This window comes from Candidatus Zixiibacteriota bacterium (assembly GCA_019038695.1).
Lineage (GTDB): Bacteria > Zixibacteria > MSB-5A5 > GN15 > FEB-12 > B120-G9.
On the sequence record JAHOYZ010000026.1, the window covers coordinates 1 to 115,343 of the forward strand.

General features: G+C 50.1%; 101 protein-coding genes, 1 tRNA gene and 3 pseudogenes (1 of these 105 running past the window's edge). 19 read left to right on the forward strand and 86 right to left on the reverse strand.

Annotated elements, in window-relative coordinates; translation table 11 throughout:
• Positions 1-217: 217 nt before the first annotated feature.
• The 3 genes from KOO62_09110 to KOO62_09120 all read left to right on the forward strand — a co-directional run bounded on the left by KOO62_09110 (position 218) and on the right by KOO62_09120 (position 988).
• Positions 218-475, forward strand: a complete 258-nt coding sequence (locus KOO62_09110; protein MBU8934153.1) for a hypothetical protein — start codon at positions 218-220, stop codon at positions 473-475.
• Positions 476-608: 133 nt separating this feature from the next.
• A tRNA-His gene (locus KOO62_09115) sits at positions 609-682 on the forward strand.
• Positions 683-802: 120 nt separating this feature from the next.
• Positions 803-988: a hypothetical protein gene (locus KOO62_09120; protein ID MBU8934154.1), complete on the forward strand. Its 186-nt coding sequence runs from the start codon at positions 803-805 to the stop codon at positions 986-988.
• Between the two features lie 192 nt (positions 989-1,180).
• Here the strand turns inward: KOO62_09120 and KOO62_09125 are convergent.
• The 10 genes and pseudogenes from KOO62_09125 to KOO62_09170 form a co-directional block, all read right to left on the reverse strand.
• Positions 1,181-1,351 (reverse strand): annotated as a pseudogene (locus tag KOO62_09125) (zinc ribbon domain-containing protein).
• Between the two features lie 63 nt (positions 1,352-1,414).
• Positions 1,415-1,909 (reverse strand): annotated as a pseudogene (locus KOO62_09130) (recombinase family protein).
• Positions 1,886-2,443: pseudogene (locus tag KOO62_09135) on the reverse strand (recombinase family protein). Before KOO62_09135 ends, KOO62_09130 begins: the two co-directional pseudogenes overlap by 24 nt.
• A gap of 219 nt (positions 2,444-2,662) precedes the next feature.
• Entirely contained in the window at positions 2,663-3,094 is a 432-nt protein-coding gene (locus KOO62_09140) for a hypothetical protein (GenBank protein MBU8934155.1), read from the reverse strand.
• Between the two features lie 80 nt (positions 3,095-3,174).
• Positions 3,175-3,441, reverse strand: coding sequence for a hypothetical protein (locus tag KOO62_09145; protein ID MBU8934156.1), 267 nt, complete (start codon positions 3,439-3,441; stop codon positions 3,175-3,177).
• A complete protein-coding gene (locus KOO62_09150) occupies positions 3,404-3,571 on the reverse strand; it encodes a hypothetical protein (protein ID MBU8934157.1) in 168 nt (55 codons plus the stop codon). The genes KOO62_09145 and KOO62_09150 overlap by 38 nt, the downstream gene beginning before the upstream one ends.
• Positions 3,572-3,678: 107 nt before the next feature.
• On the reverse strand, positions 3,679-4,488 hold the full coding sequence (locus KOO62_09155; protein MBU8934158.1) for a hypothetical protein: 810 nt from the start codon (positions 4,486-4,488) through the stop codon (positions 3,679-3,681).
• Between the two features lies 1 nt (position 4,489).
• Positions 4,490-4,720, reverse strand: a complete 231-nt coding sequence (locus KOO62_09160) for a helix-turn-helix domain-containing protein (protein MBU8934159.1) — start codon at positions 4,718-4,720, stop codon at positions 4,490-4,492.
• Between the two features lie 6 nt (positions 4,721-4,726).
• Entirely contained in the window at positions 4,727-5,311 is a 585-nt protein-coding gene (locus tag KOO62_09165) for a tyrosine-type recombinase/integrase (protein MBU8934160.1), read from the reverse strand.
• 212 nt (positions 5,312-5,523) lie between these two features.
• Positions 5,524-6,102 carry a hypothetical protein gene (locus KOO62_09170; GenBank protein ID MBU8934161.1) on the reverse strand — a complete coding sequence of 193 codons (579 nt, stop codon included), beginning with the start codon at positions 6,100-6,102 and terminating at the stop codon, positions 5,524-5,526.
• Positions 6,103-6,299: 197 nt separating this feature from the next.
• On the opposite strand from KOO62_09170, the gene KOO62_09175 reads away from it, so the two are divergent.
• On the forward strand, positions 6,300-6,653 hold the full coding sequence (locus KOO62_09175; GenBank protein MBU8934162.1) for a hypothetical protein: 354 nt from the start codon (positions 6,300-6,302) through the stop codon (positions 6,651-6,653).
• A 290-nt stretch (positions 6,654-6,943) separates the two neighbouring features.
• On the opposite strand, the gene KOO62_09180 is transcribed toward KOO62_09175, so the two are convergent.
• From KOO62_09180 to KOO62_09210, 7 genes are all read right to left on the reverse strand, one after another.
• Entirely contained in the window at positions 6,944-7,633 is a 690-nt protein-coding gene (locus KOO62_09180; protein MBU8934163.1) for a DUF3800 domain-containing protein, read from the reverse strand.
• A 418-nt stretch (positions 7,634-8,051) separates the two neighbouring features.
• Positions 8,052-8,822 carry a hypothetical protein gene (locus KOO62_09185; protein MBU8934164.1) on the reverse strand — a complete coding sequence of 257 codons (771 nt, stop codon included), beginning with the start codon at positions 8,820-8,822 and terminating at the stop codon, positions 8,052-8,054.
• 111 nt (positions 8,823-8,933) lie between these two features.
• Entirely contained in the window at positions 8,934-9,242 is a 309-nt protein-coding gene (locus KOO62_09190) for a hypothetical protein (protein ID MBU8934165.1), read from the reverse strand.
• The gene (locus KOO62_09195) at positions 9,217-9,600 is read right to left on the reverse strand and encodes a hypothetical protein (protein MBU8934166.1); all 384 of its coding nucleotides are present in this window, start codon (positions 9,598-9,600) and stop codon (positions 9,217-9,219) included. The genes KOO62_09190 and KOO62_09195 overlap by 26 nt, the downstream gene beginning before the upstream one ends.
• 26 nt (positions 9,601-9,626) lie before the next feature.
• Positions 9,627-9,941 (reverse strand): hypothetical protein, encoded by a 315-nt coding sequence (locus KOO62_09200; protein MBU8934167.1) that lies wholly within the window; start codon positions 9,939-9,941, stop codon positions 9,627-9,629.
• A 253-nt stretch (positions 9,942-10,194) separates the two neighbouring features.
• Positions 10,195-10,371 (reverse strand): helix-turn-helix domain-containing protein, encoded by a 177-nt coding sequence (locus tag KOO62_09205; GenBank protein ID MBU8934168.1) that lies wholly within the window; start codon positions 10,369-10,371, stop codon positions 10,195-10,197.
• Positions 10,372-10,666: 295 nt separating this feature from the next.
• Positions 10,667-10,924, reverse strand: coding sequence for a hypothetical protein (locus KOO62_09210; protein ID MBU8934169.1), 258 nt, complete (start codon positions 10,922-10,924; stop codon positions 10,667-10,669).
• A gap of 137 nt (positions 10,925-11,061) precedes the next feature.
• Here KOO62_09210 and KOO62_09215 point away from each other — a divergent pair, with 137 nt between their 5' ends.
• A complete protein-coding gene (locus KOO62_09215; protein ID MBU8934170.1) occupies positions 11,062-13,254 on the forward strand; it encodes a protein kinase in 2,193 nt (730 codons plus the stop codon).
• 366 nt (positions 13,255-13,620) lie between these two features.
• On the opposite strand, the gene KOO62_09220 is transcribed toward KOO62_09215, so the two are convergent.
• Entirely contained in the window at positions 13,621-15,660 is a 2,040-nt protein-coding gene (locus tag KOO62_09220; protein ID MBU8934171.1) for a tail fiber domain-containing protein, read from the reverse strand.
• A 539-nt stretch (positions 15,661-16,199) separates the two neighbouring features.
• Between KOO62_09220 and KOO62_09225 the strand changes: the two genes are divergently transcribed.
• From KOO62_09225 to KOO62_09240, 4 genes are all read left to right on the forward strand, one after another.
• Entirely contained in the window at positions 16,200-18,458 is a 2,259-nt protein-coding gene (locus KOO62_09225; GenBank protein ID MBU8934172.1) for a hypothetical protein, read from the forward strand.
• A gap of 41 nt (positions 18,459-18,499) precedes the next feature.
• The gene (locus tag KOO62_09230; protein MBU8934173.1) at positions 18,500-21,037 is read left to right on the forward strand and encodes a hypothetical protein; all 2,538 of its coding nucleotides are present in this window, start codon (positions 18,500-18,502) and stop codon (positions 21,035-21,037) included.
• A 15-nt stretch (positions 21,038-21,052) separates the two neighbouring features.
• The gene (locus KOO62_09235; GenBank protein MBU8934174.1) at positions 21,053-21,571 is read left to right on the forward strand and encodes a dockerin type I repeat-containing protein; all 519 of its coding nucleotides are present in this window, start codon (positions 21,053-21,055) and stop codon (positions 21,569-21,571) included.
• A 174-nt stretch (positions 21,572-21,745) separates the two neighbouring features.
• Positions 21,746-24,409 carry a protein kinase gene (locus KOO62_09240; protein MBU8934175.1) on the forward strand — a complete coding sequence of 888 codons (2,664 nt, stop codon included), beginning with the start codon at positions 21,746-21,748 and terminating at the stop codon, positions 24,407-24,409.
• A 317-nt stretch (positions 24,410-24,726) separates the two neighbouring features.
• Here KOO62_09240 and KOO62_09245 read toward each other — a convergent pair whose 3' ends face one another.
• The 16 genes from KOO62_09245 to murJ all read right to left on the reverse strand — a co-directional run bounded on the left by KOO62_09245 (position 24,727) and on the right by murJ (position 43,093).
• Positions 24,727-24,933, reverse strand: coding sequence for a cold shock domain-containing protein (locus KOO62_09245; GenBank protein ID MBU8934176.1), 207 nt, complete (start codon positions 24,931-24,933; stop codon positions 24,727-24,729).
• Between the two features lie 205 nt (positions 24,934-25,138).
• Positions 25,139-25,759 (reverse strand): phosphatidate cytidylyltransferase, encoded by a 621-nt coding sequence (locus tag KOO62_09250; GenBank protein ID MBU8934177.1) that lies wholly within the window; start codon positions 25,757-25,759, stop codon positions 25,139-25,141.
• A 2-nt stretch (positions 25,760-25,761) separates the two neighbouring features.
• Positions 25,762-27,366 carry a peptidylprolyl isomerase gene (locus tag KOO62_09255; protein ID MBU8934178.1) on the reverse strand — a complete coding sequence of 535 codons (1,605 nt, stop codon included), beginning with the start codon at positions 27,364-27,366 and terminating at the stop codon, positions 25,762-25,764.
• Positions 27,367-27,594: 228 nt separating this feature from the next.
• A complete protein-coding gene (locus KOO62_09260) occupies positions 27,595-29,304 on the reverse strand; it encodes a PAS domain-containing protein (protein ID MBU8934179.1) in 1,710 nt (569 codons plus the stop codon).
• A 73-nt stretch (positions 29,305-29,377) separates the two neighbouring features.
• Entirely contained in the window at positions 29,378-30,574 is a 1,197-nt protein-coding gene (locus KOO62_09265; GenBank protein ID MBU8934180.1) for a type II secretion system F family protein, read from the reverse strand.
• 27 nt (positions 30,575-30,601) lie between these two features.
• Positions 30,602-31,678 (reverse strand): type IV pilus twitching motility protein PilT, encoded by a 1,077-nt coding sequence (locus tag KOO62_09270; GenBank protein MBU8934181.1) that lies wholly within the window; start codon positions 31,676-31,678, stop codon positions 30,602-30,604.
• Positions 31,679-31,829: 151 nt separating this feature from the next.
• On the reverse strand, positions 31,830-33,530 hold the full coding sequence (pilB, locus tag KOO62_09275) for a type IV-A pilus assembly ATPase PilB (GenBank protein ID MBU8934182.1): 1,701 nt from the start codon (positions 33,528-33,530) through the stop codon (positions 31,830-31,832).
• Positions 33,531-33,608: 78 nt separating this feature from the next.
• Entirely contained in the window at positions 33,609-34,100 is a 492-nt protein-coding gene (locus KOO62_09280; protein ID MBU8934183.1) for a roadblock/LC7 domain-containing protein, read from the reverse strand.
• 17 nt (positions 34,101-34,117) lie between these two features.
• Positions 34,118-35,191: a GTPase domain-containing protein gene (locus KOO62_09285; protein ID MBU8934184.1), complete on the reverse strand. Its 1,074-nt coding sequence runs from the start codon at positions 35,189-35,191 to the stop codon at positions 34,118-34,120.
• Between the two features lie 34 nt (positions 35,192-35,225).
• Positions 35,226-35,567 (reverse strand): roadblock/LC7 domain-containing protein, encoded by a 342-nt coding sequence (locus KOO62_09290; GenBank protein ID MBU8934185.1) that lies wholly within the window; start codon positions 35,565-35,567, stop codon positions 35,226-35,228.
• The gene (locus tag KOO62_09295) at positions 35,548-36,528 is read right to left on the reverse strand and encodes a hypothetical protein (protein MBU8934186.1); all 981 of its coding nucleotides are present in this window, start codon (positions 36,526-36,528) and stop codon (positions 35,548-35,550) included. Before KOO62_09295 ends, KOO62_09290 begins: the two co-directional genes overlap by 20 nt.
• A gap of 15 nt (positions 36,529-36,543) precedes the next feature.
• The gene (locus tag KOO62_09300) at positions 36,544-37,428 is read right to left on the reverse strand and encodes a hypothetical protein (GenBank protein ID MBU8934187.1); all 885 of its coding nucleotides are present in this window, start codon (positions 37,426-37,428) and stop codon (positions 36,544-36,546) included.
• A gap of 104 nt (positions 37,429-37,532) precedes the next feature.
• Positions 37,533-37,895 (reverse strand): hypothetical protein, encoded by a 363-nt coding sequence (locus KOO62_09305; GenBank protein ID MBU8934188.1) that lies wholly within the window; start codon positions 37,893-37,895, stop codon positions 37,533-37,535.
• A gap of 3 nt (positions 37,896-37,898) precedes the next feature.
• Entirely contained in the window at positions 37,899-39,101 is a 1,203-nt protein-coding gene (locus KOO62_09310) for a DUF4388 domain-containing protein (GenBank protein MBU8934189.1), read from the reverse strand.
• A gap of 140 nt (positions 39,102-39,241) precedes the next feature.
• Positions 39,242-41,512 (reverse strand): ComEC family competence protein, encoded by a 2,271-nt coding sequence (locus tag KOO62_09315; protein ID MBU8934190.1) that lies wholly within the window; start codon positions 41,510-41,512, stop codon positions 39,242-39,244.
• 15 nt (positions 41,513-41,527) lie between these two features.
• Complete coding sequence (murJ, locus tag KOO62_09320) at positions 41,528-43,093, reverse strand: murein biosynthesis integral membrane protein MurJ (GenBank protein MBU8934191.1); 1,566 nt, start codon at positions 43,091-43,093, stop codon at positions 41,528-41,530.
• Positions 43,094-43,160: 67 nt separating this feature from the next.
• On the opposite strand from murJ, the gene rpsT reads away from it, so the two are divergent.
• Entirely contained in the window at positions 43,161-43,415 is a 255-nt protein-coding gene (rpsT, locus tag KOO62_09325; protein MBU8934192.1) for a 30S ribosomal protein S20, read from the forward strand.
• Positions 43,416-43,851: 436 nt separating this feature from the next.
• On the opposite strand, the gene KOO62_09330 is transcribed toward rpsT, so the two are convergent.
• The 6 genes from KOO62_09330 to argF all read right to left on the reverse strand — a co-directional run bounded on the left by KOO62_09330 (position 43,852) and on the right by argF (position 49,027).
• On the reverse strand, positions 43,852-44,511 hold the full coding sequence (locus tag KOO62_09330; GenBank protein ID MBU8934193.1) for a PEP-CTERM sorting domain-containing protein: 660 nt from the start codon (positions 44,509-44,511) through the stop codon (positions 43,852-43,854).
• Between the two features lie 294 nt (positions 44,512-44,805).
• A complete protein-coding gene (locus KOO62_09335) occupies positions 44,806-45,621 on the reverse strand; it encodes a hypothetical protein (GenBank protein ID MBU8934194.1) in 816 nt (271 codons plus the stop codon).
• 385 nt (positions 45,622-46,006) lie between these two features.
• Positions 46,007-46,519 carry a hypothetical protein gene (locus tag KOO62_09340; protein MBU8934195.1) on the reverse strand — a complete coding sequence of 171 codons (513 nt, stop codon included), beginning with the start codon at positions 46,517-46,519 and terminating at the stop codon, positions 46,007-46,009.
• Positions 46,520-46,663: 144 nt separating this feature from the next.
• Positions 46,664-47,095: a PaaI family thioesterase gene (locus KOO62_09345; GenBank protein ID MBU8934196.1), complete on the reverse strand. Its 432-nt coding sequence runs from the start codon at positions 47,093-47,095 to the stop codon at positions 46,664-46,666.
• A gap of 119 nt (positions 47,096-47,214) precedes the next feature.
• Entirely contained in the window at positions 47,215-48,069 is an 855-nt protein-coding gene (locus KOO62_09350; protein MBU8934197.1) for a hypothetical protein, read from the reverse strand.
• A 55-nt stretch (positions 48,070-48,124) separates the two neighbouring features.
• The gene (gene argF, locus KOO62_09355) at positions 48,125-49,027 is read right to left on the reverse strand and encodes an ornithine carbamoyltransferase (protein MBU8934198.1); all 903 of its coding nucleotides are present in this window, start codon (positions 49,025-49,027) and stop codon (positions 48,125-48,127) included.
• A gap of 190 nt (positions 49,028-49,217) precedes the next feature.
• Between argF and KOO62_09360 the strand changes: the two genes are divergently transcribed.
• Positions 49,218-49,919, forward strand: coding sequence for a cell wall-active antibiotics response protein (locus KOO62_09360; protein MBU8934199.1), 702 nt, complete (start codon positions 49,218-49,220; stop codon positions 49,917-49,919).
• A 255-nt stretch (positions 49,920-50,174) separates the two neighbouring features.
• Here the strand turns inward: KOO62_09360 and hslU are convergent, their stop codons facing one another.
• The 21 genes from hslU to KOO62_09465 form a co-directional block, all read right to left on the reverse strand.
• The gene (gene hslU / locus KOO62_09365) at positions 50,175-51,521 is read right to left on the reverse strand and encodes an ATP-dependent protease ATPase subunit HslU (protein ID MBU8934200.1); all 1,347 of its coding nucleotides are present in this window, start codon (positions 51,519-51,521) and stop codon (positions 50,175-50,177) included.
• Complete coding sequence (gene hslV / locus KOO62_09370; GenBank protein ID MBU8934201.1) at positions 51,518-52,054, reverse strand: ATP-dependent protease subunit HslV; 537 nt, start codon at positions 52,052-52,054, stop codon at positions 51,518-51,520. Before hslV ends, hslU begins: the two co-directional genes overlap by 4 nt.
• Before the next feature lie 11 nt (positions 52,055-52,065).
• Positions 52,066-52,980 (reverse strand): tyrosine-type recombinase/integrase, encoded by a 915-nt coding sequence (locus tag KOO62_09375; GenBank protein MBU8934202.1) that lies wholly within the window; start codon positions 52,978-52,980, stop codon positions 52,066-52,068.
• A gap of 113 nt (positions 52,981-53,093) precedes the next feature.
• Positions 53,094-55,385 carry a type I DNA topoisomerase gene (topA, locus tag KOO62_09380; protein ID MBU8934203.1) on the reverse strand — a complete coding sequence of 764 codons (2,292 nt, stop codon included), beginning with the start codon at positions 55,383-55,385 and terminating at the stop codon, positions 53,094-53,096.
• A gap of 37 nt (positions 55,386-55,422) precedes the next feature.
• On the reverse strand, positions 55,423-55,650 hold the full coding sequence (locus tag KOO62_09385; protein ID MBU8934204.1) for a DNA-directed RNA polymerase subunit omega: 228 nt from the start codon (positions 55,648-55,650) through the stop codon (positions 55,423-55,425).
• A 15-nt stretch (positions 55,651-55,665) separates the two neighbouring features.
• Positions 55,666-56,295, reverse strand: a complete 630-nt coding sequence (gene gmk / locus KOO62_09390) for a guanylate kinase (GenBank protein MBU8934205.1) — start codon at positions 56,293-56,295, stop codon at positions 55,666-55,668.
• Between the two features lie 20 nt (positions 56,296-56,315).
• Positions 56,316-57,191, reverse strand: coding sequence for a YicC family protein (locus KOO62_09395; GenBank protein MBU8934206.1), 876 nt, complete (start codon positions 57,189-57,191; stop codon positions 56,316-56,318).
• Between the two features lie 131 nt (positions 57,192-57,322).
• On the reverse strand, positions 57,323-58,558 hold the full coding sequence (locus KOO62_09400) for a PAS domain S-box protein (GenBank protein ID MBU8934207.1): 1,236 nt from the start codon (positions 58,556-58,558) through the stop codon (positions 57,323-57,325).
• Positions 58,559-58,567: 9 nt separating this feature from the next.
• Positions 58,568-60,556, reverse strand: coding sequence for a S8 family peptidase (locus KOO62_09405; GenBank protein MBU8934208.1), 1,989 nt, complete (start codon positions 60,554-60,556; stop codon positions 58,568-58,570).
• A complete protein-coding gene (locus tag KOO62_09410; protein MBU8934209.1) occupies positions 60,553-63,429 on the reverse strand; it encodes an AsmA family protein in 2,877 nt (958 codons plus the stop codon). The genes KOO62_09405 and KOO62_09410 overlap by 4 nt, the downstream gene beginning before the upstream one ends.
• 172 nt (positions 63,430-63,601) lie before the next feature.
• Complete coding sequence (locus KOO62_09415) at positions 63,602-64,279, reverse strand: metal-dependent hydrolase (protein MBU8934210.1); 678 nt, start codon at positions 64,277-64,279, stop codon at positions 63,602-63,604.
• 98 nt (positions 64,280-64,377) lie between these two features.
• Positions 64,378-66,090 (reverse strand): hypothetical protein, encoded by a 1,713-nt coding sequence (locus KOO62_09420; protein ID MBU8934211.1) that lies wholly within the window; start codon positions 66,088-66,090, stop codon positions 64,378-64,380.
• A 15-nt stretch (positions 66,091-66,105) separates the two neighbouring features.
• Positions 66,106-67,188, reverse strand: coding sequence for a tRNA 2-thiouridine(34) synthase MnmA (gene mnmA / locus KOO62_09425; protein ID MBU8934212.1), 1,083 nt, complete (start codon positions 67,186-67,188; stop codon positions 66,106-66,108).
• A gap of 56 nt (positions 67,189-67,244) precedes the next feature.
• A complete protein-coding gene (locus tag KOO62_09430) occupies positions 67,245-68,414 on the reverse strand; it encodes a cysteine desulfurase (protein ID MBU8934213.1) in 1,170 nt (389 codons plus the stop codon).
• A gap of 109 nt (positions 68,415-68,523) precedes the next feature.
• Positions 68,524-70,449 (reverse strand): BamA/TamA family outer membrane protein, encoded by a 1,926-nt coding sequence (locus KOO62_09435; protein ID MBU8934214.1) that lies wholly within the window; start codon positions 70,447-70,449, stop codon positions 68,524-68,526.
• Positions 70,449-73,991 carry a translocation/assembly module TamB gene (locus KOO62_09440; protein MBU8934215.1) on the reverse strand — a complete coding sequence of 1,181 codons (3,543 nt, stop codon included), beginning with the start codon at positions 73,989-73,991 and terminating at the stop codon, positions 70,449-70,451. The genes KOO62_09435 and KOO62_09440 overlap by 1 nt, the downstream gene beginning before the upstream one ends.
• Positions 73,991-74,659: a carboxymuconolactone decarboxylase family protein gene (locus tag KOO62_09445; protein ID MBU8934216.1), complete on the reverse strand. Its 669-nt coding sequence runs from the start codon at positions 74,657-74,659 to the stop codon at positions 73,991-73,993. Before KOO62_09445 ends, KOO62_09440 begins: the two co-directional genes overlap by 1 nt.
• A gap of 47 nt (positions 74,660-74,706) precedes the next feature.
• Complete coding sequence (locus KOO62_09450) at positions 74,707-75,891, reverse strand: S1C family serine protease (GenBank protein MBU8934217.1); 1,185 nt, start codon at positions 75,889-75,891, stop codon at positions 74,707-74,709.
• A gap of 2 nt (positions 75,892-75,893) precedes the next feature.
• Positions 75,894-76,574, reverse strand: a complete 681-nt coding sequence (locus tag KOO62_09455; GenBank protein MBU8934218.1) for a zf-HC2 domain-containing protein — start codon at positions 76,572-76,574, stop codon at positions 75,894-75,896.
• Positions 76,531-77,139: a sigma-70 family RNA polymerase sigma factor gene (locus KOO62_09460; protein MBU8934219.1), complete on the reverse strand. Its 609-nt coding sequence runs from the start codon at positions 77,137-77,139 to the stop codon at positions 76,531-76,533. Before KOO62_09460 ends, KOO62_09455 begins: the two co-directional genes overlap by 44 nt.
• A gap of 145 nt (positions 77,140-77,284) precedes the next feature.
• Positions 77,285-78,502 (reverse strand): DUF401 family protein, encoded by a 1,218-nt coding sequence (locus KOO62_09465; GenBank protein MBU8934220.1) that lies wholly within the window; start codon positions 78,500-78,502, stop codon positions 77,285-77,287.
• Positions 78,503-78,585: 83 nt separating this feature from the next.
• Between KOO62_09465 and pabB the strand changes: the two genes are divergently transcribed.
• From pabB to KOO62_09480, 3 genes are all read left to right on the forward strand, one after another.
• Positions 78,586-79,881, forward strand: coding sequence for an aminodeoxychorismate synthase component I (gene pabB, locus KOO62_09470; GenBank protein ID MBU8934221.1), 1,296 nt, complete (start codon positions 78,586-78,588; stop codon positions 79,879-79,881).
• Positions 79,866-80,708, forward strand: coding sequence for an aminotransferase class IV (locus KOO62_09475; GenBank protein MBU8934222.1), 843 nt, complete (start codon positions 79,866-79,868; stop codon positions 80,706-80,708). Before pabB ends, KOO62_09475 begins: the two co-directional genes overlap by 16 nt.
• A gap of 116 nt (positions 80,709-80,824) precedes the next feature.
• Positions 80,825-81,628, forward strand: a complete 804-nt coding sequence (locus tag KOO62_09480; GenBank protein MBU8934223.1) for a YjbH domain-containing protein — start codon at positions 80,825-80,827, stop codon at positions 81,626-81,628.
• A 123-nt stretch (positions 81,629-81,751) separates the two neighbouring features.
• Here KOO62_09480 and KOO62_09485 read toward each other — a convergent pair whose 3' ends face one another.
• From KOO62_09485 to KOO62_09510, 6 genes are all read right to left on the reverse strand, one after another.
• A complete protein-coding gene (locus KOO62_09485; GenBank protein MBU8934224.1) occupies positions 81,752-82,870 on the reverse strand; it encodes an isocitrate/isopropylmalate dehydrogenase family protein in 1,119 nt (372 codons plus the stop codon).
• Between the two features lie 20 nt (positions 82,871-82,890).
• A complete protein-coding gene (locus KOO62_09490; protein MBU8934225.1) occupies positions 82,891-83,781 on the reverse strand; it encodes a PorV/PorQ family protein in 891 nt (296 codons plus the stop codon).
• A gap of 26 nt (positions 83,782-83,807) precedes the next feature.
• Complete coding sequence (locus KOO62_09495; GenBank protein MBU8934226.1) at positions 83,808-84,800, reverse strand: PorV/PorQ family protein; 993 nt, start codon at positions 84,798-84,800, stop codon at positions 83,808-83,810.
• Entirely contained in the window at positions 84,797-87,400 is a 2,604-nt protein-coding gene (locus KOO62_09500) for a hypothetical protein (protein MBU8934227.1), read from the reverse strand. Before KOO62_09500 ends, KOO62_09495 begins: the two co-directional genes overlap by 4 nt.
• A gap of 241 nt (positions 87,401-87,641) precedes the next feature.
• The gene (locus tag KOO62_09505) at positions 87,642-88,988 is read right to left on the reverse strand and encodes a hypothetical protein (GenBank protein ID MBU8934228.1); all 1,347 of its coding nucleotides are present in this window, start codon (positions 88,986-88,988) and stop codon (positions 87,642-87,644) included.
• A 70-nt stretch (positions 88,989-89,058) separates the two neighbouring features.
• Positions 89,059-90,192 carry an SPFH domain-containing protein gene (locus KOO62_09510; protein ID MBU8934229.1) on the reverse strand — a complete coding sequence of 378 codons (1,134 nt, stop codon included), beginning with the start codon at positions 90,190-90,192 and terminating at the stop codon, positions 89,059-89,061.
• A gap of 212 nt (positions 90,193-90,404) precedes the next feature.
• Between KOO62_09510 and KOO62_09515 the strand changes: the two genes are divergently transcribed.
• Entirely contained in the window at positions 90,405-91,841 is a 1,437-nt protein-coding gene (locus tag KOO62_09515) for a PKD domain-containing protein (protein MBU8934230.1), read from the forward strand.
• A 79-nt stretch (positions 91,842-91,920) separates the two neighbouring features.
• On the opposite strand, the gene KOO62_09520 is transcribed toward KOO62_09515, so the two are convergent.
• Positions 91,921-92,880, reverse strand: coding sequence for an electron transfer flavoprotein subunit alpha/FixB family protein (locus KOO62_09520; GenBank protein ID MBU8934231.1), 960 nt, complete (start codon positions 92,878-92,880; stop codon positions 91,921-91,923).
• 154 nt (positions 92,881-93,034) lie between these two features.
• Positions 93,035-94,102 (reverse strand): tRNA dihydrouridine synthase DusB, encoded by a 1,068-nt coding sequence (gene dusB / locus KOO62_09525; GenBank protein MBU8934232.1) that lies wholly within the window; start codon positions 94,100-94,102, stop codon positions 93,035-93,037.
• 90 nt (positions 94,103-94,192) lie between these two features.
• Here dusB and KOO62_09530 point away from each other — a divergent pair, with 90 nt between their 5' ends.
• The 3 genes from KOO62_09530 to KOO62_09540 are packed head-to-tail and all read left to right on the forward strand — an operon-like array spanning position 94,193 to position 98,104.
• A complete protein-coding gene (locus tag KOO62_09530) occupies positions 94,193-94,888 on the forward strand; it encodes an FHA domain-containing protein (GenBank protein MBU8934233.1) in 696 nt (231 codons plus the stop codon).
• A complete protein-coding gene (locus KOO62_09535; GenBank protein MBU8934234.1) occupies positions 94,889-95,617 on the forward strand; it encodes a metallophosphatase family protein in 729 nt (242 codons plus the stop codon).
• A 12-nt stretch (positions 95,618-95,629) separates the two neighbouring features.
• A complete protein-coding gene (locus tag KOO62_09540; GenBank protein ID MBU8934235.1) occupies positions 95,630-98,104 on the forward strand; it encodes a protein kinase in 2,475 nt (824 codons plus the stop codon).
• A 109-nt stretch (positions 98,105-98,213) separates the two neighbouring features.
• Here the strand turns inward: KOO62_09540 and KOO62_09545 are convergent, their stop codons facing one another.
• The 17 genes from KOO62_09545 to KOO62_09625 all read right to left on the reverse strand — a co-directional run bounded on the left by KOO62_09545 (position 98,214) and on the right by KOO62_09625 (position 114,226).
• Entirely contained in the window at positions 98,214-98,684 is a 471-nt protein-coding gene (locus KOO62_09545) for a hypothetical protein (GenBank protein MBU8934236.1), read from the reverse strand.
• A gap of 36 nt (positions 98,685-98,720) precedes the next feature.
• Positions 98,721-98,951, reverse strand: coding sequence for a twin-arginine translocase TatA/TatE family subunit (locus tag KOO62_09550; GenBank protein MBU8934237.1), 231 nt, complete (start codon positions 98,949-98,951; stop codon positions 98,721-98,723).
• A 27-nt stretch (positions 98,952-98,978) separates the two neighbouring features.
• Entirely contained in the window at positions 98,979-99,245 is a 267-nt protein-coding gene (locus tag KOO62_09555) for a DUF4321 domain-containing protein (GenBank protein ID MBU8934238.1), read from the reverse strand.
• Positions 99,242-99,955 (reverse strand): phosphoribosylformylglycinamidine synthase subunit PurQ, encoded by a 714-nt coding sequence (gene purQ, locus KOO62_09560; protein ID MBU8934239.1) that lies wholly within the window; start codon positions 99,953-99,955, stop codon positions 99,242-99,244. Before purQ ends, KOO62_09555 begins: the two co-directional genes overlap by 4 nt.
• A complete protein-coding gene (gene purS, locus KOO62_09565; protein MBU8934240.1) occupies positions 99,952-100,203 on the reverse strand; it encodes a phosphoribosylformylglycinamidine synthase subunit PurS in 252 nt (83 codons plus the stop codon). The genes purQ and purS overlap by 4 nt, the downstream gene beginning before the upstream one ends.
• The gene (pssA, locus tag KOO62_09570; protein MBU8934241.1) at positions 100,190-100,963 is read right to left on the reverse strand and encodes a CDP-diacylglycerol--serine O-phosphatidyltransferase; all 774 of its coding nucleotides are present in this window, start codon (positions 100,961-100,963) and stop codon (positions 100,190-100,192) included. The genes purS and pssA overlap by 14 nt, the downstream gene beginning before the upstream one ends.
• Entirely contained in the window at positions 100,947-101,651 is a 705-nt protein-coding gene (locus KOO62_09575; GenBank protein MBU8934242.1) for a phosphatidylserine decarboxylase family protein, read from the reverse strand. Before KOO62_09575 ends, pssA begins: the two co-directional genes overlap by 17 nt.
• The gene (gene purB / locus KOO62_09580) at positions 101,648-102,943 is read right to left on the reverse strand and encodes an adenylosuccinate lyase (GenBank protein ID MBU8934243.1); all 1,296 of its coding nucleotides are present in this window, start codon (positions 102,941-102,943) and stop codon (positions 101,648-101,650) included. Before purB ends, KOO62_09575 begins: the two co-directional genes overlap by 4 nt.
• Before the next feature lie 2 nt (positions 102,944-102,945).
• Positions 102,946-103,590: a fructose-6-phosphate aldolase gene (gene fsa / locus KOO62_09585; GenBank protein ID MBU8934244.1), complete on the reverse strand. Its 645-nt coding sequence runs from the start codon at positions 103,588-103,590 to the stop codon at positions 102,946-102,948.
• A gap of 13 nt (positions 103,591-103,603) precedes the next feature.
• Positions 103,604-104,359, reverse strand: a complete 756-nt coding sequence (gene truA, locus KOO62_09590) for a tRNA pseudouridine(38-40) synthase TruA (protein ID MBU8934245.1) — start codon at positions 104,357-104,359, stop codon at positions 103,604-103,606.
• Positions 104,360-104,361: 2 nt separating this feature from the next.
• Entirely contained in the window at positions 104,362-105,165 is an 804-nt protein-coding gene (locus KOO62_09595; protein MBU8934246.1) for an energy-coupling factor transporter transmembrane protein EcfT, read from the reverse strand.
• Positions 105,166-105,216: 51 nt separating this feature from the next.
• The gene (locus KOO62_09600) at positions 105,217-105,414 is read right to left on the reverse strand and encodes a hypothetical protein (protein ID MBU8934247.1); all 198 of its coding nucleotides are present in this window, start codon (positions 105,412-105,414) and stop codon (positions 105,217-105,219) included.
• 1 nt (position 105,415) lies between these two features.
• Positions 105,416-107,830: a ferrous iron transport protein B gene (gene feoB / locus KOO62_09605; protein ID MBU8934248.1), complete on the reverse strand. Its 2,415-nt coding sequence runs from the start codon at positions 107,828-107,830 to the stop codon at positions 105,416-105,418.
• A 23-nt stretch (positions 107,831-107,853) separates the two neighbouring features.
• On the reverse strand, positions 107,854-108,084 hold the full coding sequence (locus tag KOO62_09610) for a ferrous iron transport protein A (GenBank protein ID MBU8934249.1): 231 nt from the start codon (positions 108,082-108,084) through the stop codon (positions 107,854-107,856).
• An 11-nt stretch (positions 108,085-108,095) separates the two neighbouring features.
• A complete protein-coding gene (locus KOO62_09615; protein MBU8934250.1) occupies positions 108,096-108,566 on the reverse strand; it encodes a transcriptional repressor in 471 nt (156 codons plus the stop codon).
• Positions 108,567-108,801: 235 nt separating this feature from the next.
• Positions 108,802-111,567 carry a M6 family metalloprotease domain-containing protein gene (locus KOO62_09620; protein ID MBU8934251.1) on the reverse strand — a complete coding sequence of 922 codons (2,766 nt, stop codon included), beginning with the start codon at positions 111,565-111,567 and terminating at the stop codon, positions 108,802-108,804.
• Positions 111,568-111,649: 82 nt separating this feature from the next.
• Complete coding sequence (locus tag KOO62_09625) at positions 111,650-114,226, reverse strand: S8 family peptidase (protein ID MBU8934252.1); 2,577 nt, start codon at positions 114,224-114,226, stop codon at positions 111,650-111,652.
• Positions 114,227-114,540: 314 nt separating this feature from the next.
• Between KOO62_09625 and KOO62_09630 the strand changes: the two genes are divergently transcribed.
• Positions 114,541-115,343 carry the beginning of a glycosyltransferase family 39 protein gene (locus KOO62_09630; protein MBU8934253.1) on the forward strand. Its footprint extends 1,327 nt past the window's final position, so 803 of the gene's 2,130 nt are visible here — the first part of the coding sequence; the start codon lies at positions 114,541-114,543; its stop codon lies beyond the right edge, outside the window.

Consider the following 115,343-nt stretch of genomic DNA (forward strand, 5'->3'; position numbering starts at 1 on the left):
TGTGACTGTCGAAATTCAATTCTCGATAAGGCATTAGGTGTCTCCTTTGTGGGTCATTGAAAACTCTAGGATACACCTTTTGTCTTTTACACACTTCTAAAGATATTACCTCAGCCAGTTTGTATTTCAGCATGAATATCCCTGCTGTCTCCAAGGTAACATCGAAAATGAAACCATACATCGAGTAGTGCGTAGTATTAGTTGGAGGAATGATGATATGCTCAAAGCTATAGCGATTGTTTTTCTGGTAATGGTTGCTCTCAGTTTTCTAGGCTTGGGTGGCTTCGGAGTGCTGATAGGGCTGATTGGCGGAATTTTCGGACTCATCGGAGGTTTGATTGGAGGATTGATCGGACTGGTCGGTGGCATCTTCGGAGCCCTGTTCGGTGTTGCATTTGGATTGCTTGGACTGTTTGCCCCAATTATCGTCCTGGTGCTAATCGTTGGCGGCGTTCTGCATTTGATCGCAGCCTGAGCGGGAAGCTGTGCTCTTTACGAATCACAGATTTCACTGAATCCTTAGGATCCGCCCTGCATCAGTGTTCGGCGATCAGACAACGAGCAAATTTCTTGACTTATTCGTTAAAAGAGATACTATGGCTGTACGAGCTGGGGTAGCTCAGTTGGTTAGAGCGCCTGATTGTGGATCAGGAGGTCGGCAGTTCAACCCTGCCCCCCAGTATGTCTTTAAGCGCAAATCACCCTTCTTTCCTACCGCAACCTCAAGCAGCCCACCGATTTTCGCGTTTGATGTGGCCCGCAAATACTTGACGCCGTCTATCATACTGGGTTCGAGTGTGAAGTGTCCAACCAAGGCCATAAGTCTCGCCCGAGCGGTCGAGATATCTGTTTCCATCAGTTCCTTGAGGCGATCAAGCCAGCCATCGACCCATTTTTTGTCAACCTTGAGCTTGTCATAATCATACTTGGAATTGAGAAGAGACTGCTGCCTGTCAATCTCGCTCCTGCGACTCTCAATATCCGTTAGACGGGACATCAACATGTCCGAAGCTGTACCCTTCTCGATAGCTGAGATTATGTTTGCCGCCTTCTTCGAGAGTTCCTCTCGCTCCAGAACAATGGAGTCAGCATTCTCACGAAGATGCTTCAGCCTGGCTTTAAGCTTTCGATTAACCTTCTCCATAATCGCTGTTAGTACGGGCGGACTCAAAAGGTCATTCTGAATATCAGACAGAATCTTGTCTTCAATCTCAAGCATTCTCACCTTGAAGTTGTTGCTGCAGGCAGCCTGTCCCCGGTGGTTGTTCGTTCCGCACGCAAACAGCGGATTCGGGCGATCCCCCCCGGTAACAATCACATAACTGCCGCCGCATTCATGGCATCGCATCATACCTGAAAAAAGAAAACGTGAACGACGCCGGTGAGTGGGCTGTTTCGTCTTTCTCTTCCCGGCCGCGAGCTTTGTCTCCACAGCTTCCCAAGTAGCATCATCGATAATGGCTAATTCAGGCTGTGGATTAGCTGTCCATTCGCTTCGTGGCTTAGGCACACGTTTCCTTTGGCCGGTTGCCGGATTAGTGATCCAGCCGGTCTTATTGAACGTCCAGTCGCCTTTGTACTTCGCACTCTTTAGTATTGAGCGAACGGTGCCTGGAAGCCAGGACGGCTTCCCCTTACCGCGCTTGAGCTGACTCGCATTGTAAGGAGGAAGATAGCCCTTTTCATTTAGAAGATGTGTGATTTCGCGGACACTCAGACCATCAACAAAGAGACCGTATAGTTCGCGAACAATACTCGCTTGGTCGTCGTCGATCAAAATACGAGTTCCCATCACCTTCGTTTGCCCGGTCTTTCTGTCAATAGCACCGGACGGGTCGAGCACCTTCTCATAGCTGTAGCCATAGAGACGCCCACCCGCATTGTATCCTCTGATGGCTTGGCCACGCATACCGCGAAGCGTCTTGTCCGCTATGTCGGCCCGGGTCTGATCGTCGAAAATGCTATTGAAGCCGACGCTTAGTCTCGCCTGTTTCTCCTTTGTGTCAATGCGCTGGGTCACGAAATATATCTGGACACCCCAGAACTGAAGCTGCTTAATAAGCCTGCTGGTCTCCCCCATATCACGAGACAGACGGCTCGTATCGTCTATTAGCACATACTCAAATGATCGCCGATCCTGGCTGGCAGCATCCAGTAGTTTGCTCAGTCCCACACGACCGAACACAGTCGCGCCAGATTTTTTTTCATCAACATACGTATGTTCATCCAGCACAACCCAGCCCTTCTTCTCTGCCAAATCACGGCAGTTCCGAACCTGATCGTCAATAGACGTGTCACGCTGAAGTTCGGAAGAATATCTTGCGTAGATGGCACACCGCATAGTATTCATACTGTAGCAGACCTCCTGCTCGGAGTGCAAGATAAAACCAAGGTCTTGAGCATGGCCGAAGCATTCAGAGAGATTGGGGTTTGAGCGGGGCATACACAAGAAGTGCAGCCCCGCCACTGATTGAATAACTGCCTCAGATCAGGTGAGAGTGAGGATGCACTCTCTTCAAACCCAAAGATTGAACCAAAAACTGACACGACCACCTGCTTTAACCCATTTCTCAGTATGGCCTTATTCATAGGGGACACTGGTAGTTGGTGAATAGTCACTGGTCCCTCGTAAAGAGTAGGAAGTAATGAGGAATTCACCTTCTCAGTGCCCTCCAGTAATTGGCTCGATGAGCGTATCTACAACTGAGTATCCCATGGATGGTGGATAGGGTTCGCCGTTTGGGAAGCATTTCTTCCTGTCTCGCACCAGCGCGCGAAAAGCCCTGTTCAAGAATACCTTGGGAGACCTTCTCTCATTTTTCTTGGGTCGTGCACCATTCGCGATTACCCATTGTTCACAATACTTGGTTCGGAATGACATAGTCCGAAGGTCGCCTGAGTCAGGAATCGGGCACATCAACTTGACCATTGTTCCCTCGTAATTCTCATCGTCAATCACTCTGAAATGAATGTACATACGTAATCCCGGTCCCCAGCCCGAAGGTCCCTTCTCGGCCTTACAGCCAACAAGCATGTACTCACCTGGCGGTATCCATTCGGGCAACTCCTTGGTTTGCTGTTCGTCACCAGCCATTAGTGGATGGCCATTCGATCGGATTCAATCCATCTCTATCCATTCTCAACTCTCCATCTTATCTCATTTGGTGTCCGCCCTCAGTTCCGTTTCGCTTCAAACACAGCCGCCTTCAAATTGGATAGCGTGTTGTTGTACGCCAGCGCAGACACTTGGCCTTGGCCACTGAAAAAGGCCGCAACCTGGTCTTGTGTCGGCTCAGGTGTCAAAGAAAAAACTACCTGCTGTCCACCATCGGGGCAGTACGCACGCTCAAGGATAGATACTTTGCTGGTGATTAGGTATGCTGCGAGATTGAGTTTGTCAGTCTCATAGACGCTTGATTGGACTGTCCTCGATTTTGTCATTCATATCCTCCGATTCTGTATCTCGTTCGATTTCCTTCAATCTCATCTCTACCATGGCATCAGCCAGCACATCGATGAACCCGTTCCAGGCGGGGTCATCCGTTATCTTTCTTGAATCGACCTTTTCCATACAAGGCAGTATCGCCCGTGCTTGATTCTTATCAATGACAAAGGCACATTTGGAGGACGCGGAATGGAGGACTTTGGGGGATTTTGGGGGACAGGCGGACGAGTCTGCTATTCGACCCTTGATTTGGCTACATCAATGTCAAATCTGTAGCTGTTCGTGAACCGTTGGCCTTGATCGTTCTTCTGATTGTTGACGAGCTTGTTTAGCGGTGGATAGTGCTTGAACAAGTCCTTCATCGCCTTTTTCGGATTTTGTGGATCGACCTTCTTGAGCAGTTTCTTGCGATCTATGAACTTCTTTCCGCTCTTCCGAACTTCGATCATGTATGCAACTGCGGCAACAATGTGTGGCGGGTATTGCCTGCGCGGTTTCTCGCCGTCAAAGCTAATCTGGGCGAAGTCGCGATTGACGACAACAACCGACTTCTCCGGCGATTCTTTGGCTTCATCCGCGAGCGGAACTTCTGTTCGATCGGTATCATCAGGAGCCAACTCTTCCAGAATTATCGCTTCCAACATGAGACTGCAGCCTTTCAAATATGTAAATGCCTCATGGTATTCCCTGCTCGCTCTGTGGTGATCGAAGTTTTCGAAGTAGGCCAAGAACTGCTGCAACTCGGCCGTCGGCTTGTTTCGTCTTGGCTGGCTCCGATCGTCAGATAGATAGTATTCGATTGTAACAAACTGTAAGCCATCGCGTTCATTGATGATGCGCTGAAAATTCTGTATGGGGACGTCGTACCATTCGGCCAAGAACTCATTGACAGCCATTGGCAGATGGCGCGTGATCTTATAACGCCGCGCGTTCCTGTCGGGGCTAAATGCAGGGATGTCACTTTCGGCAGTTAGGGCATCCTGGACGGATTGGTACAGTCGCTTAATCAGTGGCAGTTTCGATTTAGGGGATTTGTACGGCATCTTAACGGTCTCGCTTTCCGAAGCTCGACTTCTTTTTGATCTCTCTGATTTCATCTTTTCCCAAGCCCCGGACACGGCTTAGATAGTCCTCAACATCCGAACGTCGAAACCGCTTGGAGTTGCCTATGATATGAACGGGCAGCTCGCCGCGATCGACCATCCGATATATGGTGTACTGATTCAATTCCAGCAACGCGGCCAGTTCCTTGACTGTATAGAACTCCTTCTCCATTGTGCCTCACATATTCAAGATGGCATTGTCGATCTCTTCCTGCTTAAAGGACAGATACGACATGGTTGAATTGATATTCTTATGGCCTAATGCCCTTGCGACTTTGCCGATGTTTCCCCCGAGAGCATTGTACGCTCTATCAGCGAAAGTCTTCCTCATGGTATGGGTACCGAGCTTCCCGGTGAACTCGTTTGCCTCGTATGCATCATGCAAAATATGCCATGCGGAGGTGCCGGTGATCGGCCGGTTCTGGCCCTTACGACTTTGAAACAGAAAGGTGTCATCCTTGCTGTAGCCCAGATCATGGAGCTGTTCGATCCAGTCCGCCAGGGCGGCCTTAGCCTCCTGGTGCAGCGGGACACAGCGACCCTCAGTTTTCTTCTTCATGTTGCGACGCTCAACATAAACCCGATCGACCAGTTGGCCAGCGTGAACTACATCACGAAGCCGCAATGATAGAAGCTCGGCAACCCTGAAGCCAGTCTTCAGGCCCAGGATGAACAGCGCACGGTCACGAGCGGCATACTTGCCGGCAAATGACCTCTTGGCGATAGCCTCTTCTTCGATCGTTAGTGGTCGGCAGCCCTTCATGTGGGAAATCTCCAATCTATCTAATATGATCCAAATCCACTCTCTTCTGACCAAATCTACGGATCGAGGGCAGTTAAGTCAACAACTTTTTACTACTTTATACTACATATTATGGCATATTGTGACAAATCGCAGCTTTTGGCGAAAGCTGTTATTCAAATCCATCCACCCCAGAGCTACCCCCAATTAGCCGTATTGACTATTTTTGATGTCTATTTGGACTTGGGTTTCTTGCGAACTTGTCTGACGGCCCACACAATGGTTCGAAGGAACAGAAAGAACGGATAGAGCGAGAATACCGTTACCTTTTGCAACCAATCGGCTCGCATTACACGATCATTGTAGGCTTGGTGGTTGTCGTATTGCTCGATCCAACGCCGTAATCCGAGCACTCGAAGACTATCTCGTTGACGAGTGAGTACGGTGTCGGGAAGAGTAAAGTAAGCGGGATTCTCTGACAGTAGCAGTTTGAGGCTATCGAACGCATTCCGCTCACTATCGTTAAGGCATTTGCCAAGTTCACCTGAAACGCTCAACCTCCCCTGCATCATTTCTTCGAGATCAATATCCACGAGCAACGAAGCAGTGCTACCAATCGACTCCTCACCACCAACAGCAAGGTGCTTCTCAAAAACTCCACGGTTTCTCTCAATTGGACTTGGCATCCGGATGGGTTGTTCAACCACAGGTCCTCTTGCCATATAGAAGACCGCTGTCGCCAACAGGAAACTGCCGACCGCGAACCCCAACAGATATAGCCATTCTCTGGCGACCACTCTCTTCCAGCTCATACTGATAGCATAATGGATGTTGACCACCACAAGCAAGCGTTTCTCGGGCGTTCTGAGTGGGGCTATGCGCTTGTGGCCCCTAAACCCGGTGGAAGCCGCTCAGTAGGCAGCTCACGCGCTTAGAATGCGTCTGTGTGGCATTGACAAGCCGGAATGCAAAGGGTATAGTTGAGAAACATCTAACACAGGAGAAAGATATGAAACGGGTAACAATTGTATTCTTGATGTTGGTGCTATGTGCTATGTCGGCACATGGCGACACCTCAGATAACCCCGATGGCAGAACTTGTATTCTTGCCGGTCTTACTTGTACAAATTGGGATTGGCGTTTAACAACGATACAGAACACTGAAATACAGTCACTAAACGATACGCGCGTTACGCCCATGATCGGTGCAATTGTACCCGTCAGTAATTACTTAACGATAATAACAGAAGTACAATACTATAATGGCGAGCATGAACCTTGGGGGAGTACACCCGATCTGACCGTGGAAGTTACAGAAATAAACTTCTCTATATGTTTGAAAATGTATATAACCGGTCAGTGATATAATGCACCCCCGCTTCCCGGATCAGACAAATTGTCGCCAGATATGGAAGCCGGAGTAACCGATCATCTGTGGAGTATTGAGGACATTGTGAAGCTACTCGAAGCCAAAGAGGCCCTCAAACAGGAAGGCGAGACCACATTAAGTTATTAAAGAACAGATAAAAGTAATTGACAAACCGAATCTATCCGATATAATAGTAATAGAAGTGCCGTAAATCCCTTGGAGGTGTGTCGCAGATGGCATAAGCTGCATTTGATGCAGTCGCCCTTCGGGTTGCACTTCTTTCTTTATCCCCCTTGAAACCAAGCTTCTCCATGTTTGATTTTGGGAGCCAAGATGTCCAAGAACCGACTATCCCCATATTCGAACTTCCGAAATACAGACCAAGAGACGAAGTCTGCTATCCTGATACAGTAATTGGCCGCAGAGTCGCATGGATACATTTTGAACGCAACACTCTCAAACTTGGTCTTGGTGTATACGATCGTTGTCACATACGACTGGAAGTTCAATTTGGGGCGTATCTCCTTGTTTCTTTCATCATAATAGAGATCAATATCCGCGTAGTCCCCCAAGTTAAGCTCGATAAGCTTCCCTGATAGGAAGTTGTACAGAACAAACGGCGGGGCTGTCTTGAGGTTGCGATAGACATTCTGCTTCTTAATAGTTAGATAGTCAATTTCCATATCTGCCCTCGACAATTTGTCGAGCAGCAACATTGTCTGATCCTGGGGTCGATCCTTGTGTCTATATGAGCTGGGTATGTCTCTGTTCTTACTGGCCCCAAACAGAAGACTCGCCTTGATCTCGGTATCTTTGGGCCACCCGGCAGATATTTGGGCAGCACAGAACCTTTTGCAGATAGCCCGGATCTGATTCGGACCAGCAACCTTAACTAACGCGATATTGAATGTGGAAGAACTCCTGGGGCTTGTGAAGCCTGTCGAGTCCCCGCTTTCGTCCATGTAGAATCGCATATTGGGGGAATATAGCGATCCACTGGTGCACAAGTAAACAAATATCATTTTAGGCATTGAATTTCAAACTGACCCACTACCGCGTTCTGGTACGCATTGACAGCACTACTCCAACCTGTTATCGTCCACCATGAGATATTGGTGGTGGCTATTTGGTCGGCAGAACTGGTGGGTTGTTTTGGCTGTGGCGATTATTGCCCTGATTGCCGCTTGGTGGCTCAGGTGAGCGCCGACGCATCGGGGTCGTCTGGACAAGCGGATACTCTGACTTGCACAAGGGGCAGAACCACACCTTGCTTTCCAGAACACAATCGAACCCGCAGTTTTTGCACAGCATCAGCTCTTACTCCACTTAGTACCGCACTTGACGCACACCCAATAGCCCGCGTCATCGGAACCGACCAAACTCCCACCGCATTTACATTTCTTGACTGCCATTTTCTTCAACTCCCAGAATGATTTTGTCTATTTCTTCTTTGGATAATTCGTTCCGCTCAAATAGAGCGTCGGCCAGGCGTACAAGTTGGTCCTGGTTCTGTTCGAGGATCTCCCCCGCTTGACGCTCAGCACGCTCACAGAAAAAGCGGACTTCTTTATCCACCTTTTCTTGAATATCCGGGCGAGTGATAAGCGTCACAGTGTCATAGGCGACACAACCCAACTTTTCGGACATTCCATATTTGGACACCATAGCATTAGCCAGAGTTGTCGCGGTGAGAATGTCATCTGCACATCCGGAGTCAGCCCCGTCGGTCGATTTGGCGTTCGAAACGCTGGCAAGATATATCTGCAAATGTGCAAGGCAACTTTCTTCCCTCAAGTCCGACGCATAGTCTGACGGGTTGGCCATGACCCTACCCCAGGACGAACCGTCTGGGATTATCGTTGCACCGGCGTGCCCTATTTTCAAGGCATTCGCAACAATCAAATGTGAGGCTTCGTGTAGAGCTGTCCTTCGCCTCTGATATTCAGGGATACTATTCTGCTTCTCAAGAAGCCGTTGCCGGTCCAGTTCTTTGCTCCCCCTGTCGGCAACGTCAGCCCTTGCAAACGACGCCTCATTGTCGGCTATTGTAGCGGCCAGTTGCATATCATATTCAGCTAACGCCTCCGGAGAGAGCGTTGTCCTGTGTGTCTCAATAGCAGTACGCTCTGCCTCCGGCAGCGCCGAAAGGAAGTTATCAGTCATTGCGAATACCTACAATTCTGTTATAGGCCAGGATGAACTTTTCGACGGTGAGCCGCTGTAAGTGTCTTGCACTCCAACATACTATGTCTGGGCGGTCCATTGTTGGCGCTTTCATTGGTACTCCGTGAGCGGTGACTGTATGACGTCCAGCTCCATATCAGTCAAGTCGAACTCGGCCAGGTCGAATGCCAGCCGGTGCGAATACTGAAGGGCTAACGCCAGGAAACCCCGCCGGCAAGTCTGAAGGTCACCCCATATTGAATCTTTGTCGTCGGTCCAACAGTGAAAAGCATGAAAATTGCCGACTGTTCTATCGAAATCGTCTTTGGTAATTATGAACCCCCGAAAGAAGGGGTCACCATCGTCTGCCGTCATTGTAGAGAGCTTATCCAGTCTACGGGACAGTATGTTTTTTGGCATATAATTCCTCCAGTGCCTCAATGCGTTCTTCGAGTGTGCCGTTGTCTATGGACTTCAGGATGATGTTGCTCATATATGCTACGCAGTTTGCTACTTTGGTGTCCAGCTCCCCCGTTTTCACAGCCTGAATGCAGTCTGATAACAGCGCGGTAATATCTTGGGCTGTCTCGATCTTGAAGGGTTCGCCATCAGCCAGAACTTTCGGCGGTGGCTTCGTTGGAGTGTTCCCACCCTTCGCACTGGCCGCTTTCCGCTTCGATACGTCCGGACTATGCCAGAAGCAAACAGTTCCCCCACGTGTAGCGTTGCCGTTGCATCGTTCACCTGAAATTTTAATTGCTGTGCATCGTCGGTTCATTTTGTAATCCCCCGTAGTCCCGCTTACTACGCGCTCGCCCTGGCTTCGGCTATAGCTTCGGCACTCAAGTAGCCCTGACCGTCGTCGCTATTGTCGCCTGGCTGGTAGCCGTTGTTCAACTCAAGTCGCGAAAGAAAGTCGGTAACATCCGCTTTCCTGAATGAGCCGTCACCCTGGGCAATGATAGAACCGCGCTGAAGGTGAAACTTGAACATCTTGGGTGACAAGTCACAGAGTTCTGCCGCTTGTGAGCCGTTCAACCTGTCGGGAGCTGATTCGAGAGCTACCCTGAAGGGTTCGCGTCGGGCTTCCCTGGCCGCGTCCTTGTGGGCCTGGCCCAATTTCTCAGCCGCTTCCCGATCTGCGCACTGACTTAAAACGAGTTCCGACCGAAGCCTCTCAGTCTCTTTGAGAGACTGAAGGTACTGTTTGTGAAGTTCTTCTGTCTTAGTTATCCGTAACCTGCCCTTTCCGTTTTAATCACCACCGCCCAGCGTTCATACAAAAGAACGGGGAAACACGCACTAACGACGCCGAGCGGTGGGTTCGTTTTCATCTATGTATCAAAGACCTCTGCCTATCCACTGTGTTGTATCATCCGGCATTGATTTTCACTCGATTTAGATATTCGGTGACATCCTCCGGAAGAAACCGGAGTGACTGGCTGCACATTCGCGCTGGCAGCTCGCCGGACTTCACCAATTTCCGCACGGTCTGTTTGCTGAGTAGAAGTTGGTCGGCTACCCCGTCGATGGTTAAAAGGTCTGTCATAATTCATCTCCTAATCGTATTAGGTTTCTTGTCCTGTGACAAAATGCCCCTTTGTCAAGGGGAAACCTATCACCACATGAAAATGTGTAATAAGATGTGATAATTCCGCGTCCTATAACTGACTCAAGTTTATCGAATCGCAGGATTTTGTGAATCTTGCGATTCAACTCGGCCGTGAGGGGCTTTTCTCTGGTTGACCCTGTCCGAGAGACTGCTTCGAGCGGCGCTTCCGAATTCCGATCAGGTTTGAGGCCCATAGAAGCGATCTGAGCGTCGATCTCTGATTGATGCTGTGTCATGCGGCCTCCAGCATGACAACAACGAGGGGGCCGGATAGTCCAATGGAATCGTCGCTTAAGCTCATACTGGCCCCCCAGTATTTCCTTAAGTGCAAATCGCCCTTCTTCCCCATCGCAACCTCAAGCAGCCCACCGATTTTCGCGTTTGATGTGGCCCGCAAATACTTTACACCATCTATCATACTGGTTTCAAGAGTGAAATGTCCGACTAGAGTCATGAGCTTCGCCTTGGCGGTAGCAATATCAGTTTCCATCAGTTCTTTAAGGCGATCAAGCCAGGATAACCCCAACCAGATGGAATCATAAATGGTTATATGAACCTTAGATTACTTCTTCACGTATAGAATACTAGTTCAGTTAATCGATTTCAGTTCAAGTTATGAGGTCATATATGGAAAACGATTGCAACATTCCGAATGCAGACGATACCCAAACATATAAGCTGATAGCTCCTGGAACCAAAGTCTCAAACTACACCGTGGCCGAACGGTTAGGGATAGGTGGTATAGGCGAAGTTTATCTGGCTCATGATGTTGAATTGGATCGATCAGTAGCCATTAAATTTCTTAAATTCACTGAGATGCCGGACCCGAAAGTGGTGGAGAGATTTAAGTCGGAGGCTTACACAGCCGCAAAACTCAACCATCCAAATATCGTCACTGTCTATGAGATAGGAGACTTTGATGATAGACCATACGTTGTGCAGGAGTTTATAGACGGTGAACCATTGAACATGCGCGTCTATCCCTCTGGTCTTTCTGTACCAGCCTTCCTGTCACTGGCGATACAAATATGTGACGGTTTGAGTGAAGCTCATGCAAACCGTATTCTTCACGGAGATTTAAAACCGTCCAATATACTTATTGACCATAATGGTCGAGTCAAGATAATAGACCTTGGAATATCGGAAGACGAGCATACTTCACAGTTCACTGATGATCAGACGATTACAGGCACGACAGCTTATATGCCGCCCGAACAGCTCAAAGGTTTACGAGTTGACGAGCGATCGGATCTATTTTCCCTTGGTGTCGTACTCTATGAGGTGCTTACATTGAAGCACCCATTTAGACAACACACCGATAATCTTACTATGAATGCTATTATGCAAGGTACAGTCACGTCGATTTCCAAAGTACGGTCTGGAGTTCCTGCTGAATTGGAGAAAATCATAATGACTATGATTGATCCCAGCCCCGAAAATAGACCGGCTGCCATCGTACAAATTCGCTCCCAGTTAATAGCCATTATGAGGGATATACAGACAAATACTGGACATAAGGATGTGTCTTCCGTTTCACGCCAAACATCTATTGCTGTTTTGCCTTTCATGAATATTGGAGGAGGAACGCACTGGGAACACTTCTGTCAGGGCATCTCCGAAGAGATATTGGTGTCGTTAGCATCCGTAGAAGGACTTCGGGTAACAGATCGGGGTAAATCGTTTTCATTAAAAAACCCGTCCGAAGATATTTGTACATTTGGGCGAGATCTCAATGTTGAAATAGTCCTGAAAGGAAGTGTTCGAATAAACCAGGGACGGCTAATAGTTTCGGTGCAACTCGTTGAAACCCAATCCGGATATCAGATATGGTCCAAGGAATATAATCGAATGCTCGGTGATGTATTTGATATTCAGGACGAAATAGCCGAGAGCGTCGTACATTCCCTGAAAATTGTATTGGGAAGTAACGCTCGCAAGCCTGTCGATCAGGCACCTACTAATAACGTCATGGCATACGATTATTTCCTTCGTGGCCGCCAGTATTTTCATCAACGACGTAAGAAGAGCCTACAATTTGCAGTCAGCATGCTGGAAAGTGCAGTAGATATCGATCCCAATTTTGCATATGGTTTTGCTCTACTGGCTCATTGTTGTTCTCTCCTTGTTCATTTTTACGGAGACCCAAGGAAGTCAAATTTGGATCGAGCTGATAAAGCCAGCCAGGACGCTCTGAGATTGGCACCTGCTCTGGGAGACGCACATGCAGCTCGTGGTTTTGTACTTTGGTTACTCGGAGATCACGAGAATTCTGATCTTGCATTTAAACAGGCTCGTCAACTTTCTCCAAAGAATCCTGAAGCGTACTATCTAAATGCTCGTTCTCATTTTCAACGTGGGTTGTTCGCTTCTGCGGCAAAACTCTTTGAGAAGGGATGTCGGGTCAGAGACGACCATGAGGCAAGGTATTTTCTTGCCCAAACTTATGCTTCCATGGGAAGGGAAGCAGAAGCAAGAACTGCGTACGTAAATGCTCTGCACATCATAGAAAGACATGTCGAATTGCATCCAGATGATGCACGAGCAATCACATTCGGTGCAGTAGCTTATTATCGGTTAGATAAGCCAGTCAGTGGTTTAGAATGGGCACAGAGAGCTCTCGATGCCGATCCTACCGACGCTGGTATTCAATACAACGTTGCATGCTTATTTGCGCTGGAAGGGGATCAGGCTCGGGCTATTAGCTGCCTAAAAGAAGCAGTCAAAGCTGGATTTGCCCACCGTGATTGGGTTATGAATGATCCTGATCTTAGATCTTTAAGAAGTAATCCGGAATTTATGTCTCTGAATTGGCGGGAATGACTTCTGAGATTCACTATATGCTGCCCTCAACCGCGTTTGTAAACGGTGTCAGAAGTTCATCCAGAACGGCACTTAGCTGATACCTGCCCCCCAGTAAGTCATTAAGTGGCAAACGCCCTTCTTCCCCATCGCAACCTCAAGCAGCCCACATAAAATGTCACGCCACCCATATTCGCTGAGTCACCGTACTGGCAGCACCGCACAGTACGCAGCCACTGGTACAACCCGGAGTCGCCAAAACAAAATAGAAAATGATAGTGTCGGATGAAGCTTATAGATATACTCTCACTCCGACTCAATCGTTTTGATTTAAGACCTGTCACTAAGAGATAATATTATTCAACTCCAATTGTCCGTTATCTGTAGCTACTGCCCGAGTGCCAGATCGGGGTGATCGTTTCCGTCCTGTTGCGCCAGGAGAATCTCAACCATTTCTGTCAACTGCTCCAATTTCGCATTAGTCGTTGTCTGACTGTCTCTCAATTGCGCGTTTTGTGAGCGTAACTCCGAGACTACATCAAGAAGGTAAATGGCCAGCTTGTCATATTTGACACCTTCCGGTCTGCCTTCATTGTCAAGAAACACAAGCTCCGGTATCTGGGTCGCAACTTCTTCTGCGATCAGGCCGATGTCATCTGTTCCGTTCTTCCATTGGAAACTGACCGGCCGTAACTTAAGGATGGCTTCAGCATCAATACTCAAAGTCTCAATGTTGTCCTTGTACCTTTCGCTGGAGGAGCCTTTCCACAGAACGCCATTGCCATCAACCAGGACCGGCTGACCGGCGCCGGCGGCTATTCCTCTCAACCGAGCTGTGCCGTTAATATCGATGTCTTCGGTGGGATCATTGAGATTGATGCCAACTCCTCCGCCGGCGCGAATCAGGAATTGATTATACCCTGTTGATTCAACCGTGTCCAGGCTCGCGTCGGAGAATACGATGCTTCCCATATGCTTGGAGTGCGCAAAACGACCAAAGGCATACGAGTTCTCCTGCTCGGCCCGGCAGTAGAACCCGTGAGCCAGAGAAGCGCGGCCACTCGCCACATTGCCCTTACCTCCGAGAACCGTAGCCCACCAATCTGAGACGGTGTCGGCTTCGCCACCGCATATGACCCCATGAAAGCCGTCCGAACTGATGTAGTTATGGCTTCCACTACCAACAAACGATGCCTGTCCGGCAGCTGTGTTGGTGAAGCCTCCCGCACAGACAGCATGATCATGACTAGCAGTGTTCAGTTCGCCACCGATGATCGAAGACAATATGCCGATAGCGGTGTTATTGTAACCACAGCCGACGATGCTGCCGTACGACCCCATGAGGTCGAGAGAATCCCCGGCTACGTTTTCTGACCCGCACCCAATAAAACACCTGAAACTGCCAGCCACATTGCCGTAACCGCCAACCACTGTGGAATGGGTACTCATGGCCTTCTGCACGTTGCCGCTCCCTATAAAGGCCGATGCCCCCCCAGTGATGTGGTTATCCTTCCCGGCGCCAATAAAACTGTTATTCCCGGTGATGCTATTGCCGTGGCCGGCACCTATAGCCGATGAGCGACCATCGACGATATTGTCATAGCCCCCGAGAATAGACGACGAGTCCTGCAAAACTGTATTACCATAGCCGAAGACGTTGGCATACTGGGCCGAGGCATCGTGATCTCCACCGATTGTAACCTTGCCCTTTCCCATGATATCGCCGTCGGCATAGATCACCATGTTGGTGTCGTTCAGGGTCTCGTTGAGAAAATATATTCCGTCCTGGGCGATGTGTACACGGCTCACACCTTTTGCGCTTGACGTCACGATATCGACCCCTGCACCTGAGACCTGGGTCAGGTCGTCACCTCCCGGACCCTTGACAATCAGGAGAGGAGTATCACCTGTGGCATCCATCGTGATGACGTTGATCCCTTCTGAATCCTGAATATTTAAGGTTGCGTCATCGCCTCTCCCCTCTTCGGTCGGAGCCACGACCAATCCACCGTGCACAACCCCAGCGTCTGCGTTGTCGATTGTGCTGACTCGCATGGAATAGGCTGATGATACCAGTCTTGTGCGAGGGGACAACTCTGCATCGGCTCCAACTGTGATTCCGAGCCACCGGTCCGACCCCTCAAAGACCGAGTCGTCGATCGGTCCCTTGGCCTGTTGGCCCAGGATATGATCAAAAGCACCATCATTGTTCGGAGTAATGTTCGCAGTCTCAGACCACAGCTCCGTAGGGCCGCTGGCGGCATCATAAATAGCAAATTTGACCGACACTTCCGTCGTGACCGGATTGCCATCTCCATCCAAAAGGACCGCCTGGTAGTTGAGTAATTGCGGCGCCGCCCCCGCAAGAATAAGGGTGGTGGTCATCAAGCACACTATCACCACAATAACATACCTTAACCTTGACATAAGTATCCTCCTTCTTAAAACTATATTTATCTATTATGCATGCTTAGACATCATTACGATACCGACTACCTCAGTAATCGTTGACAGAGATTAATACGCTGCTCTGGCCAAAACACGACTTATACTATTAACATCATGGTATCTATCATCTACGTTGTGTTTGTCCGTCCTGCTTCCTGACGATAAACACGATATTGATAAATTACTTATAAATCGCAATAAAGTCAAGAGTCACGAGCCTTTTCTTGCGGCGCCAAATCAAAGATCCGAAGTAATAGTTGTTGACGATTGAGGAAATACCGAGTATACTTAATAGAGCAGGTGCGTGTAGTTGTGTACTTCCTATATGAGAAGATCACATCGCAGGTTAGCACCAAGATGTTGAAAAACACCAAATTGAATTACGATTCCGGTATCCCGGGGTAATCCCGGTATATCGACCTGTGGTCGTTTTGTTGCAGACGACCGATAGGACGAATGTAAGTAATGACAGAAATATCCTCTTTGCAATTCCATACCCAATACGAAAGGGAATTAACATGCAAAAACTGTTAATCATCAACGTAGTAGCGATCCTCATGTTGTGTGGATCGACTGCCCTTGCCGGAGCGGCACCGCAACTCCTCAACTACCAGGCAGTTCTCCTGGATGGTAATGGCGATCCGGTCACAACGGAAGTGTCGGTTAAGTTTGCCATCTACGACGCTGCCAGTGATGGGACTGAGTTATGGACGGAAACATCAACCATAACTCCGAACGATGATGGCGCCTTTGATCATATCCTGGGTCAGGAAGTTAAGGGATCAATAGGCGATCTGGTTTTTGCTGGTCCGGACCGGTGGCTTGGAATCACAGTTGGAGCCGATGCTGAGTTATCACCACGTACGAGGCTGGTATCCTCAGCTTATTCCATGCGAGTCAGCACCGTTGACCAATCAACTGCGGGGGAACTATTCGGTTCGATGAAACTCTCCTCTTCAGCCAAGGCAGTGGCTAGTCTTACTATTGCTGGATCTGGTTCTGACAGTATTTATTTTAATTCTTCCAGTGGGACGATCCTGTCAGCCACCAATGGAGACGGCTACGAGGTTGTGAACTTCAACACCAATGGGGACAACAACTCGGCCCTTTTTGTGGTCAGAGGACCCGGGGGCGATGAGGAGACAGTATTCAGTTCTGGCGGTATGAATGTCAGCGCCGAGACTGCCACACGTGCGATGGAGAATGTGGTCTCACTGACTCGGGACGGGTTCACGGTGTTCTCAACCGACGATCCCGCCGATGAGTTGGTTAACATCTCTGAAGATGCAGCGGCTTGTGGTGGTCAGGTTGAGGTAAGCGCCTGCGCCCTGGGCAGGGGAATCACCCGCACCGTGCGGATCGCCCCGGCGGTCGGCGAAGTACTTAAGGCTACCGAAGCAAACAATGATGACGTGCTGCTCCTTGCTGCGGACGCAAACGGCGCTTCCTTCATGGTCGCAGCCAGCGATGCCGCGAAGCTCGACCCTAAGGTCGTAACGAGCTCGGTACTCATCGAGCCGGCAACCAATACTGTCTTGAAAGCTGTGGACAACACAGGCGAGTCGTTGATTGAGCTGTCCACGGCGGATGCTGAAGGTGTGATCATACTTACCAATCCAGCTAAGGCGGGCAGTAGAGTTGAGATCAAGGAAGATGGTATTTACTTCTATGATGCTACCCGTTCAGAGACTACGATGGTAATTACTGCCGACGGCAGTATTAATGGCCAGGGAAGTCTGACCATGGGCCAGAACGTTGTAAATGATGGTAACTGGTGCAACGTGCTGGGCGTCGATAACGAGGCCGTTGGTGATTCGTCAGCCGTGCTCGGCGGATTCAAGAACTTCGCCGACGGGCAAACTTCTGTCGTTGTTGGAGGATCAGGTTGTTCTACGTATGTCGACGTAAAAGGGACTCCCAATAATGCAGCCATTGTTGGAGGATCCAAGAATACTACTTGCGGCCGTAGATCCTTTATCGGTGGCGGTGCCGAAAACAAAATCGTGCACCAATACGGGGTTATCGGAGGTGGTCTCCGAAACTACATTGCCGGCTGGGCAGCATCAATTCCATCCGGTGAAGACAACTACATCAACCATAATTCTGCCTATTCTTGCATCCCTGGAGGGCTCGCCGATACTATCGGTGGCATAGCGCGGTTCAGCATGGCATTTGGAAATGAAGTCTTGGTCGAGGAGGCATATCGAGTAGTGTTCTTCGAAGCGGATTCCTCCGGGGCATTGGCGATCAATCGCGACAATGATGGCTCGACTACTATTGATCACCCCATTCATGTTGGCACGAATACTGAAAACGGCAATGGTGCTTATCTTACTACAGGCGGCGTATGGACCCTGGGTGTCGGTAAAGCATACAATAAGAGTATGGGACGACTGGATGGCAGTGACGTGCTTAAACGAATCAATGATCTCCCAGTTGAACAATGGGAATGCAATGATACAGGTGAGAGACACATCTGGCCCGACGCTGAGGGCTTCCACACCCAGTTTGATGTGGGTGTTCTATCCAAAGACGGTACTCGCAATACCGAGAATCTTGCGGCCATTGATGTTGCCGGCGTTGCATTGGTAGGAGTCCAGGAGCTATACCGCATGGTCCAGGAGCAGCAGTTGTTGGCTACGGAGTTCAAAGACAAAGACCTCCGTATCGAACAACTGGAGATGCGCCTGACTCAAATGGAAGCCATGATGGAGACAATTCTGGCTGCCAAAACCGGAACTGACAACAACGGCCAGGAACTGGCTAACAACCGATAGGCAGAGGTTAATGATATGAATAACAACATAAGGAGAGTAACATGCAAAAACAGTTAATCATCAGCGTTGTAGTGATCCTCATGCTGTGTGGATCGACTATCCTTGGCGGGGCTGCGCCACAACTGCTTAACTACCAGGCCGTCCTTCTGGATGGAAGCGGTGATCCGGTCACCACCGAGGTGTCGGTTAAGTTTGCTATTTATGATGCCGCCAGTGATGGGACTGAGTTGTGGACGGAAACATCAACCATAACTCCGAACGATGATGGCGCCTTTGATCATATTTTGGGTCAGGAAGTTAAGGGATCAATAGGCGATCTGGTTTTTGCTGGTCCGGACCGGTGGCTTGGAATCACAGTTGGAGCCGATGCTGAGTTATCACCACGTACGAGGCTGGTATCCTCAGCTTATTCCATGCGAGTCAGCACCGTTGACCAATCAACTGCGGGGGAACTATTCGGTTCGATGAAACTCTCCTCTTCAGCCAAGGCAGTGGCTAGTCTTACTATTGCTGGATCTGGTTCTGACAGTATTTATTTTAATTCTTCCAGTGGGACGATCCTGTCAGCCACCAATGGAGACGGCTACGAGGTTGTGAACTTCAACACCAATGGGGACAACAACTCGGCCCTTTTTGTGGTCAGAGGACCCGGGGGCGATGAGGAGACAGTATTCAGTTCTGGCGGTATGAATGTCAGCGCCGAGACTTCCACACGTGCGATGGAGAATGTGGTATCACTGACTAAGGATGGGTTCATAATGAACGATTCCGATAATCCTGCTGACGAGCTAGTCAGGATTACCCGCACGACCGATGGGGCTGAGTTAGTTTTCAATCAAGTGTCCAAGGGAGGGTTCGAACTTTCGGTACCAATAATGGCCATATCCGAAAAGGGTGTTTTGATATTCGATCCTGCGACCGCGGAAACACTGGCGGTTTTGGATAATGCCGGCAGTCTCGTCCAGAGTAATTCTGACGGCGATATGGCTGAGCACAGCTCGACTGGTTCCAGCTACTACTACGATGACGGTCTTAAAGTTTCGCAGATGTCGGTGAGCGTTTCTGCTGATGGCATCACTGTTTTCTCGAAAGACAATCCGGGAGACCCGGCCGTTGAGATCAAGTATAATGATAACCGTTCCGAGATTATTCTCAGTCAACCGAACAAAGCCTCCTCGCCCAGTTTCGTGTTAACGGATGCTGGGCTGTACGCCATGGAGAATGGCGGAGCTGACACTAACCTGTTCTTCTCGGCAAGCGGCAATATTATCAGCAACGGTCAGATCGCTGTTGGTGAAGGTTGTAACTGGGGCGCGGCCAAAGATGACCCCACCTGGTCGGTCGTGTTCGGGTTTGGCAACACGGCCAGCGGGGACTCATCGACGGTCAGCGGCGGATACAACAATGTGGCTTCAGCCCGCATTTCCACGATTAGCGGTGGTGCCAACAATACGGCATCTGGAAAGGCCAGTGTTGTGGGTGGTGGTTACAGCAACACGGCCACCAAGCGATATACAACAGTTGGTGGCGGCGTGGCCAACTTGGTTGATAGTTCGTATTCGGTCATTGCGGGCGGATATATGGATACCTGCCACGGTACTATTTGTGTGATTGGGGGTGGTTTGTCAAACAAGATTGACTACGCCACAGTCAGTTTTATCGGTGGTGGACAGGACAATACCATTAAAGACACGGCGGGCAGCGGCTGGCTCTCCGGGGCCACTATTGCCGGCGGCAGCAGCAACTTCGTTACTGCCAGCTATGGTACTGTTTGTGGAGGTAATGGGAACCTGGCCGGCCCCGTTGCATTTGTCGGCGGCGGTTCCGACAATCATGCAACGGGTGGTCGCTCCGGCGTGGTTTCGGGTTGGCATGCCCGAGCCCGGGGGAACCTATCTCTTGCCACTGGGTTCGGAGCTAAGGCAAATCATGATGGGTCAACAGTGCTGTCAGCTGTGCACTCGTCTACAGAGTCAGATTCGGTAATGTCAAACGGTATTGGCCAGATGGTAATCCGTGCCCAAGGTGGCATGTATATCACCAACGTGGGCGGTTTGGCAACGGCAACAGACGGCACGAAGCTGATTCAGACAAACACCGGTGCTTCCCTGACCACCGGAGGTGTTTGGACTAACTTTACACCCCCCAAATCCCGAGGACAGCGGACCCCGGTGGATGGCCATAAGGTGTTGGGTCTATTGGATCAACTACCAATTGAACGCTGGACTGAGGAGCCTAACGGTAGCACAGTCCATGTCAGCCCATCAGCCGAAGAGTTCAACCATCTGTTCGGCGTAGGAACCGATGACGAATCGCTCGCTTCACTTGACCTGTCAGGAATCGCCCTGGCTGCAATTAAGGAACTGAACCAGAAGATGCAAGAGCAGCAATTGTTGGCCACGGAGCTACAGCAGTCAATACAGGAGCAGCAGTTGTTGGCTACGGAACTCAAAGACAAAGACCTCCGTATCGAACAGTTGGAGATGCGCCTGACTCAAATGGAAGCCATGATGGAGACAATTCTGGCTACCAGGAACGGAACTGATAACAACGGCCAGGATCTGGCCATCAGTCAATAAGCCGAGGAGGATGAAATGAATGACTATAGACTAAAGGTAATCGGCCTGGTTGTAGTGGTGCTGCTGGCCATGTCCGGAACCGTCACTGGCGGTAAAGAATCAACTTCTTCGCCAGCCTCTACGACCGTAGAACAACCCTCCTCAAAGGCGGGCGAGCAGATCAACTGGCAGGTAATATCCGGAGGTGGGACATCTGCCGCAACCGCAAGTTACAGTCTCAGCGGTACCGTTGTCCAGACAGCGGTTGGCCATTCGAGTTCAGACAACTACGCCGCATATTCCGGCTTTTTCCCGTCCGGGGGAAATGACAAATGCTGTATCGATATTACCGGCAATATCGACAACGATCCGTCCGATGAAATCAACATTGCTGATCTGACCTACCTGGTGGCCTATTTGTTCACTGGAGGTCCGACTCCTGAGTGCCTGGATGAAGCTGACGTAAACGGCGATGGCGATATCAATATAGCTGACTTGACCCATCTGGTTGCGTACTTATTCACGGGAGGTCCTGAGCCAGCGCCGTGCTATTAGGAAAACAGCTTACACAACGTTTCCACTGTTGGGCCACCTTCCGTTCAGGTCGGTGGCCCTTTTTTCCATCCCTGTTGGACAAAGTCCCGTCAAAAAGTATTGTACTTATTCAGCACTCGAAGTATCTTTTTGCCAACCAATATGCTGAAGACCGGTTGACGAAAGACAATGCTGATGAGCCATGATTCGAGCCGTGACGACGACGATAGCAATTCTCCTGTAGTATTGCTGCCTGGCACACAGATAGCAGATTACACTATTATTGAGAAAATTGGTGCCGGTGGCATGGGTGAAGTTTACCTGGCCAAAGATACCAAGCTTCGACGTCAGATCGCTCTAAAGTTCCTTCCGCCGAACTATTCAGGTGACTCCGAATTCCGCGATCGCTTCCTTCGTGAAGCCCAGGCTGCGGCCGCCGTGAACCACCCCAATATTATAACAGTCTTTGACTTCGCTGAGTTTCAGGGCAGACCCTACATTGCCATGGAGTACTTCGATGGGACGCCACTAAAAGACCTTCTTCAAGATCAGAAGTTGAGTGAATCAGATATTGTTCGTATTGGCGTAGACGTTGCCGAGGGTCTGGAAAAAGCCCACGAAGCAGGCATAGTACATAGGGATATCAAATCAGATAACATCCTCGTTGATGACAGTGGTAGAATCAAGATATTCGATTTCGGTTTAGCCCGGGAGAAAGAGAATGTAGACCTGACTCAGGCCGGTACGATCCTCGGTACGGTTTCCTATATGTCACCGGAGCAGGCGCAGGGATCAGAAGTTGACCATCGATCTGACTTGTTCTCCTTCGGTGTTGTACTCTACGAGCTAGTCGCCGGTTGCCTGCCGTTCACAGGCGAATATATGGCCGCCATCATCTATTCCGTTGTTAACGACGAGGCCGAACCACTGTCAGCCAAACGGAAAGACGTCTCCACCGATCTTGAGCAAATTGTTGGCAAGCTCATGACTAAGGATTTAGACAAGCGTTACCAATCCGCTACGGAAGCGCTCTCCGACCTGCGACGACTAGTAGTTATTCCGGAAGTACCAGCTACCAGTGTTCGAGGCGGTCGGCGAGTTGGCTTGTCTACTATCTTGTTGATTGCAGCAGTTGTCCTACTTGGGGTTGCACTGATGACCAATATGCTACCCTTCCAGTTGGCCGAGACCGACTCGGATCGTAATGAGATGATTGCTGTACTGCCATTTGAGAATCTGGGTGATCAAGGCGATGATTTCTTTGCCACTGGGATTGCGGACGAGATAACTACGCAGCTCACCAAACTGAGCGGGCTAGGTGTAATTTCAAGATCAAGTACAGCCCAATACAAGGGTAGCGGAAAATCTCATCGACAGATTGCCGATGAGCTTGGCAGTGATTACATCCTTGAGGGCGCTATTCACTGGGACAAGAGATCCGCGGTAAGCAGAGTTCGGGTGACTACGACACTTAGCCGAGTACAAGATGCAATCGCAGTGTGGGCTGAATCCTATGATGAGATTCTGGCTGACATCTTCGCTGTTCAATCTGATATCGCCCGGAAAGTGTCTCACGCCATGAATGTAACTCTGCTGGATTCTGAGGACCAATCTCTTGACCAGCAACCAACGAACAACACCGAAGCTTACACATACTATCTGCGTGGGCAAGATCTCTTCAAGGATCGGAACTGGCTGAAGGCGCAGCAGTTGTTCGAATCAGCTATCGCTATCGATACCTCTTTTGCCTCCGCATGGGCCATGCTCTCCAGAACACATTCGCTGATCTACTGGTGGTATATTGACCGAACCGATGAACGTCTGGCGCTGTCGAAGGAGGCTGCGGAGCAGGCTTTGGAGCTTGCTCCGAACCTGGGCGAGGCATACCTGGCTATGGGGAGGTACCATTACCGCGGGTATCTCGACTACACTCGCGCCCTGGAACAGTACGAATTGGCCATAAGACTCCAACCCAACAGCAGCGATCTTATGTTTGCTATTGGCTCAGTGAAGCGGCGACAAGGCAGGTGGGATGAGGCTATCGGAGACTTCAGGCGAGCCATTGTCTCCGACCCTCGCAATCGAATAAAATTGAGGAATTTGACACAGACGTATGTCCTGACACACGAATTCGACAGCGCGCTAACGACAGTTGAGAAATTGATTGCTCTCGACTCCACCAATCCAGGTGCACGTGCACTAAAAGCCAGAATCCTTGCAAACGGATTTGGTCGATTGGATCAAGCGCTGGAGTATGCCGGCATAGGTAATACTCCCGAACAAGCCCCTGAACTTATTGATGTTACGGTCACCCTATGTATCATGGGTCGCCACTACGACCGAGCATTACAACTGCTCACAGAATCCAGGGACACTGACTATTTCACAAACGACAGTGCCTATCTCTACCTACAACTTGGTGAAATCTACCACTGGCTCGGTGATCCTGAAGTATCGCGATCCTACTATGACTCCAGTCGAGTAGTATTGGAGGAATGGGTCCGACAGCAACCAGCCGACCCATCCTTTCGCAGCATGTTGGGAGTTGCCTATGCTGGCAGCGGACAAACCGATGCGGCCATCCGGGAAGGTAAACGAGCGCTCGAATTAGGCCCCATTGAAAGGGATGCACTAACCGGGAGTATGTGGAAGCTCAATCTGGCCATTATCTACCTGATGATTGAAAAACCTGTACTCGCCGCCGCTGAAATAAAGACCCTTTTATCAATGCCCTCAGATCTGTCCAGCTGGCATATCGTATTGCATCCGATATTTGTATCGATGAAAGAAGTTCCAGAGATTGAATCCATAATGAGCAGGGATACATCTCAACATACGAGTGGTGGCTCGCAACCTTAATTGACAGTGCCCCTGACAGCCCTAACATCGACTCGCATTTTGGACAATTGTCCAAAACCGCACGTATAGCCTGTCCCACCTGTTCTCATCGTCCGAGGAGAACGACAACGGAACGAGGCTTGACCCTGTATGCGATTTGTCGGTCTATAGCCAATTCCGCGCCCGGCTCTGAAATGTCGTCGGGACTCTTGATCGCTGTATCGATTACCCTTGGCGTCAACAATTGGGATCGGAATCGGAAGGAGCCAATCAACCGGAGTGCAATAGAAAAGGCCGCCCTGGACGGGCGACCTTTTGGAGATCTGAATCCCCCTCAACTACTGCTCAAGCGACACATTGTCAGCTCGGAAGCCTGCGCCCGCTTGAGCCAGTTCGAACATCACGCGTTGTCCCTCTCTCAAGGTCTTGAATCCATCCATGTTGATTGCCGTGTGGTGAACGTAGACATCATCACATACGTCATCACTGGCGATGATTCCCCAACCTGTGAGATCATTAAAGTACTTCACCGTACCTATGGACATACAGAAACCCTCCGATCCAATGGAGTTCTGGACTATACATCCTCCTCATCTATTATACACAGAAAGAGCGAACACAGGCAAGCTAAAACAAAAAAAAATCCCCAAAGACAACTGGGTTATTGCATCGGAGACCATACCGGCTGCCCCAATGAGATTATGTAACATCACAACACTCACTGCGACAAAAGCTTAGGCGCCGCAGGAATTAAGACAACAGGCTAACCATTAGAGTCATCGTTAGTCCCGACAGCAGTGGGACGGTCAGATTGTCATCAATACCCAGAGGTAAGGCCTCCACGACAGTTGCCACGACAGCACCGGCTATCCCAGCTTCAAAAGCCAGGCCGGGGATGATTAGAGACACCCCAACCGTACTGACCAAACAAGCGCCAGACCCTTCCAGCGATTTCCCACCAAACCGGTGACGACCAAACCGACGTCCAATCAAAGCCGCCAGAGTATCCCCAACAATGATAAAAGTCAACGCGGCGATTGCTATTGGTTTTGAAAACAAGGTTACGGTCAAACATACTGCCAGCAAGATATAAGTAGCCCCGGTAAAATCACCGGCGTGCTCGTGGGCACGGATCATCTTCGACCCTATCTTCGACGCAAATGCGTGCCAGAACCCCCAGTTGCGGAGCCTGGAAATATCGATGATGATCATGAGCACCGTAGCCGGTATAAGAAAGGCAAGCATTTGAGACTTACTCAACGACAGACCGTAGTATGCTCCGGGAATGATCAAAGCCCCCATGTGAGTGGCTTTGCGGATCAACTCCTGGCCGAAAGATATCTGGGCTGAGTCCGTATCAATCTCACCCATAATCACTGGATGCGATATTCTACCGGCTTGAGATGCACTGGATACACATCGCTAAACTTGACCCGATAACGCCGATAGAGATCATCACGGTAATTCAGGAATACTTCTTCTGCGTGCTGTTTCTTCAGCAGGGTAGATATCTTCGATCGGGCCTGGTTCACATCAGGTTCATCGAAACGATCAAGAACTTTGATTACATGGTAGCCATACTCTGTTTTGACCGGATGACTCACATCACCCACACGCGTGATCATACCGACCCGGAAGAACTCAGGGGAAACATCACCTGAGCCAATCCTACCCAAATTGGCAAGGTCCCGCCTGATGCTCTCTTCACCCGGATAGAACTCCTCTGCCAACTGCAAGAAATCGATGCCAGCCATTGCCTGGTCTCTGACAAACTCGCCAATAATGGAATCCTCGACAATGATATGCTGAACTACCAGCGGCTTCTCAGGCACAAACTCCTTGTGATGCTTCTGGAAGTATTCCTCAACAAGAGCTTCACTCGCTATCCAGCCGGGATCGATCCAGCCCTTTCTAACAATGCCCTTGCACCGAGAATGTCGCAACTTGGACTCTTCACTGCGGACATGAGGCAGGGTATCAACTCCGCTTTCACGAGCTGCCTGGATAGCAACAAAATGCTTGGCCAGTCGCCCAATGATTTCTTTTTTCATTTCAACCGTCGAATTATCTACCTGATACCTCTTGCGAGTACTCTCTTCCCATGACCTGATGTCATTGAAGTCGATGGTGTCGATACCGTTTAGAATCGCCGCCCATTGCCAACGATCAACAAAGTACACGTTAGTATCGAGGACTGCTTCATGGTATTCAAGATTGATCTCCCTCGACAACGAATCGACGAGAGGTCGAGCCAGAGCATTGGCCCGCTCAGCCATTAGCCTACCATATGCCATACCATATTGTAGAGAATCAAAATCAGGCAATCCCTCGGCCTGGTACTCCTCTACGTACACAATATGCCACCCGTCTTCATCGCGATATGGCTTCGAATATTCACCGGTGCTGAGCGCAAAGGCTACCGAATCAAAGGGATGCTTGTATGTACCACGGCGAGTCCATCCTTTCCGGCCTCTATATACAATCGCCTCATTGTCATGAGAGTATCCACGAGCTACATCCTCGAATTTCTCCCCGAAATCCAGTAATCTGTGTAAGCGCCAACTGGCAGCCTCTGTCTCCTCCTCCAGTTTCTCGGGGGACAAGCTACGATAGTACAGCGAATCTGAATCATACTTCAATCCCTGACTGGATGTCAGAATATGGTGAAGCAGGACTTTCTCTTCAAGGGAGAATAGATCGGGATGATTCTGATAGTATTCGGCTACTTCCACAGAGTCCAACTCGATCCGATCATATATCACTTCTCTGACCCATTCCTTGATCAGTAGGTCGTGATATGGCCTGCGAAATGTTCTGTAAACATTGTAATAGTCTTCCAGTATCAATTCGTTGCCTGCTATACCAGTCAGCGACTCGCATACCACACTGTCGAGGAATCTCTTCACCTGTGAACGTTCGAGTGTACCTCCGAGAGGAATCTCCTGGCTGTTTAACAGCATTTCATATACTTCCGGCATAGTTAGCGAATACGATGAGTCTGCCCGGACAACAACATGCTGATAGCGATCAATATTATGAGAAGATACCACAACTCTCTTGCAACCGGCACAGAGCAACAAACAAACTGCAGAAACAAAAACAATTCTGGACAACAACATAAGCTCTCCCAACAATAGTGTACTCAGACAACAAAAATACACTGTATGGCTGGAAAATCAACCCCAAAAGGTGTCAATCAGACAGAATCAGAAACGGGTCGTTTCCAATTCCTCCGGTATGCCAGCGACTGCTGATTTGATTGGAGATTGAAAGAGACGAAAAACAATGCTGAAAGTAGTGCCTTCACCGGGGAGCGAATCCATCCCGAGGCCCAATTTCAGGGCTGAGCATATCCGGTGAACGATGGCCAGACCAAGACCAGTACCCAGTTTCTTGGTCGAATAGAAAGGTTCGTAGATATGCTTTGCCTGGTCGGCTGAGAGACCCTCGCCATCATCTTCCACGCGGAGCGTGGCAGACCCCTCATCGTTGTTGGCGTACAGACTAAACACCAGATGCCCCCCGTCCACACCCAGAGCATCGCAGGCATTCACGGCTAGGTTGAGCAGTAGTTGTTTGAAGAGATCTTCGTCCCCTACGACGTACAGGATCGGATTCCCTGACTCGAAACTAACCTCTATCTTGTCATGGAAGGACGAGTGATGGCGGAGCACCTGAATGGTGTCCCCAATGACCCGACAGAGATCTACTTTGTTGTAGGCTGCCCGCTCGATCCGGGCATAATTGAGAAATTCGCTGAGGATCCTACTGAGTCGATGTGATTCCTTGACGATCAGGTCCATCAGGCGCAGATTTTGTCCCGTTAGTTCCAGGTCACTCTTGAGCACTTCGACCGAACCAGAGATAGCCGCCAGCGGGTTTCGAATCTCATGTGCTATCGAAGCTGACATCTCACCTACGGCCGCCAATCGATCGCCGGCACGCACCTTAGCCTCCAGAAGCTTAGCCTCGGTCAGGTCAGAAAAGATGGCAATCACTCCTCTGAGAGCACGATCCTCATTAGTCAGAAGTGAAATCGACAGCCCCAGAGGCACTTTCTTGTCGTCACCATCAATGATCTCTATCTCTCGTCGCATCTGGGGAACTCGCTGGTGGATAGCATCCATAAGACAACTGGCCAGATTGGGCATTCTCTCATTGAAAACATCGGTACACGACAACCCACTCACTGCCACTTCATCGTAACCGAGAATAGTCTCTGCACTTCGATTGAAAAACACAATACAACCGTACGGATCAATAGTCAGTAGACCTGAATTGAGATGCCGCAAAATATCGTCGGTCTCCAGTCTTGCCTTCCGCAACGCTATCGACGCATCAGCTAACTTCAGGTCCTGATAGCGCAGACGTTGAGCCAGATAGCCAGTGATAAACGCAGCCAGATAGAATATGAGAATGTGCAGGAAGATAGAATAAAACACTTCGTCCTGAACATCGAAGATAATCCTGAGAGCACTCCCCGATAGCCCGGTGCTATTGGTAGAACTCAGTCCCAACCAGATAAGCACTGCATAGGCGAACGAAACGACAGATGCCATCACCAAAGTTCCAACCAATCGGTAAACCAATGCAGCCGAGGCTATCGTCAGTATGAATAACACCGAGAAAGGAGAATTGATGTTCCCCGTCGCGTAAACGATCCCTGACTCCACTATTACCTCGAATATAAAATGCAGGATGGTCACCACCGACGCCAGATTGGGCATACTCCGTCGTCGATCGAAGGCTAATAGTAATGTGAGCGACAGTGCAAGGATCGAGTAAAGAATGAACGGCAGGCGTAGAAAGCCGGGATACCCCATCCACAAAACCACGGCTGCGAACAAGATCACGTAGGTGGCTAGCCGGACCGGAATAAACCAAGCCAGCCGGTTGTGAATCGGTATGTGTTCCATAAAGTGAACGGTGCGCAGAGCGCACCGTCCTTAGTATTTGTTTATGCCACCCGCCAAAGCGGACCAGCAGTTGTTATATCTTACCGATAATGTCGAACATCGGCAGATACATGGCGATCATGATGCCACCAATAACCACACCCATAAATACAATTATGATCGGCTCAATAACTGAAGTCAAAGCTGAGACGGCATCATCAACCTCTTCGTCATAGAAGTCGGCAATTTTAGCGAGCATCTCATCCAAGCCACCTGTCTTTTCGCCCACCGAGATCATCTGCGTAACCATCGGGGGAAAGACACCGGAGTCTTTGAGCGGGGCGGTAATAGTATCACCCTCGGCAATGGCCAAAACTGACTTGTTAATGGCCATAGAAATCACCCTGTTTCCGGCAGTCTTGGCGGTAATCTCCAGAGCGTCGAGAATCGAAACACCTGAGGATAGTAAAGTACCCAGGGTACGGGTGAAGCGAGCCACAGCAGATTTTCTGACCAAGTTCCCGAGCACTGGCATATGAAGCAGAGCCTTGTCCCAGGCCAGCTCACCAGACGAAGTCTTCTTCCAGTATAGTAGTCCTACGACCAAACCAATGGTGCCTGCCATGAGGTACAGGAAATTGTCCTGTAGGAAGTTCGATATTAAGAGAATAACCTGTGTTGGCATAGGCAATTCAGCATTGAGTCCGCCAAACATTTTTGCGAAGACAGGTACGATAAATGTCAACATCCCGATAGTAACGGCGGCCGCCACAAATGCAACGACTGAAGGATAGACCATAGCGCCTTTAACTTTACGAACTAGCTTGTCGGCTTTTTCCCGGTAGTCGGCAAGTCTGACCAGAATGGCATCCAGAGCACCACCGATTTCACCAGCCTCCACCATGTTGGTGTACAATTGATCAAACACCTTGGGGTGTCGGGACATGGACTCAGAAAGTGTGGCGCCACCGGAAACGCCCTCCTTGATTTCCTTCACTACGGTTGCCATATTCTTGTTCTCGGTCTGGCTTGCCAGGATGTCGAGACACTGGACCATTGGTAAACCAGCGCCAATCATGGTTGCGAACTGGCGAGTGAACCGCGATATGTCGATTTTCTTGATGCCGGTACCAAATTTGATAGATATCTCCGGCGACCTTTTAGCAATCGACGACACCAGGATTCGGTTCTGTCTGAGAACACGCTCGACATCTTCCCGAGTCTTGGCTTTCAGCTTTCCGGAAACTGCAGCTCCGGCGAGGGTCTTGCCCTTATACTCAAAATCTGGCATTAGAAATATCCTCTAAGCTTAGGTATGTCATGAGAACGCCGGGGTTTTCTGACGTGATAACATCTCCCCCAGTTCCTCAGTATTCTGGCTATAGTTCATAGCATCATTGATCGCAATTTTCCCCGATTGGTACAGCTCCGCCAAGGATTGATTCATGGTCTTCATGCCGTACTTCTGCCCCGACTGGATCATCGAGTACATCTGGTGAACTTTGTCATCCCGGATGAGTGCCCGGATAGCCGGTGTCACCACCAGCACTTCCAGCGCCACGACGCGACCGCCGCCAATACGAGGGATCAGTGTCTGAGAGACGATAGCCTGCAACGTAAATGACAGTGCTACGCGTACCTGTTCCTGTTGATTACTTGGGAACGAATCGACAATGCGGTTGATAGATTCAACGGCAGAGTTTGTATGCAACGTAGCAAAAGCCAAATGCCCGGTCTCCGAAATCGATATGGCTGACTCGATGGTTTCCAAATCTCGCATCTCACCCACCAGCACCACGTCAGGATCCTCGCGGAGGGCATACTTGAGCGCCGAAGCAAATGAACTCGTATCGGCGTATACCTCACGCTGGTTGATCAGGGCCATCTGGTGCCGGTGCAAGTACTCGATAGGGTCTTCCACCGTGATTATGTGGACCGGTCGTTCCTTGTTAATCTTATCAATAAGGGCGGCCAGAGTCGTCGATTTGCCAGAACCGGTTGGACCCGTCACAAGAACCAGTCCGCGAGGAAGGGTGGCAAACCCTGAGATAACCTTAGGGAGACAAAGTTCTTCAAAGGTCATGATCTTGTATGGGATTTGTCTGAGTGCGACCGCCACGTTTCCACGCTGCATGAATACATTACACCGGAACCTACTCATCGACTCGATGCCGAATGAAAAATCAAGTTCATTGTTCTGTTCGAACTTGAGTTTCTGTTTTTCGCTCAGCATGGAGTAACACAGCTTTTTTGTGACTTCGGGCGTCAATATGTCACCAGCCAATCGCTGAAGCTTACCATCAACGCGCACAACCGGAGGAGCACCGATAGTTAGATGCAAATCAGAGGCTCCCATTTTCACCATTTGTTCCAATAACTCGCGAAGTGATATCATCAACATCTCCCAACCGTTATTCGGTCATATGGTATCAGGTTTGGTACTATTTGGTATTATCGGTTATTGGAACCAATCCTTGACCAAAAAGCCACTTGGGCTTGATGATAACTAATTGGTAGACAAGAAGATTTCGAGGTACGAAAAATAATTATGCGCCGAACGACACAGCGAGAACCTCATCAAGGCTAATAATACCGGCTTTCATCATCTCCACAGCGCACATCCGAAGGCTGTACATCCCTTCTTCCAAAGCCGTTTTTCGAATCTCAGTGTCAGTCGCCTTGGATAATATAAGAGCTTCAATGGCAGGTGTAATCGGCATTACTTCGAAGATACCGGTTCGACCGGATTTGCCGGTTTCACCACAAGCGCGACAGCCCTTTCCGCGGAAAGCACGGATGTTGCACATCAGATCCTTAGGCAGCACCCCCAGACTATCGACCTGCTCGGCCGTCAGGTTCACTTCTTCCTTGCACGAAGAACAAATTTTACGGCACATACGCTGAGCCATGATCAGCTTGGTAGCTGAAGCCACCAGGTAGAAGGGTACGTCCATATCGATCAGGCGGTTGATTGACGAGGGGGCATCGTTGGTATGCAGCGTGGAAAAAACGAGGTGACCGGTCAAAGCCGCTCGAATCGCAATCTCAGCCGTCTCCGCGTCTCGAATCTCACCTACCATGATGACGTCCGGATCCTGACGCAGGAAGGACCTTAGCGCGGCGGCAAAAGTCATCCCAATACTTGTTTTCACTGCCACCTGGTTGATGCCGTCGAAGTTGAACTCGACCGGATCCTCAGCCGACATGATATTGATATCTACCGTGTTGATCTGCTTAAGGGCCGAATACAACGTCGTAGTCTTACCGGAACCGGTTGGACCAGTCACCAGGATAATTCCAAAAGGCAGATGGATAGCACTAGAGAACTTGCTCAAGTCGTCCTCACGGAATCCGAGCTTGGTCATATCAACCATGAGGGCATTCGGGTCTAAAATACGCATGACCACTTTCTCGCCAAATATCGTCGGCAAAATCGAAACACGCAGGTCGACAGTACGCCCTGAAATCTTCAGTTTGATACGCCCGTCCTGCGGTAAACGGCGCTCGGAAATGTCAAGGTCGGCCATAATTTTCACTCGGGATACAATGGCTGCTCGATACTTAAACGGAAGTGGCGCCATTTCCCTTAAATCACCGTCAATACGATAACGGACGCGAATACGCTTTTCGTACATCTCTAAATGGATATCGGAAGCTCCAATGCGAATAGCGTCGGCAATAATGGAATCCACCAATTTAACGAGTGGCTTATCCTGAATGGCCGACATCAAGTCGCTTTCGTCAGGCAAATCCTCCACCGAAACGACCTCAAGGTCATCCTCATCCTCCAACCCCTTAACAATTTCTGAAAGACCACCTGTGTCCGTGTAATAGAAGTCGATGGCTTTTTCAATTGCCGACTCAGGTGAAATCACCGGCTGAACATTACACCCGGTAATAAACTTAAGGGCATCGAGGACATAGATATTGTTGGGGTCACTGATAGCAACGAGCAAAGTCTTGTTCAACTTGGAGACGGCAATGACCTTGAACTTACGGGCAATATCGACCGAAATGAGCATAACGACTTCGGGATTAAGCTCAATATCCTCAAGACGAAGCGTTCCAATCTTGAGCTGCTTACCAATAATACTGGAAACATCATCTTCGGATTCGAACGCCCCGACTTGCACAAGAGCCGTTTCGAATTTGAGATTCTGTTTATCGGCAGTGGTCTCAGCCGCCTCAGCTTGCTCCGGCGTAATCTTTCCGGCTTTGACCAGCATTGCCCCAAGATCTGTTGCCATACTCCCTTACCCGGTTCCTATTGTCTGCAAATCACTGTTTCAATCAGCGATGCGAAGGTGACAGAACAGACATGAGTCTCAGTCCTGAAAGATATCGTCGAGCCTGTCCTGGGCTTCTTCAGCAAAATCGCTTGAAACGCCAACCTGAGTCTTGTCACGGGAATCATCAGTAACCTTGTCGAACACCTTGCCAAGTTCGACGGCAGTTTCCTTGGCATACAATCGCACCATGCCAATAGTCGTTCGGTCATCGAAAATTACAACCAGAATAGACCGTTCACCGACCAGCGACATGTGGATGTGATCTTTTTTCCCCTGATGAAACAAAACCGAAAACTCGGGCTCACCGACCAGCTTGGCTATTTCCTTGGTAGAAGCAAATGAGCCAGCCAGTAGAGCAGCCAAAGCTGTAGTATCCAACGTACTGGTGAATCCCTGCCTCGTAATCAAGTGGCCATCCTTGTCCACTAACAGACCACATTTCGCCTCGGCAGCTTTGAGCATCTTCGAGATTAAAATATCGATCTGTTTAGTTTCCTCTTCATAGAGGATCAGGCTATCGTCAGTCATCCATGCCTCCTTCGCGACTACTTAATGCCAAATAAGCGCTTGAAGAAACCACGTTTCTTCTTTTCGGATCTACGTCTCAACGAAGGCGCCATAGCCGGCACACGTCCCGGTGTCGTATTCTGATCCGAATCGCCATTTGCTTGCAGGGCGTTTCGTTCTATGTTTTCGCCAACCCCAGGCGCTGGCGTCGGCGAAAAAGCAGTCGCCGATATCTTGTTCTCTTTCGTTGATACCTGCGTACTTCCCGGATAAGGCCGATACTGAGAAGGAGCTTGTGACTCGCTCTCTAACTGTACCACTTCTTTAGACGTCGGTTCGGATACCGGCGGTGATGGACTCGGCATCACAGGCTTGGGTGGAGAAACCGTCTTCGGTAATTCGGTAGCAACAGCTGTCTTGGTCTGTACGTCAGGTGGCGGAGACGGTTGGGCCGGTTGCGGATCAACGGGCTGAACAGCCTTTGGTGTGTCTTTTCTCTCAGGTGTGCTAGACGTTGGTGTGCCAGGTTTGGCGTTCTTGGCTTTGTCCAGTACCAGCTTGATAATCATTTTGAGAGTATCAAAGACACCGTTTCCAATAGTGGCCGAAGCTTGAAAAAACGGCCTGCCCTGCTTATTGAGTTGGGCATTGAGCTGTTCGACTGACAGGATTCCGGGCAAATCAGCCTTATTGTACTGAATCACCATTGGCAAGGATTTTAAATCATACCCATACTCGACTAGATTATCTTCGAGGTTGGCTAATGATTCGATGTTTTCATCCATCTTGTCTTGCTGGCTGTCAGCCACAAAAACGACTCCATCGACTCCCCGGAGCACCAGCTTACGAGTGGCATTGTAATAAACTTGCCCGGGTACAGTATAGAGCTGGAACTTTGCCGCAAATCCATTTATTGTACCGATGTTAATCGGTAGAAAATCGAAATATAACGTACGGTCCGCTTCGGTAGCCAGAGATATCAGATCACCTCGAGTGTTGCCGGGGACCTTGGAATGCACGTATTGAAGGTTTGTCGTCTTGCCCGATAATCCCGGACCGTAGTATACGATCTTACAACTAACCTCGCGCGCTGAATAATTAATCGAAACCATTTTCAGATACCAACCATTGAGGGTTCCAATTGTCCTATCTATTCATCTTCAGTCGGCTGATAGCATTTTTAATTTCCAGCCGAACAAGACCAATGTTCACTTCACTGGCGGTGGACACTACTAAAATGCCCAATCCCGCATCAGTAAAAAACAACTTACTCTCATCCGCCTCAATCGTAACCTGCTGAGGAGGGCTGGTCTCAAGACGATCCAACGACTTCCTGATGTTCGCAGTTATGGAAGCTGCCAGCGCTCCTACCGTGTCCTCCTCCTGGGAGGTATCAATATCTGCCGCAATAACAATACCGTCGTTCCCGACGAGCATAGATCCGGTCACGCCGCTGACTCTGTTTAGTTCACTCAGTACTTCGTGCATATTCCTTCTCCGGGTTTCCCAACAACTTCGAGCTGTAGCGTTCCGATACGTATTTTCGCATCATTTCCAATCCCTGTTCGATCCTGACATTCAATACATCATCATGCTGTTTCTGAGCCACAACCATCAGATGAAAGGTTGGCTCATGGGCGACGATCACCCGCTCATCGGCCGTAGTTAAACTAATCCGATCTGCCGGTCCAAACCCTGTCCGTGATAATAGCTTGTCATTACTGCTCTCGAAGAGAAGCCCCATCGGTGCCCAGTCCTCAGCATCAACTCCACCACGTACAAAATTCCCCAATAGGAGACCTTCTCCATCCACAACAGCGGCCATCTTGACCGCACCGTTCTCGCCGATATAATTGGTGGCTCGTTCAAAGGCACTTACTTCACCAGAATGCGATTGTTCACTGGCTATACTCCGTGGGCCGCTATTTCCTTTTCCAGTTGAGACCAACGGCTGTAGAGATTCATCCAAAGAACTCTCTTGGTCGACCGTTATAGTTGGCTCACTCACCGAATCCGGTACATCCTGAAGAACAACATGACGCCTTCGACTCCGGGACGCAAGATCGATATCATGAAAGACCGGACGCAGAATAAACGGCGCCGCAACTGCCTGAAGTATGATGGCCGGGATGTAACTTTCAATAGCAAGTCCAATTGAAATAGACACATCCATAGCATACATAACGACGATTAGCATTCCCAGGAGCGTCCCCAACACCAGTCGATAGGTCAAACAGATTAAGCTCCCAAGAGCAACTCTGCCCAGGGAAATCCGTCGGTCGAAGAGAAAGAGGATTATCCCGTAGAAAACCAATTCCATCAGAAGGCTGGCAAAGGACATCTCAACCAATTTGGTCCCGAATCGCTGCGGGAAAAGAATCATTGGCAGAACTAATGCTGCCAACGACCACATTAAGATATGACGGAATATGCGTGCATTAAGTATCATAACTAATCGTGTCCTTTAGGATCGGTAGGCCTGTATGAGCTTCTCAACTCTCATCTTGACCGTACCCAGGTTCGCATCCGCAGCAGCAACAAGCATGAACTGCCCGTCTTCAACCCGGGCAATCATGAAAGTAGGACCTTCTGTCTCAATCAAAACGGTTCCCAGACTGCCAAAACAATTTTCGAACAGCTTGACATTGAGTTCATTGATAATTTCACTAAATGAGGCACCCAGGAGGGTTACGTCGATTTCCGACTGCCATTCAGATTCAGCAATCAATCCGTCAAAGTTGACAAAAATGACACCTTCCATTCCTGGTATCTCTATTGCCTTCGTCACCAAACCAGCCGCATCTAAGTGCGACAATTCTACTGGTCTCGAAATCGGCGGCTCTGGTGCCCGAGCTGGCTCACATGACGGTGATCCAGGCACACCACCTGAATCCATTGTCGAGGAACTGCCGACAGTTCTAGATTGCTCATCTCGAAGGCGACGAGCGAGCTCGAGCAGTTTCGCAATCTGACCGTTCTCGGGATCAGATTGGTGGAGAGGACTCAGTAACTTGATAGCAGCATCGAATCGGCTCTGATAAATGTAGATCTCCGCAAGAAGCAGTTCGATTCCTCTGGTTGAACCATCAAGACTGGAAGCTTTTCTGGCCTCGGCTTCGGCCCAATCAAACAGACCACGATCAAGATTGATTTTAGCCATGACGAAATGAGCCGGACCGTAATCACCGTGAATCCTCAGGCCTTGCTGGCATATCTGAAAGGCCTCTGTCAACTCGCCTTTTTTCCGATGCGAATCGGCCAGAGCAGCAAAAATCTGAGAGTTGGCGTCCGCCTCCAGAATCTTACGGCACTTTGATATTCTTTCGTCCAGTTCTGCGGTACTAGTCATTCGTGAACCTATAACTCGTATTCCACCATGACGTTAATTTACTCTACATTATTCTCAGCAAGTAATCATAAGTTTAGCAGTGAGTTATGTCAACCATATCTTTGCTAACTCAGTGTCTTCTTCGCTTCCAGAACACCGAACAGAAACAAGCCTGCCATGGCCGCCAGACAGGCCGGCATCACAAAGCCAGGCAACGAGATAACCTCGATTGCATACAATACACTCAGGGCTTGAGACACAACCAGCAGAGCAAAAGCAGCCACAAAGAAGTTCCAGCTGCGACTTAGTTGCCCACCGCGTACAACCGACATAACCCGGAACGCTCCGCCTGCGCATGCAATCCCAACCACCAAGATGACCAGGTTCAGCATAGTTGGGGGAGTGGCAATGACGGCCAGATTTGCCGCCTCGGCTCGGGAGCCGGCAGCCAGTACTATCAGCATTCCTAACAGTAGACTTCGATTCATGATCTATCCTCTCACCAGCTTAACAGTCTTGTCAGCCCGTTTGATTATCCTGTAGAAATCATCTTCGATCCCATGTCGTTTTACGAGTTCCCGACGCATAGCCAGCGGCTCAGCAATCTCACGTTTAACCGATGCAACCCCTTCGCGAAAAGCACCCGCGCCCAACAAATGGTAGGCAAACTGAAGGTGGTCTGTGAGCATAGTGTCCAGGTCGCGCATAAGGCGGTGAAACCGGATCGATGTCGGTAGAGCTCTAACAGCGCACGCAAAACGTTCCATTGATTCTGCTTGATCGGAAGCTGGATCGGCTCCGGAGAAGAAGGCCATCAGACCACTATCATACTGGCTGGAAAAGACCCGATACCGATCGTTATCGGCACCCAAAATATCCTCGAAAAGCCCACGGATGCGATAGAAACATCTATTGTAGAGCTTGAAAATGATGTTCAGAATGACCTCTTCCTCGTCTTCCTCCTGTCCCTCATCTCCTTCCTGTCTTCCAACCGCTTCCACCAGTTTGTTCACAATCAAACGATAGATAGACCGGGAGGTAACAAACTCACCAACCGCGGAAGTACTAATCAAATCAGACACAGATCTCTCACCGTCGATCTGGCTTAAAATCTGGAACTCCGGTACCGACAGTCTGATCTCGTCGCCTGAGATTTTGGGTATTTTTGAAATTGCAAGCATGACGTCGTCGGGAGGAAGAACCTTCTGTATTTCCATCCACTCGTCGATCCTGCGGGTTCCCTCAAGAATGACATTCATGGTTGACAGGTCAACCAGGAACGGAGCATCCTTGGGGGTCTCATCCTCACGGAAAACGAAATTCCCATCGCTCCAGGAAAAAAGATTGTAGACAATTTCCTCGACTTGCTGCTTGAGCACTTCAGCCACTTCAGCCTTGTCGAAAATCTTCATGTCAATCAGGGTTGTACCAAGCTGGCGTCCCGTCTGCCGATGCAGCGTGATGGCACGTTCAAGGTCGGCTTTTGAAATCCGACCTCGATTGACCAGCATATTGCCCAGCAAATCTTCTGAGGAATTGACCGAAGCGGCGTGGATTATGTTACCATCCTTGAAGGCCACCAGCTTACCTCTGGTTGCTGTTTCGACAGAGAGTATCCCTGTCTTCTTCCCGGTGGACAGCAGTTGCAAAATGTCGGGGAACGATACTGTTTTGAGATTTCCGGACAGACTCATCTTGTGTCCTTCAACTGATCTAGTACAACTCGTGGTTTGCCCCATTGGGGCTGCTTCCATATAGTTATCGGGTATCTTCGACGGGAACTTAAACGCAAAAGAGTTCAATTCGGAAGTTGCTGAGAGGCAACAATATGGTGTTATTGGGCAAATCGCAGGTGCACGATACCGACTCGGTCGAGGTGAGTAATCGTCAATGAGTCAATCTCATTGGATATTTCCTGAGTAAAAACCTGATCGATATCCGGGTCAGATAATGATCGCAAGATTATCGACGACAACCCCAATGTATCTATCCAAGGTAATAAAAGCTGAAGATCGCTGATTCGTCTGCCCACTACCAAGCGGTCGATTCCACCCAGACCAGCATCAGGTAGAAAATCGGAGTCGATATTATCTACGAGGAGCAGACAAGATTTGTCTCCTGTCCAAACCAGACCGTCGCGAAAAGGATAGAATCCGATACCGACGCGGCTCGCCGGATGTTTGGGAGAAACCACAATTTCCATAGCTCCAGATTCCTCCACAGGCTGGCGGATGATATCTCGAAAGCTGAATTCCAGACGTTTAGGAACGATCACTGTCTCCGCGGCCAACCGATTGCCAACCCGAACCAAATCATCAATCGCCCCATAGTCAGCCGAAAGGACAAATATGGAGTGCAAGGCTTTAATGTCGAATCTCTCCAACATAGGCACAAGAATGCGGTCATCGATGGGATAGTCGCGCTCCAGCATACCGGTGATGATGAGATCGCCGTACGGCTGTTCTCCCTGCCTGACTACGGCAGCAATTCCTCCCGGAACTGTAGTCAGCCAAATGTTGGTGTGATCAGTCTCGTTTATGAGAGCCGCCGGACGAAGCAAGGCCAGATTGGTCAATACGACCAGTGAGATGACAACGAATCGACGTATTCGCCTGGACTTGAGTGCCCACACCCCCAGCACAAGGTAGATATAGCAGGCAATGACAACCCCTGCCGGGACCGAATCGATCTGAATAACCGGCGCATTCTCCCCTCCAAAGAATTGAAGACACCGGAGGATAAGCTCCATCAACAGATTGACCAGCGAACCGGTGAAAGCCCCTAAAGCCGGAAGAATAAAATCGGCCATCAGGACCCCCAAAATGCCAAGCACAGCCCCCGAAGTCAGCACCACGATCAGCACATTAGCCACTACGGAAAGAACCGGCAAACGCTGGAAATAGAAAGCTATCAACGGAGCCGAACATACCTGCGCAACAATTGCTATGGCCAATGGCACAACGACACAATAATACCACCAGCGGCGGCGATCCATTCGGAAAATCTTCAACACGGCGGGGGTGACAAATATCAACCCCCAGGCTGTGACAAAGGAAAGCTGAAAACCGACATCGAAGAGTTGGGTGGGATCGAACAGCAGGATTATCGCTGCCGCGGCGCTGATGATATTGTTGAGATCTGTTCGTCGTTGTACCAAACGACTCAGAAGCACCAGAGTGGCCATCACCGAGGCTCGCACTACTGATGGTTCCCCGTATGAGATGAGCGTAAATAACACCAGTACTGCCAGCAGAATAATCGTCCTCACTCGACGTGATAATGAAAGCGGCCGTATCAGGAAAATGAAAAAACCCAGCACCAGGGCGACATTGGAACCGGATACAGCCAGCAAATGAAGGGTTCCGGAATCACGAAACCAGCCATACACTTCAACGGGGATATTCCTGGTTTCGCCAATAAGAAATCCGGCCGCCAAAGCTGCCGCTCGAGGACTCAGATTACGGTTAAGCGCATCTACAATTCCACCCCGAACTCCATCGGCCATATTGAACAGACCATAACGATTCCGTTTGTCCAGACGCAGGTCGAGAAGGGTCGTCATGTAGACAATGCCGTGGATGCCCTTGAGATTGAGGTAGCGCCGATAGTCAAATCCACCGGGAGACACACTACCGCGCAGAGGATAGATACGACCAAGGAATTCCAGACGATCCCCGCGTTGGAGGCAGGTCGTTGTATCTTCCAATCGCACCAGCACTGTTCCGTGTACCGGATACACGCCGTCGGCAACGAGGGAATCCACCCGGACCTTAAGTTCAGTCCGATCGGTGCGTAGCTTGGGCCAGTCGCTCACCTGACCATAAATGTGATACCGTTGTTCTCCGTCAGCGTAGTTGGCTACATGACCCGCACCGGTAGGATAATAGCGAAGGCTGTAATGAAAAGCCGAGAAACACAGCAGAGCCAGCCCCAGAGCCACGGCGGCGTGAGTACTCTTCTTTCTTAGTAGCCAGATAATCCCGAGCAGAGCCGCAATGGCCGCTATGGACAGATACACCCACACCGGTAACCGTAGCTGGTCGGCAAAGACAATCCCAGGGACGATCGCCATCAACAAGAATAGACTAGGGTAAGCACGCAGCATAATAGCCCCTGAAGATCACTTTCGAATCAATAGACGTCTGAGCAGACTGAGCTCCTGTACTCTTAGAATCAAACAGAACAACAGATACAACAGACCGGCTACAATCATTGGCACCACCAATTGAATAATCCTTCCCGTTAGAGTAGCTGGATCGAAAACAAATTGGTAAGGCATCAACTGAGCTACATGAAATGCGGCCATGGCTGCAATCAGAATCCGGAAAAACTTGAGGCCAACATGAGCCATCGATACTTGAATCCCGGTGCTTGGCAGCCACCTTAACAACAATAGAAAGTTGACAATCCCGGCAATCGAAGTAGCCGCTGCCAAACCCGCGAAATCCAGAAGGCGTATCATTGGGTAGTACAAAACAAGATTGACGCCCACCGCAATAAGGGAAGCCTTCATCGGTCGGCGTGAATCTTTGACAGCATAGAAAAAAGCTACCGTCACCCGCACTGCCGCGAAACCAATCAGCCCGTAAGAAAAATGAAGCAGAGCCAGGGTTGTTCGCCCGGACGAGATAGCCGTGAACGCTCCCCACTGATAGATCAACTCAATGACTTCACGCCCCATAAACGCCAGGAAGACTGCTGATGGAACCACCACAAACAGGTTGGCCCCGATAGCTTCCTCGTACGTTCGACCAAGCTTAGTCGTTTCACCACGAGCCACCATCTCTGAGGCCTTCGGCAACGCCACCGTTCCCAGAGCCACCGCAAAGACACCCAGAGGGAGATGCATGAGACGATAAGCGTAGCTCAGATACGACATGGCTCCCTCCATCAGGAAGGACGCTAACAGAGTCGAGATCAGTATATTAACCCGACCTGCCGATAGGCCGGCTATCATCGGCAACAATAACCGCCCCACTTTTTTCAACCCTTCGTCGAGCAAGGATAGGCAAAAGCGGAATCTGTATCCAATTCGCAGAAGTGATGGCAACTGCACAGCGACCTGACCAACACCCCCAACTACTACTCCAATCGCCAGCGTATAGATGGACTGATCATAATAGCGATACAAACAAATGACCGTCAGCACCGTCCCCAGGTTGAACATAGCTGGTGAAAGAGCCGGAATCCCAAACCGTCCAAAGGAGTTGAGCATTCCCATTACCAACGCCGACAACGAAACAAGCAACAGATAGACCATCATCACGCGTGCCATTCCTACAGTCAAATCGAACTTGTCCGGACTGTCTGTAAATCCGTGAGCCATCAAATAAACTATCGCCGGGGCGGCAACGATACCCAATAGCACGATCAGCCCCACAACTACTAGAACAGCGGAAATGACAACATTAGCCAGTTTGAAGGCCTCGTCTGTTGATTCCTTTACTGCCTTTTCTTTGAAAATGGGGATAAAAGCGGCAGAAAGTGCTCCCTCAGCGAACATATCTCGCAACAGGTTAGGGATTCGGAACGCAACCACGAAGGCATCGGTTGCGAAACCAGCGCCAAAGAAATAGGCCATGACCTGCTCACGTACGAGGCCCAGAACACGTGAGAAAGCAGTTGCCCCCGAGACCAATCCGGCCGATCGCACCAGGGAGTCATTTTTTTCTTTACTGATTGACAAAACTATATTGCCGACTATATTTAGAAGCTAAACGAAAACGATCCTGGTAATTTGAAAGGACATACCAGTGCCGCAACATAAATCCTGCGCTAAACGGATGAAAACCTCCGCCGTACAACGCGACCGCAATCGAGCGTTCCGTACTCGGTATCGGTCCGCCATCAGAGACTTGCGCGCCGAAACTAATGCCGAAGAAGCCGCTCGCAAGTATCGCCTGACAGTCAGTATGATCGACCAGGCAACTACTCGTGGCCTGCTTCACAAGAACAACGCCGCCCGGAACAAAGCCCGGTTGGCAGTAATGGTGAACAAGCTGAGCTAAAGCTCGTCCGGACCGATTTATTGAACGCCCTGCTCTTAAATAGCGGGGCGTTTCTCCTTGCTTCATCAATCTCTTCCTAACCACTCCACGAATCTTTACTACCAAGCCACCAGAAAATACATTCTGGCAATATACCGGAATCCGGTCCAGTCTTTAATTAGACAAAGTTACCGCTGACAGATCAAGGCTTCAACTATATTTTCGGAATAACACCAGTCAATGTAGAGAGCAAATTTGGGCTCTGCCGGGAAACGACGCACTGTCTCAATATGGCAATCTCTTTGGGACAAAGATTACCATATGAAAAGATATACATAAGCCAGTCATCCAGCAACTAAGCAGTAGTCAATTGATATTGACCGATCACCCCACTGAAAAAAAATCCCCGTGTTAACCACGGGGATTGTTCAAATCATGAAAATGTTTTCAGCAGGCCCTATTTCCTTCTGGCTCGGACACCAAGGCCAGCCAGTCCCAAGCCTACGAGAAGAAGAGTAGTAGGTTCAGGAATGGCATCGGAAGGATCATCATTTGTAGTATTGTAATCGATAGACAAAACGGAAGAATTCAGATTAACACCATAGTCAAAAATAGGTGTCATAGAGACGTTGAGCTGGCTGGAATTCCACAACTCAGAATCAATATCGGTCATATCGATGATATTGTTGGTTTCACCTGCCCATTCCCAACCACCATACTCTGTCCACATACATGTACCACCTACCTGGACAATATCCACTCCAAAGCCGTAATAGCGCCAACCAGAAATCTCAAGAGTAGCGCTGGAAACGGTAAAATCATCAGGGACGTTCATGTAGTCACCGCTCAGAGTGTGACCCCAAGTCTCCGTTTCTAACCAACCAATACAGCCTTCGGTGAATTCAATCTGGGACACATAACTAAACCCAGGCGCATCAACGCCATAATTATCGACAGCTGTTTCAACGTATGCAAACTCTGGATCGGTGTTGAACTCTGGTGTAGTGTCGTAGTAGCTAAGGTTCCGAACAGATCCTACGAATGCAAAGGCAAATAGTGTTGACGGAATAGTCAAGACGATAGCCAAAACCAGCAAAAACTTTAGATAACGATCCAATGTGACCTCCTGATCAATATATATTGCTGAAAAATTGAGCAAATTACAGGCCAGTTCGCAATCTTAGCGTGAGATTCTTGTATCTAACACTATATCAATGAGTTACTAATGTTCGACAGTATGGCCAAAAGGCATGATTGGAGGAGAATTATGCAACTGAATGCCATATTGTTACCTAACCCCTGCATGTACACCGCAAGACATGTGGGATAGGCTTTTTATGGATTACGGAGACGTTATTTTGTCAATCGCCCTTATGTCGTCTCGTTTTCTCCATCTCGCTGGAAGGCGGGATCAATGATTGAGCACATAAACCTTCCCATCATAGATAGAAACCTTATGGGATTGAGCACGGAGGTTCACAAGTTCGCGGAAAAACGCTTCTTTCTCCTCAACAGGCGTATCGTCCGCCAGAACGGAAATGGGGAAGTCAATATTAAGAATCCGGCAATTGGTCATCACTCCTATGAAATCAGGTGGAAATAGATGGTCCGACAGAGCCGCACTCACGAGATCATTGAGAGAGAAACTCGGTAATGTCATGATTGCCGAATATGAACCGGAGCGAGTGATATTTCCAGTGGCACCTGACGGCTCTACAATTTGCTCATAGCGACCGTGGCAATGAATCGAGTGAACCAGATGATCTAGTGAGGCTGGACAGCCGGCACGACTGGAGTGACGCAATTGACAGCGAAGCTGCTCCTTCCCGAAATCGAAATCGACAGACAATGTGTCGGACGAGGACAATTCTTTTTCGGATGACCTCTCGATGACAATTTGGTCGGGGTACTTGGCTGCAAGCCCAGTCAGATGCTCTATATTGAATCCTGCCAGACCGAGCTGAATCGTGGCCAGAGAAATTGATTCGGGAGTCGCTATCTGCAAGGGAAAGTGATTCAGACTCGCAGCGGCAAGGGCATCGAAATCCGGTCTGTTCTCCAACAACAGAAAACCATCGTCTAAGGCCATAGCCAAGAAAGGATGGCGAACCAAACGGATTTCATCCAGAGTTAGCCCATCTGTGTCATTTGACTGCTGGGACCATTCAAATGAACAGATTCGGTCCCGGTCAACCACCCGGATATTTTTAAGAGCCTTCAGATCCATGTCGGCCGAGAGAGCAAGCCATATGCCCAGGTCTGAAAGGTTATCCGGATAGCATCAAGTTGTTATTACACAGCTTTTTATATGTTTTAAGAATACTGTGGGTATGGCGTCGAACAACTTCGATCACCCGTTCCTGACACAAGGTATGCAATTGGAGTCACAGCTCTGGTCTGGATTCGTCACTGCAGTTCAACCCTACCGATCGAACATAGCTGTGGTGCGCCTATAGTATGACAGTCGATGAGATTGTCATGATGGAAAAACACCGTCGCAGGAGTAGCCTTAATGCAGTTAGGCTCGTCTCACTGATGATGAGTAGCGAGAGGTACAGCAGCCAACTTGCTGTGTGCAATGCCTTACTTTGGGTTGGTGGGAGAGACCAATCTTACAACCGGATTCCTTTGCGGATCGGTTTGAAACCCGATTTCCGAGAGTCCGACGGATCGGGCTTGAGTGATATCTCGGTATTGGTTGGAAGCGAAGCATAGTTTGCTGGAGACAGGAGCGATCGATTCTCAACCTGCTTGACATAACCCACGGCCAACGCAAACTGGCGGCTGTATTCCAGAAGAAGACGTGCCCGTTCCTTATCCTGGGTGAGACTCTGTCTCTTACCGGAGAACGAAAATACAAACTCGGGGTTGGATGACATAACCTGAACCGCCTTGATCTTCTGATCGGACAGACGTGTCTTAAGAAATCGAAGTAAGGCAAAAAAGGCACCAAACTCCAGATCGAGCACCGAACCGTGGGCACGGCACCGGAACAGAACCCCATAGTCCGGTACAGCGAAACTGATCATCCCACCGGCGAAACCGATATCGGTCAGGTACGGATCATTCAGACTATTGTTGAAAGCAGCAGTATAGCACTTGATAAAAGTCGGTTTCTTGTCCATTCCCTGCATTCAGCAACGCCTGTGCCGGCGCCGAAGGCGCTTTATGTAGTACGCAATTACGGTTGAGAGACAAGGCCTTAGGCGGATAACAGAATAGCCGTGGTTCGACCTGAAATAGCAATCTATGAAATCAAACTCACAATTTCAGTCGATTGATTTCATTAAGTCTTCGCGCAACCCCTCCCCGGCTTCGATGTACTTACCGGTAGCAGTGGCATAGATTTCGTCTGCGTCGTTTCTGACTTCTCCCTCTGTCAGGAATACTCTCCCCTTTGATTTGACAACTCGGCCGGAAAAGGTCAGTTCGTCTCCAACTCTTACCGGTTGAATGAATCGCACCGTCATTTCAGCAGTCACAGCAAAGCGGTCGATTGCTAATACAGCCTTTATCATCACCTCGTCCAACAGAGTCGCAATTAGTCCCCCGTGATAGATACCTCGATAACCCTCAAATTGCTCGGTAGCCTTAACCCTGGTAACAACCTGACTTCCATCATAGAAAAAACGCGCCCCAAGGCCATCTGGGTTTTTATCACCACAGACGAAACAGTGGGAGTATTTGGCGACTTCCTTCATACTCCTTATGTACGGTTATGCGAGTTACTTGTCAATAAGTGCTGGGCGGATACGCCCGACAGAAAAAGGCCCGACCGGAATCGGTCGGGCCCGAAATTGTCAGCATTCCATAAGTTCTGTTATAGTGCAGGAGGCCAGCATTCGCGAGATGAATACGACCACGTCGTTTCGCCACAGGTTGCCACCACGGCAGCCATGCCCGAATTAAATGTAACGTTCATGTTCCAATTGGTGGTATCGGGGGCATCGGCGTCTTTCTGATAGATCATTTCGATGTCGGCCGAGAAAGTACCCGTTTCCGGGCAACCTTGCGTCCAGCCGAAGCTGGATTTGCTTATCTGACCACTAGCATAGGTAACATCCACATCGAACTCTCTCCAGACGGTGGAGTCAGCACTCACGTATTTGGACTTGACGTTCCAACCGCTGGAGCCTTCCACAGAACACAGCTCCTGATCCATGTTGTCGAACTGGTAGTCCGCATTGCCAGCATAGATGGAGTGAGTGACGGTAGTATCCAGGGCGTTGTACACCCAATTGTGCTTATAAAGCAGAGCTTCCAGATCGGTTACACCCTGTTGGTAGGCGTTATCTTTCCGGAACTGGATGGAATCCATTATCACCGAGGAGTAGTCATCGGTGTGGAATTCGAAGTAGATAACATGCCAGCCGTCATCCGTGTACGTAACATAGGATTCATCAGTCTCGGCATTTGGATCAGTCGGACCGTAATGGACAGGATCAACAGTAGTATCAGTTGCCAGGGTACTCACAGAACCAAGCCCGTCGCTAAACCATATCAGTGTCGAATCTACGAACTCAGATACCTGTTCATGCACTGCTAGAAATTCGGGATCGTTAAGATTCCCGACTGTGCCGGTAGAGGTGTCATCACTTGAGCAGCCATAGAAGGCCAGGCTGGCGGCAACAATGGCGACTGTTCCCAGTAGAAGCATGAGTTTGCAGGAACGCATAAGCGTCTCCTTTCTTTGGTCCACAGCTTCTGTTCATACCAGCCACCAAGCGAGATCACTTCAACAAGAAAGCCATTATTGCTTTCTGGATGTGTAACCTGTTTTCAGCCTCATCAAAGACTACCGACTGTGGACTATCCATCACCTCATCGGTGATTTCGCGCCCTCGTTCCGCCGGCAAACAGTGCATCACGACCGCGTTCGGATCGGCCAGAGCCAACAGAGAACTGTTGAGTTGGTATTTCTCTAACCTATTTGCTTTCTCTTCTGCCAGATGTTTCTGCCCCATCGAAGCCCAAACATCTGTATAGAGTACATCGGCACCGGCTACGGCTTCTTTAGGATCCTCTGTCATAGTGATACGACTATCAGTATTGGCTTTGGCTTTCGCCAGCAAATCGGCATCGGGCGTGCAATCGGCTGCTGTCCCTATTCTCAGGTCAATTGGAAGACGAACCGCCAGATTGAGCCAGCTATTGGTAATATTGTTGCCGTCTCCAACATAGGCGATCTTGTATCGATCCTTCGGTCCCAGATGTTCGATGGCCGTGAAATAGTCCCCCAGTATCTGACAGGGATGAACCAAATCGGTCAGTCCATTGACAATCGGGACCGAGGCATGTTGAGCCAACCCCTCGACATCCGACTGCTTGAAGGTCCGAATCATAATCAGGGCGACGTAGCGGGAGAGAACCTGGGCAGCATCGGCGATGCTTTCCCTCTGCCCCAGCTTGATCTGCTCATCGGTGACATAGATCGGTTGACCACCCAACTCGCTGATGCCCACTTCAAATGATATTCTGGTTCTAAGGGAGGCTTTGGTGAAGATACAAGCAACCGATTTCCCTTCCAGGGGTCGCGGTCGAATCTCACCTTTTTTCATCTTGGCACAAAGGTCAAATATCTCATTGAGTTCCTCAGTGCTGAAATCCGTTATCTGGCATAGTGAACGTGACATGCTGGCTCCTTTCCACGACTATTAGTGTCGGACCGATTATATTCAAATTGCGTGGAATAACGGACCTTGCCCGGCTTATGTCAAGCACAGCTCACCTACAGTGTCAAGGTAAATGCTTGCCAACTGCAACCACGACGTCGATACTACGTATCGAATAGGTAGAAACCAGAAGAAAGTGGTTTAGTGTACTATGAGTAAGCGACGTAACATATTCGGATTTGTGCTGATCGCCCTCGGGTTCCTGCTCGTTCTTCGAGCTATCGACCCGTATCTGTTTGGCTTCCAGCATATGGCGCGTTACCTGCTTCCTGTGGGTCTGATTCTTCTGGGCGGATGGTTGATCATTCGAAGGCGTAAACTTGAGGAGTGCTACGATCCGGGGCAGGACGCTCAAACTGGATATGACCCAGGCAGTGCAAGTGCTTCTTCTACCGTACAGCCGGAATTCGTCCGAACGGATAACACGGGGCGTGCTTCGGGAACGACAGGCAACCAATCGGGACCTGATATCGGTTGTGTGAAGAGCACACGATATAATAAGCTCTTGGGGGATATTAATATCGACTGCAAAGGTGTCAGCTTGCGCAATATCGAAGTGTCATGCGGGTTAGGGGATATTGAAGTCAAGGTCCATGGTGGCATTTTGGCCGATGGTCTCAACAGGATAGTTATCTCTGGATTCATCGGCGACTGTCGGGTGCTGGTCCCACCGGGAATGGAACTATTCGCACATTGCTCCAACTTCATTGGCGATATCGAAACCATGAGCCAGCGTGACTCCGGCTTCGGCAACAACCTCGATAGCCAATCTCCCGGCTACGCGACAGCGGACAAGCGTCTCTATATTACCGCCAACAATTTCATCGGCGACATCAAGATCATGGAAGTGTGAGGTGGGCACAGGTGCTGGTAGTTTCTCGTAGGGTGGAACCCCTTAGCGGTTCCGCCATCTTGCCAATTAACACCCAGCCACCCCCATGGGTGTCATGCTGAAAATCTTTTGGGCATGATTCGGACCCTTGTGTCCGCTGCCCTTCGACTTCGCTCAGGATGAAGGACAACGGTAACCAGCGAATTGGCAGAACCACCAAGAGGGTTTCGCCCTACAGGGAATCATACTCAAACAAGTTTGAGCATGGCACCCTCGCTATAGTATATACCGGCTCAGGTCTTCGTCTTCGACGATAGCCGCGAGTTCTTTTTCCACCTTCTTGGCCGTGATCTTGATCTTCTTCTTCCCCTCAGGTGGCTCAAACAGAATATCCTCAAGCAGCGTTGTCATGACTGTCTGAAGTCGGCGTGCTCCAATATTCTCGGCCTCGGTATTGACTCGCTCCGCGTAAGACGCGATACGCTTGATAGCAGCCTTGTCAAAGACCAGCTCGACACTTTCAGAGCGAATGAGGGCCTGATACTGCTTCACCAGAGCCGCTTCCGGTTCGACTAAAATTCGTTCCAGGTCCTCTTTGCTGAGAGAATCAAGTTCGACTCTTATGGGGAATCGGCCCTGTAATTCAGGAATGAGATTGGACGGGCTGGTGCCGTGGAAAGCTCCGGCGGCGATGAACAGGATATGATCGGTGTGGACCATGCCGTATTTCGTCATGACCGCACAGCCCTCGACGATGGGCAGAATGTCGCGCTGGACGCCCTCACGACTGACATCAGGGCCGGTCCTGCCATCATCGCCAACGATCTTGTCGATCTCGTCGACAAAGATAATCCCGGCGTTCTGCACTCGGTTCAGCGCTTCCGAGATGACCTGATCCATATTAGTCAGTTTGCCGATTTCTTCATTATGGAAGAACTTGCGGGCGTCTTTGATTGACATCTTGCGCTGCTTGGTTTTTTTTGGCATAAGTCCGGAGAACATTTCCTGGAAGTTGACCCCCATTTCCTCCATGCCCATCGGCGAAAATATCTCGATAACAGGAAATTGATTCTGAGGGGCATTGATTTCGACTTCCCGTTCATCCATTTTGCCAGCCAGTAGTTTTGCCCTGAGTTTATCTCTGGTTTTGGTGATTGTGTCTTTCTTTTCCAAGTCGGCGGCCTGAACGGGAGCACGTTTGACTGGCATCAGTAGCAGGTCTAGAAGGCGTTCAGTCGTATTTTGCTGTGCCTTCTCCTGAAGCGCGGCTGATTTTTCGAGTTTGACCATGTTGACGGCGATATCCATTAGGTCACGAATCATCGATTCGACGTCGCGTCCCACGTAGCCGACCTCGGTGAATTTGGAAGCCTCAACTTTGATCAGGGGTGCTTTCGCCAAATCAGCCAAACGTCGGGCGATCTCAGTCTTGCCAACACCAGTCGGACCCATCATGATTATGTTGTTGGGCATTATCTCATGGCGAATATCTTCGGGAGCCTGTTGTCGCCGCCAACGGTTGCGAAGGGCGATAGCCACTGATTTCTTGGCCTTGTCCTGACCGATAATGTACTTATCGAGATGAGATACGATCTCTGCCGGAGTGGGATAAGAATTGTTCATTTGATCGTTTCTACCGTTATCTGATTGTTGGTGTAGACACAAATTTCTGAGGCGATCTCCAGTGATTTCCTGGCAATTTTCTCGGCTGTTAATTTGGGATTAGCGACCAACATAGCGCGCGCCGCTGCAAGCGCATACGGTCCGCCAGAGCCAATGGCAATAATGCCGTCATCCGGTTCAATCACGTCACCATTACCGCTAAGCAGGAAAATCTGCTTTCGGTCGGTCACGGCGATAACAGCCTCCAGTTTCTGGAGAACTTTGTCGGTTCGCCACTCCTTAGCCAACTCGACTGCCGCTCGGGAAAGATGGCCCGAGTATTCCTCAATCTTCTTCTCGAGCAGTTCGTACAGAGCCAGAGCATCTGCCGCCGTTCCGGCAAATCCAGCCAGAATCTTCCCGTCGCGCATCGAGCGAATCTTGTTGGAGTGCGACTTGAGCACCATGTCGTCAAGCGTGATCTGACCGTCACCGGCCATAGCGGCCTGACCCTTGTGGATCAAACCAAGGATGGTAGTTGAACGTGTGTGCATTAATCTCTTTTCTATTCTTTGGCCCCGGAACGCGGGTGCGCGCGCCGGTAGACTTTCTTCATGGTTTCAGCCGTTACGTGTGTATATTTTTGAGTAGTCGATAACGAAGCGTGGCCCAGGATTTCTTTGATAAGGATCAGGTCAGCGCCATTTTCGAGCAGATGCGTAGCAAATGAATGGCGCAGCGTGTGGGGGGTAAAATCAAGCCCTTTCCCCCGTCCGAATTTCTTCACTCGCCGGTCTATGGAACGAACACTGAGCGGCTTCCCCAGACGATTGAGAAACAGGCTATCAGAATCCGACTCTTTTCGATCCGCAAAGATATTCCGAAGGACAAGATAGCGCTCAATATCTTTCAGAGTCTGGTCGCCAACCGGCACTACCCGTGTTTTGTTGCCCTTACCGATGACAGCAATCAGACCCCGTTGCATGTCGATATCCTTGAGGGTGATTCGCGCCAGTTCCTCCCGTCGAACGCCGGTGGCATACAACAAGGCTACCATAAGAAAATCACGCAGGTGAAGATACCCCTTTCCGGTTCCGTCGGACACAGAAACTTCAAAGAGAGAAACGCTGTCCTTCTGGGTAATGAAATCTGGCAGAGCGGCGTTGAACTTCATCTTAGGCAATTTGAAGATGTACTTGATCATATTCGGTCGAGACCCGAGGTATTTCTGAAAACCGTTGACGGCGCTGAGGAATCGGGCCAGTGAACGGTTAGACACGCCTGCTTCTGAGCGTTCCCGTAAATAGATACGCAAATAAAGAGGATCATTAGGAGCGTTGCCTGGAAGCGCAGCATGCTGTTCTTCCAGCCAGCTTATCCATGGCACCAAATCCCGACCATAGGCCTCTCTCGTTTTCTCAGAGAAACGCCTCCGTGATGTCGGATCATCCAGATATTGTTGTAATACTCGAGTCAACATACAACTAATGATAGAGGATAAGAGCCGGAGGGTCAATTCAATTTGCGGACATAAGAACAGCCGGAGCCCTTCAGGACCCCGGCTGGTGATTATCTACACATACGGATGACGGTTTAAGTGACCGTTTTTTCCTCCGCACTCTCATTGGTCACAGTGTTTTTGCATTCGGGACACTTGAGATACTCACCCTTTACCTTGGAGACCTTCTGGACCAGGTAGGGGTGTTTGCACGCAGGACACGGTGTGGGTACCGGTCGATCCCAGGATGCGAAATCACATTTGGGATATTTTGAGCAACCGAAAAATAGCCGACGACTGCGAGTCTGTTTCTCAACAATGTCTCCCCCGCAGCCAGACTTGGGACACTTAATTCCCAATGTAATTGCCTTGGTTGTCTTGCAATCAGGGTATGCAGAGCAGGCCAGAAAACGGCCAAAACGGCCAGTTTTGACCACCATCGGTGAACCGCATTTCTCGCACTTCTCGTCAGTCTTATTTTGCTCTTCTTCCTCCGGCAACGGTCGGGTCGACTTGCACTCTGGGTAAGCGGAACAGGCCAGAAAGCGACCATTGCGACCCCATTTGACAATCATCGGTGAACCGCATTTCTCACAGGCAATATCGGTTTTCTCGGTCAGGGAGGCTTTTATTTCGCTCTCACGGGCAGTGAGACCGTCGATTGTCTTCTTGAACGGCGTATAGAAAGCGCCGATGACTTTGACCCAATCGTCTGTCCCATCCGCTACCGCATCAAGTTCCTTTTCCATGCTGGCTGTGAATTTAACGTTGAATATCTTGGGCAAATGCTCCACCAGAATGCGCGTGACTGCCTTACCCAAATCGGTCGGTACCAGTTTGCGCTGGTCAAGGTCGACGTACTTTCGGGATTTTAGCGTAGAGATAATCGTCGCATATGTAGATGGTCGCCCAATGCCGTCAGCTTCCAGTCGCTTCACCAGCATAGCCTCCGAATATCTACCAGGAGGTTTTGTAAATGACTGATTTGGCTCAAGTTTCAGCAACTTGAGCAAGTCCTTCTCATTCAGTTCGGGGAGGTTTTCAAGTCCATTCTTGCCATTGCCGTTTTCATCTGGTTCCTTTTCAGCACGGTAGAGCTTAATGAAACCATCGAACTTGATCCGCTGGGCAGTGGCCCGCAAAGTGAACCGTCCGGCCTTAATGTCAACCGTCTCAACGCTGTAGACAGCCGGTTTCATCTGGCAGGCGATGAACCGATTCCAAATCAACGTGTAGAGCTTATACTGCCGGGGTGTGAGATACTTCTTAACGTCCACTGGTGGCAGGGTCAAATAACTTGGACGGATAGCTTCGTGAGCATCCTGGGCTTTTTTCTTGCTCGAATATATCTGCGCTTTGGCCGGAAGATAGCTCTTGCCATAGATCTCCTCGATATACTCACGAGCACCAGTCAACGCCTCGGCCGCAATCCTGGTTGAGTCGGTACGCATATAGGTAATGAGTCCCGTCGGACCTTCCTTACCCATTTCGATTCCTTCGTAAAGGTCCTGCGCGATCCGCATTGTCACCTTGGGCGAAAAGCCATGAGCTTTGGCCGCTTCCTGTTGCAGCGTAGAGGTAATAAACGGAGCGTACGGTCGTCTTTTCTTCTCACTTCTCTTGATCTCGTCCACCACGAAATCTGCTTTTTCCAGCTCGGCAACGTATCCCTTTACTTCGTCTTCGCTATTAATGCAGACCTTGGTCTTGCCCTTGAGTTCAGATGGCTTGACGACAGTTAGCTTGTCGATCTTATGCAGACGAGTCTTGAACTGCTCCTGCTTGTCCGTTTCGAGTTGAGCATTGATCTGCCAGTACTCGGTGGACTTGAAGGCCTTGATCTCGGCCTCACGTTCGCACACCAGGCGTAGTGCCACCGATTGCACTCGTCCCGCGGACAGATTTCGAGCAATCGTCTTCCATAAGAAAGGCGACACTGTATAACCCACCAATCTATCGAGCACTCGACGGGCCTGCTGGGCATTAACGAGATTCATATTTATCTCGCGGGGATTCTTGACGGCCTCAGTCACAGCGCGTTTGGTGATCTCATTAAAAGATACCCGAACGAAATTGGCCTTGCACTTGTCTCCAAGGCTGTTAGCAACATGCCAGGCTATCGCTTCCCCCTCGCGATCCGGATCAGGGGCCAGATAGATCGTATCCGCCTTTTTGGCGGCCTTCTTCAGCCCCGTGATGACCTTCTGCTTGCCTTCAATTACAGTATACTGAGGCTCAAAGTCGTTTTCGGTATCAATACCAAGCTTAGACTTGGGCAGGTCGATAATGTGTCCCACGGTGGCAACGATATCGAAATCCTTACCCAGAAAACGGGCGAGGGTCCGTGACTTCGCAGGTGACTCAACTATGAGAAGATTCCTGGCCATATGCTTCCTTTGCGGATCGAAAAGAGGGTTTACCTCATTACATCGAATCCGAGCGGTTAAACTTTACCTTTCCTTCCAGAAGTTCCAACAATGCTGTCATCGACACTTTGCGGGAATCAATCTGAATATCCGGGTCATCCATCATGCGCTCCAGCAGCCTTAGTCGCTTGCTATTTAGAGTTCGCGCATGGCGTGAGGCTACAATCACGGCCTCGTAACGATTGAGACCCTGTCTCTCGATTTCTTCCAAATCAATTTTGCTCACCTTAGCTCCTATTGCTTAACTAACCAAACCAATGATCTTCTGTATCTGTTCCCGAGGTACCATGTCAGTGCGACAATAATGACCGGTAATTACACTCAGAACTTCGCTCACGGCTACCTCAAGGTCATCGTTGACAACAACATAATCGAAATCTTGCCATAGCTGCATCTCTTTGGTAGCATTGTCACGTCGTACGCGAAGCTGCTCCTGTGTCTCCGTTCCGCGAGTCGTGAGGCGCTGACGAAGCTCATCCACCGACGGAGGAAGAATGAAAATCGAGACAGCCTGAGGATAGGCGGCCTTGATCTTCTCCGCTCCTTGCACATCTACGTCGAGTAACATCACTCCGCCCTCATTGAGAACTTTCTCAAGCGGTTCCCGAGGGGTGCCATACCGATAAAGATGAACCCGGCACTCTTCAGCGAAAGCATCCTCACTGATCAAACGCTCGAATTCGTTGTCGTCAACGAAAAAATATTCTCTACCGTTTTGTTCACCGGCACGTTTGCCGCGTGTAGTATAGGAGACAGAGAAATACCAGTCATGATCGCGGTCCCGTTCCGGCAGACTGCGGCATATAGAGGTCTTGCCACCCCCGGAAGGGGACGAAATTACTATGATCTTGCCCGGTTTCCTGAGATTCATGGTATCGGTATTCCCCGGTTCTACTCGACGTTCTGTACCATCTCGCGGAGTTTCTCCATCTCCTCTTTGAGAGAGATGACCGCAGTGGTAATACAGGTTTCAGTGGCCTTGGAGGCCATAGTATTAGCCTCTCGATTCATCTCCTGCAGGAGGAAATTGAGCCGTTTGCCCATCGGTTTTTTCTCCCGCAGAATGCCTTCGTATTGGTCAATATGGCTGGCAAGCCGAGTACACTCTTCTGTGATATCGCACCGATCCGCAAACAGAGCGATCTCTTGCTCCACACGGCCGGTATCACCAGTGCCATTATCCAGCAGGTCCTGAACGCGCTCATACAGCCGCGTCCGATACTTGTCCACAATCTTCGGAGCCTCGGTCGAAATCATCCGATTGGCCTGTCCAATCGTCTTGAGGCGCTGTTTCATATCCTTAGCCATTGCCGCGCCTTCCTTGCGACGCATCCCCAGAAGTTCCTTAAGCGCACCCTTCACGGCTTTTTCCAGCACTGCCCATAACACCTTCTCATCAACAACATCATTGTCAAGATGAGTAACGTCCGGAAACTGCAACAGGTCACTAATCGTGACATCACCAGCGATTTTCAGTTTTTTGCGGAGTGCCAGAAGACGATGACTAACAGCTATCATTGCCTTTTCATTCACATAACTCTTGGCCGGAGAATCCTCTGTTTCGGCAAATCCCGCAAACACAAAAACTTTGCCTCTATCAAGATTGCCGCTAACAAGTTCGCGAACTTTGTGCTCAAGCGAGGAATACTGGCGGGGAACTCGAACCGAAATTTCCAGAAATCGGCTGTTCACACTGGAGATTTCCACGGTGAACGCTCCTGGTTTGCCTTTCATCTGTGCTTTGCCGAATCCGGTCATCGAGTTCATAAGAATTCTGCTCCTCTATTTCAGATCAACTTTGCAAAATACTGATGAACACACATTTGTCAACTGTAAATCGACCTGATTCAGCCGCCGGGGTCCCTGTTTGCACAGGAGCACTATTGGAATAACTACAGTCAACTAACCCGGACGCGTCCGACTGTCGCCTCCTGAGGCATAACCGCTACCAGACTGGTGAGATCCTCCAGTCCGTCACCAAGACGAAGGACAGTAAGAATAGCCGGAGTACCATCGGGAAGAGAAATTTGAAGCCGATTGCAGCAGGCCGGGTCGGAGGCATTCAAGAAACACTCGCGAATGGGGCTCTCGCAGTGATCCGGCGTCACCCCCTCCAAAAACTCACTGAAACGGCGAAAATCACCAATGATGTCGTTCTCTTGAACCATCTGATAGAGAATCGGATTGTGGCCGATAACATTCCCTTCGCGGTCGGTTACCAAGGCACCCAATCCAAGACCGTCAAGTAAACCGACGGCAATGCGGATATCTACCTCACTACTCCTATCTTGCTGTGGCTCTGGCGATTCCACGGGACGTCCAAAGAAACGCAGAACCGAATCACAGCGAGATACACCGCCAGCAACATCAAACTCGGTCAGGGTCGACTCAAAGATAAGACGAACCAAATAGCAGCCGTGCCCATTGATTTCCATGCGAGCAGCATATTCGTGCGGCGCATCGTCAGCCTCAACACCAATCGCCTCATATGTGTCCGTATTGGTGAAATCATAGACAGCACCGGTCTCGACCACCTGGTGGTGCATCGTACTCACTTCCGGTACAGAGGTTGCGACTATTGGCAGATCATTGTCCCCGGCGACATGGCGTAACTCAAGCGAGTTCTCATGGACAAGATAAAGGCAAGCCGTGGTCGCGCCGGCCACAGCTTTGAGTTGTCTCAAAAACATGTTGGCATCAAAATTTTCATGTCCAGCCAGAACATTCTCAAGCAACTCCACGAAAGCCTGGTCATCATTATTCCTGCCCGACTCGGCCTTGATTTCGTCATCGGGAATAATGATGAACACGAAATTGACCGGGTTACCGGCTATGAAACTGAGTGAGACAACAGCAGTGCTAGGTACGATATGACCTTCACGAGCGAGAATACCCAGGCGGGTGGATTCATAGAACGTCTCATAGTTGTTACGTTTTTCAATGAGATTGTCTACTACATTACTTGAATGCTCATCGAGAAAATCAAGGAACATCTTACCGAAAAGATCCTCGCGGGTGAACCCCAGCAGGTTCTCGACCTGATCATCAATGTATACCAGACGGCCTTTGAGGTCAATTTTACAAACTGCACAGCGGTGCAACGCGCTGTCAGTCTTGCCACTTTCGCTTGTCATGCAAGTGCTTCAATCCAGCTTGAGCGCTTTCACGCGGGTCGTCAACTTGTCGGTGCTAACGCGAATGATATAAACGCCGCTTGCCACGTTCGTACCATACTCGTTGCACCCGTACCATGTAATGAATACATCGGACGTTGAGGGTGACATGTTGACTTTCTCCCACATTTTTTCTCCGCTCACATTGAATACTGTGGCGCAGGTCCAAAGACCAGAGGAAGGCGGGATGAAGATGCGGATTGAGTCGTGGAATGGATTGGGACCAGCGAAAATTGAGCGCTGCGAGCCAACCAGACTGACGACGGTGAGATAGGTTGTGTCGGCAAAATAGCCAACATCTGCTACCAATCCTATGTTGGACACGGGTGGCATATCGGCAGAGCCAAGTACATCAAGTTGGCCGGTACCGTCACCATTGTCGTAAAAAGAAACTGTTGGAGGTAGATCAAAAGCAGATAATTCAGGCACTATTGGGCTCCTTCCGCCGGTGGCAACCGGCACGGAGACAAAACGGTCGTGCTGCACCTGAACAACTTCCGGAATCACGAAATGAACAATGTCGGCTGTCTTCACAGCATCGAAAAGACCCCAGCCAAAATCGTTATCAGGCGATGCTGTGCGGTCACCCGATTGTTTGATTAAATCGCGCAGTTCAACTGCTGTAAGGCTGGGATCATGTTCAAGGGCTAATGCCGCACAACCGGCCACCAGCGGCGTAGAAAGGGATGTACCAGAGGAAGCGATCAGTCCACCGAGATGACTGGCAGTAAGAACCCCCGATCCAAGGGTAGTGATATCTGGTTTGATCCGTCCATCAGCAGTTGGCCCCGGCGAAGAGAAAGAAGCCAGACTAGAATCCAACGCAACCGCTCCAACTGCTATCACCGAATCGCCATCCGCCGGGGTCAGGATATGCCCCCAGGATACATTTCGCATATTACCAGCAGCGGTCACTACCAGAATATTTTTTGATGCAGCAATGTCGGCTGCATGCGTGATCAAAGGCGTGTCGCCATCAAGGTCCGCAAATTCGTAGCTACCGCTGTCAGTGAACTGATAATAACCAAGCGAGGAACTGATAATATCGGTACCGGCCGAGTCGGCCCATTCGGCGGCAAGAATCCAGTTGTCTTCCTCACGTTTGATCTCAACGCCACCGCAGGAAATCTCTGTTTGCGCGAGAAGAAACTCCGCTCCCGGAGCCACACCGATTAGTTCCCCCGGTAGATAGCCGGCGATAACCCCCCAGGTGATCGTACCGTGATTGGTTTGCCATCGGGATGGGTTATCCTCCACACAATCCGGTTCACTGACATCAGGATCATCATTGACGAAATCCCACGTACCTACAATCTGTGCCGAGTTAAAAGCCTCGTGGTCCGGGTTGAAGCCGGTGTCAAACATAGCAATACGCACTCCGTTACCGGTCAGTCCCGCATGATGCAGTTTGACCGCACCAACGAACTCATTTTGAGGCAGCGATCCGGCATAGTCATAGTCCTCCGCAGTAACGGACGATGGATTCTCGCGTTGAAGTTCAATCAGGTCAGGAGTCCTATTCACAAAGGTCCGCACCATATCTATTTTGGCTACAAACGGAAGGGCGGCCAGAGGATCAAGTTGATTTGGTATCACTTCAACCGAGATTGCTTTGAGCCATCGAGATACCCCACATACCCGAACGCCTGTGCCCTGAACGGCCTCGATTGCGTAGGTGGATATGGCGTAGTCTCGTTCATCAATCAGAGAGTCGTCCGGGTTGACTCTTACCCGCCGTTGCCAGGCACGCTCCGACAGTGTCGTCAGTTGCCCACTCACCGCAGTACTATCGACGAACACCCACGCCCGGATCGGCATGGTGTTATCACTCTGCGCCAATACGCGAAGCAATCGTTCGGACAGGTGAGCCTGGGCCTGCACGATTGCGGATATCGACAGGCATATCGTAATCGACAATATCCCTATAATAATTCGCCTTCTGATCACTCTGGATTTCATTTCTTCTTGAATAGACCCTTTAGCTTTGAACCGGCATCATCCAATAAATTTTCACCGACTCCTTTCGTCAGAGAGGAGTAGTCGATCTCGGCCTTTGGTTTGTCAACAGTCCCTGACACCAAAAACGGAAGTCTGATGCGATTGCTATTACCATTGCCGTTGCTCAGCAGCCCGGAAACAGCTCCCAATAATCCCTTATTGGAAGTCAGCCGTTTGGTTGTTTCGGCTGACAGCAGAATCGTTCCAGAGTACGAAACGGCATTTTGAAACGAGTAATATCCACCGATGGCCAGGTCTCCAAGAGTTCCCAACTGAGTGCGAAGAGTGTCAAGCGTGACTCTGCCATCGCGTACTGAGATTTTCGTCTGAGCATTCTTGAGTAGCTGATCCTCGCTAATATTGCCGCCTACTTGCTCGACCAGCGTGCTGAGTACTTTGTGGATAGATCCGGATGTGACAACTCGACCATTCTGCATAACACTCTGGCCGTCCATGGTAAGTGAATTCAGAAACTCGTCCGGTTCCCAGCCTTCCGCCTGGTAGCTGCCGGAGAAGTTAAACCGACCGAAGATATGTCCTCCGAACTTGGTAAAGCGACGGACAAAATCGTCAGCCTCGATCTGTGTGGCCTGGAACTCGCCTTCGTAAACCGGGCGTTCCATATCAGCCAGGTCTATTGTTGTCTGGCCGGCAATAGTTCCGGAGTAGGCACTCCCGGTTACATCGCGGCAGACGACTCGGCGATCCTCATATGAAAGTCTACCGATTACATCAGTCAGATCGACCTCGCAATAGACCAGCGTGTCCAAGGTGAACCGCCCTTCAGCCACAATATCCGGGAGTAGAATTGCGGATACGGAGTCGATCTCCGTCCGACCGGTGATTTGACCATCCGCTTCCCTGCCGGTCATCGGGGCTGCCTCCGGGAAGAGGCTATCAACGTTGAGACGATGCGAAGTAAGTTCAAAATTGAACCTGGGCTTCTCATAACGAGAGCGATCGATTCCCTCAAAAGGAAGCAGGTACGGCAGTGGCTTAACCAGAGAACCAGTGAGATGAAGATCACTGCTGACGAATTGAACGTTTAGATCATCCACAAGAATGGTATCGGGGACAATCCGTAACCTGGCGGCCCATGCTCTAACCGGCTCGGCTATAAGGGTGTCCGTATAGGAACCATCAGTAACCGTGACCGTACCACGAGGTCGCAATGTCGTCGGGTGATTAACATCTCCAATAACAGAGAGCTTCATCTCAAAATCACCATTTAGTTCGGGAGCTCCCTCCGGAGACAAGTAACTATTCAGCAGGGCAAGGTTGAGATTGCCGCTCAGCTGGCCATCAAGTCCTACTTCCATCTGCTCCGTCATGATGCTGTCAGCCAGAAGATAGGGTACCAAATCGGTAATGCGCCCCGCAAACGACAAACGGCTGGATGGACTGGAAGCGACAAATTGCTTCACCCGGATTACTTTACGGTCGAAATAGGCATCAAGCGAAAAGGAATCAATAGGCTCCGGCATCAAAGCGGAAGCGTACCGGCCATGTGGTATAGTTATGTTGCCTGAAGCATCCAGGCTCTCAAGTTCATTAAGTTGGCCCGATAGTTTCACCGCTATTGCCGCAGTTCCAGCCAGATCGTGATTACCCTCCAGCGGAAGGAACGGTTTGAGAAACACCATGTCCAACTCGCCCGCTACTTCGGCGTTGATCACAGGGTCATCGAAGTTGTTGACTACAAGATGACCCTTCAATGACTTGTTGTTGAAAGTACCCTCTTCGATATTCACCCGGATATTGTTCGGTTTGAAGTCGAGCATCGCACGTTCACATCGTAGTTTTCCGGCAACTTCCGCATAGCCAATCTCAAGTCCGGCCATCACCGCCGTTCCCGAATACAAAAGCGCTTCTTCTCGACGTTCGCTGTAATCCACCTCGGCACTGAGCGAGAACCCGCCACGGATTTCAAAATCTTCGAGTACACTCAAACGTTCGGGAGATGCCAACGACAACATATCCTCGACACGAATCCGATCCGATTGAATCGATGCTCTGCCCATGAGAGAATCTGGAACATGAGATAATTCTCCGCCAAGATCGAAGCTCATCTTCCCTACCTGCAAGCGTGCTTCTTTCAAGGACACATATTTCCGACCGGCATCATAGTCAGCGCTCCAACTAAGAGCGATCTCAGAGGATGGAACGGGCCAATCCCCACTGATGCTGATCTCACCCACTGCGAACTTGCCATCCGAATGATAGAAATTGGGACGAGGATTCTGGAGACTGGTGGCCAGGCTGATTCCCGAAAGGTGAACGGAGTTTCCGGAACGATCATCGTTGTAGCTAAGGATACCGTCTACAATTTCCAGTTTATCAAAGCTCAAGGCCGCTGCCGCCACCTGAGCCTCACCCGGAGGTTGTGCCCCAACCGGGAACTGAGTCCCTTCCGATTCCACTTTCGTGGAATCGATGCCACCAAAACTGAAGTTGTCCCTGCCGTCCGACAAACGATGCATTCTTATCTGAGGACGTTCCAAAATCAATCGTTCGACCCGATACTCACTCGACAGGAGAGGTAAAATAGCGAGTTTGACATCAATGTCGTCTGCTTTGAGAAGTTCGGTCTCATCAACCATGTCCGCGGGATTGCCAATCCTGACGCCATGCAATTTTACGCCGAGTCCTCCCCAGAAAGAAAGTTCCACATCGTCGATGGCGACATCCCGCCCCAGTGCTTCACTCCCCCGTTCGATAGCCATAGTTTTGACTTTCTCGGTCGGGAAGAAAAGCGTGATCCCAATTATGAGAATAATAACAATGGCCAGAAATCCAGCAGCTATAAAAGCGAGTATCTTCAACAATTTCTTCATGTTCTTCCTATAAACATCGGCTCCATTCAGATTTACGCCTACATTATATAACCCGGACCCAGCGAGCAACAAAAACCGATCCTTACAATGTTATGTGCCACTGCGTGGCAAAACATAACGGTCGGTAGCCATACCGACTACCGACCGCAATAAGAATATCTGGTGTTTTCAACTACAGATCGAGTGTATCCCCCGGCTTGAGAATAATCACTTCCGATCCCTTGACCTGTGACGCAAACGTCATCGCATCAGCTTCAATCAAAGGCCAGGTGTCGTAGTGAAAGGGCACGACTTTGGCCGGCTGCAAAAACTCGGTCGCCTTGACGGCATCGTTGACATCCATAGTGAAATTGTCACCGATGGGCAGGAAAGCCAGGTCGATTTTGTTCATTTCACCGATCAACTTCATGTCATAGAATAGGCCGGTGTCGCCGGGATGATAGATGGTCTTCCCTCCGATTGTCACCAGCATTCCCGTGGGGGGACCGGTATATACCGAAGCATCAGGACCGTAGCCGCCACCGTGGTGAGCGATGGTCAGTTTGACACGACCGAAATCAAAATCATGTCCGCCGCCGATGTGCATCGGATGGAACTCAAGTCCTTCCTTGCCGCACAAACTGGCCAGCTCGTAATTGGCAATCACCATCGCCTTGCAGCGCTTGCCGATAGAGACGGCATCGCCAACGTGATCTCCGTGGCCGTGAGTCAACAGGATGTAGTTGACATCAATGTCATCTGCCTCGGCGGCCGCTACCGGATTACCGGTGAGGAAGGGGTCGATGATGAGCTTATGGTCGCCGTCGGTAATGGTCACACAGGAGTGACCTAGAAACCTGATCTGGGGCATCTTATCCTCCTTGGAATCTGTTCTTGCAACTCAATAAGTATTGTTATCGGATTAAACAGCTTTCTGACGCGTCTGTCAAGGACGGGGGGAATGAACCGTCAAAACAAAACCCTGCCTTCGACTGTAATCGTGGGTTCGTCGGTCTCACCGTGATTGTAGTGCTGCAAATACGAGGCTTTCGCTTCGGCATACGGCAGGAAACGCCACACCATACCAGCCGTCATCGTCCGTCTTTGTATTTCCGAATGGAAGTACTCTTCCCTGTCCTCAACTTCTATCTCAAATCCTCGCCCCAACCCCGCCTCTACGTGCAATGTAACCTGAGCCCGACTGTCACTGGCCATACCACTTACCGAGAGAAATGGCACTTCCTCACGCGTGTATCGTACTAACGTCGGCGGCAAAAATGACAGCGTAGCATACATCTGTCCCAAACGCAGTAGAGGGCCAAAAACTATGTCGTATTGAGAGTCTCTGTCCCAGCCCGGTCCGGTCCCGCGTTCGTAGCTATATGATCGAAAGGCGATGGCTACCTGAGGTCGAAGTGTGATTCCACGCATAGGTTCAGAGAATCCCCAGTATTTGCGCCAAGAGTACTCGGCTCGCAAACCGACCTGCCAATGATTGTAAAGCCCCGCCGCGCAAGACACGGTGAGCGAAGCGCGCTCCAACCCATCAGGCTTATAGCCCCTTGATCCACTGCCATTGAATACGAGCCCGGCGCGCACTTGTCGATGGAACAACATGCGCCTGTAGTATCCGCTGTAGTCATCAAGGATAATCTCCGGATCGAACTCCCCCTCACTCACAAAATGCGCACCGAGCATAAATGATGTGGTTCGGAGCTCGAAGTTCTTTGTCCACCAGCTTTCTGGTTGGTACAGACTATCGTCGCCGGTCCGGACTCGATAGAACTCACGCTTGTGCAGTTGATAGCCGAAATACTGCTTCAGTGATGCATCGAAGTACCACGGCGTCAGGTATCCTGAAGTAATCAGGACTCGGTAATAAGGTCTGATGTGTCGCCAGAACTCCTTGCTAAGAGACTGATAACCGGGATTGTCCGGGTCATCCCCCCACCGAAGACTCCTATCACGGCGAACCCAGTAATCCAGATTCATGTCAACTTGGGCGGTCATGTCATCCGTCATCCCCAGTCGCATTGAGTTCATCGAAGAAGCCAGGTACATCCAGTCATCGCTGTGGTGGGCTCCAGTGCTCGACAAAGAATTACTCCCACTGGAATAGAAGAACTCACGGGTGTCCTTCTCGTGATATGCTCTTATAGTGTTCTCCAGACTCCAGCAACCAGCCTGTAGCAGAGGTCTGTCAGAATTAGTGAACGCGCCGTGTCGCTCAGCAACAACGACGGTCTCCTTATTGAGCCACTTCGATGACACCTGAATACTGGCCTTGCGGTCGATAGAAAGACCCGTAACCCGGTCTGGCGACGGCACGCTCTCGGTGCTCCATTCGGAATAGTAGACATCGTCAATGCCGATCTGCCAGTTACTCCTTGGCCGGGTTTGAATCAGCCCCCTGGGATAAACTCCACTGCCCGGGAAGTAAGGATTTACTCTTGCCTTTGGGACCATCGACAGTCCAAATCGATAACGATCCCCGGTGAAACGATATGTGATTTCCTTCTGCGTTTCATCATAATCTTGTAATTCAAGCTGGCCACTCACAGAATGCGTAGGAACCCAACGTCCATAGAAGTAGTCAAAAGGCAACTCTATATCGGCCCTACTTTGTCCCGCGATGAATATCATTGCAATAAAGAAAAGAACGATTCCCAAACGTATTCTCACCGTACGCCTCCAATCCTAAGCGATAATTCCTCCCCCTACAAGTACATCGCTCTCATAGAAAACGACCGACTGCCCGGGAGTGATGGCACGTTGTTTCTCCCTGAAGGTAACACGAACGTGATCATCGGTCAAGCGGACGATCTTCGCCGCGGCTGGCAGATGCTGATACCTGATCTTCACCGATGCCTCAAGCGACGATGTCACTTCTTTAGCAACCCAGTTGATTTGCGTGGCTTCCAGCTCATCGCAATACAGCCCGGCATCATCACCCACGATTACCCGGTTAGTCTCCGGATCAATGCGATGAACATACAATGGTGTGGGATGAGCAATCCCGAGACCGCGACGCTGTCCAATCGTATAGAACGGCGTTCCTTCGTGACGACCAAGAACTGTGCCGTTGTCATGAACAATATCACCCGGACTGAAGGCCGTTCCTTCTTTCTGACACCACTCCTTCAGAAACCTGTGATAGTCATCATCGGGAACAAAACAGATCTCGCGTGATTCTTTGTTGTCGGCGGTACGAAGATTGTTCTCATGCGCAATCTGCCGGACATCTTTCTTGAGTAATCCCCCCAGCGGCATCAGCGTCATGGCCAGTGCCTCCTGTGAGAGACCCCACAGGACATACGATTGATCTCGCGTGTTGTCAATTCCCTGGCGAATCTGGTAGCGACCGACATCGTTTTTCTCAATGAAAGCGTAGTGTCCGGTGGCGATATAATCACAGCCTAATTCGCGTGCTTTATGTAAAAACGCCGCCCACTTGATATCGCTGTTGCATCTTATGCAGGGGTTAGGTGTGTGACCCGCTTTGTACTCGGAGACAAAATCCTCTATGACACACTTGCGAAATTGCTCCGACATATTGAGCACATAGAAAGGCGCATCAATCCGATCACATATTAAACGGCAATCCGTGATGGAGTCCAACGAACAGCAACGGCCATCACGATAGATGTCACCCCCGACATCAACGTAGTCCCATAGCTTCATGTGGGCACCGATGACGTCATAGCCCTGCTCTTTCAACAACAGCGCGGCTACGGAAGAATCAACTCCACCCGACAGCGCCACGAGGACTTTCTCAGCCACAATGACCTCCCCGATGACCGAGGGCAGGCCACCCGATTGGTGATTGCATAAACTGATTACTTGCGGTCATCATACAGCGGAGACATCTCTCGGAGACGCGTGATAATTGGCGGTAGTTTTTCCAGAACAAAATCAAGTTGCTCATGTGTGGTCTCACGCCCCAGTGAAAATCGGATCGCTCCTTGAGCTTGAATGGGGTCCTTCCCCATGGCGGCCAGGACATGTGAAGGTTCCGTTGCGCCCGAAGTACAGGCCGAACCGGATGAGCAGGAAATCCCTTCTATATCGAGTGAGAGCAAGATTGATTCCCCTTCCGCACCCTTAAAAGAGAGGTTGACCGTTGGCCAGATACGATTTTCCCGGGAGCCGTTGAAAAAGACGTCGGGGATAGTCGCCATAACTTTGTCGATGAAATAGTTGGCTTGTTCCTTGTGGGTGGCGGAGTCCTTCTCCATCCGTCGGTCAGCTACCTCAAGGGCCGCCGCCAGCCCCACCACTCCGGCAATGTTCTCGGTGCCCGGACGGCGTTTCTTCTCATGCGAACCACCGAAAAACAGCGACGCCAGTTTCACGCCCTGCCGGATAAACAGCGCCCCCGTTCCCTTGGGGCCATATATCTTGTGACCGGTCAATGAAAGCAGATCAACCCCCAAGGTCTGCACATCAACTTTCATCTTGCCGATCGCCTGAACAGCATCGGTATGGAACAGGCATCGCCTGTCTTTTGTCACGGCCGAGAGAAACTCTATGTTTTGAATTGCTCCTGTTTCGTTGTTGGCGAGCATAACAGAAACTAACGCCGTTTTCTCCGATACCAGATCAGCCAACTGCTCGGCGGAAGACAAACCTTCACCATCCACAGACAGAAGATCAAGAGCAAAGCCGTGTTGATGATGAAGATACTCAGCCGGCTCCAGGACGGCATGATGCTCTGTAGCCCCGACTACGAGGTGATTCCTCCGGCCTTTCAAATGAAAGGCAACACCGAGTACCGCCAAATTGTCTGATTCGGTTCCTCCCGAAGTGAAGTATAGTTCGGATGGACGGCAGTTTATGAAAGTGGCAATCTGCTCCCGGGCATTTTCCAGAGCTACTTTGGCATCACGCCCGAAATGATGAACGCTGCTGGCATTACCGAAACTCTCTTTGAGAAAGGGCATCATTGCTTCCAGGACTTCCGGATCAACCGGGGTTGTCGCGTTATGGTCGAGATAAATCGGTTTCATGTTCTATTCCTGTCGCTCGTTTCTATAGTTGTACACGGCCGGCGGTCTGTCTGTGTCCGACGACAATCTCAAGTATAACCAATGTGGAGTTCGTGAGTCCACGAGGCCATCAGAACGCATACAATATAGTGAAATGCCAGCGGTATCCAAGTTCGATCGTGGGGGTCCTGAAATGACGGGCATAGTCAACTCGGATAGGTCCAGCTGGAGAATGAATCTGTACACCCGTACCATAAGCCACAGCCAAATCCGAGAAGCGAAATTTGTTTATGCTGCGGTAGCCGTTGCCGACATCGACGAAGATCGACTGCCAGAGCGGTAAATTTCTAAATAGATCGCCCAGGACAGGAATCGGGCTGAATATCTGAATCGTCTTCCAGCGAAACTCTTGATTGACAACTACGGTGAATCCAGCCCCGGGCAGGCTGTCGCTTTCCATCGGGGCCAGGCTATTTTCAGCGAAGCCCCGAATGGTATTGGCACCACCCAGGAAGAGACGGTCATTGGATGGCACAAGACCTGTCTTGCCAAACGCATCAACCCAGCCACCCTTGATACGTGTGGCAGATATCCATCCTGGCCACACCGGATGATACCCCGACCAGGAGACCTCCATTTTAACAAAATCCTCATCTCCGCCGAGAAATCCGCCGTAGTAGTCGATTGCCATTTCGCGCATGGAACCGGTACTCGGCACAAAGATATTATCCCTGCTGTCGCGTATCAAGCTCAGGTACAGTCGCTGGCGAACGGATAGTCCCTCCGTCTGACGTCGAACCTCATCTTCCAGTTCCCTCGGTACTCCACTGATATCAACCGATTGATATTCAAGACCCCAGATTGCCTTCGTGCGCGGACTAAAACGCTTGAAAGTAGACAGCGATGCTGACCACTGTTGAACTCGAAAATCCTGGACCGGGTGCTGCACCTCAGGCTCATAGGTAAAGGTCAGAGACAAAGGCATACGAATGCCTGCCAGCCAGGGTTCGGTGTATCTCAAGCGGTAATTGTGTTCAATGACTTGGCTTTTCTGTCCGACGCCATAAACGAGATCAAACAGGAGATCAATCCGGCGTGAGCCAAAAAGATTGCGTTTGCCAACCCCGACCGAAAAATCCCAACTCAAATCAGCATATTCGGACTGTCCGGCACCGGTCTTCACCGTAACGTAGCCAGGTTTTCGTTCGCGAACTCGCAATTGGAAATCAGGATTCAGCCGATCACTCAGGTTGTTGGCCCGTTCGAGCTGCAGTGTGGAAAAGTAGCCCGACTCATATACCCGTCGCTGTGATTCGACAATCTCGTAACGCCGATATACATTCCCTTTCTTAATTTTCAGTTCCCGGGAGGCCGTATAAGTTGGGTAGCGATCAGGACCTTCAATCGTGATCTCCCCAAAATGTACCAGGGAATCCGATTCGACAGTGTAGCGCACCTGTGCAGTCATATCGGAAAGAGTCGTATCCAGAACGAAATCGACCTGAGCATAGGGGTAACCATCGTTGGCCAGGATTGTCTTGATATCAAATGATGCCTGACGCAGGTCGAACAGGTTAACCGGGTCTCCCACTTTCAGTCGTTGAATGGCTTTTTGAAATTTATTCTCAAAACGTCTCTCGAAATGCCCTTCAATCGTTTGGTGACCGTATTTGAAACATCGTCCTTCGTTTAACGTGACCATCACCCGCGCCGAAGAGTCCGGCAAGATTACTTGAAAGCTCTCTTTGACTTGTATGCCAAGAAAACCGCGCGTTAGATAGAAATACTTTATTTCCAATGTATCCCGTCCGAACGACTCCCTCTGGACCCTGGTACGCCGATCACCTTTAAGGCTACCCCAGAAAGTTCTCACCCGTGAGTACATTCGTTTGCGAATTTCTTTATCTGAGAAGCTGTCATTACCATCAATACCGATGCTCTTGATGGCCGGCTTGTTGCGAATCCAGCGTAACGTCGCTCGATCCATAGCCACAGCCTGAAGTGTGGCTGCCAGAACCAGTATGGACACCAACAATGTAACCCGCAACCGCGTCATCAGAACTCCCAGTGAAATTTCAGACTAAGGTGATAGAGCTCTTCCTCATCCCGGCGTCCTTCAACCTGAAAGGCTTTGCTGAGACGGTAATCAAAACCAAGCTCCTGACGTGTTTGACCGGCAAGGGTGGAGCGACCATAAACGTAGAGTCGCGGAGCTGTGTAGAAACCGAGCGTTACCCTGGCATTCCACGGATTAAGCTCCTGGCCATACACGGGATCAATCTCAAAGGTTTCCACCCCAATCTGATTAAGTTGTCTGGCTCCGATTTGCGACATCTGACTGTAGCCCAGTCCAAACAATCGTTGCTCAATCTGACCTGACGACGAGAACCCATCGCGGGCGTAGTAGTTGGCAACGATGAGAGGGAGGATATCCTCACGAGTCATATCACTTCCTTCACACGGATTGATCTCCGGCAATTCGAGAGTACCGCCAATGTCCACACACAGCTCGACTGTCTCAGGCGTGGCATCGTCTCCAAAAGAATCTTCGACCACGCCGGCTATACGCGTATACCCGGTAATATCGAGTCGAGGATTGAGGGTGTCATTGCCCTCAAATATGACCCGACTTCCCGGCTCCAGACGAAAGGTCTTGTCAAAAAGGAAACCGCGGCCGCGCAGTATTTCCATCTCGCCGATGAATCGGTAGTTGCCGTCAGTTCTGATCAAATTGAGCTGGCCGGCAAACTCGGCATCGATATCTTCATTCCGGATCCAGTAATTAGACAGAATATCGATATTGATATTAAGATTCCACTCGTCATCGCTGGAAAGCGCCATCATCAGCGGTGAACCTTCATCCTGCTCGGCAAACTCCACTTGATACCGCATGGATGTGAGCGTTAGCGATCCGGTGACAAGAGGAGGACTGCTGCCCTCAATGTGCAAATCACCTTCGGCCTTCCCTTGAATATCATCCAGTTCATAGGCGAACGGGAATTCCTTCGGCGTCGTAACATCAAGGTCATAGTAGAATGTATCCAGCGCCTCAACAATGATCTCTCCCTCCACCTGAGCGTAACGTCGCCGTCCGTTTTCCTTTTTGTTCTCAGTGGTAAAGAGTTCAATACCTTCGATGACAATGCGATTATCGTGCATTGTCGCCCCAACCGAGTCGGCGAAAATCGGATGTTCGAGGTCAAAGTACTTCAGCCGAGCCCCATTGATATACGCTTCGCCGTCGAGATGCGGATCCTGGGGAGTGCCGGACAGTCGAAAATCGGCGTGGAAATCACCGGTCAAGTGTTCTACTGTCGGCATTAATAAACTGACAAGATCGAATCGTGTATCTGAGGCCACGACCGCAATATCCATCGGCAGATCAGGGAACCGATCGGTGCGGTCAGTACTCAGGGACAGGTCTGCGTGCAATGATCCACCAGCAACATATTCCCCTGGGTGTGAGACCAGCCGCACACTGTCAAGCGTGAGAAGGCGGTCACGATAGGCCATAGCTGTCATCAGATCACCCAGCACCAGGTCCTTGTAGGTCAGCGAATCTATGAACCCAAGCAGATTAAAGATCGGCTCAGAAATAGTACCCCTGAGGGTCGCATCTCCTGACAGAACACCATCGATTTCATAGATTGTATCAACCAGATTCACCCAGGGTGCCAGAGGTACTCGTACGACCGACACCTGCAACTCCAGCGCTTCGTCATAATCTGCTCTTCCCTGCACTGATAACTGCGCCTCCGAATTGCCAATATCAGCTTTGTCAAAAACGAACCCGGCCGAGTCAATATCAATCTGAAGATCCCCTCGATTGTGAAAAGGTCGATCCCATAAATGCAGCGTGAGACTATTAACCAGCAGTCTTTGGGGGTATGGCCCGTAATTGAACATACCCTGTCCATCCAATTGGACAGACTGACTACTAACCTGCAATGAATCAATATACACCAGGTTGGAATCCGTGGTCAGCCAGGCGTACCCGGTGTCATATGGTATTGGCCAGGCCTGTCCATCAAAGAAACTAACAGCCACCTTCCCCTGTTTGGAAGTCAAAAAGCGATCCATATCCACCCTGGCGTACATACTATCGGAGAACAGCTCATAGACCCAAACCGAGTCTGAAGCAAAGAACCCATGCAAATCGGGATCGGCGGTGAGACCGGAGATGGTCCCCTCAGCATAACCGCGGCCACCCGGTTGATCGATGAATAGCTTGCCACGATAGCGATCGAGGTTATTCAATTTGACACGTACACTAAGATCAATGTCATCGCGATAGGACACGCGGCCGGAAGTATGAAACACATTTTCAAAATAATTGACGCGGAAGGAATCCACAAAAGTGATCGAATCGGAGGTGATGATCATGTTGCCGGCCGCTTCATGTAACGGGTATTCATCAAACGACGACTCATACAGCTCAGTGGAAATAGCCATCACCATTGTGCTCTTGCGAAACGATTGTCCATCCATGCGCAGTTGGCCACTGAGGTTTGACTCAAAACTATTCGTGATAAGTTGCTTGAGGTTGAAGTTTTTTATGTCCGCGGTTAGATGGTACTCCTCGAGTGGCGCAGTGGAGAAATCGACACCACCCCAACCATCGACCGAACAGCCCCCAAGTATCGTTCCATAGAGTGTGTCCAGAGTCAGGTGCTTGTCGGCATATTGAAACCCCATGTGCAGGTTGTCGAAACTGACTATCATGAAGTCTCCGGCAATATCGGCGGTGCCCTCTACTCGGCCACCAGCGAAGGAGACCTCGCTATTTAGATCCAGAACACCCTTCAGATGCGGTCCCACATAGCGAGTGATATGCCCCAGATCTATATTGTCCGCAATCACACTAACATGTCCTGTCAAACTGTCCCGGGTAGCGACGTTGCCGCTGAGTCGAATCCTGGTATCACCTGAGAAGATATTCATGTCCTTAAACAGAATATTGCCATTGGCGTAGGTCACAGTTCCGGCCGCAGCATCCAGGATCACCCGTTCCTTATTCGTTGTGAACTCCAGTCGTTGAAGATCCACAGCGGCGGTACCGTTATCAAACTCGATCATCGACCATAACAATAAGTTTTCGACCAGAATCGTATCGATGCCATCAACAAAACGCACTGTCGTCTGGTTCAGAGCCAGGTCACCTATCCGGAATGCCATCGCCCGTGATGCTTCTCCGCCGGAGTCGGTAGTCAACTTTGGCAAGAGCCATCGTCCGGTGCTGTCGCGAACAATTGTGACCACAGCTGAATCGATATGCAGGTAGTCAAGGCTGTACTGTTGGTTCATAAGATTCGACAGCGAGTAGATGGTTTCCAATCGCGGTATCTCCAGAAGAAGATGGCGCTCAGCCCCGTCTATGTAATACAACGAAATATCCTTGACGACGATGCTCGAAATTATATCACCGCTTATCTGACCAATCTCTGCCTCGATTTCAGGCTGGTCAGCCAGCAGCGCTTCCAGCCGTGAATTGGCAAGCCGCTCCAGACCTCCGAGATGAAGGAAGTACACCCAGCCACCAATAATAATCAGCATGACTAAGCAGAACAGATAGAATGTGATTTTCCAGACTCGCCGCATTAGAGATCATCCAATCGGCTGAGGATTTTGAGAGAGGCAGGGTGTCCCAGCGGGGCCAGTGGAGCCATGTCTCCGATTACCAGTTCAACAAGACTCCTGTCAGCACCAACATTAAAAGCACCGCGAATATGCGAAAATAGCTGCTGTTGCCGATTCTCAACCATCAAACAAGCCACAATGGCCAACTCCCTGTCAATCGGCCCGAGACCCGGTCGAGAAAGGGTTTTTCCATAACCCTCCAGAACCATCCAACGAAAAATGTCGGGCGCAAATGACTCCACTCTGTCCTTGAGGCGATCGTAGTTATCTCCATACACTTGTCGACACAGTGCAACACCACGATCAAACCAGGTCTGCGATTCAATCGGACTGATCGGCGTTAGCTGTGACTGCAGATTCTCCACTGGTAACTTTTCCCCAAGATGATCGGCCGCTATGAGCATTCGCGGAAAACCAAGAAACAGATGCGATTGCAGCACTACCTCATAGAATTTCTTCCGGTCAAGCCCAATTCGCAATCCAGACTCTACCACAACCTCCAACAGGCGCTCGTCACAGACGGCAATAGCAGCCGAGTATATGGCCAGAACCCGTGTGGTCCCATACAGGGCTGTTTCGAACTGTTCCAACCGAACGTAAATATCATCAATGTCAATCCGGGAACTCATACGATCTAAGAAATGAGGAAACAAAACGGATGGCAAACTATAACTTGTCAGCGCAGACCCTGAAGCTTCTTTTCCAACACTCTCAGGGATTGCTTGAGATCACTAATCTCCTGCCGGAGAAACTCGGGCGAGTTGTCCGGCTGGGCCGGCTCATCGTTCACGCCATGGAAACTGTCGAAAGGTGATAGACGGAGTCTGCCTATCTGCAATGGAACTACCAGCGGTAGGTTATTACGCACAAGTCCGATGTCTATAACAGAACCGGGATGACTCTGACGAACGAACGAACGCAAAGCCACGGCAGAGGTTATAGCCTCTCCGTTGAGGCTGACCAACAAATCATTACATGCCAGACCCGCATTGGCCGCCGGAGACAGCGGGATGACATCGGTAATCATGACAGCACGGTCAACAATGAAGTAGCGCTGAGATTCAGCCCGGACCAATTGGGCAGGCATGGTCACTTCAATACCGGGAGTGATTTCAATATCCACACTGGTAATCCCGACGTAGCCAGCCTGTCGGTCTCCATGCCGGTATAGATAGCGCGCAACTTTGGCTAGTCCGGGTGACGGGACCGCTAACCCCACTTCCGCCCATCGGTCTCGTCCAATACCACCAGTGATTACGCCTACCAGCCAGCCTGAAAGGTCAAAAAGTCCCCCACCCACCGTCCCTGAAGTAATCTGGGCCGAAAACTGAATGGAACCTTCGGGTCGCATACCGGCACAGAAGCCCAGAGAAGGCGAGGCTCGAACGCCATACGCGTTGCCGATGGCAACTACCATCTGCCCCGCACAACCGTATTGATGAGCCAGACGCGCCGGTCGTCCCAGCGGTATTCCGGCACTCACCAGAGCCAGCCCGGTGTGGTAATCAATACCGATCAATTGGACGGAAATAACCTGATCTGCAAAACGCACCAGCAAATGATCTCGCCCCACAACCGATGAGGCAGCGACCAGAATGCCGCCCATGCTGTCAATTATTACTCCTGAAGATATCAGGCGGTGGACACTCTCGTGCTTCCCCGAATGGAGTCCGGAACGGGAATTAGAAATCGACTCTAATGTGACAATCGACCGGGAAGTGCGATAGACAAGGTCATTGAGTCGATCTTCAAGGATAGTCAACGAGCTGTCATTTGCCGAAACACCAGTTGCCAGCCCGAAGAGAAAGAAAACTGCGACAGCTGTTGATGCTGCCGCAGTAGAACGAAAAAACGTTAGCATTCTTAGTACGCTGCGCTTCCCCCTTTCGGCACATCAGCTGCCTGATACACACGCACGACTGGTCGCACTCGATAATAAGTTCGATTCCAGGGAGCGGTTTGATTCGTACCGGCGGAAACCTGTGTCAACCCTTGCATCGGTGACACGCTTCCAGCTCTCATACGATCTACAACACGCTGCGACAGGCGATCAAGGCGATCTGCTTGCTCCATTTGTGAGGCAAGCGACCAGTCCTTATGCATGGTGCCGGTCATATTTGGATTATCCAGCGGTTGAACAGTAAGATATGAATCATCACCAAGATCTGCCATCCCCGACCCAAGATCATCCGAAGACGGTTGTAATCCCACCATGACAAAGGCAAAAACCATGCAGGCGGTAACAACAGCCGGCGCAACCACTCCCCAGCGAAACGCTGGAGCTTTCTTAGGCAGGAAGGCTTTGGTCCTGGTCTCAGCAAACCGTTCCCGAGCCACGCGATTGAGCAGCTGGGTGTTGAAGTCTGCTGTTACCTTAAAAACATTTAGTTCTCGACCAGCCTCGGTCAGTGAGCGATAGTCGGCCTCTTCTTGACGGCAATCAGCACAAGTCGCCAGATGCTCGCTCATCGCCAGCCTCCGACGGCCGTCAAGCTCGTCGCTACAATAAGCTGACAGGCAAGAGCGTGCTTTTCGACAACGCATTATGACTCTCCATTCTTGGTTTCAATTTCTCCCTAAGCATCATCCGGGCGCGATTAACCCGGGATTTGACGGTTCCAAGCGGTATTTCCAGAACCTTGGCCACTTCATCATACGGCATTTCCTGCAGATCGCGAAGCATGAAAGCCATCCGGTACTTCTCGGGCAAGGTCTTAATGGCGGCATCAAGGACCTGCGGAAGCCTACTGGGGATTTTTGGATCAACAGCAAACTCGGTCTCAGTCCCTTGCATGTCGTCGATGTCGTAGTGTTTGAATCTCCTTCGCTTGCGCAGCTCGTTGCGGGCAAGATTCAGCCCGATGGTATAAATCCACGTTGAGAAACAATGCTGGAAGTTGAAGGACTGCCGGTGCTGGTAAACCCGCACAAAAGTCTCCTGTACAATATCCTCGGCCTCATCCGGTGAGGATAACATACGGCCAATGACGTTCATCAGACGATTCTTATAGCGATCAACCATCCCGTTGAAAGCTACCATGTCGCCATTCTGAATGGCGCGCATTAGCTTGAAATCAATCTCTTTTTCTGTCTCTTTGGCTTTAGCCATATTTATTCCCGTTTTCAGGAGCTTTCATAGAATCATACTAACTGATCGGTGAAAAGTTCCCGAATTTCTCAGCTCTCTGCTTTCAATATATTACAATGTAACAAGTTAGCAAGGGAATTGCCAACGTAGTTGGTTCCCTTGCTCACTACCGAAACAGCTCAACCCAGAGAGTCAGGTAGATCAGGAAGCCAAAAACGGCCATAAGTCCGACCGGGATGGCTATTTCCCGGTAAACTTTCAGTAGATCGCTCTTGAAATAGTCGTTGGTAAGAATCAAACAAAGGTGGGTAGGCGAGAGAATCATACCCAGATACCCTGACAAATAGGCAAGAAAAATATACCCAGGTTCGACAGCACCCGGATTGAGAAATCCGGCGAGAATCGTGTACCCCATAGCAACAAAAGCGGCGACCATGCCGGTCAGTATACCTGAAGCAAAACATACTAGAAATATGACCAGTTCGATCGGTAAATTGTATTGCAGAGTCAGGCTGGGAATAGCAGCTATGGCTCCCGACAATTCCAGCGCCGTCTGAAACGATAGCGTACCAAAGATCAGAAACACCAGTTTGTATGAGAAACCTTTTTTAAGTGCTGATATCAGATGCTCTCGATTTGGTCGAGCAACCAGAATCAAAGCAAGCAAACCCAATCCGACCGACAGGGCCAGTTCAATCTTGAAAATGCCGTATATAGCAATAGCAAAAGGAATGGGCCAGATAGATTTCAGAATGCCGTACAGAGCCCGACCGATATGCGTCTGATGGTCGTTATCATTAACGACTTTGGGGGTAAAAAAAACCAAACCAAGCAGCGTCATCAGAATTGCCAGCGGCAGTTGCATTAGCGACACACTACCAATAGGCAACCCGGTAAGCGCTTCGGTGAGAATAATACCCGGATAGATAGGCCAGGAGAACTCCACGATGTGCCGGAACCAGTAGTTTGAAGCGGTTCTAAATTCTGGCTTATACCGCGAATCAGATAGAACATTGCCCACCAACGGGGCCGACAACAGCGACCCGCCCGGCATGGGCATCAGACCTACCAGCATGGGCAACATGCCAACTGCCGTCTTGTTACCACCGGGAAGTTCCTTGGCCGCCTTTGTTAGGTGCTTAAGGGAGTGCAGCTCCTTCAATAACTGACCCAAACTGGTAATGAAAATAATAATCGCTGTCAGAGAAATAAATCGGCGCGACTTCGCCAAATCCCAGTATCCCTCCAGAAGGGCTGTGAATTCGACTTGATATAATAGCGCCGTAACCAGCCCCGCACCGAACAGAGTCACACCAACAGTGACTTTCTTGCGCAAAGCCAAAACTATCAGAATCAGAACAATGAGCAACTTAGCAGCATCCATAGGGGGGAAGAAACAGCCGAATCGCCCCCATGTCAAATGATCAACCGGCTTGACATTTGGAATCTGAGACTTAGTTTCTCTGCATGGCAATCTCCGGCAATATAAAGACAGTTGTTTCTCAGAGTCAGATTCCCGCAATTGATTTCAGGCAGATCGCATTCGAGCCGGGGGCTGTCTGGCTGGATTCGTCACTATGTTTTGCCGATCGGGGACATTCCTCATTCATAGCCCACCAGCCGGTCATGGATATATACCAACAGGGCCAGCAGGTTGTTGTGACCAGACCTGATAGCCATAAGACTGTCCGACTTGACGCTGATATCTTTGAGGTCCTGGAATCCTACTGGGCTGATCACAGCCTTTTCAGTGTAGGATATATTTCTTATGAGGCGTGTCACGGGTTTCTTGACCTTGAAGAGATATGCCCACATGATGACATTCCTTCCGTACGATTTCTCTTCTACGAGCGAGTACAACAATATCGTCAACCCGGCAACGATTCTACTTCAAATGACAGTATTGACTATCCCGATTCGCGACTGACCAGGATTGTGCCGACTCTATCGCGTGATGAATATTGTCACCGAGTGAGCCGTATCAAAGAATATATCCGCGAAGGTGACATATACCAGGCCAACTTCACAACGCGATTCGACATCCACTCCCCCGCCGATCCGTTTGATGTTTACGAGCTGTTACGCCACCTCAACCCGGCTCCATACAGCGCCTATCTAAACTTCGGTGACTACCAGGTTCTGTCATCTTCACCCGAACGTATGTTTCTCAAAACCGACGATTCTATCACCTCCGGTCCCATCAAAGGAACGATCGCTCGCTCAGATTGTCCCGAAGATGATGCCCGACAATTACTGGCCTCGAACAAGGATCGAGCAGAACTACTCATGATCGTTGACCTGGTGCGCAATGATCTAGGGAAGATAGCACAAACAGGTTCGGTTCGGGTGGATGAGATGTTCAAGCCTGAAGTGTATTCTTCGGTAGTTCACTTAGTCGGCGATGTCGCCGCCAAAATTCACCCCAAGACCCGACTGACGCAGATTCTCAAAGCCTTACTACCGGGGGGGTCCATTACGGGTGCGCCCAAGCGACGGGCTGTCGAAATCATAAGTCAACTCGAATCAATCCCGCGCTCTGTGTACACTGGCTGTATCGGTTACGTCCATGGCAACCGCGCTGATTTTAATATAGCAATCAGAACTATGGTCCATAGTCGCGGAGTCTACCATATCCATGCCGGCGGTGGTATCGTCGCCGACAGCGACCCTGAAGCCGAGTACCGCGAGATGCTGCTAAAGGCCGACAATCTCTTCAGAGCACTCAACATCGAACGAAAAGAGATGGCATGTTTCAAACCATAACCACTATCAACGGTCGGTTCGTTCGACGCGGACAGGACAAAATATCGGTCTTCGATAACTCGCTGTTGTACGCTGAGGGTCTATTCGAGACATTTCTGGCTATTGATGACAGAGTGGTTTTCGGCAATGAACATCTGCGACGCCTGCGCCGGGGAGCAAAGGTGATTGGGCTTGAGATTCCTGTCTCGTCGTCTCGACTAGCATCATGGATGACCCGCACCCTGCGACGACATCCTGACCGCATCAAGAAACTCCGTCTGACCATGACCAGTGGCGAAGCTGCCCGATGGATCGGAAAACAGGGTCGACCACAGGTCATTCTAAGCGCCTCACCCCATCAGCTGCCGACCACCCCATACTCACTCTTCGTGTCCCCTTACCGTGTCGATCAGGATAGTATTTTTCGACGCATTAAGACAATTTCGTATGCAATCCACGCTGCTGCGCTCAAACAAGCACACACACGACGCTGTGATGATGCCCTGCTGGTCAATACCAACGGGCACGTAGCCGAAGTAACTTCCGCAAATATCTTCTGGGTGAGGCGGGGTCGCGTTTACACTCCACCCATTGCCGCCGGATGTCTGGAAGGTATAACACGCATGGTCGTAATCAAGGAATCACGGAAACTCGGTCTCGATGTCACCGAGAAGAACATCACCTTGGACAATATGCTCAAGGCAGACGAGATTTTCATTTCCAGTTCACTCAAGCTTGTTGTCAGTGTATCGCGGATAAGGGATGGTCGTCGGGTCCACAAGCTTCCGACCGGACCTGTGACACAGTTGCTGGCGCAGCGTTTTCGGTACCTGATTAAGATCGACTGATAATCCTTTCAGCAGTCACGCCCACCGATCTCTTTTTGTTGACTATTCTTCGATACGGCCGCTATCGTAAACTGGAAACAGAAATCGATGACAGAGGTTAATAGGTAGAATACAAAATGATGAAGTTCGTATTACGATTATTGATTGGTTTGGTGGCCGCACTAACATTGACATCAATGGTGGCTGCCCAGGATGAAACCGGGGCAGGACAGACCAGCCTCTATGATGTTCCCCCTCGTTATCTGGTTGATATGCCAACGGCGGGCACTCTTCCTCGCGGCTACTACAATATCAGTATGCGCCTTTATCCCAACGGCGGAGCTCTGGGACATACCGACATTGGCTTGTCACATCGGCTAATGATGGGGATTTCTTTCGGTGGGGAGGATGTAGTTTCAGATCGCAGTCCCGAATGGAATCCTTCGATTGAGTTCAATATCAAGTTCCGTCTGATTGACGAACTGGAGTACTTCCCGGCCGTATCAGTCGGTTTTTCGTCGCAGGGAAGCGGTCAGTATAACGGCGCCCTCGAACGTTACGCCTTCAAATCACGCGGCTTTTATGCCGTAGCCAGCCGCAGTTTCTATTTCTACCAATGGACCGCCGGTTGGCATGCCGGAATAAATTACTCGCGTGAATTCAAGCAGGACGGCGACGAGCAGGTTAATTTCTTCGGTGGATTTGACGCCACATTCAAATATAACCTGGCGCTACTGGCGGAGTATGATGCGGCTCTCAATGATGACCGCTCCACACACGATTTCGCTGGGAAAGGACGCGGCTATCTTAACGTATCAGTCAAATGGCTGTTTACCGAGAACCTTGAATTGGAAGTTCTTCTGAAAGATTTGCTGGAAAACCGGCGTAACTCAGAGACCTTCACCCGCGAAATCCGTCTGACCTATATTGATTGTTTTTAATGACTAATAGTCACACATAGGCTGAGCACTGATAAAGACAAATTCCTGACCAAATAAGAAAGTGGGCAGACATAACGTCTGCCCACTGTAGTTCAACTTCATACCCCCAGAGAAAACAAACCCCTACAACTTCGCCGCAACGGCCTCGGCAATTTCGAGGGTAGTATTACTGCCACCCATGTCGTAGGTGCGTACCTTGCCCTCTTTGATGACATCAGCTATAGCACTCTCCAGAGCAACGGCTTTGTCTTTTTCACCCAGATAATCAAACATCATCTTTGTCGTTAGTAACATAGCCATCGGATTGACCTTGTACTGACCGGCATACTTCGGAGCTGAACCGTGTGTCGGTTCGAACACCGCATAGTTATCGCCGATATTGCCCGACGCTGCAAAACCAAGTCCACCGACCAGCTGAGCGCACAGGTCACTGACGATGTCGCCAAACATATTTGATGTCACGATCACAGAATAGTCCATCGGGTTCTTCACCAACCACATACACATGGCGTCAATGTTGGTTTCCCAGAGCTCAATATCTGGATACTTCTTGGCAACTTCACGGGCGGTACGAACCATTAATCCCGAAGTCTCGCGAATGACGTTTGGTTTCTCGACAACCGTCACCGACTTACGATTAAACTTCTTGGCATACTCGAAAGCGTCGGTAATAATGTTTGTACATTCTAACCGAGTGTTGATTCGCAAAGAAACTGCGGTATCCTCGGCGGCAGAGCTGTCGAAACGGGCCATCTTCGGGTTGTGTTTCTTGATGACCTCGCGTACTTCATCCGGTAGTGGATGAAACTCGACACCGCTGTAGAGATCTTCGGTATTCTCGCGAAAGACAACAAGATCAATACCTTCTTTGTAGTTAAGCGGATTACCGGAGTATGCTTTGCACGGTCGCAGGTTGGTGCGCAGGTTGAACTCCTGACGCAGGCGGACGATAGGCGACGCATAAATGTGTCCTTTTCCCTGCAATTCCGGAGCTAGGTCGTTCTCTGCCTCTTCCTTCGGCAACGATGTAATCGCGCCAAAGAGTGCAGCATCAGTGTTATTGAGAAGGTCAGTGGTACGATCAGGAAGCGGGTTGGCTTCGCTCTTCCAGAATTCCCAGCCGATGTCGCCATGAATGTACTCAGCATCAAAATTCACTTTATCCAGAACGATCTTCGCTGCTTCCATAACGTCGTTTCCAACGCCGTCACCTGGCAACCAGGCAATTTTGTACTTGGCCATGATTAGAGACTCTCCAAAGATTATAGAGTAAATGATAGGTTGAACATATGTGAGGTGCCCAACCCCCTGCGATAGGGGACGAAAGCATAGTCGACAGTTATATTCCGTTTAGTGAACGAAGCACCGGCTGAGAATTTCTCAGTGTCGTAATTGGACACCCAGCCAGCACGCACCTGGAATAGACGATGGACAGCCACTTCCGTACCCAGATGCAAATGCTGCCGGTCATCTACGTGGACCAACTCAAAAGCTCCCCGGTATCTATCACGATGATACGACGTTCCCAGACGATAGGTCGTCGGCAGTGATATCAAATCCGATTCGTCACCGGTTGCTTTACTGAGTACAAAGTCAGATCCTATATTGGTCGCGGAAAGGCCAAAGGCGAGATACTTGCTGGCCTGGGCCTGAAGACCATAGTCGAAATTGAAGACGCTCCCTCGATGGGCTCCGATTTTTTCAATTATCCACCCCATACTAAAACCGGTTGAGAGGCGATCCGTAATCCTGAACGCCAACCCGCCCTTGAACGAAATATCGTGAGCGTCAAAAATACCATCCGGGATCGCAGTGGGAACATCTCCACGCATCTCAAGGTTACTGACCGTAGCGAAACGTACACCACCGTGGAGATAGACCTTCGGTGACAAACCCATAGCAAAATGGGATGTTTCCATACGGATATCTTCCCAATAGGAATTGTGTCCCAACGAAACTGTGAAGTTCGTCACGCCTACCGCTCCTGCTGGATTGTAGGAAACCGCATCAGGGGTTTTGTCAATCGTGACAAAAGCACCCCCCATCCCAGAAGGACGGGCACCGGCTTCGACTTTGAGCAAAGCCAGGCCGCTGTTGGCCGCGGCTGAACCTGCAACAAATATCAGCACAAACAGGGCTATCGCTATGCGCATGTTATGTCGTTCCCTTCTCGTATCCGTCAAAACAATATGTCAAAAGAGAAAATGTGTTCCGATCCTTCATCCACCCGGTCAGTGGCAAAAGCATAGTCTATTGCCAGCACCTGGGTGCCAATTTGGAAGACATAGCCGGTACCTGCTGTCAGACGGCGATCCGAATAACCAGCTCGAAGAGCAAATTCCGGGGACACGAAAAACTCTGCTCCAGTATGAAGCCGGAGGTTTTGCTTCTCGCTGGCTATTATGTCGGTTGTCAGGAGTAGCTTGCGTTGTAGAAATCGGGACGAGATGCCCAATCCACCTTCAATCGGAACTATGTCTTCCTGTTCAGTGCCACCAACATTACCGCTAATTTGGGAATTGTAATCGGTTGAGTTCCAGCGATAGGTTGTACCCAAATTGCGGATAACCAACCCGACCTGTATGTCCTGTAATGCCATATCCGGCCGCCGCTCACGGTCAAAGAACTGACTGACATAGAGCATCAGGCCAATATCGATCCCTATCGAATTGGCATTCATCTCGGCAAAGCTTGAATGTAAATAGCCGGCCCTGAGTCCAATCGACAGGTAATTTTCAAACCGTTTGGCAAAAATGATTGACCAGGCGTGACTTGTTAAACCGATCGAATGACCGGTGAGGCGGCCATCCCGATTACGCATCTCAACATCCCCGGTGCTGAAATAGTGCCAGTTGACTCCCAGGGCGGAGTTATCACGGGTCGGTATCATCAATGTAAGATAGCCCAACGAGCGGTCCAGACTCATGGCGCGATACGATGACGCAAACATCTTCTTTCTGATCGTGGCCAGTCCGGCGGGGTTGAATAATGGCGCGGCTCCATCATTGGAGATGGACAGGTACGCCCCCCCGAGAGCCGTCGGTCTCGCTCCAATCGGTATCTGGAAAAAAGCGCCAGCATATCCGCCATCGCCATCGTCCGCACGGGTCGCACCGGCAATAAGACCGATAGATATAACCGTTAGAATTATTCGGAGTGAAATCTTGCTCATGGTATCACCGCCAGTTTGCCCCACTGCACATCTCCATTTGAAGTCTCCACCTTGAAATAGTATACGCCGACAGCCACTTCGTCCCCCTTGCCGTTGCGACCATCCCAGGTTGGTATGCCAGTGTTCCGACCGTGATAAACCCCGGACGGGAATCTCTGGCCGTCGATAACACGGCTCACCAGATTCATGGCCACATCATATATTTCAAGAGTAACATCTGATTCTTTTTCCAAGATGAAATGAAAGTTAACTCCGACAGCATTTGCTGACTGGCTGAACGGAATCGGGAAAGCATAGACTTCATTAACTGAATCCATGAAAAAATAATTGGTATCAACAACCAGATCTGTCAAACCCAGACGGACAGTCGATTGATCGGTTCCGACATATAACCAGTCGCCTATCGCCTGAACAGCGTAAACGGCGGCATTGGTATCTACAACCACATCACCATCTTCGTTAATGAAAGCGATAGTATCCCAATCCATACCAGCGTCCTGATCTGTAAACAATAGTCCATCAGTGGTGGCCGCGAACACGCTGTCTCCATTGAAAGCGAAATTCCAAGCGAAAACATCTTCTATTCTCGTCTGCCAAATAATTCCATATCCAGCAAAAGAATCAAGGGTGTCAGAATCGATAACGTTCCCGATGGAATCCATCGGCTTGTAAACCCCCATCGTTATTCCGACCTCCTGCCCCGCCTCGGTAGGACGAGTTGAAGCCCAAACTCGAGAGTAGTTCTCGTCCTCAAGTGTCTGTACTTCGAGTGCCGGAACAAAATTGCCGGGGATCGGATACACGACATCAGAGGCAGTATAGTTGGTAATTAGGTCAGCACGCAGGCTATCGGAATTCACACGATAGATTCGGTAACTCTGGGACCGATTGTTGGAGATGGCAAAGCCATTCTCGCTGCCTACGAAAACGGTATCCCCGGTCACGGCCATCACCGTTATGGGATAATCGTCAAGAGTAATCCAGGGTCTGAGGGTATCAGGTACACTGTGCAGGAAATTTGCGTTCACACCGTCGAATGTATAGTGAATACCTACGTCACCCACCATAAACACTGTGTCACCCATGATGGCGAGATCGTTCCGAATCCCACCCTGAATATTTATCCACACGGTATCGGTTTCATTCTCCGCGTCCGGAAGCTCAGAGGATCTCATTACTGCATACCCACCAGAATCCGTCAGAGGATGATTAATAGTCCAAACTGCCAGGGAATCATATACGCCGAGGCTATCCCGAAAGACCTGCGTCTTAACCTCGATTACTCTGGCCGAACTGACAACAGGACTCTCAACAAAAACATCGTAGCGATACGACTCAATAGTTCCGGCAGAATCCATATACCATGTCACCAGACCCGAGTCGGTCCCGATCCGAAGTGTGTCGGAAAGGACATCAAAATCGTGAACTACGTTGCGCTTGTTGGCCGTACTCGTATCGGAAGAATCAACCCATATGTGCGACCAACTCTGACCAGTATCGATAGAAACAAACAATCCTGCCGTTTCTGCCGCAAGATATAAGCGACTTCGCATGGACGTCATCCCGGATATCTTCCGATTCTCCCCGATCACCGCATCAAAAGACGATGAAAGGTCCTCAAACGACTCGCCGCCATCTGCGGTCACCGTCAGTCCCGTAGAGGGACCGTCAGCACCCTCCATCGTCCCCACAAACAAACGGCCGTCGAAAGCGTGCAACATCGAAATGTATGCCCCCGGCAGACCGTCATCTTCAAGCCACGAAATAAACGGTCCCCCTGATGAGTTGCCCCTGGTAATGCCATTGTTTCCACCGATGAATACACGGCTACTGTCACCTGCCCCGCAATCATTGCAAAACTCTATGGCAGTTATGACTTCCGACAGAGGTTTCTCGCGGGGAGGAGCAAAAGCAAACTTGAATATGCCCTCGGCCGATCCTGTCCACAGGAACAGTGAGTCACCGTGAGTGGTATCCACGGCACATGAGAAATACAAATCTCTGAGCCGAAGCTGTTGATTGATATAATAGACACTATCGCCGGGGCTTAGGAGTATTCGTCGCCAGGACGTGCCACCATCCTTTGAGCCAACAAGCCCTCCGGCCCATCCGGTGAAGAAGACCCACTCGTCACCTGAGCTTTCATCATAGTGGCCGGTGATGTCATAAATGGAACGTTGGCCTCCGAGCACATTGGCAATTTCTCCAAGATCGGCCTCGAACCAATTGTAGCCATTGTCATCAGTGTATTCAAGCGCGTCAGAGAATCCTACGCTCTCTCCACCAATGATTTCCGAATGTCCATTGCCGATCCACAACCGCCCATTCAGAGAGAACAGCGCGGAGACCTCATCAGACACCATACCATTATCTGAATCATACAGAAGCCAGGTCTGGCCACCATCAAGGGAATAATTGAGTCCTTCCCCGGTGGCCAGCCACACACCACCGCTGTGTTCAACAATGTCGATCACAGTATTGGAGGCATAGATCGTATCTGGGACACCGAATGAACTGGCCAATCCGGCGTTAGACACGCTCGGCAGGCAGATAATCAGGGACAGGACGAGGAGAACGGGACGGAATACACTTGCTCTCAATGTTCACTCCAACCTAAAAAAAGCGGCCGTACATGGGCAAAGACCACATGTTCCCACGGCCAAGTTCGCTGGTTCAGTCCTTCTTCAACTCAAAACTCCAGCTCAATGCAGCCGGACTGGCGTCATTGACGCTCGCCCGAACATAGAGAAAACAGCTTTCGATAGCAAGATATTTCGCCGTTCGTCCTCCTTCTGTTAGTACTCCTACTCCCCTGTCGCCGGGAAGTTCCCCGGCGCACAGTCAGGGTCGCTGGAGGAGTTGTTTGGAGAACGTCACGGAATTGAGTACAGAGTCTGACATGAAATAGTGTTCGAGGTGAAACGGTACAAAAAACAGCGAGATTCTGGTCACCGCCGCCTGGATATCGGGAATATCCAGACTGGCCGAGACACCGAGCCTGGCCCGAGCACACACAACCTGGGCCGTAATCAGAGCTTCTGTCGGGCCAATTCCCACTGACTGCATACAACGCTTGAAACCACTCAGGGAGGTCAGATCAAGACGAGGAGCAACGGCAGTCATGGTGCAAGCCAGCTTGTATATTTCCTCGAAATTGCTGGTTCTGAAGGCCGGAATTACCAGACAGTTCAAGTCGGGTGAGCCACCAAGTATTGAGCCAACGGTCCATCCCTTCCGATGCGAAAATTGCATAGACCAAAATGGCACCAACATATCCCCTTCTGCGCCAGTCTCAGTGGTTACCTGAAGTTGATTGCGAAACACGGGGTGCTCCTCAATGATGGTCAACTCATCACAATTGTGACATATGTAGACATGTGATTGCTCGCCGGGCAAATCCACGCCGCAGTGAGCGCAGCGGTGATGTTCAATCTCCAATTGCCCGAACTTCATCAGCACTTCCGCCGGTTGATCCGATGTGACAATCTCCTCCGGTTCCTCCAGACAGTATTGCACCCGCCCGGAAACACCATCGACAATCCACCGGCGGTAATCTCTGCCGGCCAGAGATTCAGCCAGAAAAAACGGAAAGTACACAATTGACCCGGTAGGACGATATAACTCGGTCCGATTGCGACCAAACTCAGCCGTCGTAATCATCCCCACCCCTTGAGCCGATTTCTGAACCCGCCCCTCCGCTTCGTCCCAAGGCACTGTAACCGGAAGAACGTCGTATCTCTCGTCAAGGTTTCCCTCAGCAAAGAGCGTCACTTTCAAATAATCGGTACGTACGCCGAGAGTCGGCGGAATACCTGTTAATACCCCGGTTGCCGCTATGGTGATGGCGAAAGGAGACAAAGTGACATCGGTATGTTTTTCTTTGATCGGCGATGAATGATGTACGGGGGGAGCAAATGAATCGTGGCGTACGTTTGCATCACCTCTATCGACTTTCGAGGTGATCCGGTTGCGCGTCTTAAGAGCAATAGCCTCAACCCGCCAGTACGGATAATAGACTCGTTTATACGCAATATCCGAACCAGTCAACGGCTGGTCGTTTTCTTTCAGGTAACGATCAATCGAGAATCGAACCTCGCGTTGGTTTACTTTCGGCGGAACCACGTAGGCCGACGGAATCTCCGGTCTGATTACGCGCAGAACTGATCCACAGAAATCACAGGTGAGCACAAAGAAGCTATTGTCAAGTTCCAGCTTCCCACCACACCCGGGGCAACCCACAGATATGAAAAAACCGCTTCTATTCTTTTGCGCTGTCGGACTCATTTATCTGCTTGCCACATTCGCCACAGAATTTCGACCCGGCGATCAGTTCAGCGTTACAGTGAGGGCAACTCGGTCGGGCATCCAGCCGGGTGCCACAACTGAAACAGAAGCTTGCCTCGGTTGGCAGCTGCGTACCACAGGTTGGGCAAGCACTCTGGGCTATCATCTGATGACCGCATCGATAGCAGTACCGGGATTGCTCCGGGGTATCGGTGTGACACTTGGGACACGGTACAGTTTCTACCGGATCTCGTTTCAGTTCACGCTGGTCAGGTGCGAAAACCTTCTGAATCAGGTTGGGAGCGGCCACTCCCACACCGGCCATCATACCCATCCCGGCCCCGGCGGCCCCACCGGCACTGGAACTACTCAACCCTTTAGCCATACCAAATTTAACAAATTTGTCCAGATCCCCAATCGCCTCCATGCCGGAGCGTTGGTCAATCATCTGAGCCACTTCCTCAGGCGGCGTGATTGAGGAAATGTAGAAATCAACTAAACTCAGTCCGTATTTTTCAAACTCCGAGCTGACTATCGTTTTGAATTCTTCCGCTAACTCAGTATACACAGCCGGCAGATTAAGAATTGTGTCGAGCTTCTCACCCAGCAGATCATTCATACGAGCAATAATGACATCGCGTAGATAATCCTGGATATCATCTGTTTCATACCGAGCCTGTCGGCCAACAATAGAATTGAGGAAAAGGCTGGGATTCTCAATACGAATAGTATAGGCTCCGTGCCCACGTAGCCTAATCAGGCCAAACTTACTGTCACTAAACGTCACCGGATGGCGGGTGCCCCATTTCAGATCAGTGAAAACCTTCTGGTTGATAAAATACGCTTCCGCGCGAAACGGGGAATCAAATCCGAATGGAAATGCCAGCAGACGGGTGAGGATAGGGACATTCAGAGTCGAAAGTGTGTGCCGCCCGGTAGAGAACTGGTCAGCTGCATGGCCGTCCTTGAAAAATATCGCCATCTGGCTGTCCCGAACGATCAGTTGCGCCCCGAGCTTAAAGTCGGCGGAACCTTCTTCGGGGATTCGGTGAATCATCTCCTTGCCGGAGGGGTCAACCCACTCAATGATTTCCAACATTATGGACATATTTACTCCTTAGCCTGATTTGTCTTCTTCTTGGGTAGATCGGTCGAAGTCCGAACATTCTTGATGGTCACAGCGGGAGCTTACCGGGCTATTGGTTGTATAACCTAAGATGAAGACATGTTCACACCCCACGCCGCCAATTAAACAATTGACACCTAAATATGGTCGGCGTATATACAGATCATAAACTCAACGGAATGGAATGTCTTGAAATGAATAGAATTAAAGGTCTGGCCCTTACAGTTGGAATGGCGGCGACTCTTGTGTATCTGGTACCCGGTTGTGATGACCTGATAACAGAAACGAATAATTACATAATTGCCGGACACCCGGAAGCAGAGTTCAGCGCCAATAAGGATGGAGGCTGTGTTCCTTGCACAGTGCAATTCTCCGACAACTCGCAGGGACCGTATCAGCGTGGCACCTTTAACTTCGGTGACGACACTCCCGACAGTGAAAGCACTTTTGATCCCGATTCGACCGGTACATTCACTCATATATATGAGGAAGGTGGCACCTACACTGTTTCCCTTACGGTGTTTGATGAGACCTTACCGGACACTGGTCAGGACACCGAGACCAAGAGCCGTTTCTTGATCATCGGCCCCCTTTCAGCCGCATTCGACACTGATACGACTATGGGGTGTCGCGGGCTTGAGGTCACTTTCACCAACATCTCCCAGGCGGGCATTACCAAATGGGTGTGGAGTTTTGGAGACGGCGCTGGGATCACTTACAATGATTCCACTCCCGATACAATCACTCATACCTATACTATGATTGACACCCTCCAAGTTACTTTAACGGTGACCGGAGAGTGTGGAACAACGACCGGCATCGATACCATCACCATTATTGATTGCCTCACCCCTGTGTGTAGTTTGAGTGTTCATGAAGGATGCATACCTCTCTCCGTCGATTTCTGGGACATGACCGATCCTACAGTGGCGTTTAGATCGTGGGATTTTGGCAATGGCGAGACTTCGATCCTGATGGACAACACCATCGAATACGACAGTGCCGGAATATACGTAATAGCACTTGGAATATCTGATAATGAGAATGGACCATTCGGTTATGTCTACGATACCGTAATTGTGCACGATACCGTAACAGCACTGTTCACAGTTATCGGAGATTCTACGTCATGTCACCTACCCGGTCGTCAGTTTCAGGTCCGTTTCCTGGATCAATCCCTCGGGCAAATTTCCCATCTGGTTTGGGACTTTGGCGATGGCGACACCCTTCACGATGACACCAATCCGATCCACGCTTACACCGAACCTGGCGTATACGATGTCAGCCTGATTGTTGAGGGGATGTGTGATTCGACCCTTATAAGCGACACATCGATCATACCAAATCTGGTCGTGCTTTTCGACTCATTAACTGAAGCCAATACTGCTCTCGGGTTTGTCCCAAGCACGGGTGATACGTCCACGGTATTTACTTTCGCGGTCGATACTACTCGCGCGGTGATTGAGACCTGGACCTGGACAGTGGACACGTTGACGATTGAAAATGCCTGGTCAGTGATTTATTCCTTCCCTGATACGGGATGGCACGCAGTATCGGTGACTGTTACCAACGGATGCGGTTCTTTCACAATAGACAGTAGCATCTACATAGACACAATGGCCACCCCGTAGCAACGCGCTGACTCATCAAGCATAAGACCCGCTTGGTTAAAACCGAGCGGGTCTTTTCTTATTCTCTATTTATGTCGAGTTACCCCAGTTCCGTCTTGAACTTGGCGGTGAGGGCTGGTACTACCTCCAGAGCATCACCGATGATTCCGTAGTTGGCGAGATTGAAGATAGGGGCGTCCTTGTCCTTATTAATGGCCACAATAGTGCCTGAGGTTCTCATGCCCACGATGTGCTGAATCGCACCTGAAATGCCAATGGCGAAGTACAACTTCGGATTGACTGTCTTCCCCGTTTGTCCGACCTGGTTGGCATATTCCGTCCAGCCAGCATCGACAATAGCCCGCGAAGCACCCAGAGCACCATTGGTGGCAACCGCCAGGTCTTTGATTAGCTGAAGATTCTCGGCGGCCTTCATCCCGCGACCGGCAGCAACGATAACATCCGCCTCGGCCAGATTGACCGATCCTGACGATTCAACTTTGACTTCTCTGATTGCCGTACCTGTACCAGCACCAGCGGCGGCCACAGTCTCAGCAACAGCTTCACCGTCACCATCTTTGGATTCGGGGAATATCTTGGGACGGATCGTAACGAAAAACGGCCTGTCGCTATTCTTGATGACCTCAGACACAACCGCACCGCCATAGCTGGGACGTGTAACGGTGATAACACCACCATCTTGAGTCAGGCCGGTAGCGTCACTGGTCATCGGACCGTTGTTTCGGGCGGCCAGTCTTGCAAAAAGAGCCTTACCATAGAAAGTACCCGGTCCCAGGACCAGCTCAGGGGAGTACTTCTCAATCAGCTCTGTGACAACATTTGTGTAGACTTCGTCATTGAAGTCTTTCAGGCCGGGATCAGAGACAGCCAGCACTTTGCCTCCCCCCCGTGCGGCGAGTTCGGCCGCCATAGCATCGGCGCTATCGGCTAAAATCACTGTGTATATTTCATTTCCCAAGCCTTTAGCGGCCTCTATTAGTTCGAATGTTGCGGAGGCGAGTTTACCATCCTTATGCAAGGCAACGATCAATGTCTTCATTACTAATTCCTTAAATTTGCAGTCCAACTAATTGGCCAATATACCCGGCCCCTCAACCCGGCGCAACGATTTTTGGCTGGGACAGTCTTGCGCAAACACATGTGTCGCAAAGGATGATCATCCGCCCCTGCAAATCACGCTCTGGTTCCTAATCTTAGAGCAATGGAGAGTCGCCAGCGTCTCGCGGCTTTGCTTCCGCAAGCCACTGCAAGTATTCGTCGAAAATACAATTGATGTCTTCAAGCGTTTCAACCTGGAACAGTCGCGGCCGAAGAGTGCTTGCTCCCGGAAGCCCCTTCACATACCAGCCCAGTTGTTTGCGCATCCTCACAGGACCATTCCGGGGGCCATATTCCGACACGGCCAATTCGGTATGCAGACGAGCCACCGCTAACCTATCCTCGATCAACATTGGGGCTACTATCTGACCGGTTTCGAGGAAAACGTTCATATCTTGGAAGATTGTTGGATTCCCCAAAGCCGCTCGACCAATCATCACGGCATCACAACCAGTCTCATCGAGCATCCGGCGAGCATCCGGCGGAGTCCGTACATCACCATTACCGATGACGGGGATATGAACTTCCTGCTTGAGATCACGGATTGCATCCCAATTGGCGGTCCCCGAAAATCCCTCAGACCGGCTTCTGGCATGCAGAGTTATGGCGGCAATTCCCACGCGCTCAGCGATTTGCCCTACTTCAAGAAACACCGGGGTCTGTTCATCCCAACCTGTACGAATCTTGATGCTGACCGGAATTTTTCCAGCCCCCTCGACCGTAGCGTGCATGATTTCCTCGGTTAGTACAAGATCCTTCAAAACGGCGGCGCCACCATTTTTACGGATAACCTTTTTCACCGGACAGCCAAGATTGATGTCAATCAGATCCGGGTGATTTCTTTGAGCGGTAATTTCGGCCGCCTTTCGCATACTCTCCGGATTGGCCCCGAACAACTGAATTCCAAGAGGTCGTTCATCGGACTCGAAGTCCATCATAGCCAGTGTCTTAGCCTGATGCCGGATTATACCTTCTGTAGAAATCATTTCAGTAAAGGTCATAGCAGCCCCAAACTTCATAGCCAGCACCCTAAAGGGCCGATTGGAGATTCCTGCCAGAGGTGCACAGAGAACCTTATTTAGCAGGTTTAGATTTCCTATGTCCATACCGACATTATAATTAAGTCCCTGCGCGACAACAAGAGGTCCGCCCAACTTTAGCATCGACCGGGCATGGATCGCCCTCGCGGACTTTGCAGCGCACAGACATAGTTCAGACTAAAATACAGTTAACGATACGGAAAGGATTCCCAGATGGCTGAGATTGTTGTCAAGTACGAGAACAAAGTGATTGAGCGCATCGTTACCGAGAAACGGCGGCTATCCATTGGCCGCACCAACGATAATGATATCGTTCTAGAAAACCGCGGTGTCTCCCGCAAACATGCTATGATTGAGTTCAATGACGGTGCCGCTATATTGCTCGACAATGAGTCGCTCAACGGTACTTTTATCAACAGCCGCAAGATATCCGAAGAGGTGCTGCGCGACGCGGACGTCATAACTATTGGCAAGTATCAGTTAGTCTACCAGGCAGAGAGCACTGCCCCCGTCGATGATGCCGCTGGGTTTGATGGCACGATGGTTCTGAATACCAAGGCACATAAGAAGCTGATGGAAAACGACCGCAAGGAACGTGAGCTTGTCGATCGTTATGGCGGATCTCTGTTGCTCGGCGGTGAACAGACCGATTTCTCGGAATACCGTCTTGACCGCGACGTGGTCACAATCGGCAAAGCCAAGTTTGTCCATGTACGCGCCAAAGGATTCTGGCTTTCAGGTATACAGGCCAAAATCGTCAGAGATGGAGACTGCTATTCCCTGGTGAACCTCGGACGTAAAGGCAAAACATGCATAAACGGTGAGCCGATTGATCGCCAGGAACTAAAAAATGACGATCTCATATCCGTTGGAAAGAGCACTTTTAAGTACGTCGAGGGCAAGAGATAGATGAAGATTGCTCTTGTTTCCGACATCCATGGTAATCTCGAAGCTCTCACGGCAGTCCTGCGGGAGATCGATCGACTTCAGGTTGATGATATCTACTGTCTGGGAGATGTCGTTGGCTACGGATGCGACCCGATTGCCTGCCTGGACCTGATCGATAAACGGGCATCGGTTAAACTCATGGGGAACCACGAATACGCGGTTCTGCGTCGACTGTCTACCGATACGTACAGTTCGGCGGCCAAGGTCTCGACCGAGTGGACGAGAGGGCAACTGACTGATCGCGAATTCACCATGATGGCCGACTACCGCATGACCCATGATTTCGAAGATGGAACGCTGGTTCATTCTTCCCCACTGGAACCGAACCGGTGGCAATATATCCTCGATGCAGATCAAGCTGGGCAGGTGTTTGAACACTTCAAGGGAAGTATATGCTTTCATGGACATTCACACTTACCGACGATATTCCGGGAAACGCCCGAGGGACTGCCACGTCAGCAGGCCGGTCACGACTTTGATCCAACTGATGACCAACGTTACCTGGTCAATATTGGCTCTGTGGGACAGCCTCGCGACAACGACCCCCGTGCCTGTTTTGTAACTTATGACCTGAGTCTGGGCGAGATACGATTCCATCGCACCGAATACGATATCGTCAAGACACAAGAGAAAATGACCCTTGCCAAACTGCCGGACATGCTCGTCCAAAGATTGGCCGTGGGACGATAGACAGAGGATTCCATGAGCAAGTACTCTTCCAATGTTTTGTATCTGTTGCTGTCAATCTTGATCGTGATCGCTTACGTCAATGGATTCGGTCCGGTTGAGAATCTCCAGCGCTCTATCAATGATTACCTGTGCCAACTAACGGCACCAGAAGGTACCCGGGCTAATGTGGCTCTGGTCATGATTGATGATCGAGCCGAGGATGAATTTGGCAAGTGGCCATGGAACCGAGATGTCCTTGCCGATCTAATGGCCGCCACCGCCTCCGGTGAACCAAAGGTCATCGTCCTCAATACTGATCTCATCGAAGATGCCTACCAGGACTCAGCCGGGTATACTTCCGTCCTGGCCGATCAACTAACCTGGATCGACAACGCCATTTTGCCGTACGATATTGCTCTGGCTACTTTTCGATCACAGAAAACCAACAATCCGGAATACCTGTTCCACTATTCAATTACAGTAGACAATCCTCTGGGTATTATGGATGAGCAATCCAGCTTGCTGGTTCGCCGAACTTTCCTGCCAGCCGAAAGACTATTGGAGAGCAAACCGTTACTTGGTTTCGCATACGTCAGACCGGATGACGACCGCTTATTAAGACACCAACCCCTCTTCATGAATTATGAGGGATACTACTATCCTTCCCTTTCACTACTGGCAGCCGCGACATATCTCGGTGTTAGCCCGAGCCAGATTCAAGTACGGGAGGGGCTTGAAGTAGCCATTGGATCAAGACAGACTATTCCTGTGAACAGTCAAGGTGAGTACTTTATAAGCCATCTGCCTAAAAAAGCGTTTGTTACATATTCTGCTGCTGATGTTCTCAGTGATGATTTCAATCGCTCCGCCCTGAGCGGCAAGGTAATCCTTATAGGAGTTGCCAACGGTGAAGGCTATGAGCTGGCTACACCGATGAGTACGACGGTATCGGCTGAAATCTTGCGGGCGACGATTATCGAGAACATCATTAATGATAACATATTGATGAAATTCAACCGACCTGTGGTTGACATGCTGATTCTCTTCGCCTTAGGGGCTTTGTGCGCTTTTGTCCTGCCCCTCCTTACGGTGCGCAATCGATTGCTTGTCCTTACAGGCTCTCTCGCCGTCACTGTAGGTCTCAACTATTATCTTGTCAGCTCTCTGCGGATTCTACCGGAAACAATCTATATCGGCCTGGAGCTAATAGCATTTATCGTCGCCGCTCCTATTATTGGTTCTCGATTCCTGGGCAACGCCGAAGCAGATGAGATTGATCCTGCCAATTCTGCCCAACTGGAGCCAGTCCAAACGAGCTCTTCCAAATCGACAAATGCTCCAGAGCCACCTGTAAGAACAATTAAGCAAGAAGCCAACGATCCTGCCCTGTTAGGTACCAGAGCTCTGGGGTCTTCTGAAGAATTTCCCCCGGATCACCAGGCAATCGATATCGATAAGGACTTTGAAGATGATTCGTCGGGCCAGGCAGAAGAAGTCAATGAGACAATAGCATCATCGGATATTGATGCGATTGTGGAAACATGTACAACGGAAACAGATCCGCCGTCAGAAGAGAGAAGCAGTCCGCAGATCATAGGCTTTGACAGTCCACCGAAGGAGTCCGCCCCACCTATCGTCGAAAAACAGGCCACAGAAGCTCAACCACTTCCGGCTGGAGCACCTGATCATCTGGGCCGTTACCAGGTAACCGGCAATCTCGGCAAGGGTGCGATGGGTATGGTCTACAAAGGAATCGATCCTGCTATTAATCGCCCGGTTGCCCTCAAGACAATTCGCCTCGACTTCGTCAATGATCCCGAGGAAATGGAAGAACTCAAGGAACGACTCTTCAGGGAAGCTCAGGCAGCCGGCAAACTATCGCATCCAAATATTGTGACAATCTACGATGTTGGCTCTGAAGATCAGTTGCAATACATCGCTATGGAGTTCCTGGAAGGCCAAACACTCGAGGACATGATAAAGAAAAAAGTTCAATTCAACTATCGGATCATCGCTCAGATTATCATTCAGATCTGTTCTGCCCTTCAATACGCTCATGAGCAGGGCATTGTACACCGTGATATCAAACCAGCCAACATCATGATCGGCGTCGACTACCGCGTTAAAGTCATGGATTACGGTATCGCTCGGATCGATTCCAACTCCATGACCAAGACCGGCATCGCGATGGGAACTCCCAATTATATCTCGCCCGAACAACTCAAAGGATTGACCACTGACCACCGGGCAGACTTGTTCTCGCTGGGAGTTGTCTTGTACGAGATGCTGCTGGGTAAGCGCCCCTTTAAGGGAGAGAATATCACGTCGCTGATATACTCCGTCATGAACCACGAAGCGGAGAAACCATCAACGGTCAATCCGCAAATTCCACTTCTGTTTGATCGTATTATTTGGAAAGTGCTGGAGAAGAACCCCGATGCCCGTTACCAGAAAGCCTCGGATATCGCCGCCGACCTTAATGAGTTTGTAGAATCATTCGCCTCCTGAAAATGGCGCAGTAGCTGCATAACCAGAGAGATAATTACGAGAAGGCCACCCCGGTAGGAGTGGCCTTTTTTGTCTATAGATCGATTACTGGATCGGTTGCAGGCAATGGCTATTCATCCGGGCTAACGTCTTGCTCGTTATTGTCTTGTGTGAGGATTTCTTCCGCCAACGACATAGCCACGCCGGAGAGCATCACCTCTACCCCCAATTGGGTGAAGTCTGAGGAAATTAATTCTCTGCTGATAGACGCATACTGCGAGCATGATGCTCCTCTCTCAACGACCAGGCCGCTAAGTTGGTTCTCCGCTTCCGCGATGAAGGTGACTTCGCCAAGTTCTTCTGAAACGACATAACCCGTACAATTATGCAATTGCACGTGGGCGTTACCGGTATAGACAACCACCAGCATACCACGTTTCTTGCCGAGTGTAACCTCGGGATAAACTTCAAGACGAAGGGCACGCTTCTCCTCAGGATTATCAACCTTGAACCGGTAATGATCGGCTGTAAAACTGACCTGTTGCGATTCAATAACGGCAGCTACCTTATCAGCATCAGCTTTTGAGAACTGGTTACTCATAGCTCTTCTCTGTCGTTCATGGGACAGTTGACCGTCCTAATGATCGTCTTTACTATCTTTGTCATTCGGACGTGAGTCTTTGCTCTTGGACGCATCATCGTCCATCGATCCCTTGATCTCGTCGGTAGTATCCTTAACCGACTTCTTGAACTCCCGAATCCCCTTTCCCAGTCCCTGGGCGATATCGGGAAGTCGCTTGGCGCCAAACAAGAGCAATATGACAAGAAAAATGAGCGCCAGTTCGCCAAACCCCAGGCCAAAGGGCATCTTATACCTCCACGACTTGCAGTACCTTTATAGGTACCACCATCTAAAGTATATTATCACCAAAAGTAACACCAACACCGACATGAAGTTTATCTTGAGCATCAGTCCAATCGTGAACGATATGGCATAAAAATCAACTTTTACGGTATCAAAACCGATCTCAATAGACTTAGTAAACACGGTCTTGGCGGCTCCAGCCGGAAGAAAAGTACCGATAATGTCTCCAATGAGTCCGCCTGCCACAGCGCCCAAAACGAGTGCAACCAGAATGAATGTTACTTCCCGCTTCTTCATCTGTGACTCGCTCCCGTCATCGCAGCCAGTCCGGCCCGGACCGATTCAAATATGCGCAACCCATCCGTGGATCCAAGAATGTTCTCGACCACACGTTCGGGATGGGGCATCATTCCAAGCACATTTCCCTCCTCGTTGCAGATCCCGGCAATGTTGTTGATAGAGCCGTTGGGATTGGCTTGGGCAGTTACTTTGCCATCGACATCACAGTAGCGAAAAACAACCTGGCCAGCGTCTTCCAGTTTCTTGATCTCATCGTCGAAGTGATAGTAGTTGCCCTCACCGTGAGCGATGGGAATCCTTAGTACCTCCCCCTCCTGACACAGTTGCGTATATGGGCCGGTCTTCTGTTCCACCCGGAGATAGACATATTTACAAGCAAACCGTAAGTGGGCATTGCGCATCAGGGCACCCGGCAACAGACTGCATTCGGTCAGAATCTGAAACCCGTTGCAGATCCCCATCACCAATCCACCCGACCGGGCAAAATCGATTACAGATTCCATTATTGGTGAGAACCGGGCTATCGCCCCACCTCGGAGGTAGTCGCCATATGAGAACCCCCCCGGCAGTATTACCAGATCGCAACCCAAAAGATCCGTGGACTTGTGCCATAGGAATTCCACGTCTTCACCCATGACATGCCTGATCGCGGCATAAGCATCGTAGTCACAGTTGGAGCCTGGAAATGTAACGACGCCTACTTTCATGAGGGCCTTTCGACCGTATAGCTTTCGATAACCGGATTGGCCAACAGCCGTGAGCAAACTTCTTCGACTCGCTTATCAATGTTGTCCGCGTTAGATTGGATCTCCAGTTCAAAAAACCGGCCGGTCCGTACCGAAGTAAACTCGTTGTATCCCATCTGCAACAGGGCTTTGTGAATAGTCACACCCTGCGGGTCAAGCACTCCGTCTTTGAGTCGCACATGGACAACCGCTTTTTTATTGGCACTCATCTTCTTGTTTCCTGTCATTCTTACGCCGGCGGTACGGATGCGAACGTCTAGTGACTTTGCCGACACCAGCATACGCCAAGCGGTATAATTCTCGAATCATCCCAAATAGTATATATGATGCCAAAACTGGAAACAACAAAAGTCTCGGTTGGATTATCGTCAACACCGCACCCACAACAAGCGCCAGAAGTTTCAGCCGACTGGCCCTGGTATCGAAACTATCAGGAACAACGTCATATTGGATCTGGGACACCATGAGAAAAGCGAAAAGGATTATCATAGTCACCAGGATTTCACTGTATTCCAATCCCCCCCACAAATTATACGAGAAAATAACAAACGCGACTATCGTCAGTGCCGCAGCCGGTACCGGCAATCCGAGGAAATCTTTTTTTTCATCTGTGTCTGCCAATACATTAAAACGAGCCAGGCGGTATGATGCCGCCATGATGTAGACAATCGAAATGATCCAGCCCCATTTGCCGAGACTGGAGAGTTTGATTGTATGTACGAGCACAGCTGGAGCCACGCCAAAGGATAGGAAATCGGCCAGCGAATCCAACTCGACCCCGAACTGCGAGGCTCCACCTGAAAGCCGTGCCACCTTGCCGTCCAGAGCATCGAGGAACCCGGCCAGCACCACAAACCAGCAAGCAGTCGTTATGTTTCCTTCGAATGCGGACAGGATCGACAGAAAACCACAGACAACATTGCCCATGGTAAAAGTGCCCGGGAATATGCCTCTATAGTTCTTCGACATCACTTTCTGTTACGTTGTCCGGCTGTGGTTGGTTGCCCACATGGTCCGGAAGATATCCTATTACCGTTGTTCCACCCTTGACACGGTCACCCATCTTCACAGCCAGGTTCCAGGTGGCAGGTACAATCAGATCACTGCGCGACCCGAATCGAATCATACCAAACCTTTCACCGGCGGCTACGGAGTCACCCTCACTGAGTCGGCAAACTATACGGCGTGCGATCAGACCGGCAATCTGGGTAAATACCAGTTTGTGTCCCTGGGGAGTTGTCAGACCGATTTCTGTCCGTTCGTTCAGATCAGAGGCCTTGTCAGCGAAAGCGGCCATGAACTTACCTGGATTATATTGTACGTAGTCGATCGTTCCTCCACAGGGCACACGATTAATATGTACATCAAAAACAGATAAGAAAATCGATATTCTGGTCGCCGGGCCGTCAATATGAGGATGATCAATCGGTTCAATTGCCACAACGAGACCATCGGCCGGTGCTAACATAGCCAGATGATCATCGGGAATGATACGATCGGGGTCGCGAAAGAAAAAAGCCATTATCACCGTGAGTACGGCCAGACACGAAGCCACAATCATCAACACCAGGCTATCCCAGCGCAAAGCACCAAAAAGAACAGCGATTGATAACGCCAAAGCTACGAATATGAAAGACCAACCATCCCGAACAATCATTTACGGAACACTCGACTGAATATTTTTCCAACGTTTTTCGTATAGTAGCCCAGATCGAAGGAAGTGTCAATCTCTGCGTCTGAGAGGTGCTTGCGAATCTCCCGGTCGCCGTGAACCAGTTCCCGGAAGGAGCCTCTACCCTCCATGGCCGCCATAGCGTTCTTCTGCACGAGACGGTACGCCTTGTCCCGGGAGCCCATCGGCGCGGTCAACAACAGCAATAACCGTTGCGAAAACACAACGCCGCCCCGGAAGTATATATTGTCAAGCATCCGCTTCTCGTTGACCACCAACCCCTTCAACAGGTCGATGAACTTCTGAAGTCCGTAGTCCGCAAGGATGGTAGCATCTGGCAAAATCACACGTTCAACTGACGAATGCGCAATATCTCGCTCATGCCAAAGCGCGATGTTCTCCATGGCGGTTCCGGCATAACCTCGTATTAGGCGTGCAACACCAGTGATATTCTCGGCCGTGATCGGGTTTTTCTTGTGCGGCATGGCCGACGAGCCTTTTTGCTTCTTACTAAATCCCTCGGCCATCTCCCCCACTTCGGTACGTTGCTGGTGCCGGATTTCAGTTGCAAATTTCTCCAGCGATGAACCCATTATGGCCAATGCGGTAATTAAGTTGGCATGACGGTCACGTTGAATCACCTGAGTTGAAACCTTGGCAGGCGTTAGACCCAGCTTCCGGCATACAGCAGTCTCAACCCGCGGGTCGAGGTTGGCGAAATTCCCGACCGCACCGGATATCTTGCCCACCGCGATTTCTTGGGCGGCCGCCCTGAAACGAACCTGAGAGCGCTGCAACTCGGTATACCACATGGCAAACTTCAGACCGACAGTCGTCGGTTCGGCCAGTACTCCATGAGTGCGTCCCATGCAGGGAGTCATCTTGTGCTCCCTGGCGAGTTTCTTGATCTCCCTGAGGGCAATAGTAATCTTCTTGTCAATAATCTCAGTAGCACGCTTGAGGTTCAACGACAAAGCGGTATCGAGGACGTCGGAGGAAGTCATTCCAAAATGGATATACTTCGCCTCTTCGCCGACAAATTCTCCGACCGAGGTCAGGAAAGCGATAACATCATGATTGACTTCAGCCTCAATCTCATCGATCCGCTTAATATCAAACTTCGCTTTCTTTTCAATGACCTTGAACGCTTTCTCGGGAATGATCTTCAGTTTAGCCATAGCCCGAGCGGCTTCAACTTCCACTTCAAGCCAGGCACTAAACTTTGCATCGTCGGTCCAGAGCGCCCCCATTTCCGGCAATGTGTACCGTTCAATCATTACTACTTGCCGGCCTTCTTATAATCTTCGAGGAACTTGGCCAGACCGATATCTGTCAGAGGATGCTTGATCAGTTTGGCGATGACATCGTAAGGCATGGTAACAACATCCGCACCAAGCATGGCCGATTCGACTACATGCATAGGATGCCGTACCGAAGCCACCAGCACTTCGGTTTCAAAAAGGAAATTCGAGTAGATCGTGACGATTTGATCAATCAGATCCATGCCGCTCTGCGACACGTCATCCAGACGGCCAATAAACGGGGAAACAAAAGTCGCTCCGGCCTTGGCTACCAATAATGCCTGGGATGGCGAGAAGACAAGGGTGGCGTTTGTCTTGATACCGTCGCTACTGAGAGATTTGATAGCTCGTAAACCTTCCAGAATCGTGGGTATCTTGACCACAATGTTGTCAGCGATCTTAGCCAACTCAGCCGCTTCTTTCATCATTCCATCGTAGTCGGTGGCGAGAACTTCGGCCGAGACCGGACCGGGAACGATCTTACAAATGTCAACCAGCAGGTCTTTATAAGGCGCTGTCTCCTTGGCGGCCAGAGAGGGGTTAGTGGTAACACCATCGAGAACGCCCATAGCGGCGGCCGATTTGATCTGCTCGATATTGGCAGTATCAATAAAGAACTTCATACGTTAAATCCCTTCAATACTTAACCGTCACCAGGTACAACCCTTGTGGCGGCGCGGTGAAAACTACGCGCTGAGCTGTCGGAGTGTGCAAAATATCCGCAAAGCCTTCTAAAGTCAAGTTCTCCCGATGATTGTCCGGATATACTGTAGCCAGATTAACCATAGCCCCTACCAGAATCCTTACCATGTTGTGCAGAAAGCGGTTACCCCGCACTTCAAAAACCAGCAGAGGCCCAATCTTTCTCCACCTGGCCACATGAATCAGACAACGGTTGTCCTCCTTAAGCGAAGCCACTACACAGAAGGCCGAAAAATCATGCTCACCTGTTACCAGTTCAGCCGCCTTTTGTAGCCTGGCATAATCCAAATCCCGAACATACTCCCAGCGCAGCTGGCGGTGAAGTGCCGATCTCTCATTTCCAATCAAGTATCGATAGCGCTTCCAGAGAGCATCTCGTCGAGCATTGAAATCCAAGGGTACTTCCACTGACTTTTTTACGCGAATATCGTCCGCGAGGTAGTAGTTGAGGGCGTCCCGATAACGTTCCGGTTCAATATTGTGGTCAATTCGAAAATTAGCTACCTGGCCGAGTGCGTGCACGCCGGCATCGGTGCGGCCAGCACCAGTCAACTTCACCTTCTTGCCAGTCGTACGTAAAATAGCTTCGGTTAGCTCTCCCTGAATCGTGCGCTCTACGGCCTGAATCTGCCAACCCGCATAGCCGGTACCAGAATACTCGATCACCAGTCTGATGTTTCTATCAGCCATAATCAGCCTGTCACCACAAAAAGCGCGACCACAATTACCGTACTCCCAGTTACAAACACCCATTCGCGTTTCCCGAACTTTAATTGGGAATAAACGGTACGCAGTACCTCACCTCGGTAGCCCCGAGCTTCGATTGCAAGCGCCAGTTCGTCAGCTCGCTGCAAGGCGGCCACAAACACCGGGATGATTATGCACACTGTTTTCCTGATACGATTGAATATCGATCCCGTAAAGCGCACCCCGCGAATGATCTGGGCATTGCGAATAGTCTCAAACTCCTGGTAGAGAACGGGAATAAATCTAATGGCCATAAACAGGATCAAAGCCAGGTCCTGGACAGGAATACGCAGACGGCGCAACGGCGACAAAACCCGGGCAAAAGCATTAGCCAGCTCTGAAGGTGAACTTGTAAGGGTCACCAAAAAGGCAAACGACACGAACAGAATCAAACGGAGTGAAAAGAAGCCAGCCATCCTGACTGCCCCCTCGGTAAGCTCGAAGCCGTACAGGTTCCAAAGTACCGGGGTTCCTATGCCTGAGAAAACCAGATGGTACAACGAAGTAATCACCGCCAGGATCAGAATCGGTCGAAAATTGGCCATCAACTTTGATGGCGCCACACCTGATCGGAGCAGGCCTATAAGCAGGATACTCAAGATAGCGATGTGAAAAATGAATGAGGATGTCAATAGAGCCAATACCAGGACCACTGTCACCGGCAACATCTTGGCTCGAGCATCGAGTCGGTGAAGATAGGAATCATGTGGGCGATACTGTCCCAGTAGAATTGGTGCCGTTTCAAACATACCGACAAAGTAATGCTATTAGCTGAAAATTGAAAGCACAGAGAACGGATGTTAGTCTTTTGATGACCGTTTGTCTGACTTGTCCAGATTGATGACTGTCGGATACTTCAACGAGGAATTATTAAGGGCACACTTTGAGCATCCAGGCTCTGTACGCCGCCGCCGACGATAGTAACGAACGACCAGATAAATAATGGCCAGTATTAAGAGCGCTATGACCACTACGTATTGCCAGAGAACTTCCGTCATATTACCCCCACATCCATCTTGAGAGTTGATAGACACTGAAAGCAGCCAAGTAGGCCAGCACTGTCATATAAGCAAATGTACCTGAAGCATACCACCATGAGCCGGTCTCACGCCGGATCGTCACTATTGTTGCACCACATTGTAGGCTAAGAGCGAAGAACACCATTATTGACAGGGCTACCGCCGGAGAAAAGACCAACTGACCGCGACGAGGCCCATCCTCCCAACGAGCCTGGCGCATTTTGTCAATTAGTGATAATTCGCCGCCATCTTCAGAACCCAAATTGTAGATCGTTCCAATAGTGGCAATAATCACTTCTCGCGCAGGAAAAGCGGCCAGCGTGGCCATAGTGATCTTCCAATCCCACCCCAGCGGTAGGAAAATAGGTTCGAGGGTCTTTCCAATGCCGGCGAAATAGGAGTTCCGCAAGTGAGCGCCAGCCTCAGCATTTCTCAGTTCATTCAGGGTAACCCCCAGAGTCAACTCCTGCCGTCGGATTTCATAGACAGCCGAGATCGGACTAAGCATATCTTCGTATTGCCTGTCCATCTCAGACCGGACCACGCTCAGTTCAGCAATATCGTTGACGAAAGCGAAACGCTCTCTGATATGTCCCAATGTCTCTTGCTGTTCGACGGGAACAGATTCCTTAGAATCGTTGAGCTGGGCGACATAGATCGCAACCGTCTCATCCGTCTCCTGCCTGGCCGTCTCGGCCTGCAGCGTATATTCCCCAGTGATGGCATCGTCATGGGGAAAATAGCTCAACGCCCAGATGATGATCGTTATCGCCAGAATCACCGTTCCTGCCCGTAGCACAAAGGACTTTGCACGATTGATTACCCGAACCACCACCGAACGAAGCAAAGGCACCTTGTACGAGGGCAACTCCATCAGGAATGTCCCCCGCTCAGTCTTGAATACTATTCGCTTCAACACGTACGAAACAACAATAGCAGCCACGATCCCTAACAGGTATAGAGCGGTTAGCACAATGCCCTGTAGGTTTAGGACACCAAAGTACACACGGTAAGGCACGAAAGCGGCAATCATGATCGCATAGACCGGTAACCGCGCTGAGCAGGTCATCAACGGCGCTACTAAGATCGTAATGAAGCGTAGTTTCCTGTCCTCAATAGTCCGGGTAGCAAGAATACCGGGGACAGTACAAGCAAATGATGAGAGCATAGGGATGAATGATTTTCCAGATAATCCACACCAGCGAAAAAGTCGATCCACTAAAAATGCCGCTCGCGACATGTAGCCAGAGTCTTCCAGAATAGAGATAAAGAGAAAGAGAATAACAATCTGCGGGATAAACACCAGGACCGAACCGACTCCGCCAATCACGCCATCGGTCAGTAACGATTGCAATGGACCGGGAGCCATCATTGTTTTTACATGCGAAGCCAATGTGCCAAAGAAACTATCAATGAGATTCATTATCGGTTCGGACCAACTGAAGATCGACTGGAAAACAACCATCATGATCAGGGCCAGCAGGATTGGTCCCATTATTGAATGCAGAAGAACCATGTCGATGCGCTCAGAGTTGGAGATCCTTCCCGGTTTCACGACCGTCACAACCCGACGAAACAATACTGCCGACTTGGTGCTGACCGCCTCCTTCTCGACCAGAGACAGGGAACCGTGTGCCTCACGAATACGACGACGACCTTCCCGAAGAGTATCTCCTACGTCTGGCTCCTCCGCCAGGAAACGCTCCTCGGCCGGTGAGTCAGCATCAAATATAACTCGCAGACGCTCCGCCCGACTATGATATCCATCTTCAGAATCCTTCTGAAGTGAACCAATCAACTGTTCCACCTCAGGACCATAAATCTCCCCCGGTGAGACCGGCTCCAGATTCGGTAACTCGGCTGCGGCTGCTTTCAGGGCATCAATACCCATACGACGATTGCCTATCACCGGCACTACCGGGATTCCACCGAGAGCTTGCGACAACTCCTCAAAATCAATTTGCAGTCCCCGTCTCTTAGCCAGATCAATCATGTTTACCGCAACTACCGTGGGACGTTCTATCTCAAGCACCTGAAACAGAAATGCGAGGCTACGCTCTAGATTAGTTGCGTCGAGGACACAGATTATTCCGTCCGGTGCTGGGGTATCTCTTAGCTGACCAATCAAAGCCGAAATAGCCACTTCCTCGTCTGGAGAAAAGGCCGACAGGGAATATGTACCTGGAATATCAACCAGCGTGAAGGTCCGCTTTTCATCGGGACCAGCCGAGAACCGACCGGATACTCTTTCAACTGTTACGCCGGGGTAGTTGGCGACGCGTTGACTGAGTCCGGTGATGGCATTAAAAATCGTCGTCTTACCGCAGTTGGGATTACCACAAATAGCAACAGTAGCCATGTGTGCGGCACTGCCTGTGGTACTTCGATGGGACATGAAATTGGTTCCTCGCTGCCGTGCTACTCGTCCAACTCAACTGCCACGAGAGACGCTTCCGTCTTGCGTAGCGTAATCAGGTTGGAACCAACTCGAACTTCGAGAGGATCACTGAAAGGAGCATTGCGGAGATAGACAATAGATCGTCCCGGCTGAATCCCAAGCTCGTATAGTCGGCGGACCAATTTGGTGTCGTCGGAGAACCCCACTACCCGACCTTTTTGACCGGGAACCATCATATTCAGATACGTCATCTTCTCCTACCTCAATCCCGTATGGTGTCGGCTCTACCGTCCAACGTAACTGCCGTTCGATCTGGAGTCTGCTCAATCGATTGGCGCTCCTCGTTAAGGACGCGGCACTCATCACAGAAACCGTGAATCTCTATTTTGAAAGACTCGGGCCAGAAGTTCTCAGTTCCGGCCGCATGTGCCAAAAGACCTACGATCTGGTCTACATTGAACTCCGTCAATTTTTTACATCCGATACAAAACAGGTGACCGTGCGGCACTTCCGTCACCCGATCATACCGGGTGATCCCATCCCCAAGGATGACTTCCTGGGCGAGGCCAATCTTGCAGATCAGTTTGAGATTGCGCCAGACAGTGCTGTATCCGATTGATGGATCCTGTTTGCGAACCACATCATAAAGCTGGTCTACCGAAACATGCTCTTTGATTTCAAAGAAAGCACGAAAGATCAACTCCCTCTGCGGAGTCATCTTGAAACCTCTCATTTTCAGTAGTTCGCGCATCTTTCTCCAAACCTCAATCGGTTAAATGAAAACGATTTTCATTTTCAAGTATCGTCAATTCCCCAGAAAAGTCAAGACCTTTCTGTAAAAAACACAAAGGATTTTATTTATGTGTAAGCTTATGGCTACACATAAGATAGCCGCCCCGACAAGGGGGCGATTATGAAATTTTCCTAAGGATGGAGATGTCTGCAAGCTGATTGTGCGACTGTCGAATTTACTTCACGAGGACCATTTTCCTGGTCACGGCCTCGTCGCCACGGATCAGACGATAGAAATAGATACCCGAACCAACTCTGTGACCAGTACGATCATTACCATCCCACTCGACTTGATATTGGCCGGGGGTCTGAACCTTGTCCACCAACGTGGTTACTTCACGGCCCAAAATATTGAAGACGCTGAGCTTCGTGTGGTTCGGTCGCTCACCGATACTGCCTGTGGCTCGAAGTGTATATGATATGGTAGTGCTTGGATTGAACGGATTGGGGAAGTTCTGATCCAATTCGAAGCTAGTCGGCAAAGATGAGAACGGCTGGCCATCGTAGACCTCACTGGCAATACCACCGAAGAACTGTAGCGACCGCTCTAGCAGGCTATCAACCGGATATCTCCCACCACCATCATCATTGTCTATGTACTCGAGTGGAAATGCCAGTAGGATAGTTTGGAAACTACCCTTGAAAGTAACTCCAAAATTCTTATTGGTATCCCACTTTGATTGAAGGACATTCACCCCACCCCCGACAGAATTGAGATCACACTGCGAAGGCAATTGCGGAACACCATTACGAAATCTAACAATGATATTATCAAATGCCGTACCACTCACGCCGTCAAGGAAAGGATCAAAGGAATTGCCTACTTTCTCCGCATGGAAGTAACTTGCCAGGAAGGCCGGGTTGTGTGTCTCGATATTATCTATCCCGGAAAGGGTAGAGAGGCACAAGCTGTTACCATTATCCAGAAACGTTCCCATCGCGGCTACGTCGTCTGTGCTCAGAACATTGTCATCCACATCGCCTGTAATCCAGAAAACAATAGGATACTGCAATAGATCACCGGCAGTTGGAGAGCCACTCGCCGCTTTCTCATAAGTATGGGCAGGAACACGCAAAGCAAGAAAAGCATCTTCGATATTGGTCTCATAACTTTCACCGCGATCGTCATCAACGATCAACACCTGCGCCGAACCGACCTGTGCCTCAAAACCAAAGGTGGCCGAGAATTCCGACGACCCGGGTGTCGATTCCAGAGAATCGGTAGTGATCGTTACATAGAACGAATCAATCTTAGAGATAAGATCGGCCGCAAGACTAAACTCAATCGGTATGAGATTGCTCCTCTCCTGAGCGAAAAGATCGGTGTTAAAATTGACCGATTGGGTTATAAACTGGACATGCGGATTATCGGTCGCGAGGGTGGCCCGGACATTGTATGAGTACCGCATACGATTGATAACGGTGCAGAAGAACTGGATTGTTTCCCCTGCTTCCAAAATATCGTCGCCGTCGCCCCCCTGGGTATCATCCAGAACCAGAGGAGACAGACCGTACAATTCCACCCATGGACGGGAGTATCCTTCGTCGCCGTCAATATCGGCGTACATCATGGAATCAGAATCGCTGATCTCCCACAGACCCAATTCTGTAACTATGTCGAAATTGGTTCGGCTATTGGGTAATGAAAAATTGTGCCATTCGCGGTTGTGTGTTGCTCCGGGGAATGGGTCACCAGCATCTCCATAATTGAATTCTGTGTAAGCCAGACCATTATCCCCGTCGGCTTGTTCAAGACTAACATAGTAGCGTGACGGCGTTGTATTCTGAGGTGGGGCATCCAGATCAACGTGATAAATGAGCAGACCGGCACCCGGAAGACTAATATCAAATCCCATTTTCTGTCGGTTTTCTATCAACCAGTATTCACCGGGATCATATTGTACCTTATATACTACCGGGTTGTACTCGACAGCCGGAAACGCAACCGAGTCGAGATTGGCCGTCACATCAATCGGTTCCACAAAACCCACAAAAGCCTTACAGTAGGCATCCATGTGCGCCGGTTTTTTAGAAGCACCCAGATAATTGCCGCGGGCCATCAATGACCAGTTGCCTAGACCATCAGAACCCACTTCTCCCCCATCAACATCATAAAGATCCGGTAAGCCCAGAAAATGACCATATTCGTGACACACAACGCCAATTGGCGATATTGAATTCGGACCAGTCTCTTCGGGGTTCATAGTGTAATTCGTAATCAACACACCATCATAGAAACAATCAGTTCGGAGAGTTGACTTGTGTGACCAGATACCATAGACGCCTTCCTCGGCGCCACGTCCGGCATGAATGATAATTACGCCGTCGCAAAAACCATCACCTTTAAAGTCATAGTCGGAAAAATCAGCCCCGGAATCGTGAGCCATATCTACGGCGTGCACTGCCAGATCACGTGCCCGCGCCTCGCCATCAATGCCATCTTCGCCATTCTCATACCAGGCATAAGTCTCAGGCATTGTGTACCATCCAAAGATATCTCCCTGGACATAGAATTTGCCGTATGAGTTTTCCATATAGAAATCCGTCATTGAACCGGTGGGATTATCATAGGCACAAGTATCACAGTTTGAGTCTGAAAATAATATGGAATCAAACTGGTATGGTTCCGCTGCAACTCCCAGCGTGTAGGGCCAATCAGTGAAATCAACGAGAATACAAATGACTTTGACGGTGTCGATAGTCTCAACCCCGGTGGCTAATCTGTCGCGACTGTCCTTCTTGTCGAACACCGAATGTTCGACTGGAGAACAGCCACCCTTCTCCTTGAACGATTTCCATCGGTTGAGTTTCTCCTCAAGGATCCCTTCGCTCTTCCATTTCTCGATAGCCTCTTTGGTTGGTGCCACAGACCAGGCCGAAGCTACCATTAGAAGCATAGAAGTCAGAATCACTAAGCCAACTATCGCATATCTCGCTATCATAATCCCAGTTCCTTCAAGAGGTTTGTAACGTGTTGATCACTATCAATATTGACGTTTCCGGTTACAAAAATGTCAGAATATCTCATTTCAACAACAACATCTTTCTCGTTTCGGTGTGCGACGGAGTGGTCAACCGGTAGAAATATACGCCGGTAGCGACCGACTCGTTCCGTTCGTCAGTGGCGTCCCATTCAAACCGATGCCACCCAGCCTCAATAGGACCATTATAGATTGTTTTCACATGACGTCCCAGCAAATTGTAGACTTCGAGGCTGATCCTGCCAGAGGTGCTCAAGTCAAAGGCAATATTGGTGGTTGGGTTGAACGGATTGGGATAGTTCTGATGCAGCACGAAATCACTGGGCAGAACATCATCCTGCGGATCGGTAATGCTGGTGCTGACACCATATAGTTCGCGCGCCACGTTAGCATTAGCCAAAAGACCCTCATGAGTGTTGGAGCCGACCAAAGCCAGCGCAATTTCTATCGAGTCGTAGGCCGGAACGCTCAGTATGCCCGACCCGGTCACAAACAACCAGTCGCCTGAAGTGCTTTCATCAACCCCAGTGTACGCGGGAGATGCAATAAGTTGGCTGAGTTCGGAATCAGTGAAACCGGTCTTGCCAGCTCCATTATCGAGAGCTCTGAATGAAACCAGATTGCTCAGTCCTACCAGACCAACTCTCGGGCCACTTGCTGCATACTGGTGCAGAAGTTCAGTTTCGAGATCCCAGGCAACCTGATCACTTCCGGATGTAAGATCGTAATCAACCAACAACCCAAAGCTCAGTCCGTGAACATCGTCACTGGTGTTGTTGACAAGATAGTATCTAAAAATCAGGAGGCCGTTGTCATCAATATTTGGATAGCTGATTGTTTCCTGACGAACCACTATCGGATCGGCCTTGTCTTCGTCGGCGTAAACAGCCACACGGTGAACACCGTCCAAAGAACCGGTGTATTCTTCTGAGAGCTTCGCTACCGGGGTGAACTCGGAAGGTGCGTACTGTCCCAGACTGTCTCGGACTGAGCTGGACATTGAAGTATTTTCATAGGCGATCATGATACCCGCTTCGTAAAGCAGATTATCACTGCCTTGAACTCGAAATCCGTCACCTTCAACATCGTAGATCGAACCGGGGGCGAGTCCATATTGAGCGAAATCAGATATTGTCATCTCCATCTGAACCGTTGCATGCGTAGCAAAAGTACCACCAGGTAGACTCGGTAACGGTAGATAATCAATCAGGACCGAGGCATCAACCAGACCATGCCCATAGGCATTATCTTCGCCGGCCGGTCCAAGATCAATGGCGGACGCTATCAGGGCATTTTTGATCTCCGTGACAGTGGCATCCGGATTGTGCTGGCGCATGAGGGCGACAAGGCCGGCAATGAACGGAGCCGCCATAGAAGTACCACTCAACACCTTGTACTCTCCATCCTTGCTCGAGGAACGGACCGATACGCCGGGAGCGACTACCTCGGGCTTGATTTCGTTTTCATCACACGAAGACGGACCCCGGCTGGAGAAACCAGCGATCTGGGAATTATTATCAACCGCCCCGACCGCAAATGAAGTCAGCGGAGAAAGAGCCATGTCGGCCGGATTGCGCAGTGAAGCAGGCTCGGGACCTTCGTTACCGGCCGCAAAGATGGTTACAATTCCAGCTGCCTCGACATTGCTGATTACTGTGGCAAAGGTCAGATCACAGGGGACGAAAAGTCCTTTCGGGATTCCCCAACTGTTAAGAATAACATCGGGGACGTCGTCGGTAGTCGTTGAGTCACCATCCGGATCAAGTGCCCACTGGAAAGCTTCAATGATGTCGGAAAGTGTCGTCGCCAGATCCCGTCCCTGGTCGATGACACCGGCACTAATCCACTCAGCATCAGGAGCCACTCCGAACGAATCCGCATCAACAGAACCGACCATAATACCCATCGTGTGGGTGCCGTGACCGATTTTGTCGGTAGGATTGGTATCTGGACTCACTTTGGAAAACCAGGTAGCAGAAAGTTCGGCATGGTTGCCGCGCCATTTGGGAGCCAGGGCGGGATGAACCTGATCAACTCCGGTATCAAAAGAACAGACCAACCGACCCGTTCCAGTCAATCCGCGCGCCCATAACGAGGGAACATTGAGAAGCTCAAGGTGGCTGGCCACTGATGAGGTCGAGAATTCCGGAGAATTCTTCACTTCAATCGGCTCATCGAAACTGAGCGCGGCATCCTCGACTACCAGTTCCAGACCGGTCATAAGAGCCAATGACTCCAGGCGAGAGAGTGGGAGTCTTGCCGACAAAGCCGGAACGATCCAGTATTCCGTCACCGAACGTTGAGAGTGGGTCTGGAGGAAACGTCGCACCAAGTCAGCATGAGGTGACTGATAAGCACGCAGTGTCGATGTAACCTTCTTGATGAGTTCATGACGGGTGAGACCAGCTCTTTCTGACTGAATGATTTCCTCGGTAAGGTAACTTCCATCCAGAAACACCACTACGTCGATCAGGCTGTCAGGAGAACCCTTAGCATCAAAAACCAACTGATTGAGCCCGGGAGATAGAGTCAGAGCCTTTGCCCCGGCTGTCGGGGTCAGGCATGCTACAATCAAGAGAACCGTAATCAACGCTATAGTATGGTGCAAATACTGCTTCATCAAATCACCTCCTGCTATGTCCAACAGCTCTTTGAGCAAAGGACGTGCCGTAGAGAATAGGACTTACCGTGCTCGGAAGCTGTGCATAGTATTGCAGGAGATCATCTCCTTCCTACCTTAAGTTATATAATAACAAGCAGATAGGCAACCCCCCATCCAACCCTTCAGGGGACACTCTATTTACACTCTCTGGGTACCGTTTGCAATGGTGATCTAGAATGCACATTTTGGTATAATTCGTAGCTTTTTTTTTGATCGTTAGGTATGAGACTGCCTATATTATGATAATGGTTGCAATGAACTCATGGTTGAGAGTGAACAAGCCGCTTGTTGTAGTGCTGACTCTGGCGGTTCTGACCAGGCTCATATATCTGTGGATTTATCAGGGTCTCCCCGAGTGGGAGCAACTAACGGTCGACAATAATTATCACCACCATTGGGCGCAATCCCTTGCGTCGGGAAACATCATAGGCGACACAACATACTTCCGGGCACCGTTTTATTCTTTCTGCCTGGGGCTGCTCTATGCCGTATTCGGACCATCACTCTGGGTTGCACGGCTGCTGGGAATCGCAATCGGAGTGGCTTCGGTATTTCTAACCTATCTTCTGGGCCGACGTATTGGCAACCAGAAGATCGGCGTTATTGCAGCTGTGATCCACGCTATCTATCCCATGGCTCTCTACTTTGAATCGGAGCTACTGCTCGACCCGCTATTCACCCTGCTGCTACAAATTTCCCTCTATAGATTGTTGGTCTGGATCGACCACAGGACACTTGCAGGAGCTTTGGGAGTGGGGTTAATGCTTGGACTGGCGGCTATCACACGTCCCACAGCGCTTGTACTGGTCGTTCCAATGATAGTCACGGTTATCGTATTCCACCGGAATATACCGAAATGGACCGCCCAGCTCGCCCTCTTCGGTGTCGGTCTGGGTTTGGTGATCTTGCCTGTATCTGCGCGTAATCTCATGTTGGCGACCGATCCCGTGCTGATCTCTTCTCAGGGAGGAATCAATTTCTACATCGGTAATAACCCCGAAGCAAACGGTTTATCAGCTACACTTCCCGAACCAATGGGACACAACTGGCGGATAGAACAGATCGAGTTTGAAGC

Excerpts from the sequence above, each read along its gene's own strand:
- KOO62_09110 (MBU8934153.1), top strand. The coding sequence starts at position 218 with ATGCTCAAAGCTATAGCGATTGTTTTTCTGGTAATGGTTGCTCTCAGT.
- KOO62_09140 (MBU8934155.1), bottom strand. The coding sequence starts at position 3,094 with ATGGCTGGTGACGAACAGCAAACCAAGGAGTTGCCCGAATGGATACCG.
- KOO62_09145 (MBU8934156.1), bottom strand. The coding sequence starts at position 3,441 with ATGACAAAATCGAGGACAGTCCAATCAAGCGTCTATGAGACTGACAAA.
- KOO62_09150 (MBU8934157.1), bottom strand. The coding sequence starts at position 3,571 with ATGGAAAAGGTCGATTCAAGAAAGATAACGGATGACCCCGCCTGGAAC.
- KOO62_09155 (MBU8934158.1), bottom strand. The coding sequence starts at position 4,488 with ATGCCGTACAAATCCCCTAAATCGAAACTGCCACTGATTAAGCGACTG.
- KOO62_09160 (MBU8934159.1), bottom strand. The coding sequence starts at position 4,720 with ATGGAGAAGGAGTTCTATACAGTCAAGGAACTGGCCGCGTTGCTGGAA.
- KOO62_09165 (MBU8934160.1), bottom strand. The coding sequence starts at position 5,311 with ATGAAGGGCTGCCGACCACTAACGATCGAAGAAGAGGCTATCGCCAAG.
- KOO62_09170 (MBU8934161.1), bottom strand. The coding sequence starts at position 6,102 with ATGAGCTGGAAGAGAGTGGTCGCCAGAGAATGGCTATATCTGTTGGGG.
- KOO62_09175 (MBU8934162.1), top strand. The coding sequence starts at position 6,300 with ATGAAACGGGTAACAATTGTATTCTTGATGTTGGTGCTATGTGCTATG.
- KOO62_09180 (MBU8934163.1), bottom strand. The coding sequence starts at position 7,633 with ATGCGATTCTACATGGACGAAAGCGGGGACTCGACAGGCTTCACAAGC.
- KOO62_09185 (MBU8934164.1), bottom strand. The coding sequence starts at position 8,822 with ATGACTGATAACTTCCTTTCGGCGCTGCCGGAGGCAGAGCGTACTGCT.
- KOO62_09190 (MBU8934165.1), bottom strand. The coding sequence starts at position 9,242 with ATGCCAAAAAACATACTGTCCCGTAGACTGGATAAGCTCTCTACAATG.
- KOO62_09195 (MBU8934166.1), bottom strand. The coding sequence starts at position 9,600 with ATGAACCGACGATGCACAGCAATTAAAATTTCAGGTGAACGATGCAAC.
- KOO62_09205 (MBU8934168.1), bottom strand. The coding sequence starts at position 10,371 with ATGACAGACCTTTTAACCATCGACGGGGTAGCCGACCAACTTCTACTC.
- KOO62_09210 (MBU8934169.1), bottom strand. The coding sequence starts at position 10,924 with ATGGAAACTGATATTGCTACCGCCAAGGCGAAGCTCATGACTCTAGTC.
- KOO62_09215 (MBU8934170.1), top strand. The coding sequence starts at position 11,062 with ATGGAAAACGATTGCAACATTCCGAATGCAGACGATACCCAAACATAT.
- KOO62_09220 (MBU8934171.1), bottom strand. The coding sequence starts at position 15,660 with ATGTCAAGGTTAAGGTATGTTATTGTGGTGATAGTGTGCTTGATGACC.
- KOO62_09225 (MBU8934172.1), top strand. The coding sequence starts at position 16,200 with ATGCAAAAACTGTTAATCATCAACGTAGTAGCGATCCTCATGTTGTGT.
- KOO62_09230 (MBU8934173.1), top strand. The coding sequence starts at position 18,500 with ATGCAAAAACAGTTAATCATCAGCGTTGTAGTGATCCTCATGCTGTGT.
- KOO62_09235 (MBU8934174.1), top strand. The coding sequence starts at position 21,053 with ATGAATGACTATAGACTAAAGGTAATCGGCCTGGTTGTAGTGGTGCTG.
- KOO62_09240 (MBU8934175.1), top strand. The coding sequence starts at position 21,746 with ATGAGCCATGATTCGAGCCGTGACGACGACGATAGCAATTCTCCTGTA.
- KOO62_09245 (MBU8934176.1), bottom strand. The coding sequence starts at position 24,933 with ATGTCCATAGGTACGGTGAAGTACTTTAATGATCTCACAGGTTGGGGA.
- KOO62_09250 (MBU8934177.1), bottom strand. The coding sequence starts at position 25,759 with ATGGGTGAGATTGATACGGACTCAGCCCAGATATCTTTCGGCCAGGAG.
- KOO62_09255 (MBU8934178.1), bottom strand. The coding sequence starts at position 27,366 with ATGCCGGAAGTATATGAAATGCTGTTAAACAGCCAGGAGATTCCTCTC.
- KOO62_09260 (MBU8934179.1), bottom strand. The coding sequence starts at position 29,304 with ATGGAACACATACCGATTCACAACCGGCTGGCTTGGTTTATTCCGGTC.
- KOO62_09265 (MBU8934180.1), bottom strand. The coding sequence starts at position 30,574 with ATGCCAGATTTTGAGTATAAGGGCAAGACCCTCGCCGGAGCTGCAGTT.
- KOO62_09270 (MBU8934181.1), bottom strand. The coding sequence starts at position 31,678 with ATGATATCACTTCGCGAGTTATTGGAACAAATGGTGAAAATGGGAGCC.
- pilB (MBU8934182.1), bottom strand. The coding sequence starts at position 33,530 with ATGGCAACAGATCTTGGGGCAATGCTGGTCAAAGCCGGAAAGATTACG.
- KOO62_09280 (MBU8934183.1), bottom strand. The coding sequence starts at position 34,100 with ATGACTGACGATAGCCTGATCCTCTATGAAGAGGAAACTAAACAGATC.
- KOO62_09285 (MBU8934184.1), bottom strand. The coding sequence starts at position 35,191 with ATGGTTTCGATTAATTATTCAGCGCGCGAGGTTAGTTGTAAGATCGTA.
- KOO62_09290 (MBU8934185.1), bottom strand. The coding sequence starts at position 35,567 with ATGCACGAAGTACTGAGTGAACTAAACAGAGTCAGCGGCGTGACCGGA.
- KOO62_09295 (MBU8934186.1), bottom strand. The coding sequence starts at position 36,528 with ATGATACTTAATGCACGCATATTCCGTCATATCTTAATGTGGTCGTTG.
- KOO62_09300 (MBU8934187.1), bottom strand. The coding sequence starts at position 37,428 with ATGACTAGTACCGCAGAACTGGACGAAAGAATATCAAAGTGCCGTAAG.
- KOO62_09305 (MBU8934188.1), bottom strand. The coding sequence starts at position 37,895 with ATGAATCGAAGTCTACTGTTAGGAATGCTGATAGTACTGGCTGCCGGC.
- KOO62_09310 (MBU8934189.1), bottom strand. The coding sequence starts at position 39,101 with ATGAGTCTGTCCGGAAATCTCAAAACAGTATCGTTCCCCGACATTTTG.
- KOO62_09315 (MBU8934190.1), bottom strand. The coding sequence starts at position 41,512 with ATGCTGCGTGCTTACCCTAGTCTATTCTTGTTGATGGCGATCGTCCCT.
- KOO62_09335 (MBU8934194.1), bottom strand. The coding sequence starts at position 45,621 with ATGGATCTGAAGGCTCTTAAAAATATCCGGGTGGTTGACCGGGACCGA.
- KOO62_09340 (MBU8934195.1), bottom strand. The coding sequence starts at position 46,519 with ATGGACAAGAAACCGACTTTTATCAAGTGCTATACTGCTGCTTTCAAC.
- KOO62_09345 (MBU8934196.1), bottom strand. The coding sequence starts at position 47,095 with ATGAAGGAAGTCGCCAAATACTCCCACTGTTTCGTCTGTGGTGATAAA.
- KOO62_09350 (MBU8934197.1), bottom strand. The coding sequence starts at position 48,069 with ATGCGTTCCTGCAAACTCATGCTTCTACTGGGAACAGTCGCCATTGTT.
- argF (MBU8934198.1), bottom strand. The coding sequence starts at position 49,027 with ATGTCACGTTCACTATGCCAGATAACGGATTTCAGCACTGAGGAACTC.
- KOO62_09360 (MBU8934199.1), top strand. The coding sequence starts at position 49,218 with ATGAGTAAGCGACGTAACATATTCGGATTTGTGCTGATCGCCCTCGGG.
- hslU (MBU8934200.1), bottom strand. The coding sequence starts at position 51,521 with ATGAACAATTCTTATCCCACTCCGGCAGAGATCGTATCTCATCTCGAT.
- hslV (MBU8934201.1), bottom strand. The coding sequence starts at position 52,054 with ATGCACACACGTTCAACTACCATCCTTGGTTTGATCCACAAGGGTCAG.
- KOO62_09375 (MBU8934202.1), bottom strand. The coding sequence starts at position 52,980 with ATGTTGACTCGAGTATTACAACAATATCTGGATGATCCGACATCACGG.
- topA (MBU8934203.1), bottom strand. The coding sequence starts at position 55,385 with ATGGCCAGGAATCTTCTCATAGTTGAGTCACCTGCGAAGTCACGGACC.
- gmk (MBU8934205.1), bottom strand. The coding sequence starts at position 56,295 with ATGAATCTCAGGAAACCGGGCAAGATCATAGTAATTTCGTCCCCTTCC.
- KOO62_09395 (MBU8934206.1), bottom strand. The coding sequence starts at position 57,191 with ATGAACTCGATGACCGGATTCGGCAAAGCACAGATGAAAGGCAAACCA.
- KOO62_09400 (MBU8934207.1), bottom strand. The coding sequence starts at position 58,558 with ATGACAAGCGAAAGTGGCAAGACTGACAGCGCGTTGCACCGCTGTGCA.
- KOO62_09405 (MBU8934208.1), bottom strand. The coding sequence starts at position 60,556 with ATGAAATCCAGAGTGATCAGAAGGCGAATTATTATAGGGATATTGTCG.
- KOO62_09410 (MBU8934209.1), bottom strand. The coding sequence starts at position 63,429 with ATGAAGAAATTGTTGAAGATACTCGCTTTTATAGCTGCTGGATTTCTG.
- KOO62_09415 (MBU8934210.1), bottom strand. The coding sequence starts at position 64,279 with ATGCCCCAGATCAGGTTTCTAGGTCACTCCTGTGTGACCATTACCGAC.
- KOO62_09430 (MBU8934213.1), bottom strand. The coding sequence starts at position 68,414 with ATGAAACCGATTTATCTCGACCATAACGCGACAACCCCGGTTGATCCG.
- KOO62_09435 (MBU8934214.1), bottom strand. The coding sequence starts at position 70,449 with ATGACGCGGTTGCGGGTTACATTGTTGGTGTCCATACTGGTTCTGGCA.
- KOO62_09440 (MBU8934215.1), bottom strand. The coding sequence starts at position 73,991 with ATGCGGCGAGTCTGGAAAATCACATTCTATCTGTTCTGCTTAGTCATG.
- KOO62_09445 (MBU8934216.1), bottom strand. The coding sequence starts at position 74,659 with ATGAGTTCCCGGATTGACATTGATGATATTTACGTTCGGTTGGAACAG.
- KOO62_09450 (MBU8934217.1), bottom strand. The coding sequence starts at position 75,891 with ATGCTAACGTTTTTTCGTTCTACTGCGGCAGCATCAACAGCTGTCGCA.
- KOO62_09455 (MBU8934218.1), bottom strand. The coding sequence starts at position 76,574 with ATGCGTTGTCGAAAAGCACGCTCTTGCCTGTCAGCTTATTGTAGCGAC.
- KOO62_09460 (MBU8934219.1), bottom strand. The coding sequence starts at position 77,139 with ATGGCTAAAGCCAAAGAGACAGAAAAAGAGATTGATTTCAAGCTAATG.
- KOO62_09465 (MBU8934220.1), bottom strand. The coding sequence starts at position 78,502 with ATGGATGCTGCTAAGTTGCTCATTGTTCTGATTCTGATAGTTTTGGCT.
- pabB (MBU8934221.1), top strand. The coding sequence starts at position 78,586 with ATGGCAATCTCCGGCAATATAAAGACAGTTGTTTCTCAGAGTCAGATT.
- KOO62_09475 (MBU8934222.1), top strand. The coding sequence starts at position 79,866 with ATGTTTCAAACCATAACCACTATCAACGGTCGGTTCGTTCGACGCGGA.
- KOO62_09480 (MBU8934223.1), top strand. The coding sequence starts at position 80,825 with ATGATGAAGTTCGTATTACGATTATTGATTGGTTTGGTGGCCGCACTA.
- KOO62_09485 (MBU8934224.1), bottom strand. The coding sequence starts at position 82,870 with ATGGCCAAGTACAAAATTGCCTGGTTGCCAGGTGACGGCGTTGGAAAC.
- KOO62_09490 (MBU8934225.1), bottom strand. The coding sequence starts at position 83,781 with ATGCGCATAGCGATAGCCCTGTTTGTGCTGATATTTGTTGCAGGTTCA.
- KOO62_09495 (MBU8934226.1), bottom strand. The coding sequence starts at position 84,800 with ATGAGCAAGATTTCACTCCGAATAATTCTAACGGTTATATCTATCGGT.
- KOO62_09510 (MBU8934229.1), bottom strand. The coding sequence starts at position 90,192 with ATGTCCATAATGTTGGAAATCATTGAGTGGGTTGACCCCTCCGGCAAG.
- KOO62_09515 (MBU8934230.1), top strand. The coding sequence starts at position 90,405 with ATGAATAGAATTAAAGGTCTGGCCCTTACAGTTGGAATGGCGGCGACT.
- KOO62_09520 (MBU8934231.1), bottom strand. The coding sequence starts at position 92,880 with ATGAAGACATTGATCGTTGCCTTGCATAAGGATGGTAAACTCGCCTCC.
- dusB (MBU8934232.1), bottom strand. The coding sequence starts at position 94,102 with ATGCTAAAGTTGGGCGGACCTCTTGTTGTCGCGCAGGGACTTAATTAT.
- KOO62_09530 (MBU8934233.1), top strand. The coding sequence starts at position 94,193 with ATGGCTGAGATTGTTGTCAAGTACGAGAACAAAGTGATTGAGCGCATC.
- KOO62_09535 (MBU8934234.1), top strand. The coding sequence starts at position 94,889 with ATGAAGATTGCTCTTGTTTCCGACATCCATGGTAATCTCGAAGCTCTC.
- KOO62_09540 (MBU8934235.1), top strand. The coding sequence starts at position 95,630 with ATGAGCAAGTACTCTTCCAATGTTTTGTATCTGTTGCTGTCAATCTTG.
- KOO62_09545 (MBU8934236.1), bottom strand. The coding sequence starts at position 98,684 with ATGAGTAACCAGTTCTCAAAAGCTGATGCTGATAAGGTAGCTGCCGTT.
- KOO62_09550 (MBU8934237.1), bottom strand. The coding sequence starts at position 98,951 with ATGCCCTTTGGCCTGGGGTTTGGCGAACTGGCGCTCATTTTTCTTGTC.
- KOO62_09555 (MBU8934238.1), bottom strand. The coding sequence starts at position 99,245 with ATGAAGAAGCGGGAAGTAACATTCATTCTGGTTGCACTCGTTTTGGGC.
- purQ (MBU8934239.1), bottom strand. The coding sequence starts at position 99,955 with ATGAAAGTAGGCGTCGTTACATTTCCAGGCTCCAACTGTGACTACGAT.
- purS (MBU8934240.1), bottom strand. The coding sequence starts at position 100,203 with ATGAGTGCCAATAAAAAAGCGGTTGTCCATGTGCGACTCAAAGACGGA.
- pssA (MBU8934241.1), bottom strand. The coding sequence starts at position 100,963 with ATGTCGAAGAACTATAGAGGCATATTCCCGGGCACTTTTACCATGGGC.
- KOO62_09575 (MBU8934242.1), bottom strand. The coding sequence starts at position 101,651 with ATGATTGTTCGGGATGGTTGGTCTTTCATATTCGTAGCTTTGGCGTTA.
- purB (MBU8934243.1), bottom strand. The coding sequence starts at position 102,943 with ATGATTGAACGGTACACATTGCCGGAAATGGGGGCGCTCTGGACCGAC.
- fsa (MBU8934244.1), bottom strand. The coding sequence starts at position 103,590 with ATGAAGTTCTTTATTGATACTGCCAATATCGAGCAGATCAAATCGGCC.
- truA (MBU8934245.1), bottom strand. The coding sequence starts at position 104,359 with ATGGCTGATAGAAACATCAGACTGGTGATCGAGTATTCTGGTACCGGC.
- KOO62_09595 (MBU8934246.1), bottom strand. The coding sequence starts at position 105,165 with ATGTTTGAAACGGCACCAATTCTACTGGGACAGTATCGCCCACATGAT.
- KOO62_09600 (MBU8934247.1), bottom strand. The coding sequence starts at position 105,414 with ATGACGGAAGTTCTCTGGCAATACGTAGTGGTCATAGCGCTCTTAATA.
- feoB (MBU8934248.1), bottom strand. The coding sequence starts at position 107,830 with ATGTCCCATCGAAGTACCACAGGCAGTGCCGCACACATGGCTACTGTT.
- KOO62_09610 (MBU8934249.1), bottom strand. The coding sequence starts at position 108,084 with ATGACGTATCTGAATATGATGGTTCCCGGTCAAAAAGGTCGGGTAGTG.
- KOO62_09615 (MBU8934250.1), bottom strand. The coding sequence starts at position 108,566 with ATGAGAGGTTTCAAGATGACTCCGCAGAGGGAGTTGATCTTTCGTGCT.
- KOO62_09620 (MBU8934251.1), bottom strand. The coding sequence starts at position 111,567 with ATGATAGCGAGATATGCGATAGTTGGCTTAGTGATTCTGACTTCTATG.
- KOO62_09625 (MBU8934252.1), bottom strand. The coding sequence starts at position 114,226 with ATGAAGCAGTATTTGCACCATACTATAGCGTTGATTACGGTTCTCTTG.